Annotated in this window: 107 protein-coding genes and 1 other RNA gene (1 of these 108 running past the window's edge); 29 read left to right on the top strand and 79 right to left on the bottom strand. The window is 36.2% G+C overall.

What is annotated here, in order from left to right:
* The 4 genes from FNW07_RS11880 to FNW07_RS11865 all read right to left on the bottom strand — a co-directional run.
* Window positions 1-455 carry the 5' portion of a YceI family protein gene (locus FNW07_RS11880; RefSeq protein WP_126743971.1) on the bottom strand. The gene continues 103 nt to the left of window position 1, outside the view, so only the first 455 of its 558 coding nucleotides appear in the window; it begins with the start codon at window positions 453-455; the stop codon falls past the left edge of the window.
* Window positions 456-652: 197 nt separating this feature from the next.
* Window positions 653-1,219, bottom strand: coding sequence for a YceI family protein (locus FNW07_RS11875; RefSeq protein ID WP_126743970.1), 567 nt, complete (start codon window positions 1,217-1,219; stop codon window positions 653-655).
* A 26-nt stretch (window positions 1,220-1,245) separates the two neighbouring features.
* Window positions 1,246-1,878 carry an NAD(P)H-dependent oxidoreductase gene (locus FNW07_RS11870; protein WP_126743969.1) on the bottom strand — a complete coding sequence of 211 codons (633 nt, stop codon included), beginning with the start codon at window positions 1,876-1,878 and terminating at the stop codon, window positions 1,246-1,248.
* A gap of 20 nt (window positions 1,879-1,898) precedes the next feature.
* Window positions 1,899-2,354 (bottom strand): MarR family winged helix-turn-helix transcriptional regulator, encoded by a 456-nt coding sequence (locus FNW07_RS11865; RefSeq protein WP_126743968.1) that lies wholly within the window; start codon window positions 2,352-2,354, stop codon window positions 1,899-1,901.
* Window positions 2,355-2,535: 181 nt separating this feature from the next.
* Between FNW07_RS11865 and FNW07_RS11860 the strand changes: the two genes are divergently transcribed.
* Window positions 2,536-5,484 carry a M4 family metallopeptidase gene (locus tag FNW07_RS11860; protein WP_126743967.1) on the top strand — a complete coding sequence of 983 codons (2,949 nt, stop codon included), beginning with the start codon at window positions 2,536-2,538 and terminating at the stop codon, window positions 5,482-5,484.
* Between the two features lie 123 nt (window positions 5,485-5,607).
* Window positions 5,608-5,922, top strand: coding sequence for a rhodanese-like domain-containing protein (locus FNW07_RS11855; RefSeq protein WP_126743966.1), 315 nt, complete (start codon window positions 5,608-5,610; stop codon window positions 5,920-5,922).
* Between the two features lie 43 nt (window positions 5,923-5,965).
* On the opposite strand, the gene FNW07_RS11850 is transcribed toward FNW07_RS11855, so the two are convergent.
* The 4 genes from FNW07_RS11850 to dinB all read right to left on the bottom strand — a co-directional run bounded on the left by FNW07_RS11850 (window position 5,966) and on the right by dinB (window position 11,628).
* Window positions 5,966-6,625 (bottom strand): DUF6766 family protein, encoded by a 660-nt coding sequence (locus FNW07_RS11850; protein WP_255512764.1) that lies wholly within the window; start codon window positions 6,623-6,625, stop codon window positions 5,966-5,968.
* 75 nt (window positions 6,626-6,700) lie between these two features.
* The gene (locus FNW07_RS11845) at window positions 6,701-7,336 is read right to left on the bottom strand and encodes an alpha-ketoglutarate-dependent dioxygenase AlkB (RefSeq protein WP_126743965.1); all 636 of its coding nucleotides are present in this window, start codon (window positions 7,334-7,336) and stop codon (window positions 6,701-6,703) included.
* Window positions 7,337-7,366: 30 nt separating this feature from the next.
* Window positions 7,367-10,420, bottom strand: coding sequence for a DNA polymerase III subunit alpha (locus FNW07_RS11840; protein WP_126743964.1), 3,054 nt, complete (start codon window positions 10,418-10,420; stop codon window positions 7,367-7,369).
* A complete protein-coding gene (gene dinB, locus FNW07_RS11835) occupies window positions 10,420-11,628 on the bottom strand; it encodes a DNA polymerase IV (RefSeq protein WP_126743963.1) in 1,209 nt (402 codons plus the stop codon). Before dinB ends, FNW07_RS11840 begins: the two co-directional genes overlap by 1 nt.
* Before the next feature lie 101 nt (window positions 11,629-11,729).
* Here dinB and FNW07_RS11830 point away from each other — a divergent pair, with 101 nt between their 5' ends.
* Window positions 11,730-12,497, top strand: a complete 768-nt coding sequence (locus tag FNW07_RS11830; RefSeq protein WP_126743962.1) for a LexA family transcriptional regulator — start codon at window positions 11,730-11,732, stop codon at window positions 12,495-12,497.
* Here FNW07_RS11830 and FNW07_RS11825 read toward each other — a convergent pair whose 3' ends face one another.
* From FNW07_RS11825 to FNW07_RS11755, 15 genes are all read right to left on the bottom strand, one after another.
* Window positions 12,498-12,845 carry a nuclear transport factor 2 family protein gene (locus FNW07_RS11825; RefSeq protein ID WP_126743961.1) on the bottom strand — a complete coding sequence of 116 codons (348 nt, stop codon included), beginning with the start codon at window positions 12,843-12,845 and terminating at the stop codon, window positions 12,498-12,500. It abuts the gene before it with no gap.
* A 287-nt stretch (window positions 12,846-13,132) separates the two neighbouring features.
* Window positions 13,133-15,973 (bottom strand): T9SS type B sorting domain-containing protein, encoded by a 2,841-nt coding sequence (locus tag FNW07_RS11820; protein ID WP_126743960.1) that lies wholly within the window; start codon window positions 15,971-15,973, stop codon window positions 13,133-13,135.
* Window positions 15,974-16,081: 108 nt separating this feature from the next.
* On the bottom strand, window positions 16,082-16,576 hold the full coding sequence (locus FNW07_RS11815) for a hypothetical protein (RefSeq protein WP_126743959.1): 495 nt from the start codon (window positions 16,574-16,576) through the stop codon (window positions 16,082-16,084).
* 3 nt (window positions 16,577-16,579) lie between these two features.
* Window positions 16,580-17,551, bottom strand: coding sequence for a hypothetical protein (locus FNW07_RS11810; RefSeq protein WP_126743958.1), 972 nt, complete (start codon window positions 17,549-17,551; stop codon window positions 16,580-16,582).
* A gap of 50 nt (window positions 17,552-17,601) precedes the next feature.
* Entirely contained in the window at window positions 17,602-18,111 is a 510-nt protein-coding gene (locus FNW07_RS11805) for a hypothetical protein (RefSeq protein ID WP_126743957.1), read from the bottom strand.
* Window positions 18,112-18,136: 25 nt separating this feature from the next.
* Window positions 18,137-19,324 carry a hypothetical protein gene (locus tag FNW07_RS11800; protein WP_126743956.1) on the bottom strand — a complete coding sequence of 396 codons (1,188 nt, stop codon included), beginning with the start codon at window positions 19,322-19,324 and terminating at the stop codon, window positions 18,137-18,139.
* Window positions 19,324-21,231 carry a type II secretion system protein GspD gene (locus FNW07_RS11795; RefSeq protein WP_126743955.1) on the bottom strand — a complete coding sequence of 636 codons (1,908 nt, stop codon included), beginning with the start codon at window positions 21,229-21,231 and terminating at the stop codon, window positions 19,324-19,326. Before FNW07_RS11795 ends, FNW07_RS11800 begins: the two co-directional genes overlap by 1 nt.
* A gap of 3 nt (window positions 21,232-21,234) precedes the next feature.
* Window positions 21,235-22,638, bottom strand: a complete 1,404-nt coding sequence (locus tag FNW07_RS11790) for a GspE/PulE family protein (RefSeq protein WP_126743954.1) — start codon at window positions 22,636-22,638, stop codon at window positions 21,235-21,237.
* Between the two features lie 3 nt (window positions 22,639-22,641).
* Complete coding sequence (locus tag FNW07_RS11785; protein WP_126743953.1) at window positions 22,642-23,127, bottom strand: prepilin peptidase; 486 nt, start codon at window positions 23,125-23,127, stop codon at window positions 22,642-22,644.
* Window position 23,128: 1 nt separating this feature from the next.
* Complete coding sequence (locus tag FNW07_RS11780; RefSeq protein ID WP_126743952.1) at window positions 23,129-23,557, bottom strand: type IV pilin protein; 429 nt, start codon at window positions 23,555-23,557, stop codon at window positions 23,129-23,131.
* Between the two features lie 73 nt (window positions 23,558-23,630).
* Window positions 23,631-24,752, bottom strand: a complete 1,122-nt coding sequence (locus FNW07_RS11775) for a type II secretion system F family protein (RefSeq protein WP_126743951.1) — start codon at window positions 24,750-24,752, stop codon at window positions 23,631-23,633.
* Window positions 24,752-25,237: a type II secretion system protein J gene (locus FNW07_RS11770; protein ID WP_126743950.1), complete on the bottom strand. Its 486-nt coding sequence runs from the start codon at window positions 25,235-25,237 to the stop codon at window positions 24,752-24,754. The genes FNW07_RS11775 and FNW07_RS11770 overlap by 1 nt, the downstream gene beginning before the upstream one ends.
* Window positions 25,230-25,571, bottom strand: a complete 342-nt coding sequence (locus FNW07_RS11765) for a hypothetical protein (protein ID WP_126743949.1) — start codon at window positions 25,569-25,571, stop codon at window positions 25,230-25,232. The genes FNW07_RS11770 and FNW07_RS11765 overlap by 8 nt, the downstream gene beginning before the upstream one ends.
* Entirely contained in the window at window positions 25,546-26,757 is a 1,212-nt protein-coding gene (locus tag FNW07_RS11760; RefSeq protein WP_126743948.1) for a hypothetical protein, read from the bottom strand. Before FNW07_RS11760 ends, FNW07_RS11765 begins: the two co-directional genes overlap by 26 nt.
* The gene (locus FNW07_RS11755; RefSeq protein WP_144265635.1) at window positions 26,741-27,439 is read right to left on the bottom strand and encodes a toxin-antitoxin system YwqK family antitoxin; all 699 of its coding nucleotides are present in this window, start codon (window positions 27,437-27,439) and stop codon (window positions 26,741-26,743) included. Before FNW07_RS11755 ends, FNW07_RS11760 begins: the two co-directional genes overlap by 17 nt.
* Window positions 27,440-27,817: 378 nt before the next feature.
* On the opposite strand from FNW07_RS11755, the gene FNW07_RS11750 reads away from it, so the two are divergent.
* The 8 genes from FNW07_RS11750 to FNW07_RS11715 all read left to right on the top strand — a co-directional run bounded on the left by FNW07_RS11750 (window position 27,818) and on the right by FNW07_RS11715 (window position 50,241).
* Window positions 27,818-28,321, top strand: coding sequence for an OmpH family outer membrane protein (locus FNW07_RS11750; protein ID WP_158626849.1), 504 nt, complete (start codon window positions 27,818-27,820; stop codon window positions 28,319-28,321).
* Window positions 28,305-28,907 carry a hypothetical protein gene (locus FNW07_RS11745; RefSeq protein ID WP_126743945.1) on the top strand — a complete coding sequence of 201 codons (603 nt, stop codon included), beginning with the start codon at window positions 28,305-28,307 and terminating at the stop codon, window positions 28,905-28,907. Before FNW07_RS11750 ends, FNW07_RS11745 begins: the two co-directional genes overlap by 17 nt.
* Window positions 28,904-35,083 carry a hypothetical protein gene (locus FNW07_RS11740; protein WP_126743944.1) on the top strand — a complete coding sequence of 2,060 codons (6,180 nt, stop codon included), beginning with the start codon at window positions 28,904-28,906 and terminating at the stop codon, window positions 35,081-35,083. The genes FNW07_RS11745 and FNW07_RS11740 overlap by 4 nt, the downstream gene beginning before the upstream one ends.
* 30 nt (window positions 35,084-35,113) lie before the next feature.
* On the top strand, window positions 35,114-35,689 hold the full coding sequence (locus FNW07_RS11735) for a hypothetical protein (RefSeq protein ID WP_126743943.1): 576 nt from the start codon (window positions 35,114-35,116) through the stop codon (window positions 35,687-35,689).
* 6 nt (window positions 35,690-35,695) lie between these two features.
* Complete coding sequence (locus tag FNW07_RS11730) at window positions 35,696-36,400, top strand: hypothetical protein (RefSeq protein ID WP_126743942.1); 705 nt, start codon at window positions 35,696-35,698, stop codon at window positions 36,398-36,400.
* An 11-nt stretch (window positions 36,401-36,411) separates the two neighbouring features.
* Complete coding sequence (locus tag FNW07_RS11725; protein ID WP_144265634.1) at window positions 36,412-48,576, top strand: hypothetical protein; 12,165 nt, start codon at window positions 36,412-36,414, stop codon at window positions 48,574-48,576.
* Between the two features lie 2 nt (window positions 48,577-48,578).
* Window positions 48,579-49,019, top strand: a complete 441-nt coding sequence (locus FNW07_RS11720; RefSeq protein ID WP_126745313.1) for a hypothetical protein — start codon at window positions 48,579-48,581, stop codon at window positions 49,017-49,019.
* Between the two features lie 175 nt (window positions 49,020-49,194).
* Complete coding sequence (locus FNW07_RS11715) at window positions 49,195-50,241, top strand: tyrosine-type recombinase/integrase (protein WP_126745314.1); 1,047 nt, start codon at window positions 49,195-49,197, stop codon at window positions 50,239-50,241.
* Window positions 50,242-50,296: 55 nt separating this feature from the next.
* Here the strand turns inward: FNW07_RS11715 and FNW07_RS11710 are convergent, their stop codons facing one another.
* The 3 genes from FNW07_RS11710 to FNW07_RS11700 all read right to left on the bottom strand — a co-directional run bounded on the left by FNW07_RS11710 (window position 50,297) and on the right by FNW07_RS11700 (window position 52,769).
* Window positions 50,297-50,896 (bottom strand): transposase, encoded by a 600-nt coding sequence (locus FNW07_RS11710; protein WP_126745315.1) that lies wholly within the window; start codon window positions 50,894-50,896, stop codon window positions 50,297-50,299.
* Window positions 50,897-51,255: 359 nt separating this feature from the next.
* Entirely contained in the window at window positions 51,256-51,693 is a 438-nt protein-coding gene (locus FNW07_RS11705) for a hypothetical protein (protein WP_126745316.1), read from the bottom strand.
* Window positions 51,693-52,769, bottom strand: coding sequence for an RHS repeat-associated core domain-containing protein (locus FNW07_RS11700; RefSeq protein ID WP_255512767.1), 1,077 nt, complete (start codon window positions 52,767-52,769; stop codon window positions 51,693-51,695). The genes FNW07_RS11705 and FNW07_RS11700 overlap by 1 nt, the downstream gene beginning before the upstream one ends.
* A gap of 536 nt (window positions 52,770-53,305) precedes the next feature.
* Here FNW07_RS11700 and hisG point away from each other — a divergent pair.
* The 8 genes from hisG to hisIE are packed head-to-tail and all read left to right on the top strand — an operon-like array spanning window position 53,306 to window position 60,376.
* Entirely contained in the window at window positions 53,306-54,163 is an 858-nt protein-coding gene (gene hisG, locus FNW07_RS11695; RefSeq protein WP_126744724.1) for an ATP phosphoribosyltransferase, read from the top strand.
* An 18-nt stretch (window positions 54,164-54,181) separates the two neighbouring features.
* Window positions 54,182-55,471 carry a histidinol dehydrogenase gene (gene hisD / locus FNW07_RS11690; RefSeq protein WP_126744725.1) on the top strand — a complete coding sequence of 430 codons (1,290 nt, stop codon included), beginning with the start codon at window positions 54,182-54,184 and terminating at the stop codon, window positions 55,469-55,471.
* The gene (hisC, locus tag FNW07_RS11685; protein WP_126744726.1) at window positions 55,464-56,507 is read left to right on the top strand and encodes a histidinol-phosphate transaminase; all 1,044 of its coding nucleotides are present in this window, start codon (window positions 55,464-55,466) and stop codon (window positions 56,505-56,507) included. Before hisD ends, hisC begins: the two co-directional genes overlap by 8 nt.
* Window positions 56,507-57,646, top strand: coding sequence for a bifunctional histidinol-phosphatase/imidazoleglycerol-phosphate dehydratase HisB (gene hisB, locus FNW07_RS11680; RefSeq protein ID WP_126744727.1), 1,140 nt, complete (start codon window positions 56,507-56,509; stop codon window positions 57,644-57,646). Before hisC ends, hisB begins: the two co-directional genes overlap by 1 nt.
* Window positions 57,646-58,230, top strand: coding sequence for an imidazole glycerol phosphate synthase subunit HisH (hisH, locus tag FNW07_RS11675; protein ID WP_126744728.1), 585 nt, complete (start codon window positions 57,646-57,648; stop codon window positions 58,228-58,230). Before hisB ends, hisH begins: the two co-directional genes overlap by 1 nt.
* A gap of 42 nt (window positions 58,231-58,272) precedes the next feature.
* Window positions 58,273-58,998, top strand: coding sequence for a 1-(5-phosphoribosyl)-5-[(5-phosphoribosylamino)methylideneamino]imidazole-4-carboxamide isomerase (gene hisA / locus FNW07_RS11670; RefSeq protein ID WP_126744729.1), 726 nt, complete (start codon window positions 58,273-58,275; stop codon window positions 58,996-58,998).
* A 5-nt stretch (window positions 58,999-59,003) separates the two neighbouring features.
* On the top strand, window positions 59,004-59,759 hold the full coding sequence (hisF, locus tag FNW07_RS11665) for an imidazole glycerol phosphate synthase subunit HisF (RefSeq protein ID WP_126744730.1): 756 nt from the start codon (window positions 59,004-59,006) through the stop codon (window positions 59,757-59,759).
* Window positions 59,760-59,773: 14 nt separating this feature from the next.
* On the top strand, window positions 59,774-60,376 hold the full coding sequence (hisIE, locus tag FNW07_RS11660; protein ID WP_126744731.1) for a bifunctional phosphoribosyl-AMP cyclohydrolase/phosphoribosyl-ATP diphosphatase HisIE: 603 nt from the start codon (window positions 59,774-59,776) through the stop codon (window positions 60,374-60,376).
* 225 nt (window positions 60,377-60,601) lie between these two features.
* Here hisIE and FNW07_RS11655 read toward each other — a convergent pair whose 3' ends face one another.
* The 3 genes from FNW07_RS11655 to FNW07_RS11645 all read right to left on the bottom strand — a co-directional run bounded on the left by FNW07_RS11655 (window position 60,602) and on the right by FNW07_RS11645 (window position 63,059).
* Window positions 60,602-61,144, bottom strand: coding sequence for a DUF4468 domain-containing protein (locus tag FNW07_RS11655; RefSeq protein WP_126744732.1), 543 nt, complete (start codon window positions 61,142-61,144; stop codon window positions 60,602-60,604).
* Between the two features lie 232 nt (window positions 61,145-61,376).
* Window positions 61,377-61,773, bottom strand: a transfer-messenger RNA (tmRNA) gene (gene ssrA, locus FNW07_RS11650).
* An 83-nt stretch (window positions 61,774-61,856) separates the two neighbouring features.
* Window positions 61,857-63,059 carry a serine hydrolase gene (locus tag FNW07_RS11645; protein ID WP_126744733.1) on the bottom strand — a complete coding sequence of 401 codons (1,203 nt, stop codon included), beginning with the start codon at window positions 63,057-63,059 and terminating at the stop codon, window positions 61,857-61,859.
* Window positions 63,060-63,262: 203 nt separating this feature from the next.
* On the opposite strand from FNW07_RS11645, the gene FNW07_RS11640 reads away from it, so the two are divergent.
* The 3 genes from FNW07_RS11640 (at window position 63,263) to FNW07_RS11630 (ending at window position 67,627) form a co-directional block, all read left to right on the top strand.
* Window positions 63,263-64,465: an NAD(P)-dependent oxidoreductase gene (locus FNW07_RS11640; protein WP_126744734.1), complete on the top strand. Its 1,203-nt coding sequence runs from the start codon at window positions 63,263-63,265 to the stop codon at window positions 64,463-64,465.
* Between the two features lie 101 nt (window positions 64,466-64,566).
* Window positions 64,567-66,243 (top strand): MFS transporter, encoded by a 1,677-nt coding sequence (locus tag FNW07_RS11635; RefSeq protein ID WP_126744735.1) that lies wholly within the window; start codon window positions 64,567-64,569, stop codon window positions 66,241-66,243.
* 13 nt (window positions 66,244-66,256) lie between these two features.
* Window positions 66,257-67,627: a M20/M25/M40 family metallo-hydrolase gene (locus FNW07_RS11630; RefSeq protein ID WP_126744736.1), complete on the top strand. Its 1,371-nt coding sequence runs from the start codon at window positions 66,257-66,259 to the stop codon at window positions 67,625-67,627.
* 72 nt (window positions 67,628-67,699) lie between these two features.
* Here the strand turns inward: FNW07_RS11630 and creD are convergent, their stop codons facing one another.
* The 7 genes from creD to FNW07_RS11595 form a co-directional block, all read right to left on the bottom strand.
* Complete coding sequence (creD, locus tag FNW07_RS11625; protein ID WP_126744737.1) at window positions 67,700-69,061, bottom strand: cell envelope integrity protein CreD; 1,362 nt, start codon at window positions 69,059-69,061, stop codon at window positions 67,700-67,702.
* A 38-nt stretch (window positions 69,062-69,099) separates the two neighbouring features.
* A complete protein-coding gene (locus FNW07_RS11620) occupies window positions 69,100-69,408 on the bottom strand; it encodes a hypothetical protein (protein ID WP_126744738.1) in 309 nt (102 codons plus the stop codon).
* 84 nt (window positions 69,409-69,492) lie between these two features.
* Window positions 69,493-69,795, bottom strand: a complete 303-nt coding sequence (locus tag FNW07_RS11615) for a transcriptional regulator (RefSeq protein WP_126744739.1) — start codon at window positions 69,793-69,795, stop codon at window positions 69,493-69,495.
* Window positions 69,796-69,797: 2 nt separating this feature from the next.
* On the bottom strand, window positions 69,798-70,403 hold the full coding sequence (locus tag FNW07_RS11610; RefSeq protein ID WP_126744740.1) for a hypothetical protein: 606 nt from the start codon (window positions 70,401-70,403) through the stop codon (window positions 69,798-69,800).
* An 80-nt stretch (window positions 70,404-70,483) separates the two neighbouring features.
* A complete protein-coding gene (gene kdsA, locus FNW07_RS11605; protein ID WP_126744741.1) occupies window positions 70,484-71,302 on the bottom strand; it encodes a 3-deoxy-8-phosphooctulonate synthase in 819 nt (272 codons plus the stop codon).
* A gap of 195 nt (window positions 71,303-71,497) precedes the next feature.
* Entirely contained in the window at window positions 71,498-71,956 is a 459-nt protein-coding gene (locus FNW07_RS11600) for a 2-dehydro-3-deoxyphosphooctonate aldolase (protein WP_126744742.1), read from the bottom strand.
* A 13-nt stretch (window positions 71,957-71,969) separates the two neighbouring features.
* Window positions 71,970-72,365 (bottom strand): VOC family protein, encoded by a 396-nt coding sequence (locus tag FNW07_RS11595; protein WP_126744743.1) that lies wholly within the window; start codon window positions 72,363-72,365, stop codon window positions 71,970-71,972.
* 56 nt (window positions 72,366-72,421) lie between these two features.
* Here FNW07_RS11595 and FNW07_RS11590 point away from each other — a divergent pair, with 56 nt between their 5' ends.
* Both FNW07_RS11590 and FNW07_RS11585 read left to right on the top strand, forming a co-directional pair.
* Window positions 72,422-72,979 carry a YeeE/YedE family protein gene (locus tag FNW07_RS11590; protein WP_126744744.1) on the top strand — a complete coding sequence of 186 codons (558 nt, stop codon included), beginning with the start codon at window positions 72,422-72,424 and terminating at the stop codon, window positions 72,977-72,979.
* A gap of 2 nt (window positions 72,980-72,981) precedes the next feature.
* On the top strand, window positions 72,982-73,398 hold the full coding sequence (locus tag FNW07_RS11585; protein ID WP_126744745.1) for a DUF6691 family protein: 417 nt from the start codon (window positions 72,982-72,984) through the stop codon (window positions 73,396-73,398).
* A gap of 83 nt (window positions 73,399-73,481) precedes the next feature.
* On the opposite strand, the gene FNW07_RS11580 is transcribed toward FNW07_RS11585, so the two are convergent.
* The 5 genes from FNW07_RS11580 to prmA are packed head-to-tail and all read right to left on the bottom strand — an operon-like array spanning window position 73,482 to window position 77,292.
* The gene (locus FNW07_RS11580; RefSeq protein WP_126744746.1) at window positions 73,482-74,171 is read right to left on the bottom strand and encodes a lysoplasmalogenase; all 690 of its coding nucleotides are present in this window, start codon (window positions 74,169-74,171) and stop codon (window positions 73,482-73,484) included.
* 9 nt (window positions 74,172-74,180) lie between these two features.
* Window positions 74,181-75,452 carry a sterol desaturase family protein gene (locus FNW07_RS11575; RefSeq protein ID WP_126744747.1) on the bottom strand — a complete coding sequence of 424 codons (1,272 nt, stop codon included), beginning with the start codon at window positions 75,450-75,452 and terminating at the stop codon, window positions 74,181-74,183.
* Window positions 75,453-75,501: 49 nt separating this feature from the next.
* Window positions 75,502-75,777 carry an ATP-dependent Clp protease adaptor ClpS gene (locus FNW07_RS11570; RefSeq protein WP_126744748.1) on the bottom strand — a complete coding sequence of 92 codons (276 nt, stop codon included), beginning with the start codon at window positions 75,775-75,777 and terminating at the stop codon, window positions 75,502-75,504.
* A gap of 40 nt (window positions 75,778-75,817) precedes the next feature.
* Window positions 75,818-76,444 carry a class I SAM-dependent methyltransferase gene (locus FNW07_RS11565; protein ID WP_126744749.1) on the bottom strand — a complete coding sequence of 209 codons (627 nt, stop codon included), beginning with the start codon at window positions 76,442-76,444 and terminating at the stop codon, window positions 75,818-75,820.
* 14 nt (window positions 76,445-76,458) lie between these two features.
* Entirely contained in the window at window positions 76,459-77,292 is an 834-nt protein-coding gene (gene prmA, locus FNW07_RS11560) for a 50S ribosomal protein L11 methyltransferase (protein ID WP_126744750.1), read from the bottom strand.
* A gap of 233 nt (window positions 77,293-77,525) precedes the next feature.
* Here prmA and FNW07_RS11555 point away from each other — a divergent pair, with 233 nt between their 5' ends.
* Window positions 77,526-78,896, top strand: coding sequence for a kelch repeat-containing protein (locus FNW07_RS11555; RefSeq protein WP_126744751.1), 1,371 nt, complete (start codon window positions 77,526-77,528; stop codon window positions 78,894-78,896).
* Window positions 78,897-79,072: 176 nt separating this feature from the next.
* On the opposite strand, the gene tpiA is transcribed toward FNW07_RS11555, so the two are convergent.
* The 4 genes from tpiA to FNW07_RS11535 all read right to left on the bottom strand — a co-directional run bounded on the left by tpiA (window position 79,073) and on the right by FNW07_RS11535 (window position 82,062).
* Window positions 79,073-79,825 carry a triose-phosphate isomerase gene (tpiA, locus tag FNW07_RS11550; protein ID WP_126744752.1) on the bottom strand — a complete coding sequence of 251 codons (753 nt, stop codon included), beginning with the start codon at window positions 79,823-79,825 and terminating at the stop codon, window positions 79,073-79,075.
* Complete coding sequence (locus FNW07_RS11545) at window positions 79,825-80,334, bottom strand: TlpA family protein disulfide reductase (protein ID WP_126744753.1); 510 nt, start codon at window positions 80,332-80,334, stop codon at window positions 79,825-79,827. The genes tpiA and FNW07_RS11545 overlap by 1 nt, the downstream gene beginning before the upstream one ends.
* 82 nt (window positions 80,335-80,416) lie before the next feature.
* Window positions 80,417-81,517, bottom strand: a complete 1,101-nt coding sequence (locus FNW07_RS11540; RefSeq protein ID WP_126744754.1) for a BT_3928 family protein — start codon at window positions 81,515-81,517, stop codon at window positions 80,417-80,419.
* Window positions 81,518-81,519: 2 nt separating this feature from the next.
* Complete coding sequence (locus FNW07_RS11535) at window positions 81,520-82,062, bottom strand: DUF1599 domain-containing protein (RefSeq protein WP_126744755.1); 543 nt, start codon at window positions 82,060-82,062, stop codon at window positions 81,520-81,522.
* 89 nt (window positions 82,063-82,151) lie between these two features.
* Between FNW07_RS11535 and folP the strand changes: the two genes are divergently transcribed.
* Window positions 82,152-82,973, top strand: coding sequence for a dihydropteroate synthase (gene folP, locus FNW07_RS11530; RefSeq protein ID WP_126744756.1), 822 nt, complete (start codon window positions 82,152-82,154; stop codon window positions 82,971-82,973).
* 87 nt (window positions 82,974-83,060) lie between these two features.
* Here folP and rlmH read toward each other — a convergent pair whose 3' ends face one another.
* The 3 genes from rlmH to FNW07_RS11515 form a co-directional block, all read right to left on the bottom strand.
* A complete protein-coding gene (gene rlmH / locus FNW07_RS11525; RefSeq protein ID WP_126744757.1) occupies window positions 83,061-83,534 on the bottom strand; it encodes a 23S rRNA (pseudouridine(1915)-N(3))-methyltransferase RlmH in 474 nt (157 codons plus the stop codon).
* A 75-nt stretch (window positions 83,535-83,609) separates the two neighbouring features.
* The gene (locus FNW07_RS11520) at window positions 83,610-84,065 is read right to left on the bottom strand and encodes a GNAT family N-acetyltransferase (protein ID WP_126744758.1); all 456 of its coding nucleotides are present in this window, start codon (window positions 84,063-84,065) and stop codon (window positions 83,610-83,612) included.
* Window positions 84,066-84,275: 210 nt separating this feature from the next.
* Entirely contained in the window at window positions 84,276-84,686 is a 411-nt protein-coding gene (locus FNW07_RS11515; RefSeq protein ID WP_126744759.1) for a hypothetical protein, read from the bottom strand.
* Between the two features lie 414 nt (window positions 84,687-85,100).
* Here FNW07_RS11515 and FNW07_RS11510 point away from each other — a divergent pair, with 414 nt between their 5' ends.
* Window positions 85,101-85,472, top strand: a complete 372-nt coding sequence (locus FNW07_RS11510; protein WP_126744760.1) for a hypothetical protein — start codon at window positions 85,101-85,103, stop codon at window positions 85,470-85,472.
* A 133-nt stretch (window positions 85,473-85,605) separates the two neighbouring features.
* Here the strand turns inward: FNW07_RS11510 and FNW07_RS14030 are convergent, their stop codons facing one another.
* From FNW07_RS14030 to FNW07_RS11470, 9 genes are all read right to left on the bottom strand, one after another.
* The gene (locus FNW07_RS14030) at window positions 85,606-85,899 is read right to left on the bottom strand and encodes an SRPBCC family protein (RefSeq protein ID WP_126744761.1); all 294 of its coding nucleotides are present in this window, start codon (window positions 85,897-85,899) and stop codon (window positions 85,606-85,608) included.
* Window positions 85,900-85,914: 15 nt separating this feature from the next.
* Window positions 85,915-86,079, bottom strand: coding sequence for a hypothetical protein (locus tag FNW07_RS14025; RefSeq protein WP_370511510.1), 165 nt, complete (start codon window positions 86,077-86,079; stop codon window positions 85,915-85,917).
* A 27-nt stretch (window positions 86,080-86,106) separates the two neighbouring features.
* The gene (locus FNW07_RS11500) at window positions 86,107-86,754 is read right to left on the bottom strand and encodes a DUF5661 family protein (RefSeq protein WP_126744762.1); all 648 of its coding nucleotides are present in this window, start codon (window positions 86,752-86,754) and stop codon (window positions 86,107-86,109) included.
* A gap of 11 nt (window positions 86,755-86,765) precedes the next feature.
* Entirely contained in the window at window positions 86,766-87,272 is a 507-nt protein-coding gene (locus tag FNW07_RS11495; protein WP_126744763.1) for a MepB family protein, read from the bottom strand.
* Window positions 87,272-89,035, bottom strand: a complete 1,764-nt coding sequence (locus FNW07_RS11490) for a DUF4153 domain-containing protein (RefSeq protein ID WP_126744764.1) — start codon at window positions 89,033-89,035, stop codon at window positions 87,272-87,274. Before FNW07_RS11490 ends, FNW07_RS11495 begins: the two co-directional genes overlap by 1 nt.
* 4 nt (window positions 89,036-89,039) lie before the next feature.
* Complete coding sequence (locus FNW07_RS11485) at window positions 89,040-89,687, bottom strand: GNAT family N-acetyltransferase (RefSeq protein WP_126744765.1); 648 nt, start codon at window positions 89,685-89,687, stop codon at window positions 89,040-89,042.
* 5 nt (window positions 89,688-89,692) lie between these two features.
* Window positions 89,693-90,457 (bottom strand): oxygenase MpaB family protein, encoded by a 765-nt coding sequence (locus FNW07_RS11480; protein WP_126744766.1) that lies wholly within the window; start codon window positions 90,455-90,457, stop codon window positions 89,693-89,695.
* 13 nt (window positions 90,458-90,470) lie between these two features.
* Window positions 90,471-90,881, bottom strand: coding sequence for a hypothetical protein (locus FNW07_RS11475; RefSeq protein WP_126744767.1), 411 nt, complete (start codon window positions 90,879-90,881; stop codon window positions 90,471-90,473).
* Window positions 90,882-90,982: 101 nt separating this feature from the next.
* Complete coding sequence (locus tag FNW07_RS11470) at window positions 90,983-91,282, bottom strand: hypothetical protein (RefSeq protein WP_255512763.1); 300 nt, start codon at window positions 91,280-91,282, stop codon at window positions 90,983-90,985.
* Window positions 91,283-91,567: 285 nt separating this feature from the next.
* Here FNW07_RS11470 and FNW07_RS11465 point away from each other — a divergent pair, with 285 nt between their 5' ends.
* Entirely contained in the window at window positions 91,568-92,062 is a 495-nt protein-coding gene (locus FNW07_RS11465; protein WP_126744768.1) for a hypothetical protein, read from the top strand.
* A 646-nt stretch (window positions 92,063-92,708) separates the two neighbouring features.
* Here the strand turns inward: FNW07_RS11465 and FNW07_RS11460 are convergent.
* The 22 genes from FNW07_RS11460 to FNW07_RS11355 all read right to left on the bottom strand — a co-directional run bounded on the left by FNW07_RS11460 (window position 92,709) and on the right by FNW07_RS11355 (window position 114,145).
* Window positions 92,709-93,137, bottom strand: coding sequence for a hypothetical protein (locus FNW07_RS11460; RefSeq protein WP_126744769.1), 429 nt, complete (start codon window positions 93,135-93,137; stop codon window positions 92,709-92,711).
* Between the two features lie 226 nt (window positions 93,138-93,363).
* Window positions 93,364-94,305, bottom strand: coding sequence for a hypothetical protein (locus tag FNW07_RS11455; protein WP_126744770.1), 942 nt, complete (start codon window positions 94,303-94,305; stop codon window positions 93,364-93,366).
* Window positions 94,306-94,870: 565 nt separating this feature from the next.
* Window positions 94,871-95,401 carry a GNAT family N-acetyltransferase gene (locus tag FNW07_RS11450; RefSeq protein ID WP_126744771.1) on the bottom strand — a complete coding sequence of 177 codons (531 nt, stop codon included), beginning with the start codon at window positions 95,399-95,401 and terminating at the stop codon, window positions 94,871-94,873.
* Between the two features lie 13 nt (window positions 95,402-95,414).
* Window positions 95,415-95,993, bottom strand: coding sequence for a hypothetical protein (locus FNW07_RS11445; protein ID WP_126744772.1), 579 nt, complete (start codon window positions 95,991-95,993; stop codon window positions 95,415-95,417).
* Between the two features lie 26 nt (window positions 95,994-96,019).
* On the bottom strand, window positions 96,020-97,345 hold the full coding sequence (locus FNW07_RS11440) for a hypothetical protein (RefSeq protein ID WP_126744773.1): 1,326 nt from the start codon (window positions 97,343-97,345) through the stop codon (window positions 96,020-96,022).
* A complete protein-coding gene (locus FNW07_RS11435; RefSeq protein ID WP_158626869.1) occupies window positions 97,332-99,029 on the bottom strand; it encodes an IPT/TIG domain-containing protein in 1,698 nt (565 codons plus the stop codon). Before FNW07_RS11435 ends, FNW07_RS11440 begins: the two co-directional genes overlap by 14 nt.
* Before the next feature lie 199 nt (window positions 99,030-99,228).
* On the bottom strand, window positions 99,229-99,801 hold the full coding sequence (locus tag FNW07_RS11430) for a hypothetical protein (protein ID WP_126744775.1): 573 nt from the start codon (window positions 99,799-99,801) through the stop codon (window positions 99,229-99,231).
* 36 nt (window positions 99,802-99,837) lie between these two features.
* Window positions 99,838-100,629 (bottom strand): C1 family peptidase, encoded by a 792-nt coding sequence (locus FNW07_RS11425; RefSeq protein ID WP_126744776.1) that lies wholly within the window; start codon window positions 100,627-100,629, stop codon window positions 99,838-99,840.
* Between the two features lie 36 nt (window positions 100,630-100,665).
* On the bottom strand, window positions 100,666-101,745 hold the full coding sequence (locus FNW07_RS11420; protein WP_126744777.1) for a DUF418 domain-containing protein: 1,080 nt from the start codon (window positions 101,743-101,745) through the stop codon (window positions 100,666-100,668).
* A 103-nt stretch (window positions 101,746-101,848) separates the two neighbouring features.
* On the bottom strand, window positions 101,849-102,412 hold the full coding sequence (locus FNW07_RS11415) for a DUF4256 domain-containing protein (RefSeq protein ID WP_126744778.1): 564 nt from the start codon (window positions 102,410-102,412) through the stop codon (window positions 101,849-101,851).
* Window positions 102,413-102,546: 134 nt separating this feature from the next.
* Window positions 102,547-102,978, bottom strand: coding sequence for a hypothetical protein (locus FNW07_RS11410; RefSeq protein ID WP_126744779.1), 432 nt, complete (start codon window positions 102,976-102,978; stop codon window positions 102,547-102,549).
* A gap of 215 nt (window positions 102,979-103,193) precedes the next feature.
* Entirely contained in the window at window positions 103,194-103,802 is a 609-nt protein-coding gene (locus FNW07_RS11405; protein WP_126744780.1) for a GNAT family N-acetyltransferase, read from the bottom strand.
* Between the two features lie 44 nt (window positions 103,803-103,846).
* Window positions 103,847-104,539: a hypothetical protein gene (locus tag FNW07_RS11400; protein WP_255512762.1), complete on the bottom strand. Its 693-nt coding sequence runs from the start codon at window positions 104,537-104,539 to the stop codon at window positions 103,847-103,849.
* 220 nt (window positions 104,540-104,759) lie between these two features.
* Window positions 104,760-106,943, bottom strand: a complete 2,184-nt coding sequence (locus FNW07_RS11395) for a TonB-dependent receptor (protein ID WP_126744782.1) — start codon at window positions 106,941-106,943, stop codon at window positions 104,760-104,762.
* Window positions 106,944-107,023: 80 nt separating this feature from the next.
* Window positions 107,024-107,404 carry a hypothetical protein gene (locus FNW07_RS11390; protein WP_126744783.1) on the bottom strand — a complete coding sequence of 127 codons (381 nt, stop codon included), beginning with the start codon at window positions 107,402-107,404 and terminating at the stop codon, window positions 107,024-107,026.
* A 322-nt stretch (window positions 107,405-107,726) separates the two neighbouring features.
* Window positions 107,727-107,984: a hypothetical protein gene (locus FNW07_RS11385; protein WP_126744784.1), complete on the bottom strand. Its 258-nt coding sequence runs from the start codon at window positions 107,982-107,984 to the stop codon at window positions 107,727-107,729.
* Window positions 107,985-108,185: 201 nt separating this feature from the next.
* Entirely contained in the window at window positions 108,186-109,511 is a 1,326-nt protein-coding gene (locus tag FNW07_RS11380) for a serine hydrolase (protein ID WP_126744785.1), read from the bottom strand.
* Window position 109,512: 1 nt separating this feature from the next.
* Complete coding sequence (locus FNW07_RS11375) at window positions 109,513-109,950, bottom strand: MarR family winged helix-turn-helix transcriptional regulator (RefSeq protein WP_126744786.1); 438 nt, start codon at window positions 109,948-109,950, stop codon at window positions 109,513-109,515.
* A 474-nt stretch (window positions 109,951-110,424) separates the two neighbouring features.
* Window positions 110,425-112,128, bottom strand: a complete 1,704-nt coding sequence (locus tag FNW07_RS11370) for a hypothetical protein (protein ID WP_126745341.1) — start codon at window positions 112,126-112,128, stop codon at window positions 110,425-110,427.
* Window positions 112,129-112,376: 248 nt separating this feature from the next.
* Window positions 112,377-112,958, bottom strand: coding sequence for a hypothetical protein (locus FNW07_RS11365; protein ID WP_255512761.1), 582 nt, complete (start codon window positions 112,956-112,958; stop codon window positions 112,377-112,379).
* A gap of 200 nt (window positions 112,959-113,158) precedes the next feature.
* The gene (locus FNW07_RS11360) at window positions 113,159-113,611 is read right to left on the bottom strand and encodes a hypothetical protein (RefSeq protein WP_126745351.1); all 453 of its coding nucleotides are present in this window, start codon (window positions 113,609-113,611) and stop codon (window positions 113,159-113,161) included.
* Between the two features lie 183 nt (window positions 113,612-113,794).
* A complete protein-coding gene (locus FNW07_RS11355) occupies window positions 113,795-114,145 on the bottom strand; it encodes a hypothetical protein (RefSeq protein WP_126745352.1) in 351 nt (116 codons plus the stop codon).
* Between the two features lie 267 nt (window positions 114,146-114,412).
* Here FNW07_RS11355 and FNW07_RS11350 point away from each other — a divergent pair, with 267 nt between their 5' ends.
* Entirely contained in the window at window positions 114,413-115,189 is a 777-nt protein-coding gene (locus tag FNW07_RS11350) for a hypothetical protein (protein WP_126745353.1), read from the top strand.
* The last annotated feature ends 154 nt before the right edge of the window (window positions 115,190-115,343 follow it).

Genomic DNA, 115,343 nt, shown 5'->3' with positions numbered 1-115,343 from the left:
CTGTCGATAATTACTTTTGCTTTAGCGCCCCGACCCTTTATAAACATGTCAAACGTAACCGGTTTGGTTTTGCCTTTGATGGTCAAATCCGCGTTAACAGTATAGGAATTGAGTTTTTTACTGGTAATGGATTTGAAGACCAGTTTTGAAGTGCCGAAATTTTCGACATCAAAGAAATCGCCGGATCGCAAATGTCCTTCCAATTTTTCTTTATCTTTTCCGCTTTGATCTGTATTGGTAAGCGAAGTCATATCCGCTGTGAAATGTCCTCCAATGAGCTTCTTGTTTTTGAATATCAGAGCCCCCTCCTTAAACTTAATGATACCTTCGTGCTGACCGGTGACTTTTTTACCGACCCAGGTAATTTTGCTTTTTGAAATATTGATTGGCTTTGTTTGTGCGGAAATGGTAATACTAATAAATAATACCAATAAAACGGATAGAATCTTATTCATTGTACTTGATTTAAATTAATACTGATTTTAAATTTCCAATAAAGGAATTGGAGTTATCCTGAATTGACTTTTAACAAAGTTACATAAAAAACATATTGAATTTTAATTAAATCCATGAAAATTATTTCTATTATAAAAGAAAACCCTGACAATTTCTCATCAGGGTTTTTATTTATAGTGGTATGCTTTTCTATTAATTAGTACTGTAAATTAACGTTTAATTCAAAGTTATCAGATATTGTTTTGTCTCCCAATCCTTCGAAGAAACTTCCTGAACCATACTTAATATCGTATTTGGTTCTGTCCACAATTAATTTTGTTGTTGCAACGCCTTTGTTTACAACAACATCAAAAGTGATTGGATTTGTTATTTCTTTGATAGTCAAATCAGCAGTTACAGTATATGTGTTGTTTCCTTTGTCAGCTATAGTTTTAAAAACCAATTTTGATGTTGGGTATTTGTCAGTTCCGAAGAAATCTTCAGCTTTCAAGTGACCGTCTAAACTTGCTTTCCCTTTTCCGGATAAGTCTGTAGCACTGATGGTTGTCATGTTAACTGTAAAATTTCCTCCTGTTAATTTTTTCCCTTTGAATACTAAGGCACCGTCCTGTAAATTAATAGTCCCTTCGTGTTGTCCGGTTACTTTTTTACCAACCCAGTTAATCTGGCTTTTTGATACGTCAACTTTTTTTGTTTGAGCTGTTACCGTTGCAGTTCCGAAAGCTACTAATAATGCTAATGCAATTGTTTTTAAATTCTTCATGTGTGTAAATTGAGTTTAGTTATTGATTATAAATTGATAAATAATTCTTCTTGTGATTTTCTTACTTTCTTGTGATGCTGTGTCTCATCATCGTTATGTCGGTAACCGATAGTAGCAATTACTGACGCATTCAGTCCTTTTTCGGTTAAACCTAATATTTCATTGAAGGCACCAGCATCAAACCCCTCCATAGGTGTTACGTCGATTTTTAATTCAGCTGCAGCATTCAACAAATTCCCCAGAGCTAAATACGTTTGCTTCGATGTCCAGATGCTTTTCAAATCCTGTGCCATAGAAGTGATTTTCGATTTCATGAAGTCCCCATAACCTGAAAGATTTTCAGTTGGAATCCCTCTGGTCTCACTAATATTGCGGACATAAGCGTCAATTTCTTCATTGCCTATGTTGATCAGATTAGCGAAAACAATCACTTGTGAAGCATCCGTAATCTGGTTTTGACCCCAGGCAGCTGCCTTAAGTTTCTCGCGAAGATCCTTGTTTTCAACGATTAGTACTTTGTACGGCTGTAATCCGTAAGAAGAAGAGCTCAAACGGATAGCTTCCTTCAAAATGTTTAAATCTTCCGGGGCTATTTTTTTTGCTGCATCAAATTTTTTAGTTGCATACCTCCAATTTTGATGGTGAATGAAATTACTCATATTTTGCTGTAATTGTTTATTTATTGATTTCTGAATTTTTCTAATAAGGTGTTTAATATTTCCAACTCTTCGGGATTTAAATTTCTCGAAAAAGATAATTCGTGTTCAACTACTTTGGGGTCGAGTTCCTCTAAGAGTTTGAGTCCTTTTTCGGTAATCTGTACTTCCATTTTCCTTCTGTTTTCCGGACATACTTCGCGGGTAACATATTCTTTCAAAAGTAATTTATCGACCAACCGGGTAGTATTGCTGGTTCTGGCCAACATTCTCTCCTGAATCAGACACATATTGGCTGGTTGCCCGTGCTGTCCTCTCAAGATTCTCAAAACATTAAATTGTTCTCCTGAAAGATCATAAGGTTTGAGCAAGTCGTTAAATTTATCGGCTATCATATTTTGAGTGTAAAAAATATTCAATACCGTTTTTTTAGGAATTGGCAGGGGTGCATTGGATTTAATTATATCTTCAATTGTCATAATTGTTATTACAATATTTGTAGATACAAATGTACTGAGCTTTTTTAATTTGTGCATACAAATGTGTTGTTATTTTTATGTTAATTTTTTTTTGTCTAAAATTCTAACAATTCAAAATTTTAGAATTTGATAAATTATTAATATATTCGTTGCCTTATTCTATTAATACAACCCCATTACCATGAAAAAAAATTATTTTTCCGCATTTATAGCATTATTGCTTATTACTGCTTCAACGGTTTCGGCACAGGTAAATAGTAAGATGCAGGATGATGCGCCTTACCAAAAAACCGTTTCTTTTGAAGATGGAATTCCTTTGGATGCTGCAATTGCTGCTTTTACAAAGGCTAATAACCTTGGAAAAGACAACACTTTTGAGACTAAAAAAGCTACAACTGATAAAATCGAAATGACGCATCAGCGCTACCAACAATTCTATAAAGGAATAAAAGTTGAATTCGGAATGTTGATTACCCACAGTTTAAATGGTATGGTTACTTCGGTAAATGGGGAAATCTACAATGCAGATCAGTTGAATCTAACTCCAACTTTGAGTGAAGCTGACGCGTTCGAACGTGCTTTAATTGATACTCATGCCCAGAAATACCTTTGGGAAGATGCCGTTCAGGCCAAAATAATGGATTACAGTAAACCTCAAGGGGAATTGGTTGTTTTTCCAAAAGTAAGAACCGGGGAAGTACGCTTAGCCTATAAATTTGATGTGTATGCGATGGAGCCGATTTCACGTGAAGAAATATTTGTTGATGCTCACACCGGCGAAATATTATATAAAAATCCACTTATCAAACATGCCAACAGATTAATTTCTGATAAGGAATCAAAAGAATATGCCGCTAAAATTGAAGCGCTGGCAACAGGAAATGCAGCAACCAGATATAGTGGTGCTAAAAATATTGAAACTTCGCTGAATGCAATAACTTCCAAATACAATTTGCAGGAAATAACCAGAGGAGCCGGAAATGGTATTGTTACATACAATTGTGAAAAATTGACTACGTATCAGGATAAGCATTTCGAAGATCTGGATAATAGCTGGACAGCCGCAGAATTTAGCAACACCAATAAAGACGATGCGGCTTTGGATGCCCACTGGGGTGCCGAAATGACTTACGATTTCTGGAAAAACGTTTTTAGCAGAAACAGTTATGACGATGCAGGTGCACAAATAAAAAGTTATGTTCACTTTAGAAAAGTTGCGGGAACTGATTTGGACAACGCTTTTTGGAACGGTTCTGTGATGACTTATGGTGACGGTATTTCGCTAAATGCTTTGACATCAATTGATGTATGTGCCCACGAAATTGGTCATGCTATTTGTACATACACCGCTAACCTGGCTTACCAAAATCAGTCGGGTGGAATGAATGAGGGATATTCGGATATTTGGGGAGCCTGTATTGAGCATTACGGAAGAACGGGTTCGATGACGGGAGTTCCAGTAGCAAACGTTTGGAAAATAGGTGAGGACCTGGCTGCAGGTGGCGGACTGCGTTCTATGGCTGATCCTAACGTGAAAAGCGATCCGGATTGTGTAAAAGGAACGTACTGGACCACTACTGCCGATGATGGGACTTGTACTCCGACATCCGGAAATGATTATTGTGGTGTTCATAAAAACAGCGGTGTAATGAACCACTGGTTTTATATCCTTGCTGTAGGAGAGGCCGCAACAAATAACGCTCCGGTTGCTCAAAGAGATACATATAATGTTACCGGAATTGGTTTGGCGAAGGCAGCCGAAATTGCTTATTTAGCTGAAAGAGATTATCTAACCTCCAATTCAACTTATGCTGATGCGAGAAACGCTTGTCTTGCTGTGGCAGGAAATTTGTATTGTGCTTCAAGCGCGGAATATAAAGCGGTAATGGATTCCTGGTTCGCCGTAAACGTAGGAACAAGCTATACAGCTTACCCAAATGATGTCAACCTTAAAAGTGTTACTAAAAATATAGCCGTTGCCTGTAACACCAGTTTCAGTCCAAGTATAATTTTTGAAAATGCAGGAACTAATCCTATTACATCGGTAACAATTTCTTATAATATTGATGGAGGTACAGCAACTAATACATCCTGGACAGGATCTTTAACGGCTTGTTCTACCCAAAATTTCCCATTTACTATCGGGGCGTTGTCGAGAGGGACACATATCCTTAGCGTGACTACAACAGTGACAAGCGATGGGAATGCTGCAAACAATACAAAAACATCTCTTATTGTGGTGAATGATGCCGGAACGGTTGGAACGATCAATTCATTTAATACTGCTGCAGATGCCTTGGTTTCAATTGATCAAGCGGGTACAAACAGTGTGTGGCAGAGAGGAACTTCAACAAAAACCCAATTAAGTAATACAGTTGCTGGAAATTCTCCCGTATATGCGACTAAATTAGCTGGATTATACCCGGATAAAACAAAGGCTTTTCTGGTTTCCCAATGTTATAATCTTACAAATGTTACCAGCCCGGTTGTGAAATTTAATATGGCTTATGACTTTGAGACCGATTGGGATCTTATGTACATGGAATATTCTACAGATGGGACTACATGGAGTCCTTTAGGAACAGGAACCAGTTCAACCTGGTATACCAGTTCAAGATTGCCAAACGGAACAGATTGTTTCAATTGTATTGGTGGACAATGGACAGGCGAAGGTGCGCTTGCGAATCCTAGAGGGGATGGAATTAACGCTAAAATGAGAGAATACAGTTATAGTTTAGCACAGTTTGGTAATGGCGGTGCCACACCACAATCGAATATGTTGTTCCGATTTGTATTCCATTCCGATGATTCAGCTACAGAAGAGGGCGCTATCATTGATAATTTTGTTATTGAAGGAACACTTTTGGGAGCAACTCAAAATAACTTTAATACTTTTGCACTTTATCCAAATCCTTCAAAAGGAACTGTTATGCTTTCATTGAGCGCTACATCGGATGTGAATGTGAGCCTGTTTGATATAAGTGGTAGAAATATCTATTCCAAATCGTTTTCTAATTCCGATATAACATTTACACAGGAGCTAAAATTCAATGGACTTTCCAAGGGAGTATATATCCTGAATGTGGAAAGCGATGGTAAAAAAGCTTCTAAAAAATTAATTATAGAATAAAACCTTTTTGAGTTTATCAAGTCCCGATTGCATTAGTGTAATCGGGATTTTTTTGTCTAAACATTTTTTTGTTACTATATTTTTGACGAATTTTGGTGTCTACTAATGCATTAAAGCTGTAAAATGAATTTGAGACAAGAAGATTGGATTGCCCAACTCGAACAGGATGTCAATGCTGTGATTCTGGATGTACGGACAGAAGACGAGTTTAATGATGGGATGATTCCCCATGCGATCAACATCGATATATACAAAGGGCAGGGATTTATTTATCAGGTAGAAGAATTGGACAAATCGAACAATTATTACGTCTATTGCAGATCAGGGGCGCGTAGCGAGCAAGCTTGTAACCTGATGAATCAGATGGGTTTTGAAAACGCATTCAACCTCTTAGGAGGCATTTTGCAATGGAAGGGTGAGGTTGTCCTTCCGGAATAATTTCAACAAACCGTAAATCTTAAGCTTTACGGTTTTTTTATATCTACGCGCCAGTTTTACTGTTGGGAGCATCAACAGGTTTGGACTGTGGCGACCCTTTTTGTCTGAGCCAAATCGATAATAATACGATTGCAAAAACGGATAGAAATTCACTTTGCCAGTTTTGGAACGATTCAAACCAAAATCTGGAATCAGCCAGATAATCCCATACTGTTTCGAGTGGTTGGTGCTTTAGGGCCAATTGTTCATTTTCATCCTGGAGACTTCCATAAAAATGGATCACAAACGATATGGCAAATAACAAAAATAACGCAATGGTTAAGGAATGTTTATAAAGAGATAATATCCATCCACCCGTTTTAACAGGCCAAGGCACATTTTTTCGCTTTGGCGATGGTTCGCGATCCACCTCTTGCACTTTACTGAAGTCTTTCGATTCTGAGGAACCTTTTTGCTGCAGAAATATGGTACATACCACAAAGAGCGCCATTTGCAAAAATTCACTTTCCCAATTCTCAAAAGTGGATTCTAAAAAATGACCTGAATTAAAATACTGATTCAATGCTACAGGAGCAAGCTTTTCCTCAACACGGACTTTATTGTATTCTTCTAAACCGAATACAATCTGACCGACTATAGTAACTAGAAACATTAAAAAAAACACAATGGTGAGACTGTTATTCTGTATAAATTTTTTCATCATAATTGGTTATTAGGAGAAATATTCAGGACAGCTAAGCAGTTATATCCTATAAAGTTAGTGAAAATTGCGGAAACTTTAAAGTTCAATTAATCCTCGATTTATCTGTCGGAAGGTTAGATTTATTCGTGGCAAAATGTCTTTCGCTGTTTTCGGAACCTGATGCTGCCAAAAGCTTTGTGTAGTTCCTGCCATCAATAGTAGCGATCCGTGATGCAGCGGAATTTCTACCATCGGAATGTCTTTTCTGAATTTATGACGCATGCGGAACATCCGGGTTTCGCCAAAACTAACCGATGCGATAATGGCATCCTTCCCAAAATTTTCCTCGCGGTCACTATGCCATGATACCCCATCATTCCCATTACGGTATAGATTCAGAAGCACACTGTTGAACAGCATTTCGGTTTCGGTTTCGACGCTCTTTTTGATATTCAGTAGTTCCGGTGTCCAGTCCGGCCGTGTTGAATCGGCTCCTAAATTGTCTTTGTCTTCATACCAGGAAATCAATCGTGGAATGTTGTGGACTTTATCATACATGGTCATTTCAGATTTTCTCCATGGAGTTTCCCTAAGCAGTGTGGTATAAAAATAATCGGATTCATCTTTATTGAAAAAATTATCGCACAGCATCAAGTCGGTGTCCGGCAGGTCAAATTTTTTTTTGCCGCCAAGGCCGTTAGTAAAGAGTTCTATATCGTCAAAAAGTAGCATAATGTATATTTTATTAAGTTTTATCTTGATTTAAGATGGAATCATTTTATTTCTTGGCAGATTTATCTCATGTTCCTGAGGGTATGGTGCCCGATGCGTCATACTGACATCTTCCCGTATTTGCTGATGGGCTTTGTACTGCCGATCAGGGGAGTTGGAATATCTCGGATCCGGTATGAAGGGCATTTTAGCCATTTTGATTATAGTGATGGTTGGAAAATGATAATCCACTTCTACTTTCCCCAATAATAAATAACAGCCTCCACCCTGAAAAGGATATTGTTTCAGCGAGTCAGTAAAATGTGCTGTATCAAAGAACTGCCCTTCAGCATCAATCCAAGTGCCAAAGTACATCGCGCCAATTTTGGTGGGAACATGTTTTCTGGAAATAAGATACGCCATCATTTTGACCGTTTTCCTATGATACTTCAATAAGTCTTTCGCCAATACATCACCCCGATAATTGGTTTGAAGCAGATCAAAAGGGGAGCAGGAAACAGGGAAACTCAGCAGCTCAATTTCGTCGAAAGCATCTTCAAAAAGGGAACGCTCCAATACCGGAAGCTTATATTCCTTAACGGGTTCCTGAAGTAACATTAAATTCCTGTTCTCAGGTTTATAATTGACCAATATCAGTCTTGCAACGACGAGTAATTGATTTTTTGTCTGACCCGTAAAACGGAAGGCTCCAATGAAAATCAATGTTTGTATTCCTTCAATACCTATCGGGATGCGATTGATGAAATCTTCCAGGGATTGGTATTCCCCATGAGCCTGGCGTTCGGAGACAATGCGGAGAGTTGTTTTTGTTTCCAATCCTTCGAGTTGCATCAAGCCAAGATAAACGTCAATTCCGTAAAGAGTGGTTTCGTATTCGCTTTTGTTGACACACGGATTGTTAATCACGGCCCCGGACATCCGGGCTTCATGTACATATACTTCCGTTCTGTAAAAACCACCATGATTGTTGATTACGGCAACCATAAATTCAACAGGGTAATATACTTTCAGATACAGGCTCTGGTAGCTTTCGACCGCGTATGAAGCGGAATGTGCCTTGCAAAAGGAGTAACCGGCAAAGGATTCTATTTGGCGGTAGATTTCCTGGCTGAGCTGTAAAGGATGACCCTTTTCTGCACAACAGGCAAAAAAATTATCTTTTACTTTTTGCAACGCTGATTTCGAACGACCTTTGCCACTCATTGCCCTCCTAAGTATGTCCCCATCTGATGCAGGAACTCCTGCAAAATGCAGCGCTATTTTGATCACATCTTCCTGATAGACCATAATGCCATAAGTTTCACCCAATTGTTCCTTAAAAACCTCATGGAAATAGTCGAATTTGTCCGGATGATTGTGTCGGAAGATATATTCCTTCATCATGCCGCTTTGGGCAACACCCGGCCGGATGATAGAGGAAGCCGCCACGAGTGTTTTATAATTGTTGCAATTAAGTCGGCGTAATAACCCCCGCATCGCAGGACTTTCGATATAAAAGCAACCAATGGTTTTACCATGGCTTAGAAACTCATTGCATTGACCCTCATCTTTTGATATCGAAGTGTTACGGATATCAACATCGATACCTTGATTTTTTTTAACCAGCTTCACGGTATCGTCGATATGCCCAATACCGCGCTGGCTTAGGATATCAAATTTATCAAAGCCAATTTCCTCTGCAACGTGCATATCAAACTGTACTATTGGAAAACCTTTTGGCGGCATTTCCAGCGCTGTGAAATTGGTTATTGGTTCCTCTGAAATGATAATGCCGCAAGAGTGCATGCTGCGCTGGTTTGGGTATTTTTCGAGCATCTTTCCATAAGCCTGAACCATTTTGACGACGGCATTCCCATGATGTTTTATCATTGGATTTTTTGCCAATTGATCCAGTTCCTCTTTAGGCAAACCAAAAACTTTTCCCACTTCCCGAAAAATAGAACGGTACTTGAACTCTACATTGGTCCCGCAAAAAGCCACGTGATCCCTGCCATATTTAGTGAAAATATATTCCAAAATGGTATCGCGTTCGCGCCAGGACCAGTCAATATCAAAATCTGGCGGCGTTTTCCGGTTAAGATTCAAAAATCGCTCAAAGTACAAATCGAGTTCCAGCGGACAGATATCCGTAATATCAAGACAATACGCAATGATACTATTGGCACCGCTACCACGGCCTATATGCAAAAAGCCCTGACTGATACTGTATTGTACAATATCCCAGGTAATCAGGAAATAGCCACTGAATTCCAGTTCGTGGATTACTTTCAGTTCCTTTTCAACCCTTGCTATAGCCTCCGAATTGTTGGGGCCATACCGATGGAGCATTCCCTCGTACGACAGTTTTGTGAGTAATTGAATATCATTCTCTTTGTTTGTCGTGTAGTGTTTTTTATTTTTTGGTGTTTTGAAATCGTATTCGAAATTACATTCTGACAGTATTTTTTGGGTGTTTTGAATAATCTGCGGGTAATCGCTGAATTTTGAAATCAGATTTTCCAGGGGAATCATTACTTCGGAAATCTTACAATGATCATCCTCAGTCAATTTAGAGCCTATAATGTTGAGGTCAATCGCCCTAAGTATTTTGTGAAGGTTAAATTCTTTTTTTGTCCGATACGTGACTGGTTGGAAAATGACCATTTTAGGGATTTTTTTTCTCCAGGCGACATTGTACAGTTTAGGCAATTGCTCCGCACTGATGCCTATAAATTCATTTTCCTTCAGCTTATCCGGAACTTTATCGAACGGATAAATGATAAAGACGTTCTCAAAATGAGGTGCCGGTAAAGGTGTGTTTTCAAAGTTATGCTTGGTCAACAGACAGTTCATTTCGGCAATACCTTTTCTGTTTTGGGCAATCCCGATGTAAAGCTGCCTGCCATTATTACGGAAGTCAACTCCAACAAGAGGTTTCATTTTGACTGCTTCACAAGCTTTTATAAAATCATAAATGCCCGTTACCGTATTGATGTCTGTCAATGCCATGGCTTTCACATTATACAATACGGCTTGCTCCACTAAGTCATTTAATGGAATAGTGCCGTAGCGTAGGGAATGGAAAGAATGGCAGTTGAGGTACATTATTCAGGATTTTTTGGGTTTAGAAATTGTGCTTTTGGATTTGAAATTATATTTCCTGCCTTTGACTTCTGGTTTCTTCCGCCACAGCGCGTCACCGCATCATAACCGAAGCGTTTTTTAATTTTATCCATGGCCTGATAGAGCGCTATCATTTCTTCCGTGTCCTCAAACATATTCATCTGGTATGTTCCCCTGACTAAACCTGTAAAGGTTATACCAACCAGTCTTATACGCATACGCCGATTGTACAGTTTGTGGAATAGTTCTAGGGCCATTTTCCCTAAAACATGATCACAGGAAGTGTATGATATTTTTCTTTGTAAATTTTCAGTATCAAAATTGGCATATCGTATTTTTACAGCTATGGTAGAGACTAACCATTGCTCACATCGTGCCTGGTAGGCCAGTTTTTCAACCATGCCCAAAATCAATGATTGTATTTGTTTTATGTCAATCGTATCCTGAAGATAGGTGTGCTCCGTAGAAAGAGATTTCCTTTCTGTATAAGGTTCTACAGGTGTATTATCAATGCCATTGGCTTTTTTCCATAATTCAAGACCATTTTTGCCGATCATACTTTGCAGTACTTCGGCAGGTACTCCCGATAATTTTTCAATGTTCCGAATCCCTAATCTGGAAAGCAGGTTAAAAGTAACTTCGCCCACCATTGGGATTTTACGGATGGACAACGGATTCAGAAAGGGCTGTACCATATTTTGAGGAATCTCCAGATTACCTTTTGGTTTTCCTTCACCGGTAGCAATTTTAGAGACCGTCTTGTTTACAGATAAAGCAAAACTTATGGGAAGTCCGGTTTCTTTTGTAATGGTTTGCGAAAGCTCGTTTGTCCATTTATAGCAACCGTAAAATTTATCCATGCCTGTAATATCCAGATAGAATTCGTCAATACTTGCCTTTTCGACCAATGGGGAATTTTCTTCGATAATCTGGGTTACCTCATGGGATTTTTTCGAGAACAACTCCATATCACCCTTAATTATTTTTGCCTGCGGGCATAACTGTAATGCCATCCGTATAGGCATGGCTGAACGCACTCCAAAATATCTGGCTTCATAGGAACACGATGCCACAACCCCTCTTTCGCCGCCGCCTACAATAAGAGGAATCCCATTTAATTGTGGGTTTTCAAGTCTTGCACAGGAAACAAAAAAGGTATCTAAGTCCATATGTACGATGGCGCGTGTCATATTATTTTTGGAGATTTTGGAGTTGAAATTAATTATACAAAATTAGGACGTTAAATCCTTAAAAAGCATATATTTGTAGTGATTTAAAATCCCTTTAACGTATGTTGTATATTTCTGACAATTTGAAATGGTTGAGGAACAAACAGAATTTGTCGCAGCAGGAAGTGGCTGACGGCATGAAATTACCTGTTGACCGTTATAAGAAATATGAGTATGGAAAAAACGTACCCCCAGCGGAAACGTTGCTTCTGATTTCTCGTTATTTCCATATCAGTATTGATTTACTTCTGACTGTTGATTTAAGCAGGATTTCAATTGATAATTTACTGCAGTTAGAAGACAACCGAATCCTTTTACCAATAAAGGTTGATGGCAATGGTGATAATTTAATTGAAATCGTACCACACAAAGCGAAAGCCGGATACGCAAACGGATATGCCGATCCGGAATTCATTGAAAGCCTGCAGCATATTTCATTGCCGTTTTTACGAAATGGGAAATTCCGTGCCTTTCCGGTCGATGGCGATTCGATGCCGCCTCATAAAGAAGGTTCGTTTGTTGTAGGTCAATATGTAGAAAAACTGGGAGATGTAATGGACGGGAAGACGTATATCGTGGTAACCAAAAGCCAGGGGATTGTATATAAAAGGCTGAACAAGAATGGGAAGAATGCCCTGATGCTGATTTCCGACAATACGGTTTATTCACCGTATGAAGTGAAGGCTTCGGAGATTCTGGAGATTTGGGAATATGCCTGCAGCATTGCCACGAAAGAATTTACCCCGGATGATATGAACGCTGAGAATGTAAAGGATATGCTTCGGGAGTTAAGAAAAGAGATTCGGGAAGTTGGGAATAAACTCAGTTAGTTATAGAGTCATCAAATAAGAAGTTAGTTGCTTGATTTTTCCGTTTTTCATTAGAAAGACATCACAAAACACTAAATTTAGCATAGGCCCGTTTTTCATTTGGCATTGTACGGCACCTTCGGCAATCACGACATCATTTTCTTCCACCAACCTGAAAACTTGTATGGATGGCTTTCCTTCGAAGTTGTCATTTTCAATTTCGCCGTCAAAAGCTTCTTTGCCAATATGTTTATAAGTCCCGGGCATTTCCCAAATCACATCGTCCGTCAGACAGGAAAGGATTTTTTGATGATCACCTTCCCGAAATCCCTGCATGTATTGCTCTACAGTTTCTTTATTTGTGGACATAGCTGAGATTTTTAGTTTAACAATTGTCTGATTTTGGAAGTATAAATATACAGATTATTAGAGATTAAATATTATCAAAATTAACCCATGGCCTTGAATAGATTTTTCCACTCTACCAATTTATGATCAAAGATTTTCCACTGTATAAATCACTGGTTGACGGTGAAATCGCATAGAAGGGGAGCGCCCACATGATATTTTACGTTACTCATAATCGACACTAAAATGGTTTTTCCATTACACAAAATAAGTTTCAAATAAAAATATCAGGATCTGCTTTTACAGTTTTATCTTTTTAACGTAAAATGTCCTTTGTATTCTTTTCCATTTGCTCTCCTAACGACAAACCAGTAATCGGTTGATGGAAGTTCATTTCCATTATATTTCCCGTCCCAAGAAGTTGTATGGCTTAATTCTTTTATAAACATACCATAACGGTCGAAAATGGTTACTTTCAACCCAGGTTCCAAAAAAGAAAATTTAATTCCCCAATTTTCATTATATCCATCACCGTTTGGGGTAAAGAACTTAGGATACATTAATAAAAAGACCTCTTCCTTTTTAATTCCGCAACCGTTTTTATCCCGAACATAAACGTTGTATTCACCGCTAATTAATCCAAAAAACACGTTACTGTCCTGATAATGAATTCCATCAATTGAAAACTCATAATCTCCAAAACCAGTTGTGTTTACCGTAATTATATTTTCTGTATCAGTCCAATCCTGTAGTTCAATGTTGGTAATTGTTGCTGCATTTGATAAAAGAACATTGAAGTTTTTTATAGTTGAACAAACTATATTACCATAGTTTTTTGTTACAGTCACGGAATAATTTCCAGCTTGTGAGATTGTAATAGCTTGTAAAGTTGAACCCGTAGACCATGTATAACTATCAAAACCCCAACCAGCATCAACTATTATGGCACTTTTTTCGCAAAAGCGGACGATATCAGGGATGTTGACTATAGGCTTACTTACTAATGTCAAATTTACTTTGACAATTTGATGACAACCGTTATTCGAAATTATGCGGACATAAATTGGGTTGAATCCCAAAGTTATATTGTAATTAGTTATTGCAGTAATCAAATCAGGATTTGTTTGATTGGTTGCTCCGGAAAGTGAATTGTAATATTCAAAAGTAAAGTTTGATGGATTCGAAATTAAATAGGCATTATAACTTGTTAGGTCAACAATTTCAGAACTATCATTCTGGTCATCACAAATTGTTTCAGAATAATCTATTGCATTTAAGGTGTTGATTAGGGTAACAGCAATTTCTAATCGGTTGACACTTTCGCAACCATTTATCGTTTGTGATGCGTAATAAGTTGCACCATTAACTAATGGTGATATATTCGGAATTACATTTGTGTTGGAACTTGAATTATACCAATTTAAATTAGTACCACTTACGACAATGTCACTTAAAGTCGCATTTTGAGTTGAGCAAAAATTTTGGGCTGCTGTTCCTGTTGGTGCAGGAGTATTTTGTATGTTTATTAAAACAGTGGTCCTCAAACTTTCACAATTATTAATTGTTTGTGAAGCATAATATGTTGTTCCATTGACCAACTGGGTATTATTTGGGAGTGAATTTCCGCCAGTTACAGCATTATACCATTTAATATTCTGACCACTTACTGCAATTGAGTCCAAAGTTGAATTTTGTTGAATACAGAAAGTTTGTGGAGAATTCACAATTGGTAGATTAACAGTATTTACGATTAGACTAAATGTTGTTTGCGCCCAACAATTTGTTAAAGGGTTCGTGACTTTAGCGGTTATTACTTCTTGATTAAGAATAGTGTTTGTGTACAGATTTGGTAATGGATTTGGTAAAGTTTGACCGTTTCCATCATAAAAAGTCACCACCATTCCTGTTTGATTTTCCAGAAGATTCGACGCAACGTTTGACAAATTAAATATGGCTATTCCATCAATATTATCATCACAAGAATAAATAGGACTGATAGGATGCGCTATAGGCTTTGGATTTACTATTAAACTGATATTAGTTTCCCCATAACAATTTGGATTATTTGAATATGCTACCCTTGCTGTAATTGTTGTAGTTGAGCTTGAGAGAGGATTGGGTAACGGACTCTGTAGCGGGTTCCCATTGCTGTCCATATAGGATACAGTCATGTTTGTTTGATTTCCTAACAATGTGGATTGTATGTTTGATGTATTGAAGACAGCTATATTATTAGTGCTCTCGCAAATGCTAATAGGTTGAACAGGATGGGCAATAGGAGGAGATAGCACTTTTACTAAGTGATTGATATTATATGTTTGTCCAGACAAATTAGTCACTGCAGCAGTAACATTATATTGACCTATAGAAGAGAAAACATGAGTAGGATTAATCGAGTCGGAGGTATTATTGGTACCAGAGTTTGTATCACCAAAGTTCCAGGAAATAGTACTGATGTCTGAGCTGTTTGTCAGACTGAATTCTTTTGAAAATACATTACAGTCACTTTCCACGGATATGTTAAAAGGGCCAATATTTGTAGTCTGACCATTAATCGTTATGTAAAATTTAGCATCTGGACGACCTAATGATTCTGTTGTTACATAGGTATTTGGGTAACAACCACTGCTTTTAGTACGAAACCACGAAAAATCATTATCAAATTCTGTACTGGCAACAAATGCATGTGCGTCGCTGCTTGAACTATGTAATTGAAAAACTTCAACTAATATTGCTGCAGTACCTGCTGGTACAATTACTGGATTAGTGAAATTCACGTTTATAATTTGGTTTATATTAATATTCACAGGAATATTAACAACCTGACTACTTCCGATCAGATTTGATTCAGAAAAAGAAGCAGGAAAATTGGAATCAACCGCATATATATTAAACTGTAGATTAGTACCCCAATTTATTCCATAAAATAACCCTACTTCACCCGAGTTTATTGTGAAGCTTTGATTAGAATTGATGCCGAAATCAGAAAGTACGAATTTTCTAGCCCAACAAACACCTCCCCAGCTACAAGAATACATCGTGTTGGGAATAACATTGTTGCCTACATTATGGGTTAGTGTAGTTTGAGAAAAAAGATTCCAATTAGAAAGAAAAAAGATTATTAATGAGGTGTATATAAATTTATTCATGAAAATTAATAAATGAAATAATAATTATCCTAACTGACGATCTCTGTCAACTTCGTAGCTGCAGTTTTTACAAGAGAGAACATATGTATAAATAGGAACAACTAAATTCTAATTTAATTTGATTACTTTTTTCTCTTTATTGAAATCAAGTTCTATAGAATCGGTGTATACTTTTTGGAGCGTTACTCCTTCCACCTGATCTTTTTTTCTCAATTTATACAGCTTGGAATTAATTTTGACCAAAACCAATTCTGCATTTTTATCTTTAGATTTGATATATCCATGGTAGGTAATCGATGGCCAGTTTATAATTACTTTCGGTTTTATAACTGGTTTCGTTGGTTTGACGATTGAAACCTTCGGATAGTATTTTTTAGGTACAAAACCGGTATGACTTTGCTTATTTAAAAACGGATCCCTGGCAACGTTTTCCAGTAGAAAAGTATCTTTATGGACTAGATTGGAAAGTAAATTACTATTTGACGGCACTGCGCCAGTAAGCACTTCTTTTGAAAAGAAATATTGGTTAATTGTTTTATACCCTACGGTACCCCATAGTCCTAAAACAACTAGTATTAAAGCAATATTTATTTTCTTTTTCATTATCTAATTAATAACAAATTTACGAATTGCACTTGAAGTACTGATATTCATTGCTTCATCTCTTGCTTTCACTCTCCAATAGTAATCTCCTGAAGTATCAAAAGATTGCGAAATACTTGTGGTGCTAGCGTTTAATGTCAGAAAAGGAGCAGTTGCAAAATTATCATGCGAAAACTCAATTATAAAAGCATTAATTGGTGACATCACGACCCCTGAATCCGTTGCCACTGTCCAGGTGAATGTAATCGACGTATTTATTAGTGGGGTAGCACCATTAGTTGGAGCGGTAAGTCCAGGTTGATTTGGAACTACACGGTCAATAGAAAATTTTCTTATTGTAGCATCTTCTGTTTCGGTGGCAGTAGTTGCATTTTTTGCTTTCACGCTCCATTGATAAACTCCATCTGGTATATCAGCCGGATTCGGATTATTTAATAATATTGATGTTCCTACAATATCTGGATTCGAAAAAACTACTGTAGTAGTAGCGTCATTTTTGACAACAATGCTATAGCTGGTCGCATTTGCCATCGATTGCCATGAAAAATTAAGATTGGCAGAGTTTACATAAATATTATTATTAGGACTTGACTGAACAACGAACTGAGCGGTTAAATCATCGGATTCTATCATAGAAAAATTGGACCAAAAAGAATAGGCTGACTGGTAGGCAAAATTCTCTCCGCGAACCCTCCATTGATAGCTTCCTTCTGGCAAAGGATAGCTTAAATGCGTCTGACTCACTAATGAATCTAATACAATTGCCTGATTCGACCCATATACCCGCACTCTGTACTCATCTGCACCATCAATAGCAGTCCATTGGAAATTGACCACATTGCTTTCCACTTCTTCATTGTTCTGTGGAGAAATGGTCTGCAGCGTATCATTGGTAATATCTTCCTCAAATATATCTTCGCATGAAACCATCATGATAACCAACGCGAATAGTAAAATTTTATTTATTGTTTTCATAATTATTTAAATATTTGCTTTTGTAAAGAATATGGTATCGCCACTCTTCATCATTGATTATTATTTTGAAACATGGCGATTTCATAGTTTTGGAAAATCATTTTTAAATGTAAAACTTCAGATTTATTATTTTTTTTGGTGGTATAAAAATTCATGCTGACAATCCGGGAATAGTTGAATCCTTTTTCAAAATCATAGCCCAGCTGCATCAATTGATTGCTGTTTCCGGTCACATCCAGCTGATTGGTGACTATTTTATGATTTTCGTCAGCAAAGACATGAATAGGTTGTAAATCGTTAATGGAAACCTGCGGATGTTTCTCAGACGCATAACTTACAATGCCCTGCTGCACCATTTCTTTGGTTATTCCTTCTTTGCCAATTATCTGGTCCAAATAGGCAATATCCCTGCGTAATCCTTCGGTGTTATTGGCTTTCTTGTTGATGTCTGCCACTTTTGCTGATAAGGCGTTGTACTCCTCCATTACCTGAAATAAGGTATGGAACGATCTTTTATAAGCCGTTATGGACAACATCAAAAAGATGCCGATTAATGCCATGCATTTTTGTTTATAAGAATACTTCTCAAACATCTTTTATAGTGATTTTTACTTCGAACTGAGATTTGTTTTTCTTATCCTTTTTCAAGCTTATAATTTCAAATTGCTTAAGCCAATTCATTTTTTTTAAGCCTTCCATCCAAGTGTTAAATGAAGATTCTCTGAATGTTTCCCCTTTGACGATAATGGTTTTGGCTTCAAAACTCATCTTCTTGCCGGCTTTTGTCTCTTTTCCGACCGGAGTTATATTTAATTCTGTCAAAGAAATATCCCGTGGAATGGCTTTAATAATCTCATATCCATAAAAGGAAAGAAATTTGGAAGATGAAAACCCGGACTCGTTCAGAATCCGCTGCTTATTTTCTTTCTGTTTTTCTAAATCCAATATCAGCTGATAGGACTGATTGGAATAGACATTCTGAACAGTAAGTTCCGCGTGTTTTGAACCGTAATATTGTATCAGTAGGTAACTTGATAATAATGCCAGTAAAAATCCAATCAGCATGGTTATCCCAAAGGCAGCAAATGCTTTCTTATAGACAATTTCCTCACTATTCAAGTTTTCGTTTTTTGTTTTCGAAACTTCTTTTTGCTGTATAAAAAAGTGAATTAGTGTGCCGTAAAGCGGTAAGAAATAATTTGAAATATTCTCTTTTCCAATGGTATACTGCTCTTTTTTTAGTGCATCTATTTGCTTGGTAAACCGGGCCAATTTTTCGTTCTCAAATTCCAGAATCAGGTCGTTTGAAAGTATGGTGTCTTTTTTTATCGCAGAGTATATTAATGCCGATAAAAAGGAACCCATATAAATGTCGACTACCTGAAAGCCATTTTTTTGAAATTTGACTATCGTGTCATCGACGATGTTTTTTCTGCAAAAACTTATAAAATTACTGTCGGCGCCTTTTAAGCTTGTATGGTAAATAGAGGTGAAGTCGATATTTTTTTGCCAATTGACATCGGATTCATTGTTGAAATTAATTTCCTTATTCAACACGCCTTTTCCATCTATCACTAAAAGGACAGGCAGTTTAGCATCTGTATTTTTATGGAGCTCTTCGAAGGTATCGAATGATGCCATGGCAACAATGTCTATTTTGTCGCCTTTTTTCTGGATCGTAAGCACATTATAGCTTTCATCATTATCTTTTTTAATGACGCCAACAACATGTATATTGTTCAGTTTTATTATTTTAGATAGGTACGTAATCATTAATATACCACTGTTGGTTTAATGAAAATATGTAATTTCGAATTACCTTTTCCTTTTTTTCTACTACTGAAAAACCACTTAATAACCGGAATTCTGGATATTAGCGGTGTACCCGAACCTGAATTTTCTTTTTTCAATTCGTCCAATCCTCCTAATAAAATCATTTCCCCATTTTTGACCCTCACCAATGATTCGAACCGTTGAGTCGCTTTTCCGGGAGGAGCCGTTTCTCCAGCTCTGCCAAGGAACGAACTTTTTTCTACAGAAATTGTTAACGTCACATTTTCATCTGTCGATACAAAAGGTTTGATGGATACGGTTAAGTTGGCATCCGTTGATTTCCATGTCCCGGAATTCAATATGTCGTTCCCAATACTGCTGTTTATCAATCGGTTACTCTGTTCAAAATAATAATTAGTTTCCCCGATGGACAATTTAGCTTCGTGTCCGCTAATCGTAGCTATTTTTGGGGTTGATTCCACTTTGATTACAGAATTATTTTCAAGCAACTTCAGATTCAGATAAAATGACGATGCTACTTTTCCTAACTTGAAAAGGCCAAAACCATTAAAGGCATCTATAAGACTATTAACTGATGCCGAATTTACCGTCATATCTGTAGAGGGAAATAATGTACCTCCGGTCTGAACCTTATTTATTTTATCCAGTCCTGCTTTCATTCCCGTCTGAATATCGTATGACTTATTATATTGTACGATAATCACTTCTATCTGAACCATCGGGACAACCTTATCGATTTGTTTGATATAGACTTTTAATTCTTCCAGTACTGATTTTGCACCGGAAACAATTAACCCGTTTAGTTCAATAAATTCTTTGATTTCCAGTTTTTCTGAAAAGACTTTAGGCAGCGAAGAAACCACAGATTCAATGGAACGATTTTCTAACTGGACTAACTCGACAGCTCTTAAGCCTTCAGTAACCTGTTCTCCAATTAAGTAGAAATTGTCCTGTTTCCTGTACGTGTATTTTTTTCCTTTGAAAACCTGCTCTAAAAGTTCATCAAAAGTGATGTTTTCTGCTAATAAGGTAGTTTTTTCATTTTCAGGCTTATTGTATAAAAAGTAATTGATATGCAGCTTTTCGGCAGCCTCCATTAATAAATCGGCCGCATCTGCAACATTCGCTTTGACGGATAAAAACCCTGATTTTGTTAATCCAACATCATAATAACCCGGCGAATCCACATTGGCTTTAGGCTGTTTGACTTTTTGATTGTTAGTGCCTGATACGTTATTATTTCCGTCTTTATTTTTTTCGATATAATAAAATCCATTTTCATCTTTGGTGGCAATCAAATCATTGGACTTCGACATCATTTCAATTACCTGATCAAACGGTCGATTTAAAATATAAGACGAAATTTTTAGGTTTTTTATATCCGGAGCCAGGACTAAATTCTTTCCCGATTTATCAGTAATGGCTCTGGCAACCGCCGGTAATGAGTCGTTTTCTAATTTAATGGATAAAAAATCATTTTGAGAATTGTAATCCACATCAATAACCTTAACCGGTTTTTTTTCAATGATTTTTATTTCAGTCCTTTTTTTGAAGGTGATGATATTATTCATAAAAGTGACTTCCAGATCATATTTCTGAACAAGGTGAATAAATACATCTTTCACGGTAACATCAAAAAAATTATTGACAACGGGCTGGTTTAAATTCATATCCACATCAATATTCAATTGGTGCTCCTCAGCTATTGAAGAAATGAAATCGTGCAATGTCAATCCGGAAACATCAATTTTAATGGTTTCCGTCAACCCTTTCTTTTGGATGGCCAACTCGTCAAATTTTCTGCTTAATTCGTTTATGTCCTGCTGTGCAGTAACAAGATTTGTAAAAAATAAACCGATTAGTATGTAAACAACTTGTTTAAACATTTTTTATATGTTGATTAAAATAGAATATATTTCCTCCAATGACGTTTCACCTTCGGCTAGAATATCAAATGCCTTGTCGGACAATGATTTGTAATTTTCGTCATTACTGAATAATTTCGAAATGGTATTGTTTTTTATGGCTTCACAAATGGCGGTATCGATCGTTAAAACTTCATATATTGCCCTTCTGCCTTTATATCCCGTATGGAAACATTTGTTGCAGCCGACCGGTTTATTGTAATTTGAAATGTCATACGGAAATTGATAGTTCACCGGGAAATCTTCCGTCTGGCAATCGACTTCTTTTTTACAATGATTACAAAGTTTACGCACCAATCGTTGTGCCACCGAAAGATTTAAAGTCTCGGCAATCAGATAGGAGGGAACCCCCATATCGATTAATCTTGAAATGGTTCCGATGGCAGAATTGGTATGGATTGTTGACAATACCAAATGCCCGGTTAAGGAAGCCCGAATAGCCATTAAAGCGGTTTCGGAATCCCGAATTTCCCCTAACATAATGACATCAGGGTCCTGTCTTAAAAATGATTTTAAGGCTGATGAAAACGTTAGTCCAATGTCTTCTTTTAATTGGACCTGGTTGATTCCTTTTAAAGTATATTCGATTGGGTCTTCAACAGTTACTATATTTCTCCTGCTATCGTTCAGCAGTTTTAATGTCGCATACAATGTCGTGGTTTTTCCCGAACCTGTCGGCCCACTTATCAGGATAATCCCGTTTGGCTTTTTTACGGCTTCGAGGTAATGATCCAGTTCTTCTTTTTGGAAACCAAGTGTGCTTAAATCAATATTTGAGGCATCCTGTCCTAAGAGACGCATTACTATTTTTTCCCCAAATAATGTAGGTAAAATCGAAACCCGGATATCAAAAGCGTCATTCGTAATCCTTCCGTCCTGAGGTAAACGTTTTTCGGTAATATTAAGTTTGGCCTTAATCTTAATCTTGTTGACCAATTCGAGATAATTTTCCTTATCCACTTTATAGCGTTCAATCAATTGACCGTCAATCCTGAAACGTATCCGGGACGAATCCTCATAAACTTCAAAATGAATATCACTACATTTCAATGATTTTGCTTCTGTCAACAGATTTTCAAGAAAATCCCCTTTATCTACATTCAGCGATTTATGAGTGCTTGTCTGTCTTTCTTTTCGGTAATAAATGGACAATCCTTTTTCGATCTCTGAAGAATCTATAGGCTGAAAAACGATGTTTTTGCCTAAAAAAAGTTCCAGTTCGTCTTTAATGTCGCGATTGTCAAAGGAATCGTCAATGTATAATTCTAACGTGCTTTCGGACACCGATTTGGGCAATATCCTATATTGGTTCGCCAGATCATTTGAAATACTGTGTTGATTTTCAGAAAGAATTACGATGTCCCGCATAACCTATAACAATGTGATTTTTTGAAAACCGAACATCATATCTTTTATGATGATAATGAATAAAAACAAAGAAGCAAAGCCAGCTAACGGAACGGTATTTTCTTTAATAATTTTCTTTAACCCGATTTGCAGCACTATAGCAAAAACCATGGAAAGAATAAAGAAAAGAATGTAGTTCTGGAGTAAAAATAACGGCGCAACTGCTGCGTAAAACAACAGATCTCCTAATCCAAAATAATTTTGAAAAGGGTTTAAAAACCGTTTGTTCTTTATACTCATATATAGTGTCAAAATGCTTAAAGTGATTCCGAAAAAGGCTAAGTTATAAGCAATTAGCCCGACCATCATATTGCTTTGCTGTTGGATTATGTAAAAAGAAAAAAGAAAAATAGCCAAAGGCAGCCCCACGTGAATCCTTCTGTATTTCCAATCCTGAAAAAATACAGCCAGCAAACAAAGTGACAAACCAATAATGAGAGCTATGTTCAATTTATTCCTTTGTTACTTCGGTTAGCATTTTTTTACTGTCAATTTCCCATGTATTGAAACTTCCGTCGCCATCTAAATCAGAGGCAGCAGTTGCTCTTGCGGTAAAAGACTCATTGGAGGCATCCAATATTTCAATTTTATAAACGGCCTGACCGCCTTCCTCAACGGTTAATTCCTGCTCGAATCCCAGCTCTTCCAGGTTATTTGAATATTTTGAATGACGGTAGAAATGACTTTTTTCCAATCCATACACCTGATTAAGCATGGCTTGTGCCTCTATGGCTTTGGCCTGGCTGATTACGGAAGTCTGGTTTGGCAAAACCATCAACAACAATATACCGATGATGCACAATACAATTAAAATCTCCGTCAGAGAGTATGCTTTGACGGTTGCTTTTTTAATTTTAAGGAAATACTTTTTATTTAACATATTACTCTGTTTTGTCATTTAAAAATGTACTGATTTTGACGGTGCAAAAGTACAAATACTAATGATACGATTGTTAGTTATTAATTATTTTACTTAAATCGAACATTGGCGCATACATGGAGACCATGATAACCCCCACGATGATACCGATAACAATGATAATCATGGGTTCTAGGATGACTCCAATCATTTTAGTCTGGTGGCTGATTTCCTCATTATATTGCTCGGTTAAGCGTTCAAACATGGTTTCCAGTTGGTTAACCTGCTCTGCAACTTCGACCATGGAGACCATTTTATTTTCAAATACAGGATGCTTTTTTAAACTTTCGTTTAGCGAAGCACCACGAGTTATATCTTCTTTTATTTCTTCGATAGCAATTTCAATAGGATAAAAACCAATCATTTTTGCGGTTAATGACAAGGAGTTGATTAATGTGGTTTTAGACGTAATCAATAGATTCATCGCCTGGCAAAAACGGGAGATATAAATTTTACGTATTAAGTTTCCGAAATACGGAATCTTAAGCACCATCATTGTTGTAAACGACCTATAACTTTGCTTCTCTTTTAATACATTGTGCGTTATTATTAACCCAATTATTATCCCGAATATCAGTGTGAAAATTGTCCCGGAATGATTCGATATTTTTATGATGATCTGGGTGCTCTTCGGTAATTCACTGCCAAATTGCCTGAATACCGAACTGAACATCGGTACTACTTTATTCAGCATAAAATAAAGCACTAAGAATGTCACTAACATCACAATGGCAGGATACGTCAAAACCGAGACTATTTGTCTTTTCATTTGAATTTTCCTGTTGAAATATTTCTGGAGTTCGCTTAAAACTTCCTCCAATTTGCGGGTTTCTTCCCCAATCTGGATACTGTAATATTCATACGGTGAAAATTGCTTTGTTTCCCGCATTGATTCATAAATACTTCTTCCCTCGACCACTTTGTCTTTAATCTGAAGGATGAGATCTTTCTCAAAATTATTGCTGGATTGATTACCCAATATTTCGAGCGCTTTCTTAAAATCGACACCTGATTTCAAAAGCATGCCCAATTCCCGATAGAATATTTCTTTCTTTTTATCGGACAATTTTTTAGAAAACCGGACCTGGCCCGTTTCTATCTTAAAATCCTTTTTCTCAGCTTTAGCTGTTTTATATGTACTTAAATCCAGACTCATTATTCTTTTATTGCTTGTAACAATTCGTTTGCATATACCCGTTTGTAAAAATTCAGATCCATTTCCCTTTCATTGACTTCTAAATTCAATTTCAATTTTTGGAAAACCAATTTCTGCGATTTGTTTTTTACCGAATCAATACTGATTTGATTTAATTTAATATTGAATGTATCAATGAATATTTCGGTACTTCTCACTATGTACGCTTCCTCAAAACTGTATTTTACGGTTTCTCCTGAGTAACCATTAAAAATCACTTCGTTTTCGATAACCTTCATTTTTTCGTTTTCAAAAATATCTTTATTGATACTATAGGTTAATCGGTTCAAATCATTGACCAACTGATTCTGGTTTTTATAATCAATCATTCTTTCGGTCACAATGGAAAAGACCACGAATATGATTCCCATAATAATAGCCGTAATTGCCATACCGACAATGGCTTCTATTATTGAAAATGCGGGAATTGAATGTTTGCTACTCATTGGATTGGATATAAAAACTTTTTTCAAAGGTAAATTGGGTACTGTCTTTATATTGGATAACCACCTTTTTGAGTCCGTCATTAATTCCTTCTTCTTCGATGAGAAGATTTTCGTCTTCCCCATATTGTAACAAATCATTTTTTATCTGTGCCAAAAAGAATAGTTCATTGACCTTATTCTGGGTATCATAAAATTTAGCTGATGTCCGGGGTGTAAAAACCGCTGCAAAAATCATGATGGCGATGTACAGACACACCGAAATAATTGTCAATGCAATCATGGATTCTAAAATAGAATTTGCTTTGAGGCTATAATACTTTTTTAAGAATACCATATTCGGTTTTTTTAGTGTCAAACAATGGAATAGCTATAAAATAAGCCGGTCGTTTCAGTGCATTAATCTCTATATTGGAAATGGTGTTGTCATAACTGGACGATGTGGTTTTATGGAAAAAGCGGTTGGTATAGACCGAACCATATACGTTACTTTTCAGAAGCAGTTTCCCCGTGCAGTAAACCGTTCCAAAAACCAAGCCTGATTCTTCAATTTCAATGCTGTTTTTGTCGATTGTTTCCAAGGGATTTCCAAACAAAACAACTGCACCCGTTATTTTGCTTTCCTTTTTGATTTTTATTTTACTGATATCCCTGGTTTCATTATAAACACAGATTACCGAGGGATAGTTTAATGTTACTTTTTCCCCTAATTCAATTCCCTGTGTGGCAAAGGCCTGGACAGTTCCCTTAAAACCATCTTCGAAAGTGATTTTTGGGGCAATCAGGATGACATCTTCTAAAACGGCATTTTTCCGGATATGAAGAGAATCCTTCGAACGCAAAACGAAATTTCCTTTAAAGATCACGTTACTTAAAATAGGATTTACATTAATCTCTTTGGTTTCGTTAAGAAAGGAATTGTAATACAATGAATCCTTTGGTTTGTCCACGTCGGATAATGCCGTCTTTTCTGTCTGTATTCCTTCAAATATTTTCCTGAAGTTGGGATTGATTTCTGGCAAAAGAATTTCCGATACCATAATGGTTCCTTGTGCCGTCAACAGATTAGCAGCGTTAGTTATATATGATGTTTCAATAAACGGTGTCGGTAAATGGTTAATACCTATTAATTTAACGGTACCAGAATAGGAAAGTCCTTTTGAAAAATTGGACAAATGAATTGCTGTTTTATCCGTCGAATAATGTCCGACAAAATGCGCTGATGCAACCGTGTCATTTCTCACTGAAGATTTAGCTAATAGTAAAGTAAGCAATCCGTATTGTTTTGTCTCGTAACTTCCTTCGATGCCTGAATTTTCGTCCAGTGGGATTTCTGCCGGCTGCGTTTTGTTTCCTAAGGCAAAATTTACAACCGACTGGTTCTGAATATACAATTCTTCGTGAAGATTATAATGAACATTCAGCTGACCATACAAATTGGCAAAATAGAGGAGTGCCCCACAAATTATGGAAACAATCAGGCATATATAAATCGCATATAATAAACTATGCGCCCTGACCATTTGTGTTTTGCTTGGATGGTTTTTTAGAAAACAGTCTTTTGAAGAAATTTTCTTTTTTGGGTTTATCAGAAGCTTCTTTAGAACCTTTTGCGGGTTTCGAAGTTTTCTTATTTGCTTTCGCAACTGCCTTCTGATTTTTTTCAGTTTCCTTCAATACTTTTTTTGCTTCGCTGGCTTTTTTCTTTTCTATTTTTAAAGCTGCTTTTTGTGCTTTGGATAACTTTGGTTTTTTTACAAAAACGGTCCCTCTTTTATAAACCACGGTGTCCTTTTTAGCATAATCAACCCATTGCCCGTGTTTTTTATCACTTCGGTAATTTCCTTTCTCTACTTCCGCTCCGTTTTCATCATAACGGTAATATAATCCTGTTCTGAAGCCATTGTCCCAATATTGAGTAGTTTGTATGGTACCGTTTGGATGCCACGATTTCCAAAGCCCGACTTTAAGTCCGTTTTTAAATTCGCCCTGCTCCGCTAACTGATTACTATGGTACATTTTAAGGAACTTATCATTCAATAACATTCCGGTAGCACCAGCTTGTGCATTATGAATGGCACCGCCCTTAAACCAATAATAGATTTTGTTTGATTTGGGTTTTATTTTTTTGTCGGTGGTGTAAAATTCATATCGAAAATTGGCATCTGAAATTCTCTTTATCGTGTATGGGTCTGAAAAAGACATTAATACCACTGCTAGAATAAGATATAAAAAAGGAGGCAACACTTTTGTTTTCAATGGAGTAAAATTTATTTTAAAAAGGGCGCAAGGTAGTGTTTTTTGCTAAAAAATAATAACCTAGCAGTTCTTAGATGTAAGATTAAAATAATAAGAATAAATTCTAACTATTGGTTGGGTTATTTCTATTTCTCACAAAATCGAATAAAAGATCAGCAGCACTCTTTTTTTTTGATAAAAAACAATTAGACTAATTGTTTGTAAATCAAACTTATAGTTGATTTGTATTTAAGAACAACGGCATCTATTTTAAACATTGTGGTATTTTAATGTTTGAAATATAACAAAAAGACTACTTTTGCACCAAATTTAACAAAAATTTTAGTGCTAAAAAATAAATTATATCTGGTTGTGGTAGTTAATAGTATTTTGATATGCCTATTAATTGCCATTTTTGTTTTTAATATTCTGGGGTCAAACAAAATTGTCTATGTCGATAATATCAAACTTTTTGACGGATTCAATATGACCAAGGAGATGAAGAGAGTAGGAGAGAAAGAGTTTAATGCAAGGAAATCGGTCTTAGATACTCTGTATTTTAAATTGCAATCTCCAGCAATTTCTGAAACTGATAAGAAGGTGATGATGCAACAGTTTATTCAGGGAAAAGAAGAGCTGGAACAATTCAACCAAAATTTTGGGGGAGAAGAGACTTCAAAAATCTGGGCCAGAATTCATAGCTACTCCGAAGAATTTTCCAAAACCAATAATTATGACCTTGTGATAGGTTCAGAAAATAAAAGAAGCGTGTTGTTCGCAGATGGGGATGTGGATGTAACCAACGAATTACTTACCTACATAAACAAGAAGTATGAAGGACTTAAATAAGGTTTTTTGTCTGCTGCTTGTTTTTATTTTGTTTTCCTGCAAAAAAGAAGAAAAAGAAGTAAGAAATGACTCTGAAATCCGTTCCCGGTATTATAATCTAGAAAAGATAGGCTGGAAATCCCGTTCCTATGTTCAAAAAGTAGATGAGATTAGTTTTACTGCAACCGAAGTTCCCATTCAGTATTATCTTTTGAAAAATAAAGGAAGTGAAGATCTGATAATGGTTGACTCCTTATACGAAGAAAATAAAAAAGAGCGGGTAGTTGAATTTATTTTCCAGGAAGAAAATGAAAACGAATTACTCAAGGAAGAGTTTACAGGAATCTCCTATGAAGACGGCATAAAATATATGTCTTTCTCTCTTGATAAAGATTTTTATGTAGTGACTTCAAAAAATGACACTATTCCATGCTCGGGAGTTACTTATGAGCGAAGTTATAAAATTGCCCCTTATCAAAAAGTATTATTATTTTTTTCGGGAATACAGCCTGAAGAAAAAATACAGTTGATTTATAATGACCGCCTTTTTAAAAAAGGAACATTAAAATTTAAGTTTAAAGATACCTATACAGAAATAGCCTTATGATCAAGCAAGTTAAAAAAAGTAAATTTAAAAAAATCATTGCGATTTATTTAGCAATGATGATTCTATTGGAAACATTGCAGCCCCTGCAAATGTATGCCTTAACGAGTGGGCCTACGCAGCCGGAATTTAATTCATTTACTCCAATTGGAACTTCTGATATGGTGGATCTGACCAGTGGTGATTTTAATTATAACATTCCTGTTATGGATGTGGGTGGATATCCTCTTAACCTGGCATATAATTCGGGGGTCACTATGGATCAGGAAGCGTCATGGGTAGGACTGGGATGGAATCTGAATGTAGGTCAGATTGAGCGACAAGTTCGTGGATTACCGGATGATTTCAAGGGTGATCAGATAAAATACGAGAACAATACCCGAGATAACGTTACTGTAGGTATGAATCTGGGTGTGAATGCTGCAGCTTTTGGATGGGATGGTGTGAATTTAGGTGCGGGTCTGGCTGTTGAGTCCAATAATTACGAAGGTATTTCGTTCAAGCCTTCCATGGGTGTGGGATTCGAACTAAGTGACAACGTTTCTGTGGGAATGAATTTATCCAGTTCTGTTGCAGATGGAGCATCCGTTACTCCTTCCGTTAGTATTTCCAGAAAAGGAAAAGAACAAAGCGATGGTTCGGTAACATCATTATCAAGTTCTTTGTCATTGGGTTTAAGTAGTAGAAAAGGAGTTGAAAATTTAAATTTATCTGCATCTGTATCTCAAAAATATGCAAAAAAAGCAGATAATATTAACGCTAATACACCCGCAAAACATAGAGGGAGTGGTACAGGTATAGGGGGTAGTATATCTTTCAATAATCAAAGTTATACCCCTAGTAAAAGAATTGGGTATGACAATTCCAGTTTTAATTTTAATGCTGCTGTAGGTGGAGAGGTATTTGGAATAGAAGGACAGGTTCAGGTTACAGGTTATGGCTCTTATCAGAGTATTAGTCCTGAATATAAGGTAAGACCGGAGAAAGCTTTCGGTTACGAAAATACACAATATAAAAATGATCAATCCGGGGTTCTGGATTTTAATAGGATTAATGAAAGGGTAATTACGGAGAGAACAACTAGTTTGCCGTCAACAAATTACACGTATGATACCTACAATATTGATGGGCAGGGGGTAGCAGGAATGTTCAGGCCTTACCGCTCCAAAGTAAGTACCGTTTATAACGACATGGTTGTTGATAATGGATCAGGGGGAAGCTATGGTGCTGAATTAGGTTTGGGTAATTTATTTCATGGTAGCGCCGATTTTAAGTCGAACTCAACGACCAGCTCAACTGGACCATGGATTACTAATAATAATGCTTTACCATACTTTAAAGAGGGGAGCAATGATCCAAAAACGATAGATTATGAGCCTTGCACCTTCAAAATGGTTGGGGCAACCGCAGTAGATCCTGAACAAAATATATATGAAACTATACATAGAACCAATGCAATGCAGGTTGCTATAACCGGTGGTAACAAAAATGGGACTGCAACTCCCAATTTTTTCGTGAAAGGAGATGTACTCCCGAAGCCAATTTCTGAAATTAGACGTCAGAAACGTTTTTTGAGAAATCAGGTAATCCAAAAAGTTACTAATAAGGAAGCAGAACGGGACCTTTTTGTTAAATATAGAACAGAATATTTTGCGAAACCGCACCATACTTCCGGAATGAAAGTTCTTAAAACAGATGGTAGTACTTATGTTTATGGACAAACTGCCTATAACACCAAAAAGATAGAAGCAACTTTTGATGTGTCATCACGAAATGGTGACAATAAAACGGGCGAAGTGCCTTATTATGCTTTAGCAGATAATAGCGTCAATGGTACCCTTAACAGTAATAACGGGCTTGGAAGTGATCAGTATTTAAATAAAATCACCACGCCTGGATATGCACACAGTTATATGCTGACTACCGTTTTATCTTCAGATTATGAAGATGTTGACAATAATGGACCTTCCATAAAGGATTTAGGTAGTTATACACAATTTGATTATACGACAACGGATTCTATTTATAAATGGAGAATTCCTTTTGAATCAAAAAAAGCTACTTATAATAATGGTCTTTATTCTAAAAAGCAGGATCAGAAGGGAAATTACATATACGGTAAAAAAGAATTATTATACGTTAATAAGATTGTTACCAAAACCCATGTTGCTTTCTTTGATCTTGCAGCCAGGAAAGATGCCCGCGGTGTGATGAATGAAGCTGGAGGAATGGGTCCGGGAAAAATGCAGAAGTTAAAATCCATACGATTGTATTCATTGCCAGAAGTGACCAATGCTGCGGGCCAGATTGTTGATCCGGGAATAAATGGAAGCATAAAGCCAATAAAAACTGCTCATTTCATATACAGTTACAGTTTGTGTAAAGGAATGCCTAATAATATAGTTGCTAATCCTATAGATCCGAATGACCTGGTCCTAGACGCAAATGAACTTCATAATTATGGAGGGAAATTAACATTGAAAAAAGTGTATTTTACTTATAGAGGTTCCAACATGGGGAAATATACTCCGTATGAGTTTGACTATAATGAGAATGATGCTGGTTATAAAATGGATGTTATTCTCGGGGGAAATCTTAATCATGTCAATGCGGACTGTCCAAAATATGACAGTAAAGGATTTGATATATGGGGAAATTATAAGCCAAATTTAGGTACCGGAGTAGTAAATTCTGCAATACCAACCAATACAGAGTTTCCATTCGTCGATCAAATAAATATTGATATAGCAACTGTTAAAGATGCTACTGCCGATGCTAAAATTTATACAGCGGTATGGAATCTGAAGACAATCAGTCTGCCGTCAGGAGGTAAAATAACACTTGAAACCGAAAGTGACGACTACCAGTATGTGCAAAACAAAAAAGCGATGCAGATGTTTAATGTAATTGGTGCAGGAGCGGTTCCCAATCCTACTGAAACTGATATTATTAAAAACAAATTGTATACCGGAAGTACCCATAATGATTATTTATATGTACAATTAAGCAAAAGTGCAACCTCTCATCCTTTATTGAATGAGCAACAATTTAAAAATGACTACTTGGGCGAAAATTATGACAAAGCCATTCAGTTTAGATTCTTATTGAATATGCGGAGTGATAATAATTGGCAATATGAATATGTGCAAGGTTATTTTAAAATTAAAAAAAGTAAAAGTATAGGAATTGTAAGAAATGGCCTTGGTACATTCGCTGCTATTCCTTTAGAACCCCTGCAACGTGGTGGTGGTACTAATGGTGGTATGCTTGTAAATCCTATCGCAAAAGCAGGATGGGGATTTGGAAGAAGTTTCTTAAATACGGTAGTGTACGGGCAAGATCCTGATCCTACCGAAAAGGATTTTGAGAGTATAGTAAATGCTCTTAGAGGTAGTATAAAAGCAATCAGCGAAATTTTTAAGGGTCCTAATAAGGCCTTGCAGGATAAAGGATGTGCCAGGGTATTTAATCCTGCAAAATCATGGGTGCGTTTAGAAACTGGAACAGGAAAAAAATTAGGCGGTGGATTAAGGGTAAAATCAATTAAGCTGAGCGATCAGTGGACTACTATGCTAACGCCAGCCGGAGGAACGAATATGGAATATGGTCAGACCTATTCCTACACAGAAAGTGACGTAGTCAATGCAAAATCCAGTGGTGTCGCTACATTTGAGCCAAACGCTTGTTCAGAAAATCCATTAGTGGAGCCTTTTTATAACAATAGTGGCTCTTACGCTGATAATATTGCTGCTCCAATGGAAAGTAATTATGTCGAAAAACCTTTTGGTGAGAATTTCTTCCCTGCTGCAAAAGTTACCTATTCACGGGTAGTTGTAAAAAACCTTCCGCGCATTGAAAGCGGAGGAAGTGTAAAAAAACATGCGACGGGTATGGTTGTTACCGAACATTATACCACATATGATTTTCCTACCAAAGTCGAATACACTAATATGAATGCGATTCCCGACATCACGCCAAACGATCTGATCGGTTCGATGTTAAGGAATGGAAATGTCAATGTTAAAAATCATTTGACGATGTCGCAGGGATATGCGATTGAAACAAATGACATGAATGGAAAAATAAAAAGCCAAAAAGTATATAAAGAAGGGGCGACGGGTAACGACGTCTTGTCAAGTGTGGAGTATATCTACAACTTTGATGCGAATAATAATATTGACAGTAATCTGACTACAATTGACTCTCAAGGGAAAGTTTCTAAAAAATTGATTGGTTTAGATTATGATCTGATTAATGATTTTAGCGAAAATTTTTCATCGACTTTAAGCAGTGGTGTTGACGCCAATTTAATGTCATTCCTGACACCGTCGGTGCCACCGATTGCTGTTTTTGTACCAACCATGTTCCCTAAAAACTTTTCCAGCGAAAGTGTATTAAGAACCGCGGTAACTACTAAACATGTTCATAAAACAGGTATTTTGGTCGAAAAAATAGCGTATGATTTAGGGGCAAGGGTATCCACTAAAAATATAGCATGGGATGCCGGTTCAGGTGAAGTTATTCTGACTGAAACAGTAAATGAATATAATGATCATTACTTCTCTTTTACTTATCCTGCATATTGGATGTATGATGGTATGGGACTTGCTTCTCAAAATATTGGTATTGAAGGAGATTTAGTGCCGTTCGCAGCCGCTACACCACCGAGTAGTTCTCCAGTCTATACAAATTTTCCACACTTTAGCCTAAAAGATTATACGGCAGATTTATCCAATGTATTTCATGTTGGTGACGAATTATCGGTGCTGTCCGGAATCGTTCAGTCATCCAGCGTGAATAATATAAATATGCCTGCGCAATATAAAGTATGGGTTATAGGTTTCAAAAAGGATACTAATGGAAAAAATATCGGAGTGCTTCTAATGGATGCTGCCGGACACTACATTAACACCTGTCTGGATCTTGGTACCTTTCATTTTAAGATTGTTCGTTCTGGATACAGAAATCTGCAGTCGGCATCAATGGCTAGTGTGACCTCCATGACAAATCCGATTAAGATTACCAATAATCCAGTTTTAGGTGACGGTACTCTACATCAGAATTCATTCCTATATGATGGAAGCGGCGCTAACCCCAGGATTATAAATGCCAGCGCAGTGGAATATAAAGATTTGTGGAATACACAATCGGAAGCAATGATACCGTATTATCCGGAATATGATCCATACAGTAGTAATCCAGTCAATAATCCGGTAACCAATGTTGGCTTGCCAAATTATCCTTATAATGTGTTAGTAAATCCTTATGTATGGAACATTAAGGGAGAATGGAGAGCAGAAAAATCGTATGCTTATCTGACCGGAAGAAAACCATCGAATGGAGCAATCAATAATCCAAGAAACGAAGGGTTCTTTACTACTTTTTCACCTTACTATCACTATGATCTAATTAATGGCTGGTTTAAAGTGCCATCCATTTGGCAATCTGCAAGCACTATCACTAAATATAACCCTTATGGAGCGGAAGTAGAAAATGAAGATGCGCTAGGGCGTCATAGTTCTGCTCAGTACGGATATCAGTATAAATTGCCAATGGCGGTCGCTTCCAATTCAAGATATGAACAAATTGGATATGAAGGATTCGAAGAAAAAAAATCAGGCTTAAGTGGTAAACATTTTGGCTTTGATATCGACAACCCAGCAAATATTTCTGCTAATCACTCTCATACGGGTAAAAATAGTATAAAGGTGGATAGAAATCAATCTGTTTTATTGGGTCGGACTCTTAAGCCAGTTATACGGACGACTAATCTAGCGCAATGTCCTACTACTACACCACCCCCAGGTCCTTGTTATTTAACAAAAACGGTATTGAGTGGTTCAGGCAATGCCGCTTGGTATGGATATACATTTAAATTTGCGGCCATGGATGATGTTATTTTGCAATCTGTTAATCACGCTCCAGGAAGCTCTTCTCATCCATATAATATTTATGTACTCGGATCGGATTTGATTATGGCTGTTGGTAGTAATGGGTACTATACCGGTGCGTATTGTCTGGAAGACATCGAGGTAGTTGTAAAGGTAAACGGTGTTTTTAAAACTGTTCATTGGAGTCTTGGTAGATGTGCAGTAAATATGGGAACACCCGAAAATCCGGATTGGGATTTTCATGGGACTGAGGGTACGTACTGTTTCACCAATCCCGGTCAAGAGTAATAACAAATAAATTGCATAAATATGTATAATATGAAACTATTTTTTTTACTGTTAACACTCTTTAGTTTAAAAGCATTTTCTCAGCCAGAACAAGTCCTTGACGGAATATCGGAAGGATCTTTTATGCCTGTATCGGGTAAATATATTGTTAGTGGCTGGGTAAAAGAAGATGTGAGTAACCAGCCCGTATCCTATAGTTATAGTACCATTACTGTTAATATTGCTGATGGTACCGATCCGGCATTTTATTCTTTAGCTTTGAATCCAAGTGGAGCAATCATAGACGGGTGGCAGCGTATTGCCGGAATCATTGAAATTCCGGATGTTACCCAAATGGGTTATCCACACCTAAAAATAGCATTGGTCTGCTCCAACACGTTAGCAGATTGTTATTTCGATGATATTCGTTTTTATCCGTACAATGGTAATTTAAAAAGCTTTGCGTATGATGAAGACACGCAACGGTTGATGGCGGAACTGGATGAGAATAATTACGCGACTTTTTACGAATATGATCTTGAAGGAGGTTTGGTCCGTGTAAAAAAGGAAACCGAAAGAGGGGTATATACTATTCAGGAAACTAGAAGTAATAACCCTAAGAAATAGTCCTTAATGGTACGATATCTATTATTATATTTTTCATTTTTATGTATTGGTGCTCCTGCTTTTTCTCAGCAAAAATGGACGGTGGCGCAATTATTTCATAAAGTGGAACAACATTATGAAAATTTGAAGGTGTACCATTATGTTAGTGCGTATTCATTTTATGAAAACACAAATTCTAAAATTCCAATTGAGAAAAAAAGCGGCCTTATCATAAGAAAAAATAATGTCATTTATCAAAAGTTAACTGGTATTGAAAGCATAAATTTTGGAGATTATAATGTGGTGGTTGATAATGGGGAGAAAAAAATACAGATTGTTAAAAATAAAAGCAGTACATCACCACTAATTTTAAACAGCTATCTGAACTTTTTTCCAACAAAAAAAATTATACAAAATCCGGATTATTGGATTTGCGAATTATCGGCTGATAAAGCGTTACTGACATCGCAATATAGCCGAATACGGTTTTTTATCGCTAAAAAAGATTTCAGTTTACTCAAGCAGGTCTTTTATATGAACGGAACGCAAGAGTTCAAAAAAAATAATAAAACGGTTAAAATAAATGATCCGCGATTAGAAATAACGCTGCTCGACCGTTCAGATGCTAAAAGCGTTACTCCGTCCTTAATTAGGAGTGATTATTTTACCATCAAAGACAAAAAAATTAAGCCTTCAAAGCGGTTTGCTACCTATAAGCTAATTACACAATAAAACCAATCGAAATGACCTATAATATGTTTAAAAATATCCTTACTTTATTTTTACTGTTTATTTCTTTAGTAGCTAACGCACAAGTACCAGCGAAAGAATATAATACTTATACTGTATTTCCCACTACGACAGCTGTAGTGCCGACTACTTTATATGATTTGCAAACTAATACGCCTAATGGTATTCGTGTGTATGATTCTGAACCTGGATTGCCAAATCAGGTAAATCAGAATCCGTATAGTTATTTAGCATTAAACATCAATACAGACAAAGGTCCGTTTGAATGGTATGAGGCAAGAGCCACTTTTGAGATCACGCCTTTGTTTCCTAATGGTTCCGCCGATACTGCCGGCACATTCATAAAGGAATTAATGGTGTCATATAATCCTAACGGTATTAGCTCAGGTGCGGGAACCGAGTACAGCGATCTGAACTATCTTCAGGTTAAAAACCGATATGGACTTATTGTGAAAGTAGTTCCTGGAAGTATCCAGGTTACAAAAGTTAGTGATGGTACTGCGATCACTTTGCCTACAGATAATATTTTTGTAAGCATGGGCTTTAAGGTTAACAGGTATTATTCTGTATCCAATCAATTACCATCTCCTACCGCAGTAGCGAATCCTGCCGGTACTTCCCTTACAATAAATTGGGCTGCTATTACAGGTGCCTTAGAGTATGAAGTAGAATGGACTTGGGTAGATAATTATAGTGGTGTGAACCTTTCGAGCATATTACAAAAAAATGAAATCAACTTTACAGAAAGAAACTTTGAACTAAATAATACGAGAGTTACCACTAACAAAAAAACATATGAAATTCCACTTATTTATTCTAAGGGTTATTTAATATATCGGGTAAGAGCAGTAGGTAGAAATGACAATGCCAGTTATGCCAAAACTTATGGTATATGGAGTTCCGGTTATGGGGTCAAATCCACAGTAAATGATTGGCCACATATATATCAGATTACTGCTGAACACGAAGCCGGCAAAAACTGGCAATTTCAGGCAAGTTATGCTGAGGAAGGTAAGAAAAAAGAAGTAGTTAGTTATTTTGATGGTTCTTTAAGAAACAGACAAACTGTTACAAAAGTCAATTCTGATAATAATACGGTTGTTGGGGAAGTGATTTACGATGCGCAAGGCCGACCTGCCATCGAAGTTTTGCCTACACCAACGTTAGATCCAACCATTCATTTTTTCAATAATTATAATTTAAATCCATCAAATACACCATATAGATATCCAAATTTTGACTATGACAGCACAACTATTGCTTGTCAACCCGAGGTGTCAGGAATGTCAAACACTTCAGGATCAAGTAAGTATTATTCTCAAAACAGTGATTTCTTACTTGCAAATAATCAATTTGCTCCATTTACTCCTAATGCTGAAAAATTTCCTTTCTCGCAGATAGAGTATACCCCTGATAATACAGGTCGTATCGCCCGTAAGGGAGGGGTTGGTCCTGAACATAAGTTGGGTAAACATGAAATGACTTATTTTTATGGAACGCCAACCGACAAAGAATTAAATCGACTTTTTGGATATAGCGTAGGTAATGTTTCCCATTACAAAAAAAATACTGTAGTCGATCCTAATGGTCAGGCATCTGTAAGTTATCTGGATCCCCAGGGACGAACTATTGCGACCGCACTATCAGGCCCAAAACCAGCAAGCAATAGTCTTGATGGACTTCCTGATGAAGCTATAGGACTTCATGGTCCTGAGACTGCCGAATTACTTACTGGAAACAATCTGTTTAAATATTCAACAAATTTTCCTGTAAACAACGACCAATTGGTTGTTTCCAAAACATTTAATGTTGTGGGAACGCAAGTTACGCATAAGGTTAATTACACTCTAAATCAAAATGGTTCAACCTATGCTTCGGGATGCGGGAATTATCCATTTGTTTTTGATTTAAACTTAAATCTTAAAAATCAGTGTGGAATCTCTAAAATGTCCCATACAGCAAAAATTGGTCCGGCATCTGTTTCTGGTGCTGTTCCCTCAGTAGCTTTTGATTCAGGTAATTTCCCCCTGGATATGGACTCCTATTCCTTAACTAAGGAATTAATGGTAAATAAGGACGCCCTTAATGCTTACGCAGATGATTATGTTGTCAAATTGAAGACTTCAGGTAGTGGCTGTTATGTTGACCCGTTAGGTTATTCGCCTAAAATTGACATTAATTTATGTGGGTTGACGTGTGCTTCATGCGTAACTAAAATAGGTCTAATTCAGACTTATGTAGAATTAGCTCTTAGAGGCCATTACAATAATTCCTCATTTATTGCAACGCCATCGGGTGACACAGTAACTGTAACTTATAATAATAGTGCCACTGATGTAAATGGCGCAGAGAATATTGATGTTGCAGATCTTAATGCATTAATTGTGCGTTATGCCAGAGAATGGCATTTATTGGAGGCGGAGTGTAAGACACTCTGCGAACCTACTTTTGAAAACAGCTGTAAGACCAACGAAAGTATTCTATTGTCTGATGTAACTCCATTGGGCCAATACGGTGCTACTGCTGCACAAATTCTGGATACGGCCACCAATCTTATGGTTGATAATCCTGATTTTAAGTTAAGCGTATTTAATTCAGCTGGTGTATTATTCAATTCTGCCAATAGTACCGTTACGGGTAATAGTTGGAGAGCTCCAGTAACTCCGTACAGAGATGCTGACGGCGTTCTGTCATATGTAACAGTGGAGAAATTAGACGATGGAACTTATAATCCACCGATAATTGGAACTCCTATTACTGTGCCGGCATTGCCTGGAGGTTTAACAACCTATAAAGTATTACCAGAAAAGTTAGAGAAGTTGAATGATTTCGTGTTAAAGTGGAACAGTAATCCTAATTGGGCGTATTCCCTGTTACCATATCACCCGGAATATCAATATTACATCTATAATAACGAATTATGTAAGCTGAAAAAAACGTTTACTATTCCTGTACTTGGTAAGCCACCTGTAAATGTTGATTTGTCTTCTGATGGTTATGATGATCTGTTAATGAAAACAGCCACTTTTGCTGAAGCTAATGCGATAGGGTTGATCGGTTCGGATTTTTCGGCACCCTCAATTTATAAAATATACTCAAGTGACCCTTATTTTCAAGCCTTACCAGCACCATTTGAAACAACCGTCGCTCCTAATCCAAGGGTGGGAATCAATAGTATAATGTATCAGGCCATCGTTAATGATTATCTTAAAGCCAATGAAGGTAACTTATTTCAAACTGCAGTTAAAGCGGTTCTGGGTAATCCGTTAACATCCAATGTAGGATTTAATTATACCACTGTACCGTCAGATTTAGCTGTTAAAAATAGAATATGGTCTACTTACAAATCCATGTATGTGAGTTTTAAAAGTAAAATCAAACAAATGTTCATGAACATTTATGCGATGGAGAAAAAATCATACAATGGATGCATTGGTGGTGACGTTTCAATTTCAGTAACTAATGTTCTGACTGATAATTTCGCCCAGAAAGCAACCCTATACAATTATATACACAACAGCATTGTTCAGACAACCTCGTTGTGTGCCAGTACGAGTGGTCCTTTGTATAAAGTCAAACAAAAACGTTATCTGCCTGCAGATTTCGGTTATAATTCAGCAATCAATCCTTCCGATGCTCAGGCTGAACTGGTAGCAGCTGCTGGATACGATTATTATATGCAAACAGGAAACTGTCCGCTAATGGTCGATTTGGATATGTTATTGAATGGTTTTTTTACAAATGCCAACGTACAAGCCGGAAATGCGACCGCACCTGGTACAATTCCTTTTGCAGGACAATATTTGAGTAAAGCATTTTTAAGTTCATTACTGCCTAACGGAACTATTACTGAAGGTACCGCTCCTTCATATACTGACGGTACCTTTCCATTATATTCAATAAATATTAATACTTCTGTACTTACAAGTACTCTAACGCTGAAGTTCACCGGAAAATTGAAAAATGGGGCAGTTGATTATACAACTGCTGCAACAAAAATCACAGTACCATCCACTTATTCATGGAGTAACTATAAGACTGCGTGGAAAATTACAAACATCAAACAACTATACTATGATGCACCAATAGTGACACCTGGTATATTCAAATTCAAAGCGATTGCCACAATAGAAGCTGGTGGTGTTGCAACAGAAGTCCTGATTACCGGGGAAACCACCGCAAAAATTGGGGAATGTAGTGCGTCAAATAATGGGATAGGTGATTTGCTGGATCCTAACGCAGGATCAAATGAAGATGGATGTGACAAAAAATACAAGTTCAGAAAAGCATTGATACCCTTTTTAAATCAGTTGAAGGCGCTTAATCAGATTAATAGTACTGCCGCAATTAATTTAAATAGCATTTCAACATACACAAATTCATATTTGGCAGAATTTTTTGGTGCAAATACAATTTGGGTGAAAGATGCTACTGCTGTCAGTCCTGATATGTATTATATTAAAAATGGTACCACTACATTGGCAACATTCAAAATTACTTTGCCAACTACTTTCGCCAGGTTTGAAGGAGTTGTTGTAACTCAAGCAAGGGACAAATACACTTTAAAATTAACTACTGCAGCGGCTAATGGGACGATTGTTCACACAGAAGGTGCGATGATTTTGCCGCCGAATTATAATTTTGACTGTTGTGTTGCATTTCAGCCCTGTATGCCAAATGACTTTGACTGTGACGGGGTAATCGATGCAGACGATTGTGTAAAAAAACATATCGCATTTGTTTTTGATTTGCCACATGTAGACAATTATTTTGGAAGTCCACACAGAGTAAAAGTAGCGCAAAATATATTGGATTTTATGAAAGCGCATAGATCTATTGGTAGTAATCTAGATGTTTCAAATCAAATTAGTTTAACTACTGTAGATGATATTAGCGGACAGAATGGTGGAACTCCTAGATTTCGACTGATTAACTATCCCAATAACGACAGTAATGATGCAAATTATGTTGCAAATACTAATCCTATTAATACAACTCTTCCTTCAGAAATTTATACACCAACTAATATTTTGCAGATTCAGGAGGACGATTATAATAGTACCATTATGAACATAAATACTAGTTTGAGTAATGGAACAGTGCCACTTGTTAAGAAGATAGATGTTGTTTTTTACCTTGTTGGAAGTAATATTGATAGTGATCTTGCAGCTACAAGAACTTCATTTAATTCATTATTTAGCGGTGCTGTTGCCAACGCAGGGAAACCATTCTTTGTATTTGTGACGCATGCTAATGGGAATGTTGTGGATTACGCTTACAACAATCCTCCAACTGTCACACCTGAACAATACTTAGCCAATTTAAATATTACTCCATCGAAATATATCGGTAACAATGCGGCTACCGCTAATTATGCGGTTTTTACCAAAGTGCAAACTGAAACCCTCGACACTACCCATGATTTACAAGAATTGATAGAAGATATTTACAGTAATACGCCAATATTTGCAGATTGTTATGTGTCAAATTCCACTGGCCGAAATATGGTGGCAGCTAAAAATAATCCGGGATGCGAAACCTGCGTTCCGCAACCGGTAGTTCCTATTCCTTGTGGTACTGCACAAGCAGATTTTTTAACTTTCTTGAGTTTAAGTGCTCCTATTACGGTAAATGCGAGCGGGGTTAATTACACCTACTATAATTCTAATAAAATAGCGGGGTATACTGTTGATGCTGGCGAATTTGATGATTTCTGTATAAAGAAATATCAATACATTCTGGCAAGCTATATGGAGTATATTACCACAATGGGGATAACTTCAACGGATAATGTACATTTTTTAACAATTTCTGAGTTTGGAGATACGTATCTAAACTATGGCTTTACAGGAATGACCGGACCAGGTGGCGTTATTCAACAGTTTAAAACCTATTATAACGATTACTTTTTGAATCCCCTTAACAATCCTGATGATTTAAAAAAATGGAATGCCTGGGTAAATAAAGTTTTTAGAGCTACAAACATGTTTTGTCCTCCTGCTCCTATAGATTATATGTCACCTATTTTGCCGGCAGATCAAAATGAAACATGCGCAACTTTGATTAAAAACATCAATGAAACCTATTCTGCGGAGAACTATAATAATCTTCTGCAAACCAAACGAAAGGAATTCATTGCCGCGTATATTGAACAAGCGCTCCAATCCGTATCAGAAACACTCAATATGACGTATTTTGATCAGGAATACCAATATACACTGTATTATTATGACCAAGCCGGTAACCTTACGCAAACAGTAGCTCCAAAAGGAGTGAAACGTTTTACCAATCTTGAGATGAATACGAAGAACGCGCTTATAAATAATTTTAGAACCAATTTTAGCTTAACATCTGAAGATACTTCTTTACAACCAGATCACAAATATAATACCCAGTACAGGTACAACTCATTAAACCAGCTGGTCTATCAAAATACACCGGATGGCGGTATAACTCGTTTTGCCTATGATTATTTGGGTAGGATTATAGCCTCTCAAAATGCCAACCAAGTAATAGTATCGCCAGAAGGCTACGTTCACTTTAGCTATACTACGTATGATGCTTTAGGAAGAATTACTGAAGCAGGCCAGGTAGGTGTGCCCGCAGCTTCAAACTTTACCATAAGTCCTGAAGGACGTTTGAAAACCAATGGTGGCGATGCGGAAGATTTTGGTTCGGATGCGTACAAAACAGAAGTAACAAAAACGATATATGATGAGGATCCGGCTGTAGATAGTATACATGCGTCCGATTTATTCACAACAAATAATGGAGGAGGAGATTTTTTCCTAAATAACAGAAACAGGGTAACCGGTATTTTTTATTATGAAGATCCTCAGAACTTCGATTTTGATAATGCTATTTTCTATAATTATGATGTCCATGGAAATGTAAAAGAGGTTGTAAATTATTATACCTATCTTAAAAATCTGCAATGTACTCCGGGTACCGTTATAGATCCAGAGACAGGACAGACTAACGATTGTGAACAACATCTTAAGCGGATCGTATATAATTATGATCTGATAAGCGGAAATGTAAATCAAGTCGTTTATCAACCCAATAAAATTGACCAGTTTATTCATAAATACAATTATGATGCTGACAACCGTATTCTCAATGTGGAGACCTCAGTTGATGGTATCATCTGGGAAAAAGATGCGGACTATAAATACTATGCACACGGACCATTGGCGCGCGTGGAACTCGGAAATAAAAAGGTGCAGGGAATTGACTATGCCTATACTTTACAGGGGTGGTTAAAGACTGTAAATGGAGAAAATATTACTGACCCTGCCAACGATTTGGGTCAGGACGGTTTGGCGGCAGGAACGACAAAAACAAAGGATGCTTTTGGGTACTCATTAAGCTATTTCGCGGGTGATTATCATCCTGTTGTTGGAGATGCATCGTTTAAACCACTGATGTTTAGTAGGAATGATGCGATACTGTCGAACACCAGAGATCTATATAACGGGAATATTAAACAAATGACGACTGCAATCCGTACAGATCGTGACGCGGTATTGCCGGTTCAGAAGAATAACTATACCTATGATCAGCTTAATCGTATAACTGGGATGACATCGAAAGCTATTATTCCGACGGCGACAGGTTTTAGCACTTTTGATACAAGTTATAGTTCTACTTTTAGCTATGATAGAAACGGAAATTTAGAGACATTGAGCAACACCGCTCCAATAGTTGTTAATGGAATTGCCAATCCGGTAATGGATAACTTCACTTATAGATATGCCGATAATCAAAATAGATTAAACAAGGTGTTTGATGCCGCAGGCGATATCTTTGCCGAAACAGGTATTGATATTAAATTCAATTCAAGCCCCGGCGAAGTCAGTTCCTATAATATCTCTAATACAGCCACCCATAATTATGAATACGATAAAATTGGACAGTTGGTTAAAGACAAAGCTGAAAATTTAACGATTAAGTGGCGGGTAGATGGAAAAGTAAAATCTGTGACCAAAGGAGGAGATGTAACTACTTTCATATACGACGGATTAGGAAACAGGATAGCCAAACGCAAAAGTTACCTTTATGGCTCAAACTCAACTACAGATTATTATGCCAGAGATGCGCAAGGTAATGTAATGGGCATGTACAAATTAAGTGAATCTTCAAGTCGGAGTAATCTTCAAAAGACTTTGTATCTGAATGAGCACCATATTTTTGGCAGCAGCCGACTAGGTTTGGAAGCCAAATACAAACTGGTTTACAAATATGTTAAGCCGTCAATTTTGATGAAAGGGACTGCTGATACTAAGATAACTGCTGATGTTGTGGCCAAAGCGGTCACGAACATAAGTGCCAGTTTTTTACCACCTGTATATGTTGCAGATTTAATGATTTTATCTCTTAAGGTAGGTAGTTCTACTACTGCTACCTGGAACGAGCCTAATTTGAGCAATGTTGATCCTAATATCAAAAATGTATCACTCACGAGTAAATTTAAAATAGATCAGGCAATAACACCGCCAGCGTCAACAGTCATTGCGCAGGCTGAAGTTCTGGGACAAGGTTCCTTTATTGATAGTAATCAGACGATTTCAAACCCTACTTTGACCGGTTTTGTAAATGTAACTGTCGATAGTGCAGGGAAAATTTCTAAAACAGGAGCTTCTGCAGCAGATGCGGGCGGTGAGACCGGAAATATACTGATAGGCAATGGATATGTAGAACGTAAAGTTTTAGGGACTCTTCCTTCTCATGACGGTATTATGTTAGGGCTTTCATATCAGAGTAATGCAAGTCTTGCGCCCTCCGCAACCATTAATTATGGTTTGAATACAAATGCTAGTGCCATTACAATATATGAGACAAATGTCCAAAAGGCTATTCCTGCAACTACAATCGGATTTAATGATCTCTTAAAAGTAGAACGTATTAATGGACAAATAAAATATTATAAGAACAGTACATTGCTTCTAACTACTGCTGAACCTGCATTGCTCGCAGGCCAACCAATGCTTGTAGACTTTTCTATGAGTGTAAGTGGAACCAGTATTTATAATTTGAAAATCGTAAAATATGATGCTCCGTATGTAAACACAGATCAGGTAATTTCAAATCCTGCATTAAAAGCTATGGCAAATGTAACAGTTACTGCCGGAGTAATATCGAACCCAACAATAGCTGTTGCAGGAGGGGAAACTGCTAAAATTTTATCTGGTGATGGGTATGTTGAACGCACAATAAGTGGAACTCTACCATCTAATAGCGGCATAACATTAGGGCTTTCTTACCAAACGAATTCGAACCTTACTGCTTCCAATACTATTACCTATGGTCTGAATACCAATGGAACTATTGTAATATATGAAAATGGAGTTACAGCTACTGGTTTACCAACGGCTGCAGGTTCATATCAAGTAGGTGATGTGGTTAAAGTGGAAAGAATTAATGGAAAAATAAAATACTATAAAAATGGTATAGTATTGCGGACAGTTACTGAGACCGCGGCTAATTTTGGATTACCGATGCTTGTTGATTTTTCTATGAGCCAAGTTAATACTAGTATTTATAACTTAAAAGTGGTAAATTATAGCGATTCCTATATTAACACAAATTATACGAATCCTAAACCTGCTGTAACTGCTTCAGCAAATATCGCAATCGATGCTGCAGGAACAATTACTAAAATATCAACAACGAGCTCATTTGATGCAGGAGGAGAGTCTGATAAAATTTTAACTGGAGACGGTTTTGTTGAACGTGTTGTTGGTGGTGCAACCCTCGCTTCCAATAATAACGTAATGTTGGGGCTTTCTTATGCAAGTACTCCAACCAATGTAGGTTATGCTAGAATAAATTATGCACTGTATACCTATCCAACCAATACTCTTATCGCCTTTGAATCAGGTACTCAAGTTAATCTGCCTGTTACAGGTGGTGCAAATCTTTACGCTCTTACTAATATTTTGAAAATTGAGCGAATAAACGGGAAAATTAAGTATTATAAAAACAATATTTTGTTGCGGACAGTTAATGAATCCCCGGCTAACCTGGGACTGCCGATGCTTGTTAATTTCTCGATGTCTCAGTACAATACAGGTATTTATGGTTTAAAAGTGACGAATTATAAAAAACCGCTCCAACGAATAGACGGTGATGTTAAAACCACAATGAAGCTTTCTGCTGAGTATCTCTCAGCGGCAGGAGGAACGTTTAAACCTAAAGTAATCGTTACAAAAGAGATATTTACAAACGGTGCAAATACTAAGAAAGAATATTCGCTTGCGTCCACTTTAAGTATTACTTCTGCGGAGATGGCATCTAAAGGAATGGAAGTTAAATTTGATGGAAACTTTAATCAGCTTGGATTGGATAAACTTTCAGGAACCATTGTCGTAAATGGTGTATTGACCCAAACCTTCAACGCTGTCGCTCCAGCCACAACAACACCAGTTGTTGCAGTGCCTGTGTCTAAATTGGGTTCTGGTATATTTGATGTATGTAGTATTAACTACAGCTTCGGAAGTCAGGGAAGTACAGTTAGCCGAGAATTTGATTTTAACCATAATATTGGAGCAGCCCCTGTTTCAACACTGGGAAATATTGCAATGGCAGTAACACCACCGGCGGTAAGAGGATTAGGTCCTTGTCTTTCTGATAGCGATACGGATGGTATATTTGATGTATTTGAGGATGCCGATGGCAATGGTAATATTGCAGATGACGACACAGATAGTGATGGTGTTATAAATTACATGGATACGGATGATGATGGTGATGGTATCCTGACCAAATGGGAAGAGACTGACACCGATGGTAATCCGGCTACAGGAACAATAGTAAACCACGATGGTACGGCAGTAGCGGCAAACCCAAGTATGGTTACTGATGGCATTCCGGATTATTTGGATGAAGACGATGACGGTGATGGATATCCGACTTGGCAGACGCAAGAAGGTGGGCCTGGAGTCAAAAACTCTGTTCCGGGACTAGCCTATACATTGGATAGTGACGGAGACACATTCAAAAATTATTTGGATTGTACCAATGGATTATTCCCGGTAACTGAGGATATGGAATTGCATAATTTCGTAAATTTAATCGGTGATAAACGGTACGAACTGGCCAACCATTTAGGAAACGTACTGGTAGTGATTAACGATAAGAAAATACCGGAATTAGAGTTGCCTAGCAGCATATTGAAACACTTTAATGCCGACGTTCTTAGCTACTCGGATTACTATCCTTTTGGAATGCTCGTGCCGGGAAGGCACGCAACGAATATTCCTAACGGTCACCGCTACGGTTTCCAAGGACAGGAACAGGATAATGAACTCAAAGGCGAAGGGAATTCGTTAAACTATACCTTTAGGATGCACGACCCGAGGGTGGGTAGGTTTTTTGCAGTTGATCCATTATTTAAAAAATATCCACATAATTCTACATATGCATTTTCTGAAAATAGGGTTATTGATGGCATTGAACTTGAGGGCTTAGAAATGATAAGAGCGGATATGGATAGCTACGATCCGAATGTTAAGTTAATGGCAGAGTTAGACCATGTTACTAATTACAGAGATAGCAAGAATTATCAAATATTCAGTGAGGCAAGACACAAATTCAGCGGAAGTGGTGGAGTAGTTGAAGGTATGGCTGGTGAATTACTTTTTGCGAAAATTTTATCTCCTATTTTTTCTCCACTGTTCGCCCGTTTTGGGAAATATATATTTTCTACTCCAGCTGTAAAAGTTGTTTATTCTAGCCTTTCTGAAGCTGTAGTCCCTATTGCGCAAGTAATTGAAAGAACAGCAATCAGAATTGAAAGAATTACTATTAAAGGTGTTGGAAGTAATAACAAATTTATTATTATAGGAAGAAATATGGAAGAGAGGATTCACCCCTTGGCAAAAGAATTGGCCGAAAATGGTGTAGAAGCTGAATCTTGGAATGGATTTGATCCATTGCTAACCGAAGCCAAAAATTTGGCTAATAATAATACTTGGGTAAAAAGTAAAATTGATGATGGTTATTCTGTTATCGATGCAGGGTTAGATCCTAAATTTACTTCGATAGGTAATACAGATATGGGAGTATTTTATGAAATGGAAACAACCACGGTAAATGCAGTTGAAAGTGCTCAAGGTAGTTCAAGTGCTACAATTATTAAAATGACGAAAACTGAATAATTATGATTTCAAATGACAATTTCCTCCATGTTGTTAAGACATCTTTTACTTTTTTGGAAAACGATTTTGGTTTTAAATACCATGGATTTGAAGAAAAAGCAAGATTAATAAAAATAAATTATTTAAAAAAAGAATTGCTTGTATCAATAATATACAATAGACCTAATAATTATATTGAAGTTAATGTTTATAACTACATTTCTAAAGTAGAACCTGGAAAATATGATTGGAAATATAGTGTCGGACTAGAACATATTATTAAAAAAGAAACAGGTGTCTATTACGATTTTGATTCTATTAAGAGTGAAGATTTAAATACTAAAATTGAAGTAAATTCCATGCTCTTAAAAAAATATGGACTTAATATCTTGTCGGGTGCAGAATGGTATTCTTGGGGTAAAATTACCGGATACGAACAATATGTTCCACCGGAATTACCGTAAAAAAAAGATATCAAAACCCCGATTGCGCGGATATATCAACGCAACGATTGCGCGGATTTACAATCCGTGCCCGACAAAGAGAAGATACAAAAAAAAGCTACAACCCTAAAGTTGTAGCTTTTTAATTAACCCGTTCTAGTTATATAAAATTGTACTTTTGCCACAAATCCATTTTATGAAAAAGACGACGCCGATCATTCCTTTATTCAAGCAGTTTATAAAAGAAACGGAGACAGGAAAGCGGCTAAAGAAAAATGGGGAAAAAATAAAACCAGGTTCAATACAAAACTACTACTATGTCTTAAACAACCTGATTCAGTTTTCGAGTGACACCAAGTTTGAGCTGCGTATTTGCGATGCCTCGAAATTGAATACGCGTGAACTGCAATCGGAGAAAACCTATTGGAAAAAATTTTATCAAAAGTTCACCGAGTTCTTGTATAAAAAAGGCTGTCATGATAATTATGTAGGGGCCAATATCAAAGTCATCCGCGTGTTTTTTAATTACTTAAAAAATGACAAAGATCTATTTACCGGGGATTTCCAGCGTCTTTTTTATGTGCGTAAAGAAGAAATTGAGATTTTTGTACTTTCGCCGGAACAACTTAAATTTTTAATTCACGACAAAGAATTCGAACAGACGTTATTGCCAAGTCACCAACGTGTTAAGGATATTTTTGTTTTTGGATGTACTACCGGACTGCGTTATTCGGATATCTTTTTGTTGACCAACAAGAACTTTGAACAAATGGATGGCGAATGGTATTTGAAACTCAAATCGCTAAAAACAAAAACCTTCAGTTATATTAAATTGTCTCCGTATGCGGTAACGATTTACCAGAAATTCCAACCCCAAAACAGCAAAGCAACCGTTTTTGGACAGATTAGCTTATTTAATTTTAATAAAAGTTTAAAACACATTGGGGAACAGGCCGGTTTTACAGCATCTGTGGAAGTTTCCCGGGAGAAGCAAGGCAAAACACACCAACTTACAAAAAAGACAGACAGCACTAAAAACCGTTTTTGTGATAAAATGAGTTCCCACATGATGCGACGAACGGCCATTACGACCTTATTGATTTTAGGCATGCCCGAACATTTAGTGCGTAAAATAAGCGGGCATAGTCATGCGAGCAGTTCTTTTAACCGGTATGTGCATTACGCTCAATCCTATATGGATAAGGAGATTGAGAAAGTACATAGCAAATTGGAAAGTTATTAACACAGGTAATTCAAAGTTATGTGCTCTGCAAAGTCTCCCGACTTTGCAGATATCATTAATATTGGTTGTATCGTGTAAATGAAGCCTGATTCAAAGCATCTACAATCGGGTTGTCCGCCTTTTCAATTTTCAACAAACCTTTATCGGAAACATAATTACTTGCACTGGAATAGATGTATTCCGATGCATTTTCTACTATACCCGCACGAACAGGATTTAAGTGGATATAATCTAATTTTGACCACATAAATTTATTCGTGTAAATCTCTTCTGCATGATTGCCATATTGCCAAAACTGATAATTTTTGTTTCTTGAATGACTTTCTGCAGCTAACTTAAATCGTTCTAACATCCATTCTCTTCGGCTTTCTGGCTCGGTTTGAATTTTTTCTAAAATTGTTTTGGCCATAAATTTTTTAAAATCCCTTATTAAATCCGAAAGTTTCCCATCATTTGACTGAACTATCAAATGAATATGATTACTCATGATCACATATCCATATAAAACCATTCCTTTGTTTTCTATGCAATAATCCAAACAATCAATAACGCTGTCTCTATATGATTTTCTTGTAAAAACATCTATCCAGTCCACGACAGTTGCCGTTATAAAATGTGGTAATGTTTGGTCCCGAATAACATATCCTTCTTTCATAGTTGTTTTTATATTAAATCTTATTTGATTCTAAAAGGCATATGCTTGGATACTTTCTTGTGCTATAAAGACTTCTGACTTGTAAGCATACAAAAATATTTAAAACCAAATATAAATATAAAAAAACTACAACAAATTTTACTTCGTTGTAGTTTATTATTATGCAATTTGATGAGTATTGTGGCGCAAAGTCAGAGACATTTGCGCAGCTGTATGCAGCTTATTCACTCTTCGCGGAGCGGGATAAAGAACGAGTTAGAGTTCAATTAAGAAAAGCTACAACTTTATGGTTGAAGCTTTTCTTTGTAATACTTTTTAGGCACGGATTACAAATCCGCATTATATACAAATTCGCGCAATTATTCTCTGAAATCCGTTTCGATTTCTTCATCTAAAAGAAGAACTAGGTCGCCTAAACAATCAGTTACGTCCTGAATTAGGATGTAATTTTTTTCTCCCCATTTTTCTATTCCTTCTAATTTGAAAAGATTGTTTACTTCTTCATACCTAATCCAATCATCTGCTCTTTTATTTAGATTGGAAATACACTCCTTTAATAGATTAATAAAAAATATATTTTTATGTTGAGAATCAAAATATTCATCAAGTTCTAAATCACACCAACCAATTGGCTGAACATCTATTATTACATCAATAACATCTACAAAATATTGACTAACCCAAACTGGCAAATCAATACCTTTAATAAATTCTTTGATTTGGCATAAAGACATTATCAATATGCAATCGTTTGGATTGAAATATTTACTTTTATATTTTATTATGCTGTTCGACATTACTCTGTTATTATGGTTCTAGCCTGATTAGCTTTACTTGATTCCCCAATGTGTTTTTTAACAACTTGCTTCGCGTCATTTCCCAACTTTCTAATATCGATATTTATAAAATCAACGCCGTCTTTTAAAAAATGACTATCTATTGATTTTATAAATGCATCCAATTTAAATCCTTTTTTATCTACTGCACTTACCAAATCAACAGACTTTCCTGCAAGCTTTCCTTGAGTAATTATAAAATCACCTGCTTTTTGTTCACCGTTTCTTATAGCCCTAACTGTAGTATTAAAAGTTTCTTCAAAAATTGCCATCCCTTCGGCTTCAATTTGCCTAAAAACACCTTGACCTCCAACATCTCTAAAAGTTTCTAAAATTTCTTTACTTCTTGAACTTACCTTAAGTGACTTTAAAATTGAGCTAACTGCACTATTCGTGGTCACTCCTGTTTTTATAGCCATGTAAACACCCCCCTTAGCTGGAAAAAGTGAAGCCACGTCTAAGCTTGAAATTGCCAAATCTTTTAAATCGGCTAAAACCCCTTCTTCAGGAAGAACTACCCATGATCGATTTTCTTTTCGTATTTTAAAATTTTTCCCTAAATCTGTAAAAGAGACTTCATCAGGAACAACAACATCTCTATAAATATTTGAAGTCATCAACATTTTATAAATAACTCTACCTTCGACTTCATCTGTAACTTCATATTCGCCTATCGTCGACAAAATAGTACCGAAACCATCTGCAGCTTTATTCCAAATTTGCTCAGGTGACAAATCAAGATCTTCCGCTGTCATACTGTTATAACCGCCTTCACAACCTTCAATCTCAACGAGAGCTATAGGGGAGTTACTGGCAAACTGATAAGAACTTAAATAAGCATACTCTCTTGCCAAAGGGTCAACAGCAAAAAACCGTCCAATTCTCGGGTCATGCATCCTGAAGGTATAATCCAACGAATTCCCTTCGCCTTTCAGTTCATTATCCTGTTCCTGCCCTTGGAAGCCATAGCGATAGCCGTTGCTAATATTCGTTGCGTGCCTTCCTGGCACTAGCATTCCAAAAGGATAGTAATCTATTACTAGCTTAGGTCAATAAATATAAGAACTCAGACACTTTTTAATACTGTCAATAACTGCACAATAATGCAATTTATGGCATTTCAAACATAAAAAACCACGGGTTTTAGACACTCAAAATGCGTATAAAAAACACAAAGACAAGGTACAAAAATTATTGTTTTTATTAAAAATAAAAACGAGACAATTCAATACTATTGAACTGCCCCGTTAAGTGGACAAAAATATACAATTATCAAACAGATTTTTGAATGGCTTAAAGCTTATTGCTGGTATTTCAGATGGGTCTTCATTTTAGGTACATATGAAAATTTTAAAAAATAACTTGGTTCTAAAATATATTTGCATATGTTTGCAAAATAAAATCAATATAAAATGTTCAAAAATCAATTACATCATCATCATTTTCATAATTGCTCTCAGGCGATGTGTTAATGGTATGCGTGTAAATCACAATATTAAAACCCGTTTGAGTACTTCAAACGGGTTTTTTATTTCCTCCAAGTGGTACTCATTCATAAAATTAAAACTAAAAAATGAGTACTCTAAAAATTGCAATTCAAAAATCAGGACGTCTTAACGAAGACAGCATTCAAATTCTTAAAGATTGCGGAATTTCCATTAACAATGGGAATGACCAGCTAAAAGCAGAAGCTTCTAATTTTCCCCTTGAAATTTTATTCCTGAGAAATTCAGATATTCCACAATACCTGATCGATGGAGTAGTGGATGCTGCTATCGTTGGGGATAATCTTTTGGTAGAAAAAGGAAAGACGATTCAGGTTGCCGAGAAATTAGGCTTTTCTAAATGCAAGGTTTCGGTGGCAGTTCCCAGATCTTTCGAATACAAATCCATTAAAGATTTAGACGGATTACGTATTGCGACATCTTATCCTAATACCGTTAATGATTTCTTTGCTTCCAAAAATATATCTGTCGATTTGCACCAAATTTCTGGTTCGGTTGAAATTGCTCCAAATATTGGTCTGGCCGATGCAATTGTAGATATTGTTTCCAGCGGAAGCACTTTATTCAAAAACAACCTTAAAGAAGTGGAAGTGATTTTTAAAAGTGAAGCCGTTTTAGCGGTTTCGCCAACTATTTCAAATGAAAATCAAGCCATATTGAATAAACTGCAATTCCGAATCCAGTCTGTCTTAAGAGCAAGAAAATCAAAATATATTTTGATGAATGTACCAAATGATAATATTGCAAAAGTAACTCAAATTCTCCCTGTACTCAAAAGCCCCACGGTTGTTCCATTGAATGAGAAAGGATGGAGCAGTGTGCAGACTGTGATTGATGAGGATAAATTTTGGGATGTAATCGACCAATTGAAAGAGGCAGGTGCCGAAGGAATTTTGGTTTGTCCAATCGAGAAAATGGTTTTGTAAATTTTAAAGAAAGCAAAAATGAATAAAATATATAATCCATCAAAAGAAACCTGGTCAACTATTCTAAAAAGACCGACACAAACTTTCGAAAACATAGAAGAAACGGTTAAAGGAATTTTCAAAGAAGTTCAATCAAAAGGAGATGTGGCTATTGCAAAATACACTTCTTTATTTGATGCAATTTCGATAAAAAGTATTGAAGTTTCTGATGCAGAAATTCAAGAAGCAGTAACTTCAATTTCAGATGAATTAAAAGAAGCCATTCAGCTAGCAAAATTGAATATTGAAAAGTTTCACGTTGCTCAGAAAACAGTAAAAGTTGAAGTTGAAACAACAGAAGGAGTGAATTGCTGGCAGGAAAAACGACCAATTCAAAAGGTGGGTTTGTATATACCCGGAGGAACAGCTCCTTTGTTTTCAACGGTTTTAATGTTGGCAGTTCCGGCGCAGATTGCAGGCTGTAAAGAAATTGTATTGTGTTCTCCACCAGACAAAGAGGGCAAAATAAATCCAGCTATTTTATATACTGCTAATTTGTGCGGCATAACTAAAATTCTGAAGGTAGGCGGAATTCAAGCTATTGCAGGGATGACTTTTGGCACGGTTTCAATTCCGAGAGTATATAAAATTTTTGGGCCCGGAAATCAATTTGTAACGGTTGCCAAACAAGTGGCGACGCAGTTTGGCGTCGCCATTGACATGCCTGCCGGCCCAAGTGAATTGCTTATTGTTGCTGATGATAGCGCCATTCCAAGTTTTGTGGCGTCCGATTTGTTAAGTCAGGCAGAACACGGAGCGGACAGCCAGGTAATTTTGGTTTCGACTTCAAAAAAGCTAATTGACGCAGTTGAAAATGAAATTATTCAACAGATTACCGTTTTGTCTAGAAAGGAAATTGCACAAAAAGCCATTGCAAATTCAAAATTAATTTTTGTCAAAAATGATATAATGGCGCTGGATTTAATCAATGAATACGGACCAGAGCACTTTATTATTTGTACAGAAAATGAAGATTTTTATATCAATAATATTGAGAATGCAGGGTCCGTTTTTATTGGAAATTATACTCCCGAAAGCGCAGGTGATTACGCCTCAGGAACCAATCACACTTTGCCGACAAATGGCTATGCCAAGAATTATTCGGGTGTGAATTTAGATAGTTTCCAAAAAGCGATGACTTTCCAAAAAATATCAAAAGCTGGTATTCAAAATATTGGAAAAGCTATAGAAATAATGGCTGAAGCGGAAGGATTACAGGCACACAAAAATGCAGTTACATTAAGATTAAAAGCTTTAGAAAATGAATAATTTCAATATAAATGGCATCATCAGAGAAAATATCAAAAAAATGCAGCCTTATTCATCGGCAAGAGATGAGTTCAAAGACTTTGATCAAAAGATGATTTTTTTGGATGCCAATGAAAATCCATTTGAAAACGGAGTAAACCGTTATCCGGATCCGCAGCAAAAAACTGTAAAAACTGCCTTGACAACATTAAGAGGAATAGCACAAAATCAAATTTTATTGGGTAATGGAAGTGACGAAGTGCTGGATTTGCTCTTTCGTGCGTTTTGCGAGCCAAATAAAGATAACGTAATTACATTGCCGCCAACATACGGAATGTATGGTGTCCTGGCAAATCTGAATGCAATAGAGAATCGGGAAATAATTTTAAATATTGATTTTCAGCCCGATGTAGTTTCTATTTTGGAAAAGATAAATGAAAATACAAAAATGATATTTCTTTGCTCGCCGAATAATCCAACCGGCAATTCGTTTTCAATTGGAAGTATTTTAATTTTATTGCAACAATTCAAAGGATTAATTGTTTTGGATGAAGCCTATATCGATTTTTCAGAGCAGGAAAGTTGGTTGGAAAAATTGGATGATTATCCTAATTTAGTGATTACGCAAACACTTTCCAAAGCCTATGGAATGGCAGGAATTCGTATAGGAATATTGTATGCTTCAACTGAAATTATCGCAGTTTTAAACAAAATAAAGCCGCCTTATAATATCAATGAATTGTCTCAGCGAAGCGCCATATCACGAATTGAAGATAAAGAAAGTGTTTTTTCTGAAATCAATTTGATAAAAGAAGAAAAACAGCAATTACTTAAGGAATTAGTTGAAATTAAATTTATTGAAAAAATATTTCCGACCGATGCTAATTTCATATTGATAAAAGTTGATGATGCAACCAAAAGATACAATCAATTATTGGAAAAATGCGTTGTAATCAGAAACAGAACCACACAACCTTTGTGTGCAAATTGTCTACGAATTACAATTGGTACAAAACAAGAAAATGAACAGCTCATCAAAATATTAAAATTATTGTAATGGCACAAAAAGTATTATTTATAGATAGAGACGGAACTATGGTTCTGGAACCTGAAGACTATCAATTGGACAGTTTGGAAAAATTGGAATTCTATCCAAAAGCTTTTCAATATTTGGGTAAAATCGCCATGGAATTGGATTTTAAATTGGTAATGGTTACCAATCAGGACGGTTTGGGAACTTCCAGTTTTCCGGAAGACACTTTTTGGCCTACGCAAAATTTCATCATTAAGGCATTCGAGAATGAAAATGTATCATTTGATGAAATTTGTATCGACAGGAGTTTTCCCGAAGAAAATGCGCCAACCCGTAAGCCAAGGACAGGAATGTTGACCAAATATATCAATAACTCCGCCTACGATTTAGAAAATTCATACATTATTGGAGATCGAATCACTGATGTTGAATTAGCTAAAAATTTGGGTTCAAAAGCCATTTTTATTAATAATGGTGAGACTGTCGGAAGTACTGAGATTAGTTCTGAAAAAGAAGAGTTGAACAATACGATAGCTTTGCAAACCAAAGACTGGAAGGAGATATATGAGTTTTTGAAATTAGAAAACAGAACGGCTTCTATTGTCAGAAAAACCAATGAAACGGATATTAGCATTACTGTCAATCTTGACGGCACCGGAAAAAGTAAAATCGACACCGGAATTGCTTTTTTTGATCATATGCTGGACCAGATCGCACGTCACGGACAAATGGATTTGGAAATCACCGTAAAAGGAGATTTGGAAGTAGATGAACACCACACGATTGAAGATACCGCCATTGCTTTAGGGGAAGTTTTCGCCAAAGCTTTGGGAAACAAATTAGGTATTGAACGCTATGGGTTTTGTTTGCCAATGGACGATTGCTTAGCTCAAACTGCAATAGATTTTGGGGGAAGAAACTGGTTGGTTTGGGATGCCGAATTCAAAAGAGAAATGATTGGACAAATGCCAACAGAAATGTTTTTTCACTTTTTTAAATCCTTTACTGACGGAGCGAAAGCCAATCTGAATATCAAGGCCGAGGGAACAAATGAACACCATAAAATTGAGGCAATTTTTAAAGCTTTTGCAAAAGCAATCAAAATGGCGGTAAAAAGAGATGCTGAAAAAATGATTTTGCCATCAACTAAAGGGGTTTTGTAATGAAAATAGCTATTATAGATTACGGTGCAGGAAATATTCAAAGTATTCAGTTTGCATTGGAAAGATTGGGTTTTAATGGTGTTTTAACCAGAAGTCCGGAAGAAATTAAACAAGCTGATAAAGTGATTTTTCCGGGAGTAGGCGAGGCAAGCAGCGCAATGAAAAAGTTGATGGAAAGTGGTTTGGATAAAATTGTTCCAACCTTAAAACAGCCTGTTTTGGGGATTTGCCTTGGAATGCAATTGATGTGTAAATCTTCCGAAGAAGGTAATACAACAGGATTAGGAATTTTTGATGTTGATATTATTAAGTTTTCAAATAAAGTGAAAGTACCACAAATGGGATGGAACACTATTTATAATTTGAAAACCGAATTATTTAATGGAATTTCAGAAAATGAATATATGTATTTGGTGCATAGTTTTTATGCTCCAAAATGTGATCAAACCATTGCAATAACTGATTATGAACTGGGCTATTCATCAGCTTTACAGAAAAATAATTTCTATGGAGTGCAGTTTCACCCGGAAAAAAGCGGAAAAATGGGAGAACAGATCCTTTCTAACTTTTTGAATATAAAATAGGGACTTTATGACTTTTGACATTCAAACTTTAAGACTAAGAATATGAGAATAATACCAGCCATAGACATCATAGACGGAAAATGTGTCCGCCTTTCAAAAGGGGACTACAATACTAAAAAAATATACAACGAGAATCCGTTGGAAGTTGCCAAATCATTTGAAAACCATGGAATTGAGTATTTGCACTTAGTTGATTTAGATGGAGCAAAATCAAGTAGAATTGTGAATCACAAAATATTGGAACAAATTGCTTCACAAACCAGTTTGAAAATTGATTTCGGAGGAGGACTGAAAACTGATAACGATTTAAGGATTGCGTTTGAAAGTGGCGCGAACCAGATTACCGGAGGAAGTATTGCAGTTAAAAATCCAGTTTTATTCCAGGAATGGATTTCTAAATTTGGTGCTGATAAAATAATTCTTGGAGCGGATGTCCATAACGAGAAAATTGCGGTTTCAGGATGGTTGGAAGAAAGTAACGAAGATTTAATCCCATTTATTCAGAAGTACCAAAGCAATGGTATTCAATATGTTATATGTACCGATATTGCTAAAGACGGAATGTTGCAAGGTCCAAGCTTCGATTTGTATAAAAAAATTCTAGCTCAAGTGCCAAATATAAAACTCATTGCTTCCGGAGGAATTTCGGTCTTTGATGAATTGCCGGAATTGGCAGCAATGGGTTGTGAAGGAACTATTATTGGAAAAGCCATTTATGAAGGAAGACTTTCTTTGAAACAACTTGAAAATTTTATTATTTCAAATTAATAATTATGTTAACAAAAAGAATAATTCCCTGTCTTGACATTAAAAACGGGAGAACCGTAAAAGGAGTCAATTTTATTGATTTGAAAGATGCCGGTGATCCTGTGGAATTAGCAAAAAAATATGCTGAAACCGGAGCAGACGAATTGGTTTTTCTGGATATTTCTGCTACTGAAGAAAGAAGAAAAACATTAATTGATTTGGTTCGAAAAGTAGCCGCTACGATAAATATTCCATTTACTGTAGGTGGCGGAATTTCATCGGTGGAAGATGTAGATTTGCTATTACAAAATGGTGCAGATAAAGTTTCAATAAATTCTTCTGCTGTAAAAAATCCGCAGCTCATTAATGATTTAGCTGATAAATTCGGAAGGCAATGTGTTGTGGTTGCCATTGATGCAAAACGTATTGACGGTATTTGGAAAGTGCATTTAGTTGGTGGTAAAGTTCCAACAGATCTGAATCTGTTTGATTGGGCAAAGGAAGTTGAAAATCGTGGAGCGGGTGAAATTCTTTTTACTTCAATGGAAAATGATGGTACCAAAAATGGGTTTGCCAATGAGGCCTTGTCAAAATTAGCACAAATGGTAAATATTCCAATTATAGCCTCTGGTGGAGCTGGGAATATGCAGCATTTTGTGGATGCTTTTCAAATTGGAAAAGCTGATGCAGCTTTGGCAGCGAGTGTTTTCCATTTTCAGGAAATTGAAATTCCAGAATTAAAAAAAGAGTTAAAAAGAAATAATATAGAAATCAGATTATAAATCATAAATAGATAATGAAAATAAATTTTAATAAAAATGAAGATGGATTGGTTCCAGCGGTAATTCAAGACAGCGAGACAAAATCAGTTTTGATGTTGGGATATATGAATGAAGAGGCGTACGCCAAAACTGTGGAAACCAAAAAAGTAACTTTTTTTAGCCGCTCAAAAAATCGGTTGTGGACAAAAGGAGAGGAGAGTGGTAACTTTTTAAATCTTATTGACATAAAGATTGATTGTGATAACGATACTTTTTTGGTAAAAGTAAAACCTCAAGGACCAACATGCCATATGGGTTCAGACACTTGTTGGCAGGAAAGCAATAATTTCGAATATGGTTTTATAACTAAACTGGAAGAAACGATAAAATCAAGACGTGAAAACGCAACGGCGGAAAAAAGCTATGTTGCCAGCTTATTCGAAGAAGGTATCAATAAAATAGCCCAAAAAGTAGGAGAGGAAGCTATCGAAGTGGTTATCGAAGCCAAGGACAATAACGACGATCTATTTCTAAGCGAAAGTGCTGATTTGTTTTTTCACTATCTCATTTTATTGCAAGCCAAAGGATTTCAGCTAAAAGACGTATTGTCAATTTTAGAGGATAGAAGCAATAAATAATAAATAGTAACTAAAACAGCAGATAAATAATAAAGCGTTGTAATATAGGTAATTACAACGCTTTTTGTGGACAAAAATATATAATTATCGAATAGATTTTTGAATGACTTAGAACTTATTCTTGTTTTTAAGTGGATTTTGATCTTATGGAACCGGTATAAAAAGTTCTGAAAACAAAAAAGCCTCAAATTAACGAAGCTTTTTATAGTGTATATTGTAATCCGACTACCAGTCACTTTTTGCCGCGCCGGATTTAGCCATTTCCTGCTTGATGTTGCTTTTAATGGTTTCAACCTCAGCATTGATTGCGGCATAATATGCCTTAAGGGTTTCCATTAATTTTGGCTTTGTCGCCACTTTCTCGGAAGCCAATTTATCAAACATTTTCTCTAAAGGTATTTCAGAATCCATCTTGATAAGGATGTTTTTTATTTCGTATTTGTATTTACCGTCTTTGGACAGAATCGCGATATTATAAAATAATTTCACTTTTACCTCGCTTCCGTTTGCCTTAATCGTCATGAAGGAATACTGGGTGTCACTAACCGACGAAGCTTCCTTATTCTGCTTAAGCTTATCCTGTGTCACCTTATAAATGTTTACAAAGAACATTTTGGAGTTGTTATACAGGTCATCTTTGGTTTTTCCTTCCGCAGACACAACTTCCGTGAAGATAATCTGTCCGTTTTCATTCAATGGAAAATCGAATTTTTGCTGGGCATTTATGGTGAACGTGGTCAATGCTAATAATAAAAGAATCTTTTTCATATGTATGGAGCTTGGGTTAATAATAGGTTAGCCGAATACAATGATAGTATATTTTTTTAAAAATAAAAAAGTCTTTAAAATAAATTTTCTGCTCCGTTAATGACTACTGAAATAATACAGTACCGGAACCACTAGTGGACCTGCGGGATTTAACGGATATATTGGCGCAGCAGCGAGGTTTACTTTGTGAATATAGCTAAAAAAACCTTGTAATCATTTGACTACAAGGTTTTTGTGGAGTCGGGGAGAATCGAACTCCCGTCCAAACAAGCAACTAAAAGATTTTCTACACGCTTATTTCCTGATTGAATTTTCGATTTTGTGCTTGGCCAGAAACAGCCACACAAAACTTATCTTCTTAATTTCGAAAACCACCCGAAGCTTATGGTAATCTAGGTTTATTTTTACGGTTCCCCTGGATTGACCGCCACAAACCAAGGCTTTCAAGGAGAATCCTGCTTCCCTATCTGATAGGGACGAGGCTAATCTTACTATAATTCAGATTATGCAGCTAGAGCGTAGTTATTTTCGCCGTGTAAAATTGTTAGAACCTTTTATTTACGAGAATTGTCCCAGTTCTCGACGTGCTTACCTTCCAATTCGACTTGCTGTCAAAACCAGTCGACCCCAATATTTTGATACACTTCGCAAAAAGTATTCCAAATTTTAAGTGTGCAAATGTAGTCTTTTTTACTTAATTTTTTATGTCTGTCTATTCGTCCCGGTCGGTTTTGTCAATCTTGAACGGATAATCACCAAATAGAGGTGCCAGGTTACGGACTTTATAAACTTGTTTAGAACATTTATTAGACAGCGCAATGATCATTACATTTTCCTTTTTTAAGGTCACATACGAAGACATATTACCATGCCACCAACCATTGTGGAAATAAAAATTCTGGCCTGTTGCCCAATTAATCATCCGAATACCCAAACCATAATTTTTGGTCCCTTTCCGTTCATTGCTATAGCCTTTGTAAATTTGCTTCCTTAGTTCAGGCGTTAGGAAATCAGGGGCGTTGGTTGCCATATTAAATTTTAAAAGATCTCTTGGTGTTGAATAAATATTTTTATCCCCGTAAACACCATCCAGGTAATCCCAGCCAATCTGAAGGCCATTGCATTTATAAGAAAGGGTCACGCTGTCCTGATCCTTTTTATAGTCATAAACGAATGTGTTTTTCATTCCCAATGGATCGAAAATAATCGTTTTCATGGCTTCTTTATAGGTTTGTCCCGTCACTTTTTCAATAATCAGGGCCAAAATCGCATAATTCGTATTGCAATAGCCAAAACGGGAATCAGTCCTATACTCAAGATCAATATTTTTGTCATTGATAACATCAACAATGTCTTGATTGGTCAGTGTTTTATGCTGGTCCCAAATTTCCTTTTTATTAGTGAAATAGGCATAATTGCGCATCCCGGTCCTGTGACTCAATAAGTTTCTTATGGTGATTTCAGGATAAGGGAAATTTGAAAGGATTGTATTTACTTTCTGATCCAGTTTTATTTTACCGACCTGAACCAATTTTAAAACGGTAGTGGCGGTCAATACTTTGCTTACTGAAGCAATATGAATTGGCGTTTCGGCAGTGATGGGTGTTTTCTTCCTAAGGTTGGACAAACCATCATATTTTTCGTATAAAATCTGTCCGTCCTTTGCTACAAGAAAGCTCACGTTGTTAGTTTGGGCCGGCCAGTTTTTATGGTAAAAACGATCAATTGCGTATTTCTTATCTGCAATATATTCTGCCGAAAGTTTTTCAAATTTAACATTCGAAGGCCGCATTACAACACTGGCAACCGTATCCGTATCCACGGTTTCAGCGACTAATTTCTCTTTTTTGGAACACGATGAAAGAAATAAGACTGATGAAAAAAGTATAGTATAGTAGGTGGTTTTTATGGTCATTTTTTGGAAACTTAAAAAACAAATATAATTAAAGAAATAAATTATCGGCTCTAAGTTTTGTTAAAGATTTTTTAAAGTTTAATTTTTTTTCTTCTGCCGAAAGGCTAAAGATGCATGTAAAATATTCGTTTTAATTGAAAAAAAATTTTGACAGCGATGCAGTAAATCTTACTTTTGAGACCGAATAAAAAATCGCCTGCACAATGAAATTCGGAATTATTAAAGAAAGAAAAAATCCACCTGACAGAAGAGTAGTTTTTACGCCGGAGGAATTGGCGAAATTGCAACAGGAACATCCTGAAGCTTCTATTAAAGTGGAAAGTTCTGATATCCGGATTTTTACAGATGAGCAATATGCCAAATCAGGCATTGAAATTGCTGTTGATATGTCGGATTGTGATGTGCTTTTCGGTGTAAAAGAAGTGCCGATTGATGCTTTAATTCCAAATAAAAAATACTTTTTCTTTTCCCATACCATAAAAAAACAGCCCTATAACCGACCGTTACTTCAGGCGATAATCGATAAAAATATTGAATTGTATGACCATGAAACCATTGTGGATGCTAATTTTAAGCGTTTGATTGGTTTTGGAAGATATGCAGGAATTGTTGGGGCTTACAACGGATTTCGTGCTTTCGGAATTAAATTCGAATTGTTCAATATTCCGAAAGCGGAAACCCTTTCCGGGAAAGATGCCTTGGTTGAGAAATTGAAAAAACAGATTCTTCCACCGATTAAGATCGTTCTAACCGGTCACGGAAAAGTTGGAAATGGTGCTAAAGAAATTTTGGATGCCATCAAAATCAAGGAAGTTTCAATTGAGAACTATCTGACCAAAACCTATTCGGAACCGGTTTATACCCAGATTGATGTTTTGGATTATAACAAGAGAATAGACGGGCAGCCATCAGATAAAACAGATTTCTACGCGAATCCAACTGATTATGCTTCTGATTTTGAACGTTTTTCAAAAATGTCGGATATATTTATGGCAGGACATTTCTATGCCAATGGCGCTCCGGTTATCCTTACTAGGGAAATGCTGCAGTCCAATGACAATAAAATAAAAGTAATCGCCGATATTTCCTGTGATGTCGATGGTCCGATAGCCGCTACTATCAAAGCTTCTACCATTGCTGAACCGTTATTTGGTTATTTGCCGAGCGAACATAAAGAAGTGGATGTTTTTCATCCTGCCGCCATTGTGGTGATGTCTGTAGATAATTTGCCTTGCGAGTTGCCTAAAGATGCCAGTGAAGGTTTTGGTGAAATGTTTATGGAGCATGTGATTCCGGCATTTTTTAATGGGGATAAAGACGGAATACTCCAAAGAGCCAAAATGACCGAAAACGGAAAACTCACCGAAAGATTCAAATACCTACAGGGTTATGTAGTCGAAAAATAAAAGAAATCCCGATACTCTCGGGATTTTTTAATTCCATTATTTGTAGCATAATTCATTAAGTTTTTTAAATTTGGGGAACCTAACCAATTTTAAAAACTCAAATGAGTACAAATCAAATCAAAACCAATTACCCCGCGCTTTATACTTTAATCAGCGTATTCTTTTTTTGGGGATTCATAGCGGCCGGAAATGGTGTTTTTATTCCGTTTTGCAAAAGTTATTTCAATCTGGACCAATTTCAATCGCAGTTAATTGATTTTGCGTTTTACGGTGCCTATTATTTGGGTGCGTTGGGATTGTATTTTTTCAGTTCCATTTCAGGAAAAGATGTAGTGGGACTTTGGGGATATAAAAAGAGTATTTCTTTTGGACTGCTGTTCTCTTTTATTGGTGCACTACTGATGATTTTAGCGGTTAATTTTGGTGGATTTTCAGCCATATTATTTGCGCTTTTCATTGTCGCTTTAGGTTTTTCTTTACAGCAAACGGCAGCAAATCCTTTTGCGGTTCTGTTGGGAGATCCAAAAACAGGCAGCACCAGAATAAATTTGGGCGGAGGTATCAATAGCTTCGGAACGATGATTGCGCCTATTGTTGTTACGTTTGCGTTATTTGGTGTTGCCACGGTAAATGATGATGATATCAAACATTTAGGTTTGGACACTGTAAGTTACCTGTATGCAACTGTTGGCGGTTTATTCCTGATTTGCGCTTTAATCATTGGTTTATCGAAAAATGTGCCGGCAGGAATCAATACCGAAAAAGTAGAAAAAAGTAACAAGGCCTTAATCACTTTAGGTGTTATCACACTATTGTTGATGGTTTGTTTTGCACCAATATTCGACAGTTATTCCAATTTAAGCCCAACTATTTCAGCAGAAGAACTTAGAAGCCTCGAACATTATAGAATGTATTGGCTTATAGGCGCTTTATTGGTGATTGTGGCAGGATTATTATTTGCCAATCAGGCTGCTACCAAAAAAAGTGAAGGCTGGGGAGCCATGAAATACCCGCAATTGGTATTGGGGATGTTAGCGATTTTTACTTATGTTGGAGTAGAGGTGGCTATCGGAAGTAATCTGGGCGGTTTGTTGAAAACACCTGAATTTGGTAGTCTTCAGGCTTCTGACATCGGACCATATGTGTCGATGTATTGGGGAAGTCTGATGATTGGCCGTTGGGCTGGTGCCATTAGTGCGTTCAATTTTAAAAGCGTAACAAAGAAAATGCTTTTGATAGTGATGCCAATTTTGGCTTTCATCATTATTTTAGCAGTTAATTTTATTACTGGGAAAGACATTACTCCTTTGTATTACTATATCTTCTGTGTGTTCATTCAAATAGGTGCATTCTTTTTATGTAAAGATAAACCAGCGAGAACCTTGATGATATTTTCTGTTTTAGGGGTGATTTCGATGTTGATCGGATTGTTTTCTACCGGAACCATTGCAATTTATGCGTTTTTGGCTGGTGGATTATGGTGTTCTATCATGTGGCCGGCCATTTTCAGCTTAGCGATACTTGGATTGGGGAAACACACTACACAGGGATCTGCATTTTTGATTATGATGATTCTTGGAGGTGGAATTATTCCTCCGATTCAGGGTAAATTATCGGATATCATTGGGATACATGAATCTTATATCGTTACTGTAGTTTGTTTTGTATATCTCGCCGTTTTTGCTTTTGTGGTAAAAGGGATTTTGAAAAAACAAAACATTGACGTCGATGCCATCGAAATGGAAATGGATGCAAGTCATGAGCCTCTTGCCGTATAATTAAATCAATACCATGAAAAATATAACTTTTATAATATTACTAAATAGTTTTTTTGCTTTTGCCCAGACAAATAATGAGCAAATGATGAAAGACATCTATAAATCTTCACTAACCAACAGTCAGTGTTATTCGTGGCTCGACTATCTGTCCAATAAAATTGGGGCCCGACTTTCCGGTTCATCCAATGCAGAAAAAGCTGTGCTGTACACCAAAGCCGAACTCGAAAAACTAGGATTGGACCGCGTTTATCTTCAGGAGATGAAAGTGCCGCATTGGGTTCGGGGAGAAAAGGAAACCGCCTATATCCTAGATAATAAAAAGAAAACCAATGTGCCCATTTGCGCTTTGGGAGGTTCTATAGCAACTCCTAAAAACGGACTGACCGCGGAAGTGATTGAAGTCCATGGTTTCGACGAGTTGGCCACTTTAGGTTCTGATAAAATAAAAGGCAAAATCGTATTTTTCAACAGACCGATGGATCCTGCCAATATTGAAGCTTTTATTTCCTATGGAGGTTGTGTTGATCAGCGTTATGCCGGAGCAAAAGAAGCCTTAAAATATGGTGCTGCGGGAGCGATAGTACGTTCGGTAAATTTTAGGTTGGATGATTTTCCACACACGGGTTCACAAGGTTATGGCGACGTTCCAAAATCACAATATATTCCAACTGCAGCTATCAGTACGAATGCCGCTGAACTTTTAAGCAAATCATTAAAAACGAATTCGCACCTGAAGTTTTATTTCAAACAATCCTGTCAGCAACTGGAGGAAGTGGTGTCGTATAATGTTGTGGGCGAAATAAAAGGAAGCGAGCATCCGGAAAAAATAATGGTTGTGGGCGGGCATTTGGATTCCTGGGATTTGGCAGACGGTTCCCACGATGATGGCGCCGGAGTAGTACAAAGCATGGAGGTAATGCATATTTTTAAAAGACTCGGCTACAAGCCAAAAAACACCATTCGTGTAGTGCTGTTCATGAATGAAGAAAATGGCGGACGAGGTGGCAAGAAATATGAAGAATTGTCCAAATCGAATAATGAAAACCACATTTTTGCTCTAGAAAGTGATTCAGGAGGATTCAGTCCCAGAGGATTTTCTTTTGAAAGTGATGATGCCAACTTCAACAGGATCAACGAATGGAAAAATTTATTTGAGCCGTACTTAATTCATAGTTTTACCAAAGGCCATAGTGGTTCGGACATCGAACCGTTAACTTCCGGAAAAATCGTAAAAGCAGGACTGAAACCGGATTCCCAGCGTTATTTTGATTATCATCATGCAGCCAATGATAAATTTGATGCGGTCAATAAGCGAGAATTGGAATTGGGAGCCGCAACAATGGCCTCGCTATTATATCTTGTCGACCAATACGGAATCCAATAAAACATACTTAAAATGAAAAGAGCCCATTGATTTATGGGCTCTTTTTTTTACCATTGTTTTTAACAATAAGGTTTATGAATTACCGGTACTCCAATCTATTTTTCTGGAGAAATACATTACTGCGGCTAATATTAAAAATAAACCAATACTGCCAACCAATAAGGCATAATTTTCCAATTGGATAATCACGTAAATAAAAGTATACAAAGCGCTTAATGATAATCCGATAAACAACGGGAATTTCCTGTCTTTTAAAATAGAAATGGAATAGAGGGTAATCAAAACCACTACACTTATTCCCGCTATAGCGTAAGCTTTCATAAAACTGCTGTGTTCCGTTATCGAAATTAGCAAGGTGTAAAACATGATAAGCGCCAATCCAATCATCGAATACTGGAAGATATGGATGTTGATTTTACTGATGGATTGAATCAGGAAGAAAATCAAAAATGTCAATCCAATCACTAAAAAGCCATATTTGGACGCCCGTTCATTTTGCTGGTATTGGTCGACCGGAATGACAAAATCCACTCCAAAAGCATATTGTTTTAAATCGGGCAATGTTTCAAATACCTGTTGGGCAAACGCACGGTTGATGTGCAAAATTTTCCAGTTCGCTTCAAAGCCAGTTTTGGTAATGTGTTTTGTTTTGTCATCCGGTAAAAAGTTTCCGGTGAAACTCGGCGATGCCCAATTGGATTTCATATTCAATCCGGTCGTTTTTCCTATAGGAACCATCTTTATCTGCTTGCTGCCGTTGTAGGTAATATCAATATTGAAAGCTGTTTTCTGGTTGCCCAGAGTTTTTGTCAAATCAATATAGCCTGTTTCGAGAGCTTCAGTGGAATCGCCCGGGGTTATATTGTAAACTGGTTCAAAGGTATAATTAATGTTCCCGAAGTTAATTTTCACTTCGTCCTTGATGCTTTTCAGATTTGTGGTTTTAATTAAAATTGTGGCTTTATCCCACTGGATGTTTTCGTTGGGAATATTCCTGTTGCTAAAATTTGGCTGAATATAATGTCCTGTCAATTTCATTTTGGAACTAAATACAACCGATTCATAATTATTACGGTTCAGTGCTTTAGTGGTTACATCGGATTTAGCTTTAAGCATTTCCGGAAAAAAATAAGCAAAGGCCGTGTGCGCCGTTTTCTGTTTTACGGTTACTTTGGTTGTAGCATTTTCGGTAAGCGTTTCATCAAAATAAGTGTACGGAACTTTTAATATCGGTCCGTAGAAAAAGATATTTCCTCCCCATTTATCATTGGTCTCCGCAATTACTTCTTTTTGACGTTGCGCCCTTTCACTAATCAGGTTTTTTACATATTCCAGCGGAATTAGTAAAATGAGCGTCAGTAAACCCACCATGATAATTTTGGCAGTGTTAGACTGAAAGAAACTAATTGGATTCTGGTTTTCGTTGTTTTCCATTTTTTTGTTTTTTAGTTTGTTTAATAATGAATTAGTGATTAGCTGAAAATGATGTGGTAATACATGGCTGCAATAGGGATGTTGCTGAGGAGAATCATCATTTTTATGGCGATGTATTCACTTTGATTCGGGCAAAGTAGAAAATGATACACTAAATGAATCAGCATGATGGCATTGAGTAGAATCGCGGTGGCTACATACATAAAACCCATCATAAACACACTATCCGCATTTGGATATACTTGGTGTAAAATAAAAAAGACCGTCCCTATGATGAACGAACCGATAGCTAATTCCGTTGAGAAACGCCCATTCACGTGCTGACTTTCTAAATTTAAATGTTGCATAATTTTTGTTTTTAATTGATTAAAAGTACTTTGAATTTCAAAGTTAATAGATAAAAAAATAGGTTACTACTTTTGACCCGAGCGTTAGCGAATTGGCGGAGCAATTAATTTTTCCAGAGCATCTATATGCTCCTTGAATGCTTTTCTGCCCTCAATCGTAGCCCTATAGCTGGTATTGGGTTTCCTTCCGATGAATTGTTTTTCAATTGCTATATAATTTTCAAGCTCCAAAGCTTTGGTATGGCTCGCAAGATTACCGTCAGTGACGCCCAGAAGTTCTTTCAGCGTAGTAAAATCCGCAGATTCATTCACCATCAGAACTGACATAATCCCCAAACGAATTCGGTGATCAAAGGCCTTATTGATATTTTGTATGATGTTTTGCACAATTATTTTCTATCGTATTTATAATACATGATTGTACCGTAAAGAATATGGCAAACACCAAAACCCATCGCCCAGAATTGTATGCCGTACCCAATAAATTCAGTTGCAATTAAACCCAAAATAATCACTGTAAGCCCAAGATAACGTACATCACGCAATGTATATTTACTTGCATTGACACAGGCCATTCCATAAAATAGTAACGTTACCGGTGCAATTAATTCATAATGTTCGTGGCGAAGCAGCAGCAGCGCAAAAATACCGCCGGTCACCAACGGAATTAAAAAATTGACCATCAATCTTCTGGAAGTCGCATTCCATACTTTTTCTCCGTGTTTCTTAGCTTTGCTATACGTCAGCATTCCCGTGGTTATAACTGATAATAAAAACACCAAAAAGGCGGTCAGTGCAATCAGCCGGAACGTGGTACTCTCCCAAGTTATATAGGTCCCTTCATGGTTTTCTATCAATTGATGGGCCACAAAAGCACCAATCAATGCATAGATACCGGCTATGATTCCTGAGAAACCGCTTAATGAAATAAACTGGGATGATTTGCTCATCATATTTTTTATTTCACTAATGTCTTTTAAATATTGCTCTTCCATTTTAAAGTACTTTGAATAGCAAAGTAAGTGATAAAAAAAATAGCTACCAAAAAAAATGATAACTATTTTCTATATAATTATTAAAATGAATTTACCGTTTTTCTGATAGCGACCAATTTGGTCATTAATCCTTCAAAATAATCCAAATGCAGCATGTTGGCACCGTCACTTTTGGCATGAGCCGGATCAAAATGAGTTTCAATAAAGATACCGTCTACACCAACAGCGATTCCCGCTTTGGCAACGGTTTCAATCATATCAGGTCTTCCCCCGGTAACTCCGGCAGTCTGGTTGGGCTGTTGTAACGAATGCGTCACATCCAGAACCGTCGTTGCATATTGCTGCATCGTCGGGATACCCCTGTAATCCACAATCATGTCCTGGTACCCAAACATCGTTCCGCGATCCGTTAACATCACATTCTGATTGTTGCAGTCCAATACTTTCTGAACGGCATGTTTCATACTTTCCGGACTCATGAATTGTCCTTTTTTCAGGTTAACCACTTTTCCGGTATTGGCAGCAGCCACCACCAAATCCGTCTGGCGAACCAAAAAAGCAGGAATCTGAAGCACATCTACATATTCAGCAGCCATCATCGCATCTTCATTCGTATGTATATCCGTTACGGTTGGCACCTGAAAAGTTTCGGATACTTTACGCAGGATTTTCAATGCTTTTTCATCCCCAATTCCGGAAAAACTGTCAATTCGGGAGCGGTTGGCTTTTTTGAAAGACCCTTTAAAAACGAAAGGAATCTGTAAAGAATCGGTAATGCCAATTAATTTCTCAGCAATACGCATCGCCATTTCTTCGCCTTCAATGGCGCAGGGCCCGGCAAGCAAAAAGAAATTACCACTTTCAGTATGTTTGATTTGAGGAATATTGTGAATGTTCATTTTTTAGTTTTTTTGAAAGTACAAAGATAATTAGGAAATGAGAATATGGAATTACTTTATGTTTTTATTTGGAGCTATTTCCAGCTATCCGCTATATCCACGCAAAAAGGCGTGGGATGCCGCTGCAAATGAAATTCACTGAACTCCAATTAAAATAAATGTTTAGTGAAGTAATCTGGGCTAGGACATTCCCTTTTAATTGATTTTTTTCAGTCCAAAGCCAACCGGAACCATCAAAACACTTTTCTCGTAAATATTGATATACAATTTGACGGGTTTACTCTGTCCTTTCCAGGTCACTTCATATACATCCAGAAATCCGGCTCCCATTTCACTGCGTTTTGTTGGAAACGGACAGCAGCTTTCCAGTTTTTTATACATGATGGCCTCGCCGTTCGGGCCTGTCAATGCATCCAAAAATCGTTGCTGGTTAACGTTTTCATCTTTGGTATTCCGGAAAAAGATATTGATGGGATAATCGGCATTGTAACCGTATTTCGGATCCTTGCTGTATTGGGTGATGACAAAAGTATTGTCAGGATTTAATTTGGGAATGGGCGCGTTGTCATCCACATTTTTCAAAGTAGATTTGGTGCTTACGCAGGAAGTAATCGTAATAAGGAACAACAGAAGCAGGGAAATTTTGATTTTCATTTGGTTTCGAATTTTATTTTAAGGAATGTAATGCCACACGATTGCCTTCTGTATCATAAAATACAGCCATAAAACCATGCGTTGGGCTTATTTGTATTTTCTCTACAAATACTTTGCCACCGGCATCATTGATTTTGGATAATTCGTTCTGTAAATCGCCGGAAGGACTGATAAAATACACCAACGTCCCATTATCAGAAGGTTTGTAGAAATCTTTATGATACACCAACGAACCCGCACAACCAGCCGCATCCGGGTCATCCTGCCAGGGGAACCACGCCATATCCAACGGCCCCATTTGGTGTCTGGACAGTTGATAATCAAACACGGTTTCATAAAATTTGATGGCTCTTTCCATGTTTGCTACAGGGATTTCAAACCAGCCGACAACGTTTTTAGTGGATGACATTTATTTTTTCAGTTTAATCATATAAAGATACTATTTTTGTAAAAAAAATAAGCAATATGGATTTTATTTCTCAAACCTGGTCCTGGTATATATCAGGTTTTTTAATTGGAATGGTTATGTTATGCCTGATTTATTTCGGAAAAGTATTTGGCATGTCTTCTAATCTTCGTTCGCTTTGCGCCATGGCAGGAGCAGGTAAATATGTTCCTTTTTTTAATTATGACTGGAAATCACAGCGTTGGAATCTGTTTGTTATCGCCGGAGCCATGTTAGGCGGATTTGTAGCGGTTCATTTTATGAGTGATCCTTCGAACGTGGATATCAACCCGCAAACAATCGAGCAATTGGCCCAAATGGGAATCGATGCCCCCAACGGTAAATTAGTACCGGAAGCGTTGTTCGGAAATGCTATTTTTCAGTCCCCAAAAATGATTTTAATATTGATTATAGGCGGAATCTTAATTGGTTTTGGTTCGCGTTATGCAGGTGGCTGCACTTCGGGACATGCTATTTCAGGATTGAGTAATTTGCAGATTCCTTCCTTGAAAGCTGTTATCGGATTTTTTCTTGGTGGACTTATTATGGCTTATTTCATTTTACCTTTAATTTTTTAATTATGAATAACATCTTAAAATATATATTGGTCGGATTTGTTTTCGGAATTGTGCTGACCAAATCAGAAGCCGTTTCGTGGTACAGAATATACGAAATGTTCCAATTTCAATCGTTCCATATGTATGGAATTATTATGGTGGCAATAGGGACAGGATTGATTGGAATACAGATGATAAAAAGAAAAGAGATTAAAGACATCAAAGGGTTACCCATTGAAATATTAGATAAAGAAAGAGGTTCGCTCCGCTATTGGATTGGAGGAATACTCTTTGGATTGGGTTGGGCATTGGTAGGATCCTGTCCCGGACCAATATTTATATTGTTGGGAGCGGGTTATTTTCCGATAATTCTGGTATTATTGGGCGCATTGATTGGAACGTTTTTATATGGATGGGTAAAGGATAAATTGCCACATTAAAAACTCTGTTGTAGAAAAAAATAAATATTTACAAGAGGATAATATTTCTATATATAAATAAAAGCCCCATTAGGGGCTTTTATTTATTTTTGTAATTTGCTGATTCCTTTCCGATTTAAATTTTCGATTCCAACCACAATGGCAAACTGCGCTATAAGATAGGTCATCATAATCATAAAATTGGCATACGGTAACGGTTCATAAAATTTATTGATTGCCAAAATACTGTCGGACATCACAAAAAATATAGCGCCAAAAAGAATGGTAATGTTTTCAGGCTTTTTCCAGCTGAAATATCCTTTTAATGCCATCAGTAGCATCGTTGAAATGGTAAGTGCATATATCGTAACGGGAATTTTTAAATCGCCCAATTTTGGATAAAGAAATCCAAGCATATTTTTGAGATACAGGAGAATCAAAATAAATGCAATCCAAAAAATGATATTCTTTCGATGCCTTGTCGTATTTCCCTGTTTTACGAATAGAATAATATACAGCAGATGACTTATAAGAAAGGAAATTAATCCGAGAATGAAGTAAAGTTCACCTTTAAATGCAAACATCAGGATAATATCCCCAATCCATGAAAAAACCAAAGCGCTGAACAGCCAGCTTTTTGTCGGGAATTTTTCAAAATTATAAACAGAAATCAATAAGAAAGGAAGGGGTAGAGGCTTGAGAAACCAAGCTATGTCAACTTTTCCAATTAAAATGAGGCACAAATAAAAAACGCTGAAAACAATATAACTCCGAAGCAGTACATTATTTTTCATAGATTAAATTTAAGTATTGAGGAGTATTGTTTTTTCTCTCCTGAACTCGAAAGCTACAAAATAAATCGTTATTAAAAGAGAAAATACCAAGTAAGTTCCTACAATATAATTTCCACTAGGTACTATAGAATTAAATCCAAACCAATCACCAAAATACAATACCAATCCAATCCCAAAAATCAAACGGATGCTTTCCCAAAATAGTGAAAATTTCTTTCCATCCATTAATTCGGTGTAACTGTATATGCTTACGAAAATGAACAATCCATAGATAAAAATGTTTGGGAGACCAATGGTAGCAATGTTGTTAAAAAGATAACTCACAAAAAGCAAGGTGATTAAAGCCTGCGCGACCGACCAATAAATTAATCTAGGGGAATTTTGAGTTCCGTATTTATCAAAACCGTACACATCTGTAATTTTGTGCACAGGATATTTTTCTTCAAAATTTTCGGGCCGCCAGCCTGTTGGCTTGAACCAAATGATAAATTTGTCTTGCCAGTTTTCCGTGCGCCAAGCGTCTGTGATCAGAAGCCATAAATGCTGGAAATTAATCCGGATTGGGTTCCAGGTGAGCGCTGGTCTTGTGATACCAAAAACAGGGGGAACATCATTCAGTTCAGCCTGAAAGGTTCCAAATAATTTATCCCAGATAATGAATATCTGTGAATGGTTTTTGTCCAAATATTCCGGATTGATGGCATGATGTACCCGATGATGCGATGGGGTAACTAGGATATGTTCTAAAAAGCCCATTTTTTTGATGTGTTTGGTATGATACCAAAACTGTAAAAATAACTGAATGGGAAGTGTAATTGCGATAACTGTTGGAGGAACGCCCAGAAGCGCTGCAGGAATAAGTAAGAAAGTAAATAAGTTTACAAAACTAGATACCGTCTGGCGCAGGGCACAGGCGAGATTAAATTCTTCACTGCTGTGGTGAATCGCATGTTTATTCCAGAAAAAATTGACTTGGTGTGCCAGCCGATGTGTCCAGTATCCATAAAAATCAATAACAACAAAGGCAATGAAATACGTCAATGCATTGGCTTCCATCTCAAATAAAGCAACCTTGGAAACCATCCAGCTATAAGAAATAAATGTGAGGCTAAGTCCCAAAACGTCCTTAACTGCATTGGTAATTCCGGAACTGACACTGGAGACGCCATCCATTAACGGCACGGTATCTTCTCCTTTGTAAAGCCCGTAGATTTTTTCTATTATAATCAATAATAAAAAAAGAGGCATTGCAACGATTAAGATTTTCCCGTATTCTTCCATGTGTGTAATTTAAAATCTATTTTCTGATTGCCAGTCCAACAATCGGAACTTATACTATTTCGGCACTTAAGCCGGCTTCTAAAAGGAGGGAACATTGAGGGGTTAATTCATCAATGGGCCCTGTCTTTACGGTGCATTTTCCTTTGTAATGTACTATTAATGAGCATTGTTCTGCCTGTTCTGAACTATGTTTGCATACCTTCATTAACGTATCGATTACGTGATCAAAAGTATTCACATCATCATTATACATTACAATTTCGTTATCAAACGAAACGGCTTCTTTTAAGATGACTTTTTCCTGTATTTTTTCTTTTGTACTCATAGCTTTATAATTTATGAATTATGAATTATGAATTCCCAAACTAGTTCGAATTTTCTCTTTTGTAACTGCAGAATAAAAAATTCTGTGTGGTATCAAAAGGAGTGACGTGGTCTTCCGTTGTACATTTCAATTTTTTGAATGAATCGGAAAATTGATGTTCCAGCGTTGTTTCTGTATATTGTTTAATATCTAAGCCGCTGCATTTTTGTGGGCCATTTTCAGAAAAAGTACCAATAATCAAATATCCTGTAACCGCTTTCGCAACGGTTGCTGTATAGGCTTTGATTTGCTCTTCTGTTGTCAGAAAATGAAACGCAGCCCGGTCATGCCAGATGTCAAAGGTAGTTTCGGGTATGAATTCCGTAACGTCCGAAACGATCCAATTTACTTTATCCGCTTTGTTTCCCAATCTTTTTTTGGCTCTTTCCAATGCTTCTGCCGAAATATCCAAAACCGTAATATCCTGATACCCTTCGTCTAATAAAAAGTCAACCAATCTGCTGTCGCCGCCTCCTATATCGATAATCTTGGCGAATTTGTCAAGATTTGTCTGAGTAATAAAATCGAGGGAAGTGATTGGTTTTTCCTGCGTCCAGCTGACTTCATGGGGTTGTTTGGTTGAATAAACAGTATCCCAATGCTCTTTTCTATTGTCGTTAATTTCCATCAGATTTCGTATAACTAATTTACGTATTTTAATGATACCCAGTTATTTTTTTGAAACTTTTTAACATACGTTAACCCTTTCTCCGTGCAGGATGCATCAATGTAAGGAATGTCCTCTTCATAAAATCCGCTAAGCAGTAAAATGCCATTTAGGTTAAGGCAGTCCACATAGGTTTGCATATCGTTCAATAAAATATTCCGGTTGATATTAGCAATGATAACATCGTAATTTTTTCCGGCTAATAATGATGCGTCACCTTCATAAACGGTTATATGATGACAATTATTACGTTCAGCGTTTTCAATCGAATTTTGATAACACCAATTGTCAATATCAATGGCATCGATTGGTTCAGCTCCTTTCATTTCAGCCAAAATCGCCAAAATCGCCGTTCCGCAACCCATATCCAAGGTTTTCTTTCCTTTGACATCAGTTTCCAATATATGCTGGATCATCATATGGGTGGTTTCGTGGTGACCCGTTCCAAAACTCATTTTAGGTTCAATCACAATATCATATTCGGCATCCGTTTTTGGGTGAAACGGCGCACGCACATGGCATTTTCCATCAACATCAATCGCTTCAAAGTTCTTTTCCCATTCTTCATTCCAGTTAACCTGTTCAATTTCTTCTATCTTATAAGAAACAACGAATTCAGGTGAACTCAGTATATGGATGTCTTCCAGGATATCTTCTGTCCAAAACTGCTTCTGAATATAGGCAATCACACCCACCTCGCTTTCGATAAAGCTTTCAAATGGCAATTCCCCTAATTCCGCCACCAGGATTTCCGATCCCGGTTCTTTTGGTTCTACCGAAAAATGGTAGCCTAAATATATATTTGACATATGTGATATTTTTTTTGCAAAGGTAATGTTATCTCCTCTATTGAATTATTAAAAGTAAAAAAAAGAGCCAGGAAAAATAGTAATTTTTAAAATATAAAGTTATCGACTTAAAAGGCTAAATGATTGGAAATGGATTTGATGTTTTTTACAAGCACATTCATTCGTATATAGTTGTTAATTAGTAACTTAGCGGTATTCATTTGGGCGTCAAATAATAAGTAAAATTAGATATTATGGATAAAATAGTAACTATTTGCAAATGTATGGCAATGCTCTTATTGGGAACCATTACGACAAGTGCACAATCATGGAGTGCCACCGCTTCGATGGTGAACGAGCGGGAATTTCATACTGCCACACTTTTGTCCAACGGCAAAGTGTTGGTAGCTGGCGGTCAAACCCAAACGGCCACCGGTCCATTATCCAATTGTGAGCTATATGATCCGGCAACCAGTACGTGGAGTGCAGCCGCTTCGATGCTGACAGGCCGTGTGAATCATACCGCCACCCTTTTGACTAATGGTAAGGTATTGGTAACAGGTGGAGCAGTAAGCGGGAGTGGTGCTTCAACCAGTTGTGAGCTTTACGATCCGGTAACCAATACATGGAGTGCGGCTCCTTCAATGGTCGATGCCAGGCCCTCTCATACTGCCACCCTACTAACAGATGGCAAAGTGCTGGTTACCGGCGGATATTTTTCCATGGTCAAATTATTGAGTTGTGAGCTATACGATTCGGCAACAAATATCTGGAGTACAGGTGCTTCAATGGCGAATGGTCGTTACCATCATACTGCGGCCCTTTTACCTAATGGTCAAGTCCTGGTAGCGGGGGGAAGAGGAAACGGTGTCACTTATTTATTAAGTTGTGAGCTATATGATCCGGTAAGCAATACATGGAGTACAGCCACTTCGATGGCTACAAGTCGTATCGACTTTACTTCGACACTTTTATTAGATGGCAAAGTACTGGTTACCGGTGGGGATTCCGATGTCAAATTATCCAGTAGCGAGTTATACAATCCGTTAACAAATACTTGGAGTGCAGGAGGTTCAATGGCAAATAGTCGTTCCTTTCATACTGCCACCATTTTGTCAAGTGGCGGAGTACTGGTAACCGGCGGCGATAGTTCTGCTGGCAGTATCTCCAATTGTGAGTTATATGATGTGGCAACTAATTCCTGGAGTGCGACCGCTTCAATGATAGGTGTTCGCCAGTGGCATACTGCAACCCTTTTGTCCAACGGAAAAGTGTTAGTAACTGGCGGAGATGCCACAGATGCTTCATTGACACGGGTAACTCTGGCTAGTAGTGAATTGTTTAGTCCACCTCCTTTGTCTATTGTAAATTATTCTGAAAATAGTCTGAATGTGATTGCTTCTCCTAACCCAAGTGGTAATAAATTTACTTTAGTTGTCAAAGGTGGTGGTGATGAAAAAGTCGAAGTATCAATATATGATACATCAGGAAGATTGATAAATCATATCAAAAATAATGATGAACAGCTAATTAAGTTTGGGGAAGAACTGGAGACTGGTCTTTATATTGCCAAGGTAAAACAAGGGGTTGACCAACAAACGGTCAGATTGATTAAACGGAAATAATGTTTTTATATTTGTAAATAAAAAAATCCTGTCCGATTAATGGACAGGATTTTTTTGTTTGTATTTCAAAAGATGATTCTATTTTGTTTTGGTTCTCGTATATTGACTATTGAAAAGTAAAAAAAGAGGAAGGAATACTTCCAACCTTTAAGTTTTAGAATATTCATGATCAGTATTTACACCGCGCTTACAATAGCGGCAAAATCGGCTGCATTCAAGGCTGCACCTCCAATTAATCCTCCATCGACATCCGGTTTTGAGAATATTTCTTTAGCATTGTCAGGCTTTACGCTGCCACCATATAAAATAGTAACTCCTTCAGCAACATCACTTCCGTATTTGGAACGAATCGTTTCGCGTATGAAAGCATGCATTTCCTGCGCCTGCTCCGGAGTGGCAGTTTCTCCTGTTCCTATCGCCCAAACTGGTTCGTAAGCCAAAACGATATTGCCCCAGTCTTTTGCATCCAAATGAAATAGTCCGTCATGAAGCTGGTTTTCAACAATACTAAAATGCTGTTTTGCCTGCCGGTCTTTCAATTCTTCTCCAAAGCAAAAAATAACACGCAATTCATGTTCCAATGCGCTATTTACTTTTGATGCCAATAGTGCATCATTTTCGTGAAAATAGGCACGACGTTCGGAATGTCCAAGAATAACAGTGTTGACTCCGATGCTTTTCAGCATCTCTGCAGAAATTTCGCCGGTAAAAGCACCGCTTTCCGCCTGATGCATATTTTGAGCAGCTACATCAATATTGGTAAATTCCAGATGATCTACGGCTGACGCTAAATTGACAAATGTAGGAGCAACAATAATTTCCACTTGAACATCAGGGGGAAGCTTATCAATCAAATCGTTCAATAAGTCCTCAGTTTGTTCAGCATTTTTATGCATTTTCCAGTTTCCTGCAATAATTTTATGTCTCATTATTTTATTTTTTTTAGCGTGGCAGTTATTTTTTCATCATCTGCTTCAATTGCCTTATACAGAGCGATTTTTCCGGTTTTATCAACGATCATGTATCTTGGGATCCAGTTTAAATCAATGGACTGTCCAAAAACGCCCTGCATTCCGTCGGTAACCAGATAATGTTCCCCTTGAACATCATACTTTTCGATACCAAGTTTCCATTTATCATAGGATTTATCCATCGAAAGAAACAGATATACTACGTCCGGATTTGCATTCTGTAATTCTTTTACCTTAGGCATTCCACCGACGCAATCTCTGCACCAGGAAGCCCAAACATCAATTACAATGGTTTTGCCTTTGTATTTTTTCAGAATGTCTTTGAATGCAATTTCTGAATTGTCAAAAGCCAGCATTTTATTTTCAAGACTTTGTTTTGTGAATTCGGTTTTTGGGTTTTCCCAAAAAGAAAAGATAACCAACCCAATTATCATAAAGAGGCTAAGGAGCAGGTATGTTTTTTTCATTGCAATCATTTTATTGGTGTACAAAGATAAGCAGGGCCTTCTAACAAGTTTCACAAAGGAATACTAATGTTTTTGTCGATTACTACAACAATAAATCGTCCATATCGTAGTGATGCAGTTTCTGTTTGATGGTTCCTTTTTCTAAAACAATAATACTTGGATTAGCTCTTTCGATTGTTTTCAACGGAATGGCATCACAGAAATAAAAATCAAATGTATAATGATTGGCGGTTATAATTTTGGCAATTTCTTCTTTGGTCGAAGCTGTCATTCCAACTACCTTATACCCTTTGGCTTTAGCCTGCTGATTCAATTTTTCCAGCTTGGCCATCGCAGCAGGGTTTGCTTTCGATAAATCGTATGCGACGAACATCAGTAATTTAGGCTCATTCAGGAGTTCGTCCTTATAATCAGAACCGTCTTTTTCCATAATAAAATCATGAATAGGAGGGACGTAACCTTCTGTAATTACTTTGTCTTTTCTGTCTACAAACGTGGCCCCTGGAGGAAGTGACATCAAATCTTTTTCGGTGAATTCTTTATCCACACCATTGACTTTGTATATGAAAATCATTTCCACCACTGACTGTGGTGCTCCTACCGGAATTTCCATTCCTTTTTGGATGTTATTACCGATTTTGTATGGACGGAAATCTTTCAGTGGCAAATGGTTCAATACCCAAGACCCCATAAAAGCACAAAGAACAAAACTCACTAATGTTACCATGTTCTGAATAGATTTTCGGAATAATGGTTTTATCAGCCTTATATTGAAAAATAGAATCAGGATGAAAGACAATAGAATTACATCTTTGGTAAACGATTGCCATGGTGTCAGATGAAGTGCATCACCAAAACAACCACAGTCTTTCACCACATTGAAATAGGCCGAGTAGAAGGTCAGGAAAGTAAACATCACAATCAGCAGTAAAAGACTCCAAATTGTAAATTTAGGTCGAAACCCAATTAGCAGCATGACGCCGAGAACGACCTCCAATATCACTAAAAACAAAGCTAAAGCCAATGCAAAAGGAACCAGAAAAGGCATATTGAATACCGGTTCACTAAAATATTCGGTTAGTTTATAAGAGAATCCCAGGGGGTCGTTCAGCTTAATCAATCCCGAGATGATAAACAGTATACCAACAACTATTCTGGAGAATTGAACGATTGTATTTTTCATAATTACTTTTTAAAATCCATTAAAATCAACGCGAAAACGGCATAATTAATCATGTCCTGATAATTGGCATCAATACCCTCAGAGACCAATGTTTTACCTTTGTTATCTTCAATCTGTTTGACCCTTAATAATTTTTGAAGTATCAAATCGGTCAGTGAACTAACCCGCATATCACGCCAGGCTTCACCGTAATCGTGGTTTTTGGCTTCCATTAAATCCTTTGTGAGCTGGACTTTTGCGTCGTATAATTTCGTGGCTTTTTCGACATCCAAATCAGGTTGGTCTGCAATGCCTAATTCCAATTGGACTAATGCCATGATGGAATAGTTGATGATTCCGATAAATTCACCCGTTTCATCTTCATCAATTTTTCGAATTTCGTTTTCCTGTAAACTTCTGATTCTTTGGGCTTTTATAAAGATTTGGTCGGTTAATGACGGTAATCTTAAAATGCGCCAGGCACTTCCGTAATCTTTCATTTTGTTGATAAACAGTGTGCGGCAAATTGCAATCACGTTATCATATTCCACGAGAGTATTCTTCATTATTGGTGTATATTTGTATCAAATTTTTTCAAAAATAAGAATAATTTTTTTGAATGCAGGAATTTTAAAGTCTTTAAAACCACAAACGGATGACTATTAATTGCAAGGGACAGCTGATCGACTTATCTACTTCGAAAGTAATGGGGATTTTGAATATTACGCCCAATTCTTTTTTTGACGGAGGAAAGTATAAAAGCGAAAAAGAACTGCTTTCTCAAACTGAAAAAATGTTGTTTGAAGGTGCCACTTTCATTGATTTGGGTTCTTATTCCAGCAAACCCAATGCAGAATTTGTTTCGGAGGAAGAGGAAATATCCCGCATCGCTCCTGTGGTGGATCTGATTTTAAAACACTTCCCGGATGCCATACTTTCAATTGATACGTTCAGAAGTCAGGTCGCTAAAATTTGTATTGAAAAAGGAGCGGCGATTATCAATGATATTTCTGCCGGAAGCCTGGATGAAAAAATGCTGGAAACGGTCGCGGAATTGCAGGTTCCTTACATCATGATGCATATGCGCGGTACGCCTCAAACGATGCAAGCGCTGACGGAATATGAGAATATCATCAAAGAAATGCTATTTTATTTTTCTGAAAAAACAGCCAAAGCCAGAAGTTTTGGTATTAATGACCTGATTATTGATCCCGGTTTCGGATTTGCAAAAAAAATGGAACAGAATTACGAAATTTTGCAGCAATTTGAATTATTTCAAATGTTGGAATTACCATTGTTGGTCGGATTCTCCAGAAAGTCCATGATTTACAAACCATTGAATTCCAGTTCCGAAGAAGCTTTAAACGGGACTACAGTTTTAAATACCCTTGCTCTGACAAAAGGGGCCAATATTTTGAGGGTTCATGATGTTAAAGAAGCGATGGAAGCGGTCATTTTATATAGTAAATCTATTTAGAGGCTGTTGGGCTGCTAACTCCCACAACACATTGGCTGTCATTCCTGCGAAGATTGTGATGACGTAAATATTTTTCAGGAATTTATACTATCTGTGGTGGTAGGGCTCATTCTTCAAAATGGTAAACCCACGATACAATTGTTCGATGAAAAACAAACGGACCATCTGATGCGAAAAAGTCATTAACGATAGTGAAATTTTACCATGGGCTTTGGCATATACAGTTTCCGAAAATCCATAGGGACCACCAATTACAAAAACCAGCGTTTTTACACCCGAATTCATTTTCTTCTGGAGTTCTTCTGAAAGTCCGACACTAGAAAAGGTTTTACCATTTTCGTCCAATAAAATAAGTTGGTCAGTTGGGGCAAGTTTTGCTAAAATCAATTCGCCTTCTTTTTCTTTTTGCTGGCTTTCTGAGAGGTTTTTTACATTTTTGATATCCGGTATAATTTCCAGGTCGAATTTGATATAAAAAGACAATCGCTTTTGATAATCATCGATAAGTGTTTGTAAGGCTTTATTATCGGTTTTGCCGATGGCTACGAGCTTTATGTTCATTGTTGCTGGATTTCAGGTGTCCAAAGATACAAAATCAAAAGAGTCAAGATCCCAGAGAGGATTTAAAATGAAAATCTACTCATGAAAGGAATCTGCTTTCTGATCCATATAATATAAATCAAATCCAGGTGCCCAATAATCTTTTTCTACCGATTTAAGTTTAAATCCAAGTTTTTCATAAAATGGATAAACCAATTGGGTGGTTCTGACAACAATAGCTTTGATGTTTTTTAATTCCTTAATTTTCTGGATTCTGAATTTTGTCAAGGCGGTTCCAACTCCTTTTCCCTGACTTTCGGGATTTATAATGTCCCAGGAAATCCGTACGATTTCTGGATCGTCTGACCGATTGAAACCTCCGCAGCCCACAATAAAACCATTTTCTTCTACAACATAATAATTTTCCAGATGATTGTTCAGGTAATCCATCAGGTCTTGCTCTTCTGCAGGCGCAAAGTACTCGGGAGTATTTAGCTTCAAAAGTTCCATTATTCTACTTTTGTCGGAAGGTTTATATTCTCTAATGATCATTTTACTTTAATATTTTATTAAAAACCGCTTTAAGGTAGCTTTACTTAACCTATATTTGACAGCTTTTTTCCATTTGTCCGAAATACGGCAATCGGTGGCAGCAATTTAATCTTTATCCGAACAGGCTTATTCTGACCATTAGCATTATGGAAGCCAAACAACAAAAGTATAAACAGAAATTTCAAGGCATGGCGCGGTAAGCTTCATATGCTATTTTTTCAATGCTAATATTCCGCCCAGGTAAGCCATTGGAATATAAGCACCAACTAAATCCAAAATGGTATACCAAGTAGGAGAAGGGAGCATTAAAATATTGGCTATTCCACCAATCAGAAAAAGGACGCCAATAATCATCGCAAACCTCATTTTATGGGTAACAGCAAATTTAGCCGCTAAAAAAGCACCGGTAAAAGTTCCTAAGGCATGAGCTAAAAAAGGAAAAATAAAATGCTTGGGTTCAAACAAGTGAATTGACGCTTTCAATCCTTCCATCGTTGTGACATCTGCACCATTCGGTGGCGGAATAATATTACCGCTGATCATGATTATCCCCATATTTACCAAACTTCCGATAATGAAGCCTGCAAGGACTGCCAGAATATCTTTAACGATTGGACGCATACTTATTTATTTTAAGGGTTAAAGTTGGTTTTTATGAATGCAATATACAAAACTTTCCATTTTAACGCATTCGTTTAATTAGTTGTTAAACAAATAGCCAGATGTAATTGATGATGCAGAATTTTGGATTAAAACCAAAGTCTGTTGATATTCTTGAATATGATTACTTCTTCTTTCATTATTATATTACTGACTTAATTTTGCATAGTGTTGTAAAATTGCGTTAAATATAGCGAATGTTTATTAAGTAGGAAAATACGGTATAAAACAGAAGGGTTAGTGGGCATTTATTAGAGCTATCAGGCCAATTTTTAAAGGGCTTTACGTACTGTTTTATTATATGTTAAATAGGAAAATTAATCCATTATTTTTTCTTAATTTTAATGTAGAAAAACAAATTAAAAGTTAGAAATTATGTTAGATTCTGGAAAAATAAACAACATCTTTTCAGTAGTAATCGGTGCTTTTTTGCTTCTGGCAGGGATTTGGGGTATTTACAGTGATGTTATTTTTAATGTATTGACCACAAGTTTTACATTCGCTATTATACAAATAATGTTTGGTGTCATGGGTATTGTTCTGGGGTTAAAAAAACATGCAAAAGGTTATTGTATTTTACTTGGTTTATTGCTTATCGGGGTAGGAATACTTCGTTTTGTTCCCGCCGTCCATTATGTAATAGATGCATTTAATATCAATGAGCCCGCAGCATATTTGAATATGGCTCTTGGAATTATGGCGTTAATAGTAGCCTATACCGGAAAAGAAAGGGTTCATGCTAGTTAAAGCTGGTTGTATCGTAAATTTGAATGCTTGATAGCATTTTGGCATAGCCATCAAAGTAAGCCTGCTGTTCATTAATTTAAACTAAATTGTGAATGATTTTATTAAAGGCAAATGGCTATGTTTTTTTTTGTAATTATTCAATCACCGTTTTCCACTTTTCAGACTCCGCAAAATCTTTGATCGTGGCGTTTCTCTTCTCTAATAAATTTCTCATATATTTTTTTAAAAATAGTGCATCCGCAAGTTTTCCAAAAAATCCAAACGGAGATTGATAATCAAAGTAATCCGTCATTAAGGTTCCATTATTGAAATCTGCGAAATGATGTTCATGCCGAAAACTCTTAAATGCCCCTGAAACCATTTCATCTGCAAAATAATCCGGACTTTCAAAAGCGGTAATTTTTGAAGTTAATAATTGTGACATCATAAAATGTTTCGCCTTTCAGGTAACCGTTTCATTAAGTCCAATTAATCCAGATGTTGTTCCGGCTATGACTTCTTCATTGGTATGGTGGACAGAAATTTTATGAAGATCAATACTTCGGGAAAGGTCGAAGATAATTTTCTTGTCGGCCTTAATTTCTGTTTTGAGGATAATTCTGGGCATATGAATTTAATCGCGTTACTATTTTTTTCAATCACCAATTTCTTCCAGAGCCGGAATGTCATCCATCTTATCCAATCGCTCGGCGAGTTCTTTTTTAAATTCAATCAGTTTCGTTTCCGTTTTAATCAATGCCTTATGCCATTTTTCCTTTTGAGAACCGGATTTATCCATCTTGCGTAAAATTTCATAGATTTCACCTTCTGCCTCCATTATCTGAAGTCTTTTATAGTAGGATAGCGTTTCGGTCATGTGAGCCAAGACAATCATCGCAGTAAGAAACGGATGGTTATTGGTAACGTTCGCGGCCTTTAATTTTCCGTGTTCCAATTCCACTTTTAGCGCAAAAGCAAATTCGTTCATATTGAATTCTTCATGCTTGCTTTTAGGATTAAAATAAGCTTTGAGCGCTTCAACATTATTAATTGTGGAAAGATTTACCTCCGTTTCTTTTTTATCATTTAAGTCTTTAAAGATGACATTTCTGATGACTCTCGCTTCTTCAATGGTCGGATCGTTTTTTGGGTTTTCAAAATCTCTCTCAGACCAATCCCAATTTACTTTATGAACAGGTTTTATATATTTTTCACAAAATTCGGTTACGTCATTTCTCAAACTGATGAATTTACCGTCCCGCTTTATATAAACATCCTGATAGGTTCCGTCATTTTTTGCCATCGTATTTTTTCTTAAAGATATAATTTTTCAGCCAATTCCTTGTCGATGGTTTTTTCAGCCGGTATTTCTAAAAAATACTCGAGTTGCCATTTTTGGGTTTGTTGGGCCTGTTTGTTTTCGGTGTTACTCCAGGGCGGATAAACCCGGATTGCACGTTTTCCTTCCTTCACATCCGAAATTATTCCCTGTTGTATCAGAACTGATTTTGGAAATACAAATTGTCCGAAGCTATTTTCAGCTTTTGTCGTAATGATAACCAAATCAATTTCATCCGAAGCATCGAAGGGCCGAATTGGACCGCCTGCAATTCTTTTCCAAAGGGTCACAAATTGCCCCGCTTTTGTTGGTGTGGTTTTCGCATTGCGAAACACTATTTTCAAATGGTTCAGGTCAAATTGGTATGCTGCGTATTCTGCACTCTCTTTTTCTTTGATAATATTTTTCAGTTCAAAATCCAAATTATCAAAAACCTGTTCTTTAATCGGAATTAGAATATCCGGGATTGTAATTTGTGTCATTACTTTTCCCGTATTAAAAACAAGGCGTCATCTATTATATAACGATGCTTACCTTCAGGGGAAGTTGTTTTGACTATATCCTTAAAAAATAGCTTAATATGATATTTACCCAAATCGATTTCCAAAGAAATGTTATTGGCTTCAATCTCACCATTTAAAATTGTGTGTTTTTCAAAAAGTTTATCAATAAGAGGCAGGAGGTCAACTTTTTCATTAGAATTTAAAGACAATTCCAGAATTGGATTTTCTCCAAACGTTTCTCTAAGCCAAAAATAATCATTGTGGATTTTTGTCTGCCGATACATTAAATTTTTACTCACAGCATATTGATAATCATTGATAGTGTAATAAGATTGCTTTGAGTACAGACGTAACGTTTTTTCCACAAACTCATTTTGCCCTGATTCCACATTTTTAAAGAGGTCTGCTAAGTGCCCTATGTTATACTTGTCATTATTTTTTAGGCTTTTAGCTGCTTCAGCATTCAAAAAACCTTGTAAATAATCCTCTTCTACGCGTTTGTTTAGAAACTCAAATTTATTTGAAATGTCATAGGCAACAGCATAAGTAATTTTTTTATCAAAGTCGATTTTCCCGTTTTTCAATAAACTATTTTCGGTTAAAACCTTTTCAAATTCAAATTTCTGGCTGCGTTTGGCAACGGAAAAAGCATTGAAATATGGAAATACCAATGCAAACAATCCAAACAAAAACAGCGAAACCGGGATAAATTTGATGGTTGATTTTTTTATGAAAATGAAATAAAGGACCACAACCAAAAGCCATACCGCCAACAGTAAAACAAAATACCTTGCTTCGGTAAAGCCGTATTGCAGCAGCCTGGTAAAAATCGCAGTAAACAGCAATACTATCAGCGGGATTAAGGTGAAATAAAAAATCCGGCTGAACATTTTTACCCAGGATTTAGAGGATTGCTCTTTTAAAGGATGCACTAACAGCAAAGCCAGAATCCCTATAATGGAGTAGGCCAATATCAGGTACGAGACCCAGCCTTTTGGGAGTTCCCAATTCACTAAGATTTTTGCCGAATAAAGGTAAAGGATAATGGAATAAATAATCAGAAGTGGAATCAGGATAAACTGGGTAAAAAACTTTAAAACCTGTGGATAGTCGCCGTCCTTCTCCAGAAATTCAACCCCACTTTCGTCAAATAATAAAAAAATGAAGGTGCTTCCTATGATTGCCAACATACAAAAGGTTTCCCCATAATACCTTTCTTCGATATCCATTGCAAATAGCTGGTCGACTGATAGGATCGCCAACAGAACACCACCGGTAAGAACGCCCGTGAAAATCGCTGTCAGAACAAAATTGACAAACAGATTTTTATTGTATTGCCAAAAGTTTTTTTCCGGAGTATGGTTCAGAAAGGGAATAAAAGCCACCATTAAATGGGAAAGTACAAATGTAGGAATGATAACAAAGGCATATACTTCTGTAAATAGTTCTTTTTCATCGGGCAAAATAAAATAAAACCCGATAAGAAAAAGTATGCCCAAAGCCTGCCATAAAAGTTCTTTGCCAATTCGCTGGGAAAGCATTTTTACGGCAAACATCAGTGAAATCCCCAGAGCAGAAGTGATGATGATTTTAACTAAAGTGAAATTTCCCGCTGATTTATTTTCGGTTTCGACATTATAAACTATAGTCACAGCCATGATGGCAGCCATCACCAAAACCATCGGATACCGCAAAAGTACATCCTGGACTTTATGTAGAATATGTGACAATTTTTTATTCATGATTTTAATTTGATAATTTTTTTCTGTCTGATTTTGTAAACGAATACAGATTTAAATCAATGAATTTATCGAAAAGTAATTCTCCCTGTCGGATAACGCCTTCGTGGGTAAAGTTTAATTTCTCCGGAATCGTTTTACTTTTATGATTTTCGGTGCCACATTTTATCTCCATCCGGTTGAGTTCCAATTCTGAAAAACAAAAGTCTATTAATGCCTTACATGTTTTGGTTACGATACCTTTTCCCTGAAGGTTTTCCACCAGCCAATATCCAATTTCACCAATTTTGTTCTGGTTGTCAATCTTGTAAACACCTATACGTCCGACGACGGTTTCATGGTCAATGATTACAAAAGCATACTCCACTCCGTCTTTATTTCGTTGCATCGATCCTTTAACAAAGTTTTCTGCAAACAATACCGATTCCATTCTGTCAACAAAAGGCAACCATTCGCGTAAATGAGTTCTATTCTGGTCCACCATATTGAAAATGGCTTGGGAATGACTTTCGTTAATCAATTCAATTCTTAAATTTTCGTCAATTTTAATTTCCATCGCTATAGTTGGTTTTGTCAGTTTACGCTGTTTTTTCTGACGAACGAAGATATGAAAATTAAGTACATAATTTGGCTTACCAATCCTTATATATGGCATTTCATTTAATCGGCATGTACGTCCAGTTCGTTGATCTGATCCTTATAATCGGAGGGGAGGAGGATACTTTTGAGCAGCCAGTCCATCTTCATCAGCCTGCTGACTTTATACAGCGGAACCACCGGTGTAAGCAGGGAAAAATCATTGAAGTCCAATAACTCTTTTACTATGTTGGGAACCACTAATTTCTGGCCTTCGAGTAGCACCGTAAACCGCATGGCCCCGAGATGCTTTTTGTATTGCTTAAAAAGATCGGCAGTGTAGTCACTCTTTTGCAGGTTTTCCATTAAATGGGATTCTCTTACCGGAAGCCAGTCAATGTATGTAAGCGGCAATTCCTTTAATCCCATCCTTATGCCAACGCGGTAAAAGACATTGTACACTTCTTCCTTTTCTTCGTCGGTTAATTTTTTCTCGAGCAGTTCGTAGGCTGCAATCGAGTAGTAAATCAGCATAAACAACACATCCCGATACGCCCAGTCGGGTATTACCGCACCACGGTTTTGTTCGACGGCCGAATGGATTTGGCGCAGCGAATCAATGGCTTCATGCGCATCATCTTCAGACGCAAAAACAATCATTCGGGCATATCTTACGGTAGAAAACAACCGGCCCAAAGGATCGGAGGGCAGCTTACCCGTGAAGTACAGCCAATCCACCGCTTTGTTACAGGCAAATTCGGCCGAGGCACCCGCAAAAATAAAAAGTATGGTGTCGCTCTTGCCCCATATTTTTCGGACTATCGATTTTTTATCAGCAAAGAGTTGCATAAGGTTATTTGTTTTATTCGTGAATCATCACCTTATTTGCGGTGGTGTCGGCTGAAATTAAGATGACCAGGGTTTTGACATGCAAAGGGAACAGACCAATACGCTTTTCAGATATTTTATAGAAAAGGTACTGACTGTCGCTTCGTTCCGGCGACCCAAGCATCTCCAGGACTTCCTCTTTTTTCAACCGCTTCAGTTTTTTATTGATGATTAAATCGTTTAGCATATCGTTTCTGTGGGCATACCCCATATCATTCTTCGTATTCCATTTAGTTTTATCAAAAGCCATCTCGTGCTTCGGTTCATTATGTAGGCTTGCGGACAGTAATACAATCATGCCCACCCCCATAAATAGGGCTAATGGGATGATCCATTTCCAATTTTTTTTCCACCAAGTTCTCTCGGGAATTAACTCGTTATCCATTTTTTGTGATTTAATATTTATCTATCGATGTCCCCAAGATCACTATTTCCTATATGTGAACCAACTGATAAGGTCTGATGTGATGTCCTTTTGTCTGCTGATTATGATCCCGCGAATCGTGTCCCGAAGAGACCTACCGCCAATTCTATCCAAATTAGTGCGAGAGCTATTAAAATAACACCACAAAGGATCAGACGATTTTGCCGGGTTTTTACAGTCCTCATGACCGCTTCACACGCCAAACCAGTGCCGAGCAACAGGATACCTGCAGCTACAAAATCTTCTACGCCCCAGTTTACCTGATCTGAGAACAGCATTCCTAATAGTGGTATCATCAATAGAACGGCTACTGTAACCACAATGCCGAAGAGTCTTTTGTTATTTTCCATAATCGTATTCATGTTTTTTATTTTTTAGATGTTAGTAATAATTAATCTATTTTAAAGTACTTTGAATTACAAAGCTAAATAAAGTACTTTGAAATACAAAGCAATTTCCTGAAAATAATTTGAAGATTTCATTTTGGAGGAAGAGCATAAGACGGTAGAGGCAAATTTCCTATGGATTTCGCATTTTTTTATCAACGTTTGGTTGTTAATAATATGTAGGAAATTAAGTATAAAATATTTTCACTGTTAAAATTATTGTTATAAAATTGTAGGATATTAATTATAAAATTCGATGACATGCCATTTACCAATTTTGACAGCAGGTATTTCAATGCTGCAGAAAAAACGACCGTAAGCAATGCAGTGAGTGCATTAGAAGTAGCCCTAAACCCGAAACTCGCTAATCTTTCAGCCGAAGAGCGCCAGCAGTATGGGAGCGTTAATGAACAGAACAAGCTTATTATCAACAAAGTAAAAGACTTCAGGGACAGTCAGCCGACGTTGAGCAGTCCGGATGTAGACTGGAATGAGTTCATGAACGATTATGATACGCGATCTTTTCTTCAGGCCAATATCCAACGTTTACAGAGTTTATTGGATGGTTTGAACAATGCCAAAATACTTCATGACTGGGATAATTACCGCGCTGCCCTAAGTGATTATGATTATGCCAAGTACAAAGCGGGTACACAAGCGGTGGGTTTTGAAACCAAAGCGGGTGAAATTGCACAATTCTTTTCAGGTGGAACCAACACTACCAATCAAACCCTGAAAGCGGAATCAAACCTTTAAAAGCCAAGAGGTACGACAACTATTAAAGCCTGGAAGAAAGTTTCTTCCAGGCTTTTTTATTCCCTGCCGGGATGTAATCGGGACGGATGGCTGTCGAAGATACGATGGAACGGGACCATTCCCTTCTGTACTCAACGGATGTTTTTTAGAAGGTGGTGAACCACGTGGTATGATGTGGTTCACCACGTCCGGAACTCCGCTAACCACGTGTGTGGGGGTGGTTCTCCACGTCAGGAAAGAGGTTCGCCACGTGGTATGACGTGGTGAGCCACGTTGGATAACGCCATTTACCACGTTAGGAGACGTGGTTCACCACGTCCAGAACTCCGCTTACCACGTGGATGGGGGTGGTAAATGGGGTTCCGAACGCCATTCACTACGTGGTATGACGTGGTGAGCCACGTTGGATGACGTCATTTACCACGTTAGGGGACGTGGTTCACCACGTCGGGAACGTGGATAACCACGTGGATAGGGGTGGTAACCGGGCTTGGGAACGTGGTTGACCACGTTAGGTATCTCCGCTTACCACGTTGGGGACGTGGTTCACCACGTTAGGAACATCATTTACCATTATATTAGTGACAATGATTCAATTGAACTATAGTAGTCAAGGAAAAGCCCCACTGTTGTGGGGCTTTTACATTTAATCTGTTTCTTTTATTTTAACCGTACCGTTTTTTCTTTTTTTAATCTTTACGGTTTTTTGTGGTTCACCTTTGAATCCCTTGTTATATTTCACTTTCATTTTGTCGTAGTCACCATATGGTTCTGCTTCGTCATCCAGCACTACTTTGTACCCGCTGTACAGATCATAATCTTTATACGTGTCAGGCAACTCGGTTGTTTTTGCCCAAGTTCCGTCTTTCATGTAGACAAAATTTTTGTTTTTAACGTCGTAATAGGTTTCTATGTCCGGAATGTAATAATAACGGGCATCATTACTTCCCGCAACTCCCCATTCAGGAAGTGTTGTGGTCGTAGTCGTGGTTGTTTTTTTAGTTTCCACCTGAGCCTGAGCGCCAAAAGCTAGAGACAGTACAATAGCTGAAAGCAATACTTTTAGATTTTTCATAGTGTGATGTTTATATTGTTAGCTAATAAAAGTAACGATATAAATATTTAAAAACCAGAGTGTTAAGAATGTTTTTGGAGTTTTTGTGGGATAAATTGGGGTGTTTGGAAGGTGGGGATGATCAATTAGTGTATTACTCACCCAATTTATAAATGTAATTTTTGAAAGCCAAAGTTGTTAAATTTTTTGTCCCTTTTCAATTTCTTTATTTAATATATTCAATACTTCAACTACTAATTTGGTTCCTTTGTGAGCAATTCCATATACATCCTAAAAAAAGATTTAGTCTTTTTTTTAACAACCGTTTCGTATAATCTAATGCAAGCATTTCCATTTTTGAAATATCAACTTGTTTTTCAAAGCTGTAAAAAGCATCAAAAAATTCTAATGAAATTTCATCAATTTTAGAATTATCTAATTTTCCATAATAAAAGCGGTTTGGATATACTGCAATTTTAAATTTCACAAAATCTTCAGATAGATTATTTAAAGGTGCTATAAACCAATCCATAAATATCTTCTGTGCATCTTCATCGATTTCTGAAAAGTCATCTAAGAATATGTATAAATGGTCAATATTCAGTATATTCTTGATTTCTTTAAGTTTTGAAATTAGACTTTTTTTAATGTCTAAATAACTGACAAGTGTCTTTTCAAATTCAGTTTTTATCGAAGAATTTATCGAATCTTGACTTTTTACTGATAATTTAGGGTCTTTTGAAATATCCAATTTTAAACTGTCAGATGATGACTTATCATTTTGACTAGTTTGCTTAAATGTTTGAATTAAAGAGCCATCAATGTGTTTTATAACATCGTTAATTGTTGATTCGATTTCATCCAGTTGTTCATTGATTTGTTCGATCTGATCTAAATCAAATCCTAACAATTTTTTTAAAATGGATACTTTAACAAAATCATCAAGTCTGTTTTTGGTTTCTATAACTATTTCTTTAATTAAATTACTATAGATTAAATATTTATATAATTCAGAACTTAATGATTTAACTTCTTCCGGTATTTCAGGGGTAGAATTGTCGTATAATGATTTTACATCTATATAAATTGAAATACATTTTCTATTTGAAATTAAATCTTTTTGTGATTTTTGGAATATAGTTGATTTACCTGTACCTTTTCTACCAACTAAAATTGTTGTTCTCGGCAAATTTAGTTTAGTTATTACTCCATTACTTGGGAGTAAATCGGTATATATGTCGTCAATATTTTTATCCTCTATGAAATCTTCAATTCTGTTTTTCTTACAAGTTTTAAAGATTCTGCAAATTCTAAAAATTTAGTATTATCGCTCATTCGTTTTTTTATTTTTTAAATAATTGTTAACTAGCCATTCGAGATTAATTTATTTCTAATTCGTAAAAGTACCTTAAATAAGTAAGAAAACTATCCTTTATTTAAGGATATTGCTGTACCTATATTTGGGGATGTTTGAAGCGGAATACATAATTGTTTTTACTTTTTTTTAGTATAAACGTTGTGTCATCTAAGTCTTTCATCTGAAAAGTCAAGGAGAGGCGTTCATCTGTAAACTTAAAACTGATCTTAAAGGGTGATTCGCTTTCCATCACATCTTTACTAATTTATCCTGGCATTGAAACCCATCAATTTTGCCGAAAGTAAGTGACCGCATTCATGTGAAACGGTTCCAATAATGGTCATGCCAATAAAAGCAAGGCTTAAGTAAAGGAATAGTTTCTTATCAAAATGCAAGTTCATTTTTTGGGATGTATTGAATTGGTGATATAAGATTTTGTCTGTAATTCGTATTCGATTTCGTCATACGACAGGTCCGAAATCTTTATAAAGTGAAGGCGCTCCAAAAGTTTAATGGCGTTGGTGTTTTGCTTCGTTGTTACGGCCCGAATCTGTTTTAGTCCCATGTTGTTTAGTCCGAAGTCAATCGCTAATTGCATGGCAGCGGTCATATAACCCTTTCCCCTGAATTGCGGCAATAAAACGCAGCCCAGTTCTCCGGTTTCCTTGTCAAATCCCCGATAATACCCGCAGGTCCCAATAATGAAATTGGTGGTGTTCTCTGCAATGCCCCAATGGATTGCGTTGCCGTTATCATAATCCCGGTTGATTTTTGATTGCATTTCTGTTGCCTGCAGCACTGTTTTGGCCTGGACCGAATCATAAAAGGAAATCTCAATAATATCGGGAATGTCCGACGTCAGAATTGGTCGCAACGAGATGTTTTCACCGGAAATAATTGGGAAAATGGCGTAGGGTGGGAGATTCATCTGGTCTGTAGGGTTACCAATATTTATATTGCAATTCAGTTAACTCTCCCGAAAACCTGCCCTGTATGGAAGTACCTTCGTTTTGTAGAAACGTATAGTTCAGATTATACCGGGTTCCGGTTTTGGTAATTGTAAGGCTGCCGCTAATTATTTTATGTGCTGAAGCATTGTCGGAATAGGATTCGTAATTGTAATCTTCTAAAACATTATTAGTTACTGTAACTCCACTTAAAAAAAACACCATATTTAAATATCCGGCACCCTGACTGTTATCCAAAGTATAAGTGCCTTCTTCAATAGTAGTTAACGATTTAGAGTTTACAATTAGTTTGATTAAGTTAGAAGTATTATTGGAGTAATTGTTATGTTCAATGAAATTAATATCAAAAGAGTCGGAGTTTATAGTTCCGTCCGAAAGAATAATTATATGTTCATATCCTGCCCCGTAGGCTTGGGGTTGATGAGCAGAATAGCCATGATTGGTTGATTTTAAAGAACCGTCAAGGTAAAACCCATTTCCATCTGATGCATCATCTGAAGAGCAAGAAAATAGGAGCAGGGTGGTTAGCAAAAGTAAGCTGAAGTTTTTCATTTTTTATTTTAGTGTTTGAGACTGTTTTAAAATGTTTCTACAGCACATTTTACGTTGAAATAAAAATTCTCCCCAGTTGAACTACCCCAATACGAAACAGGTTCATAGCTTCCGATGACACTTATTCCAGTGCTCGTAACCATTGGAAACAAAGGATATAATTTGGTGTCAATAGTTTCAATGAGTTCATAGCTTGAGTTGAACTTATGAATTTTTTTCTCACCCTGTACTGTTGCATAGATATTGTTGTCAGCATCAAACGCAAATTGAAAATATTTCTTGCCGGTGATATTATTTAATTTTATTTCCTGCTGCAGGGTTGAAATGTTGTATACGCGGCCATCTATAGAGGAAATGAATTTTGATTTTGTAGGATTCCAGGAAAATAGGTTTGGCTCCATTACATTCTGAGCTGATATTTGTCCATAATTGTTGATTCCATAAACCGGATTACAGTCATTGGTATTGCAATTGGTGGGCGTATAATATCTGATACCAGCTGCTGAACCGTAGCACGACAGGATGTTATGCTCACCTAATGGTTCCATGTAGTTAGCCGAACTACCAATACCTGTGCTCGCCGACATCCCATTTGACATGGTATAAAACTTCAATATATCATAATCCTGATAATAGATTCTATCGCCATCCACAGCAAATGCATTTAAGCGATTACTGATTGCGGTGAAATAAGTAGCTGTAGATTGATAATTTGCTGTAGTTATTTTAGAAATTTTACCTTGGGTGTCCGCTACATAAATATCAGTACCGTTTACAATGTGAAACCTGTTATTCAATGCGAAGCTATTAGTAAATCCTCGTGTATTAGTAATCTGTTGTTGCGTACTGTTGTATCTTTTCAGAGCACCATTACCGCTTCGATCCATAATATGGAACACATTATCTTCAAAAGGATCTTTTTGTACCTGAAAAGGAACCATGTCAAACATTACAATATCCCGAATAAACTTTTGCGGTTCGCTTTCTAAACTTCCATTTACTATGGGTAGTATTCTCTGATCTGTATAATTGATTCTGATTTTATAAGATACGTCTATTTTATAAGGTATATTATTATCGATGAATTCTGTTGCATTAGAAGGCAGATTTGTCACAAGCTGTTCTACAGGATAATCCGTATCACTGTTTTTGGATATTCTGTAAACCAATAAATCTTCAATGATGATTCCATTGGGTCTTGTAAGTTCCCAATTGAATTTAACCTGATTGTAAGAAGCTTGAAAATTGGTAACTTTTATTTCTAATGCATTGCTACCATCATCATTGCTGCATCCAAGCAAAAGGAGTGCTAAAAAAATAATAAGCAGGTACTGTTTTTTACAGAAGTCCATTTATAATTTGTTTTCTTAATTTTTGAGTATAAAAAGTGTTTTGGTAGTACACCGTCCAACTGTTTTTGATGTAATAAATTTCATTGTTTAATGTAAAAAAACTATTACCGTAGTCAAACAGATTATCTTGAATCACCGGTATAGACGCCTGTGTAACTATATTAAAAAAATATTGGGTGTTGTTAAGCTGTTTGCCGATAATTGCATTGGCATGTTCAAAACTAAAAATATGCTGGTAATCAGTCACGGAAAGATTGGAGCTTATTTTATAGGTTCTGTTATTTAGTCCATAGGAAATATAAATGTTGTTGCCGGCGAACATATAACTGCATTTTCCTGAACCATATGCGCTAACCGGTGCCAGGTCCGAAAAGGCAGTATCTGATAATTGCGACCATGAATTAGATGATGATGAATACTTGTATTTCTGATCACGTACGGTAACTACTCCATTTGTATTATTCAGGCCACTTAACAAATAGAGGTTGTCCTGATAAGCGAATAGAATCGGGCCGTAAATCCTATCGCTGGAAGGCAAGGGTATTCCCACTTCGTTAAAAGTATTCATGTTCAGTTTTGTCAGGGTATACGAATTTGAACCGGATAGGTATTTGTACAGATAAACAGTATCGCTTCCATCATAAACGGCATCCGCTAAGAATCCTGTATAATTATAAGAGGTCAGTTTGGTCCATTTTTCTGTTATGGGAGAAAATTCCAGCAGCGAGTATATTTTAGGGGCAGTAGGATTAAGAATGTTTGATTCAGATACAAATTGATAGGCTTTTCCGTTGTGCTCGAAGATGGTATGGTCCAATCTGGAATTATCGATATGATCGACCATAATTGCATCATTCTGAATCGGAATATCACAATCATAACTGTAAGTCAGGCCACCGGTTTTATAGGTAACATTTGTAATTTTAAAATCCTGATAAGGTCCGGGAGGAATGGTAACGCTTAACTGATTGTTAGTTGATGAATAATAACAACGGGTACCATTTATATATACTTCTCCAAATTCAAAATTAGGATTGAAATTTTGGCCATCTACTGTCAATTCGCTTCTTATCCAGGCGACATTATTTTGAACGCCGGTAATAACTGGGTTTTTTAACTGCAACGCAACAGTTGAAGTTACTTCCTGAAGTTGAGCTGTTACCTTGACCTGCAACTGCGATGCGGTAATTTCACTTGGAATCTGTACTTCGATCTGATCATAAGCAACATTTACAATGGTTGCATTTTTATCGTTAACCGTCACTGAAACAAAATCTTCAAGAATGTCAAAATTTACACCGTATATAATAAACGTTTCATTAAAAGTTACATTGTCAGTGTTATAGCTGGTGATTACGGGTGTTTTTAAAGAAAAGGTTGTATTCAGTATTGTTTTATTTTCATTCAAATCAATAACCTTAAGTGTAGGGTTATTTCTTGTAATTGTTCTGGGAATTAGGACCATAATCTCGTCATTGGAAACATAAAGTACCTCGGCTTCTTCCGAATCAAAAAAGACTTGTAATCTGCCCGGCTGAACATTTTGTACTTCAATCATTAATTGCTGGCCCAATAATCCCGTGGTTGGAAAGTTTACCAGGGTAGGAACAGCGTATTGGTCATCAGTACAAGAGGTGAATAATGATAACAATACTAAAAATGTGACAGCAATGGTATTCCTCATAACCTTCATATCTTATAAATTCACAATTAAAAAAGCCAAATGTACAAAATGGTATTTAGGTAAGCCTTACCACTTGGTTACTGGTTTCCGAACTAAAGCCGGTTCGTTGTTTCTTCACCAATTTTTTGTTTGCCCGCTTTGATGCGCTGAAAATCCTCTTTAGATTTGAATAACAGGGACTTTTTCATAGTATGGATAATCAGCAACAGGTTAATTTTGGCCGCAGTTTATTCCAGATAAGAGCCGTTTTTGGCATTGAAACAAATACATGTATCAATGCCATTAAAATCGCTCCCGGCAAAAGATTCTTCACAATCAAATTCAGCATCGCATAACCAGGGTAGTGCCCCAAATTGGGAACGATTGTAATTCCGGTATCTGTCAGTTGTAATTTAAGGGTAAGGAATACGGCAATCGAAGCAAAATGAAAGCCATTTACAAACAGATGCAAGATATATTCCCAGCGCGGAAGTCCGCCCATAAATTGTCTGCTGTCTTTTTCCAAAAACGCATCGAAACCTAAAATAATAATATCTGTCATGACTATAAACATCCCTATATAGAAGCTGGCATTACTGTCTTGTTGTATAAACAAAAAATACAAAATGCACGGAAATAAAATGGCTCTCAGGGTATGCGTAAGATGTTCGTTTCTACTCGCCTGATTATTGTGGAGTTGGTATTTCAGAATGTGTAAATAAAAACCATCAAACAATGCCAACAGTGCAAAAAGCACGATTAGAAGCGACGAAATAAAAAATGCTACTTCCATAAAATTTAAGTTTTTTTGCCGGTGCGTTTTTAGTTACTAAAGCAAAATACCATATGCCTCGCAGAATGCTTTGGTTACATATTCGTTCGAACAATATACATACCCATTGTCGCAAAATTCGGTTCCCCAGCTGTTGCGTACGATAAAATGATCTTTTGTATACCCTACAATAGATACTGCGTGACCACCGTTTGTATTTTCTATATCATACACTTCAAATTTATGCTCTGCAGTTCGTGCCCACTGACTGTCTATGTCCACCATAGCCATTACAGGTCCCTGGCTTGAAATCCACATACGCAGGTAATCCACGTTACAGTCGTCATTGTTGATTACTCTGTAGTACCCTTTAATCTTCATCTGTGCAGCCAGATTGCTGAATTCGGGTGTTTTGAATTTGACATTGAATTCTTCCGGATTCAAAGGAAGCTCCTTTTCGTGTACGGCACCATATTTCCGCAATACGTCCAGAGCCGCTTTCAGGCACACTCCGGAGCTGATGTCTTGGGAAGTTGTAGTGGTATCCTCGTCTGTTTCTTTGGCAGCCATCCATGTCAGCCATGATGATAGTTGGTCTTCTTTACTGATGCGGTTTTCTTTAACAAGATGCCATCTTAGCATTCCATGTGTAGAAGCCCAACCCACGCAAGAGGAGGTATCGAGCTGGTCTCCGATTTCCCACCAGTCTTCACGCAAATCAAAAGTTTCAGGAAAGTCAGTTTTTACTAACCCCTCAAGGATTGCCTTATCGAGTGTCCAATCGTTTTCTTTATCAAATGAGGGAACACAATTTAGTATTCTACCTGTTACTCTTCCTCCTGCTGGCATAAATGTTGGTTTTAGTGATTGATTTTATTTGAAATTTTAATTGCTTATTTTCCTTATTACAGTTTCGAGCGGTCCATTTTTAAAACGTTCACTCCATGCCACGCTGAACAAAACAGTAAAAACATAGAATAAAATGGAATAGCCTAAAATGTAAATCGGTAAAGTCGGCTTTTCGTCCTCCAATAAACCTGTATAATTTTTGTTGGTTAACTTGGCTAAAAGTACCATTCCAATCGTCAGGTGAATTATATAGTGTGACAATGTCATTTGTCCTGTTTTTTGCAATGCTAAAATGAATCGGCTTTCCGAAAATAGTTCTCCGATATACATGCAAAATGAAATTACCATTAAGGCAAAACCCATTGTTAACATTATGAACGGCAAGTACGGAGGGAAATACTCAGCCATAATATAATCGCTCCAGAACGGGCTAAAATACTGTTGTCCTGCTAAAAATCGGATCAATTGAAAAAGAAAAAAAATAAAAAGTCCGACAAGAAAAATATTTTGTCGAATGAATTTGTCATTCCAATTTAGTTTCCCTAACCACATACCCACTAAAAAGTAGGATAGCCATGGAAACATGGAATTCCAACCGTTAAAAAAAGTGTTTCTTAAAAAACCGATTGGTGTCCAAAAGTCCCGGTATTTAAAAGTGGTAAAGTCCCAACTTGTTTCAATTGGAATAAGGAACAACAGTATATGAAAGATGATAATGGTAGCAACTGCTATCCATAAGTAGTAACGTTTGGGTACAAAAAGTAAAAACGCTGCCAAATGCATATAGCCGCCATAAAAATGTAAAATATCCCCAGACCACCAATTATAGAGTAACAAACCCAAAGTAAACAAGAACAGGGAACGTTTCAATATTTTGGATTTCAATAGTGCTTTATCTTCTTTGCTATATCCATTTTTGCTTGTCATTAGTGAGACGCCCATACCGGCACAAATGATAAAAATTGCGGTGGAGTTTCCTGTAAAAATATTTAAGAAATGACCAATAGGTTCATTTGGTGTCATTATAGAACCAAAGCTGAAATTAAAATTGACAATGAACATTCCGAAGATTGCATATGCCCGCGCTAAATCAAAACCTATTATACGTTGTTGCATTATTTCATAGTCTTGGTACTATCCCAAGCAGAGTGGGAGGCAGGCTTTTTTTTGCCGACACGAAGATAGGAAAAATAAGATGATTTTTGAAAGCTAATATAGTTTAAATCTGTAACGAACCACGGAATGCCCGCGCAGCATAATAAGATTCTGCCCCGTTGTGATATAGGAAGACGGTATTATACCGGAAATCGCAAAAGAGGGCTCCGCCGAGTTTTCTAATTTCAGAAGGGGTTTTCACCCAGCTGGATGTTTTCGTGTCGAAATTTTCAAGTTGCTGCAACTCCCTATATTGTTGTTCGGTTAAAAGTTCAATGCCCATAGCAGCAGCCATGTCGATAGCACTGTTTGCCGGTTTATGTTCTTTCCTGGATTCCAACGCCTCACGATCATAGCAAATACTTCTTCGCCCTTTGGGACTTTCGGATGCACAATCATAAAAAATGTATTGATCTGTCGTTTTATCATGACCTGTAACATCCGGCTCTCCACCAGTTCTTTCCATTTCATAGAGGGACCACAGTTTTTCTGCATTGATTTCCAGCTTCGCCAGTACTTTCTCCCAGTCAAGGCCTTTATGGCGATTCATGTTTTTTTCAAAACGGACTTTTAATACTTTAAGTAGTTCTTCGCGTTGTTCTGCGGATAATTCCTTTTTAATTTCCATGGTGATAGAGTTATTTTGATTGGCTATGCAGAAACTAAGATAGCAAATAAACAATAATTGTGTCAAGATCAATCAAAAACAGCTATCAGAATATTTCTAAGAAACAGAGAATTTAAATTATTGATGCAAAACGCTTAGGGGTTCGTTATTTCTTTGTTTGTTGCCAAATTCCATTTTTTAAGTCCACCAATTAGAAACAAAAGTCCAATTATTAATGCAAATAGAGAATATATGGTTTCGGTTATCGAATTTGTTCCTTGGATGTTGTCGACTATCAACTCACCAAGTCCTCGTAATAAATATATTGCTGCGATTAAAAATATTACAGGTTTTAAGAATGGTAAATTCCTGAATTTATTATCTGCCGAAAGTCCATATAGACCAAATATAAAAAAAATGATGGATACAAAAACTGTCAATAAATAGGGTAATGAAGAATGATTTTGTGCAAGTTCAGTCATTTCACTTCCTATTCCTGTTACTTCAAACATTTTGTCAGCCCACAATAATCCAACGATATGTCCGATTGCAATTAGAATATTTATGTATCCACCAAGTTTTAACATATCTATTTAGTTAGTTTTGAAAATAAAGAATATTTGCAATTTAATTGGCGCTCATTTATGTTGTTTAAATCTGTTTTGATAGGTCTATACAATGACCGCTAACTTGCATTCAGTAGCTTAAATGTCACCGAACAATTGCAATATTAAACCAAACTTTAAATTATCGGAGTAATTTCTACAGAATCCCGAAATTAAGCCATTAATCCAAACCGCTGTTAGCGGCAGGCTTTTATCTTAATTTGTTTTTTAATACTTTGTTTTGCATTTTCCCAATCACTATCCAGAATACTATAAAAAGCAGTATTCCTAGGTTCTCCATTCAGTTCTATTTTATCTTTTCTCAAAATTCCTTCAAATAACCCTCCTATTTTTTCAATTGCTTTTCTTGAGCGTAAATTATTCTCTTTAGCTCTAAATTGAACTCTGTTAGTTTTTAAAGTTTCGAAACAATAGTTGAGTAATAATAATTTACATTCTAGGTTTACAGTTGTTCCCCAATATTCTTTCATTATCCATGTTACGCCTATTTCTATTTTTTTATCATTAGGATATATTTCAAGAAATCTTGTGGTTCCAATAATTTTATTGGAATGTTTGTGAACTATAACGAAAGGATATACTGTTCCTTTTTCTCTGTCATTCATTGCATTGTTTAAATTCGGATAAAATATTTCTTCAACGGAATAGTCTACAGATGTTAGTTCCCATATTTCTTTATTAGAAGCAGCAAGAAATAAATCTTCTAAATGTTCTTTCTCTAAAGGGAGTAATTCAATTTCATCTCCTTTTATTATTATAGGATGATTAATCCAATTGTTATTCATAATTCTATCTTTTTTTTAAGCTTACCGCTGTTAGCAGCTGGCTTTTATTCAGTTACTATTTTCTGTTTTTCATTACCGTAAAGAAGTAAAATTAACCCCAGAGCAAAAAGCACACAGCTTAAAACCATAGATACTCCATTTTTCAATATAAAAAATGAAAAGCCTACCGCGGGAGCTCCTACTATAACCATTAACGAGCTTATAGGATGGGTTTTGATAAAATTTGATGCATGTACTGCTAATCCTATAAAGAGCAAAGATGGTCCAATAATGATAAAAGGGTATAAAATAGATGGAGTATTGCTGATATGTTTACTTAATTCCGTTCTGGCGATATCATCATTCCCAAAACTCCACATTATAAAGTCAATAGTGCAAAGACCTATATGGGCAATAACTCCTAAAGTTGTTAAAAAAGAAGCTACAGAATGAAGATTATTCTTTGGAAATACTTTATTAAATGAAATTAGCAATATTGCTCCAATTAAGTTAAACCAATGTGCAAAATCTATAGGTTTTTGAAAATATGCTAATTTAGAACCTTGGGAAAACATAATATAGCTCAGAACAAAAAATAACAATCCGATTAAGCAAATACTTTTTGGTTTCATAATTTTTTTATAGGAAATGATTGTTTTTATAATTTGTTGCGTTAGGTTATTGAATTCTCCTAATGCTTTTACATTTGCTGCTAACGTCCGGTGGCTTGCCTCAGTGGCGTGAACATCACCGAACAATCACAAATATAAACCAAACTTTGAATTATCAGCGTATTTTCTAAAGAAACCCGAAATAAGCCATTGATGCAAACCGATGTTAACTGCAGCAATTAAAGAAGCCGAAACTTTCGGTTAAGCACTGACTTCAAAGATATAAAACAAACTTTAAATTAAGCCCAAAAACCGCAATAGCGCAAAACCGCTGTTACCTGCTGGTTTTATGGGCTTTATTTCTTTTTTACAATTTAATTTTTATTCCAAAGTTAAATACAAATCCGTCTAATGGTGCCCAAACTTCTGTGAATTGTGGAGTGTTGTTTGGTCCAGAAATTAGACTTTCTTGTCTTGTTTGTCGATAATCAAATATGTTTTCTACATTTCCAAAAAACGTAAAGTTTTTCCAATAATGTTCTACAACTGCTCCGTAAGTCCAAAACGATTTGGTTTGGTTTCCGTTGCTTAAAGTTTGGCTACTTTTTAGTTCATAATCAACTCCAATTCTCCATTTTCCTGGTAAAACATATAATAAATCGCCTTTCAAACTATGTTTTGGTGTTAATGTAACATTCGATTTTGTTCCGCTGAAATGATTTGTTGCGTCAGTAAAGGTGTAACCAATGAATAGTACAAAATCACTAAAACCGAATTTAAAAAACGTTTCGGTCCCTACACTTTTTGTGTAACCGTTTGCATTTTTAAATTCAAAATTTGAACCACTGTTTTGTAAAACCAAAGGTTTGTCAAGATAAGTGTAAAAAAACATTTGGTTAAAGTTGATAAACATTTTGTTACCAAAGTTTAATTTATAACTAATATCAGCATTTCCTCCATACGATTGCTCTGCTTTTGTAGTATTTCTGTTTATGGCTAAAACATTTTTGTAACCCAACAATTCTGCTTCTTGATTAAAAATACTTGCATTTCGGTAACCTAAACCGCCACCAATTCTAGTTGTTAATTTGTTTGTCCATTTGAAAAGTGCTGATGCTCTTGGCAATAAATAAAGTTTTTCGTTAAAAACATAATCTGCTCTTAATCCAGTTTCTAAGGATACTTTTTCGCCAATATCAAACGTATAATTCGAAAAACCTCCAAGAGTTTGATAATTTTCATTTCTCAAATTGGCACTTTGTAATGGCGTTTCCTTAAAATCGTCTGTATAGAAATTTAAACCCGTAATTAATGAATTTTTATTTTTTTTGTACAAATACGACATTTCAGAAAATGATGATAACTGTTTTCCAGCAAACTTGTATTCTCCATCAATAAAATTGGGTGTAATAAACAAACTTCTATCAAACACATTAAATGAATTTCTGAATGCAATTGTTTTGTTTTCAGTTACTTTGTGTTCTAATTTGGTTTGTGTGGTAATTCGGCTAACTTCGTTTTTTTCTTTGTAAAAATTTGAACTTGTAGCAGTTTCGTCTTTTAATAATTTAGTATCGCCACCTTGTCTTTTCTCGGTTGTAAAAGTTCCGCCAACGCTTAAATTAGTTTTTTTGTTTAAGTAAAAAACTAATTTTGGATTGAAATTAAACTTTACCAATTCCGGCATATCAGTAAACCCATCTTTGTCAGCGTCAAATGCTTTGTGTGCATTTCGTTGTGCCAAAAGTGTAAAACCAATTTTTTTGTACTTTTTACTAGTAAACATATTTACATCAAATGCACCAATATGTGAGCCATTTAAATGTAAGATTGTTTCTTCACTTGTTGGTTCTTTTGAAATTAAATTGATTAAACCTGCAATTGCTCCGCCTCCATATAGTGTAGAAGCCGAACCCTTTATATACTCAATTTGTCGCAAATCTAAAGGTGGAATTTGCATAATACTCAAACTTCCAGAAAAACCACCATACAATGGAAAACCGTCTTTTAGCATTTGCGTATATCGTCCGTCAAGTCCTTGAATTCTTACGTTTGCTGTATTGCTCGTAGCCGATGTTTGCTGAACTTGAATTCCTGTACTGTGTGTCAACAGATGGGCAACTTTACTCGGATCCATCGTTGCGGCTTCATCTATTTCTTCAGTTAAAACTTCTACACGAGTTGGGATTTTAGACAAAGTTCGGTTGCTTCTTGTTCCTTGAACAACGACTTCTTCCAATTCTTGGCTGTCTCCTTCTTGCAATAAAATTGTTTCAATTAATACAGTTTGCGGAAAATCAATTTCAATTTCTAAAGTTCTGTAACCAATAAAAGAAAATAGAAAAATCTGTTTTCCATTTGGGACATTTGAGATTTCAATTTCTCCATTTTCGTTAGAACTTGCACCAATTTGAGTTCCTTTTATTATAACATTTGCACCATTAATTTTTTGGTTTGTAATGCTGTTTTTTAATATTGTTTTGAATGTATTTTGACTAAAAGCAGAATTTATTCCGCAAAAAATAGTCAGTAATAACAAATAATTTCTCATTTGAGTTAAAAATTAGATTAATAAAATAATGACTTGCGATGCGTTAGCATCGTAAGTCATTTTGTGCGAAGTACATTTTATTAACTAATTTTAGGTGGTTTCCAAATATTTATAGAAACATTCGATTGAAAACAATTTTGTTTAAAAGCAATTTTTTTTGGTTCTTTAAAAATTACATTTCTATAAAACTTTAGTTCAATAATTTCAAAATTGATTACTAAAGTTTGATTAAAAGAGTAATCGCAATGTTTATGAAAAGGAAGATTTTCGTGTTCATCGTGATTTTCATCGTGATGTTTTTCAGAATAATGTTCAGCCACAAAATGACTAAAATCTATTTTTTCGTGATGATTGTTGTGATGCAAAAAATGTGAAACCAAAACTGGAATACGAAAACAACCTTCAACTACAAACGGAATTGTAATTTGCAAACAAATTATTATAATTATTATGTTTTTCAATTTTTTCACTTTGCAAAAATAGATGTTTTTTTCGGATTATCTTTTTTTCGCAATTTTCGGAGAAACTAGCAGGTAACGTCCGGTGGCTTGCCTCAGTGGCGTGAAACTCACCGAACAATCGCAAATATAAACCAAACTTTGAGTAATCAGCGTATTTTCTAAAGAAACACAGAATAAGCCATTGAGGCAAACCGCTGTTAGCCGTTCGGTTTTTATGATAGCGAAATTTCTATTTTAAATTAGATTTTCAAAGTTTGCACTTTTCAACTTTTTGGCTTTCAAGTTTCGTTTCAAACTTTAGCGATCCTTTTTCTATAGGGAATTATTTTGTTTGAGTTAATTCTAACTTTCTATTATCTACAAATAATCTACAATCTACTTTAAAAAAACCTGAAATATTAGCCTTAATACTTAATTTTTCTCCATTTTTGTTTATTAGATTTCCTGTCAAATTACTTGATAAAAAACTTAAACGGTCATCTTGTAATTCATTATTAACAAACAATTTTTCACCATTAATCCAACTATTCTCAATTCTTATTTCGTTATTTTCAAAATTTGTAATCCAAATACTTCTCATTTATATTCTATTTTAAGTTCGTGTTAATTTCAATTCGGTTTTTGCCAACTGACGCACAACGTCCGGTGGCTTGGCGAGGTTTGGGATTAAAAAAGCCCTAACTTTTGGCGAAAGATAGAAATTTCCTGACACAAAACCAACTTCAAATTAAGCCTAAAACCCAAATCTTGCCAAACGCCTGTTAGCGGTTCGTGCTTATTATTACTTATTTTTCATTGCAACTTCTTTTACTCCTCCTTTTGTCAAAATTATTGAATTGTAAACACCCGATTTGTCTTGTATAAATTCAATTGTTCTGTCATTATTGTCTGCTTTAAAAAATTTTGTTTTGGACTCAGGTAGGAGTTCCATTTCTACACTATTATAGTAAAGTTTTCCGTCAATTTTTAATATTTCAATTTTACCATACTTGCCTACATATTTATCATATATTGTAGTATCTATTTTGGTTTCATAATGTTTATATGGAAGTTCTACTTCTTTTTGCAATGCAATTGCTGAAAGGCCATAACCTATAATATGTGAAAATGATTCGTTATTAGAAAGTACAGTCACAAAAAGTTTGTCATCTGTAAATCGGTTAAAAGAAGTCATTGTACCAAAAAAGCCTCCGTCGTGAGCAATTAGTTGATGTCCGTGATTATAAAATGGATTAATTATAAATCCATACCCCCAATTTTCGGAACTATAGGGAGTAAACATTAGTTTCTTCATTTCTTTTGACAAGATAGTCGTTCCGTATAGCGCATTGTCCCATAAAGCTAAATCTTCCACGGTAGAATAAACACCATCGTGACCTATGTTGACTTCCCAATTGATATAGGGATTGTGGATAAATCCTTTTTCGGTTCGACAATAAGTCTTTGCTTTTTTTGAGATTATCGAATCATTATTACTAACACCTGTATTCTTCATTCCTACTTTATCAAATATATTTTTTCTTAAAAAAACAGCGTACTTTTCGCCTGAAACTTTTTCTATAATCTTAGCCAATAAGTAATAGCCTATATTGCTATATGCGGTTTTAGTTCCTGGTGAAAATTCGTAAGGCATTTTCTTTATTTTAGAATAGGCAGAATCACTCGTAATAGTGCTTAAAGCCAACTCTTTAAAACCTAAAGCAAGTCCTGAAGTATGAGATAATAACATATGAATAGTCACACTATCTGCTTTTGGGTAATCTGGAAAAAATTTACTTAAATGATCATTTAGTGACAATTTCCCTTTTTCTACTAATTGAAGAATAGCCGTTGCAGTAAATTGTTTTGTTACTGAAGCCAACTGAAATTTAGTATCTACAGTGTTTTTAATATTCCACTCGTAATCTGCTAAACCATATGCTTTTTTTAATAAAACGGAACCGTTTTTTGTAACAAGGACTGTTCCACTAAAATTATTTACTTCAACCTGTGCTTGCATATATTTTGCAAGATTAGTTGCTACGTTTTTTTGTCCAAAAATTAATACTGGAAAAAGTATTAATATTAAAATTTGAGCCGATTTAGGTATTTGATAGATTTTTTTCATTTCATTTTTTACAATTTGAGATTATTTTAGCTAGTAATTTGTCAAGCAATTCAATTTCATTTTTTGATAATCCTTCAAGAGCATCTTGTCTGTTTTTGTAAATAATTGGTGTTAATAATTTAATTGTTTTTTTTCCTTTTTCTGTTATTTCAAGGTTGAATTTTCTTCTGTCTGATTCGTTTATTTTTCTTATTAGATAGTTTTTTTGTACCATTAATTCAATAATTCTTGTAATTGACGCGTTATCTTTAAAAATTAATTCTGCAATTTCTTTTTGGGAATAAGTAGCGTTCTTGTCAAGAATTATTAGCAATAAACATTGGTCAACTGTAATATCACTTACTATTTGAGTTATGTTTTTCTGTGAAATTTTTCTATATTCTTTAATTGTTTGTTCAATTGTGTAAAGAACAGTTCCTGTAGGATTGTTATTTTTCATTTTAAATTATTTGATGCAAATATAATTGATATATCAATTATATAATATATTTTTTATGTTTATTTATAATATATTTTTAATTTAAAAAAAATTGATTGTTTTTAAGTAGATTTTTTTCTGTGCAACCGCATAACCGCTAACGTCCGGTGGCTTGCCTCAGTGGATCTCACCAAGCAATCACAAATATAAACCAAACTTTGAGTTATCAGCGTATTTTCTAAAGAATCACAGAATTAAGCCATTGAGGCAAACCGCTGTTAGGCACAGGTAGTTTCTTTCGAGTAGCACACAGTAATTACACAATAGTCAAAGCACAAGGAAGTCAGCGAAACAATGTCAAGGTTTTACAAGTTTGTCTGCATAGGCACAGAAAGTTCTTTCTCTTGAATGTCGGTCGTAACACACTTTAACAATGTAGTCGAAGAAGGAAATACATAGCTGTCGAAGCACATAGAAGTTTTTGTAATTACGATTTTATTTCGATTCGACAATTGTTTGAGCATTTAGATTTAAACTAAATGGAATTCCTTTCCCCCAAATTTCTACGTTCATACCCTCTGCTAGCTTACTATTCGGAGTCAATAAATGAAAAATAGTATTTTTGCAGATAATTATAGTCTTTGTTTTTCCAGTTATTTTGTTTTGTAAAGCAAAACTATCTTTTTCAAGATTTATTATTATTCCGGCAGCGAGTGGGCGGATTCCAGTAACATAATTATTCTTATCAAGGCTATTGACTTTATATAAATCAAAAAAATCACCTTGAAATACTCTAATAGAATTAGCAGGTATTTTCAATTTTGCCCCTAACGGCTCCTGTGTATAGTTGATTCCCTCCTTTTGAGTTAGAAAGAATACGGCATCAAATTGTAAAAAGTCATTTTTGGTAAGTAAATAGCTTGCTACCCCTTTTGTTCTAAATTCCCAACTTCCAAGAATCCTCAAATCTTGCCTGGCAACGATTACGGTGTTTTCACCCAGTATTGCTTTATTCTTTAGCAGCTTAAACTCATTATATGCCGAATTAGAAATGCTTTGAAGCATAGGACTTGCATACCCCCTAATTACCACAATACTTATAAGAGAACAAAAAATAAAAACAGGTAATGCTATTAGCCACCTTTGCGTTATCTCACTAAAAAGAATTAAATAGACAATTACAATAGGAACATAGCTCATCATATACAATCTATTTGCCCACTCTATTCCAATTAAAGGAGAAGTTAGAATAAATATAGCTATTAAAAGACTTAACCCAAATATTTTAACTTCTTTCTTTATTGTTTTCCCAAGCCTGATAAAAAGAAATACAGCCAGAATGGCTAACAGATTTGGTATGAAAAAATTTATTGGATTGAAATAATCGGCAATGTTTTGACCATCCAGCATCATTAATATTACGGGTGATTCAAATAACCTGATTGGTAAATTAATAAAACGCTCAAAACGAGTACTATCGAAAAAAAGGAGGGCTGATAGAAATAAAATTACGGGAATAAATAGAATATATGTTCTTCTGCCATTCATGGCCCTAATAAACTGTCGATTAGTTAGGGCATAGGACAGAAGAATGATTATTGTAATAAAAAACAATATTGCAGCACTTCCAAAATGTGTTAGTGTACAACACAACAGAATGAAAGCAGCATAATAAACATCTTTTTTTTGAAAATACTTAAGAATACGAAAAACAAAATAGAGATAGAAAAATATGAAAACAACAGCAACGGCATTTTTTTGAAAATTGTTAGAGAACAACAAGACAGTAGTGAAATTAAGGATGGAATAACCTACCATCAAATAACAAGGATAGTTGGTCTGTTTTTTATTTAAATTAAATTCTCTACATAATAAGTAAACAGGAATCGCTGCACAAGGTGGGATAACTATATCCACAAATTTTACAGCGATTAAAATTGATTCATTAAGCGACCCACGAAATAACATTTTAAAAATGAAAGCTAGTGCTGCTTCCAACATAAAAAGCAATGGCATATCCGAGATTCCTAACCGGAATTTATCCATCAAAGACCTTACTTGTAAAGGGTAATAAGGGCCATCAACTCCTGCTAACAGATAATTTCCGTTAAGATGAAATTTTAAACGGATGGTCATAGCCATCAGCATTAGTCCGAATACCCAATACAATGATTTATTTTTAAATGAAAAGTTGCTCATGTATTCAATTACAAATTTAGATCCGTACACCATTTTTCGGAATGGAAATCGTCAATTAAAAAATTGGCTTCCGGAGATTTTTTACTACTTGTGCCTAACGTCCCGCCGCTTGGCGAGGTTTGGGACTAAATTAAGATTATTTTTCGGTTTATTATTAATTTCCAAATACAAGACAAAATTTAAATTAAGCCTTAAGCCCAATCTTGCCTAACGGCTGTTGGTGGCAGGTATTATGGTTAACTACAACTTTAAATATTTTTATTGTTTCTTCGAAAAGATATAAACATAAAAAGCCCAAACAAAATTTCAATAAGTGCACCAGTTGATAAAGTACCAAAAGATTGTACACTATTTTTAAATAATAAGTATGCTGCAATTCCTAAAATAGCTCCTAAAATCCAATAAAGCTTAATTCCATAAATAGAAGAAAATGTCAGATATCTTCCACCAATAATCAGAAGCATACCTTGAAAAAACCATTGTGTATGTTGTAATGAAAGCCCAAAAGCAATAGGTAAGCACATAATCATAAATATCGTTCCTTCCATCCCCAGGTTTCCTAATGGATTACCTTTTGTATGATTTCCACTTAGTCCAATTGTCTTGTAGAGAAGTACACTCACAGGATGGATAAGCACTCCTCCAATTAAAAGTGTCCAAACTGCCTGGCTAGCAGAGTATTGATATGTAACAATTGCAGAAATGAGCCATGCAAGTCCTGAAACAATTATACCTATGGAACCATTTGCATAACCTCTGCGCATATCTGTTTGAAATTGTACAAGAGTATCAGTCATATTTATTTGGGCATTTAATGATTTTTCAGCCATATTTTTTAGACATTTTTATTAGTTAATTGTCAACTGGAGGCGGATTTTTTTATACTTGCCACCACCGTCCCGCGGCTTGCCTCAGTGGCGTGACTCTCACCGAACAATGACAAATATAAACCAAACTTTGAGTTATCAGCGTATTTTCTAAAGAATCACTGAATTAAGCCATTGTGGCAAACCGCTGTTACCAGCAGTTTTTATTTTTCGGCTAATTGGTTGTCGTCAATCGTGTAAATTTTTTCGTTTATATATTTATTCCCATAATATTCGTTAGGTCTGATTTGTCTATTTTTCTGAAAATCAATAAATGGACTTGAACAATGTGGACAGCAAAAAGAATTATAATAGCGATAACTTCCTTCTCCTTTTGTCGGCTTTGGTAGTTCGGCTTCTATTTCAGAAACAACACTTTTGTCAATTTCTTTTTGAAGTTGTGTCGGCAAGTTTTGGATTTCTCCATAACGTACAAGTAATGTTTGTTTACTGTCATCTGAATAAAAATATTGGCTTTCTGAAAAACCAGCGTGAAAAGTGTCAATTTGTTCTGTTGCGGTAGAAAACAAGTAAATACCTAAAATTACAAAAAAGATCGAAGTAGCTATTCCAAATAAAAGTTTTGATTTGTTTGGTTTATTGTCTGCGTTATTCATGTTTATAGTTTTAAGTGTTGCATTCTTGGTTCAGCCAAACTGACGGCTAACGTCCCCGCTGCTTGCATTCAGTGGCTTGCCTATCACCGGACAATTGCAAATACAAACTTTGAATTATCAGCGTATTTTCTAAAGAAACACAGAATTAAGCCATTGAGGCAAACCGCTGTTATGCGTTGTTGTTTATATTTCACTAACATTTTTGTCAAACCAAACATCCTGGTAATTATCCTTTCCAATTAAGAATCTGAAACCAATATCTAAACCCAAATATTTGATTACTTCGGGTTTTATTCTCAATAAATGTTCTGCGCAAAGTGGCTTGAAAAAATCTTCTCTTTCTTCGTATTCTCCGGACCAAATAAACCAACCCGTTGTTCCATCTTCTGAATTATGGCGCAAACCATTTAAAGGATCTGAATTCAAATCTGTTGAAACGCCAACTTTAAAATCTTTGTTTATTGGTTTCCACAATGAATCATAGTCATTACAGATTTCTTTCTGCTTTTCTACATGAGAATCCCAATCGTTCATTTATTCTACAGTTTTCTTTACAATTACGCATAACGTTTCGGCGCTAGAAGCAGTCGCGGCTTGGCGACCGATTTTTCTCTACTTTGGAGAAAACGAAAATAGGAAAAAGAAACGAACAATGAACTGAAAACCAGCGATTGATTTTGATGCCTGTTATGCGGTCGATTTTTTGCGGGTCATTTAAATTAATTTTTATAGCAAGTTTCTTCAAGGAGTTATAGCGAAATGGATAAAATCTGATATATTTGCATTTCAAAAACTTTCAAAATGAGATTTTTTTTTAGTTTAATTTCACTACTGTTCCTTTTTTCATGTAGTACAGAAGAGGATTCATTTAAATTTGATGCGGCAGTAAACACGCCAAATGTCATTGTTGACAAGCCATTTTCAATTACTGTAACCAGTGACCAAAACATCATGGGGATCAGCTATTCGTTTGACAATTTCGAAACTAGTTTTGGCGAATTTCCGAGTGCAGGTTTTGGTACATCAAAGGAGCTACATTTTAAATTTCTTACTATTGGCGAAAAAACTATTTACATTAAACTAACTAAGGCTGGTGATATTGAAAGTGAAACAAAAGCCATTACGGTTGATGTAGGTAAGGGAGATAGAGTGAGAATTACGGGTCTTAAGATTACTTCTTTTGACGGTATTAATACAGTTTGGGATCCTGAATATAATGCATCAAATCCTAATAGTTTTGCAGATGTTCGTTTCTGCTTTAATAAAGTAGGGTTATTAAATGCTTTTGATGGAGGCGGATATAGTCAGCAATTTTATCTGACTTCGATAAAAGAAAATCAGGGAGATCTTACATGGTCATTTCTCACTGAGGACTTATATATAGATCCTGAAGGTTATATAATATTTTCCATTTATGATCAGGATGAATCTAATTTAATCCAGCTATTGAATAATTCTGTAAATGTGCCCCATATTTACATGCACCAGTATGCTTCGACAAAACCTAATTCAATTACAGTTTCATTTCCTGAAAGTAATAGCGTTGAATTTACACTTAATTTGGAATGGCCTAATTAAGGTTAACAGACTGTGGCGAGTTCGGCTCTGTCAATATTAGGCATATTTTAATTTGTCCATTTTTTGCGTAATCAAGGGGCGGTTTCAAGTTTCTAGCGCAATTTTTAGGTTTTTAAATCTACCGTTTTATTTCCCGCATTTTTGCACCAAATTT

The sequence above is a fragment of the Flavobacterium sp. GT3R68 genome, assembly GCF_007109225.1.
GTDB lineage: Bacteria > Bacteroidota > Bacteroidia > Flavobacteriales > Flavobacteriaceae > Flavobacterium.
This window is presented reverse-complemented; position numbering and strand designations above follow the sequence as displayed.

What these genes read in the sequence shown, in the direction of transcription:
- FNW07_RS11515 (WP_126744759.1), bottom strand. Translation starts at nt 84,686, where the DNA reads ATGCGTCCAATCGTTAAAGATATTCTGGCAGTCCTTGCAGGCTTCATT.
- FNW07_RS11850 (WP_255512764.1), bottom strand. Translation starts at nt 6,625, where the DNA reads ATGATGAAAAAATTTATACAGAATAACAGTCTCACCATTGTGTTTTTT.
- FNW07_RS11545 (WP_126744753.1), bottom strand. Translation starts at nt 80,334, where the DNA reads ATGAAAAAAACATACCTGCTCCTTAGCCTCTTTATGATAATTGGGTTG.
- FNW07_RS11765 (WP_126743949.1), bottom strand. Translation starts at nt 25,571, where the DNA reads ATGGTATTCTTAAAAAAGTATTATAGCCTCAAAGCAAATTCTATTTTA.
- FNW07_RS11860 (WP_126743967.1), top strand. Translation starts at nt 2,536, where the DNA reads ATGAAAAAAAATTATTTTTCCGCATTTATAGCATTATTGCTTATTACT.
- FNW07_RS11600 (WP_126744742.1), bottom strand. Translation starts at nt 71,956, where the DNA reads ATGAAAATCAAAATTTCCCTGCTTCTGTTGTTCCTTATTACGATTACT.
- FNW07_RS11350 (WP_126745353.1), top strand. Translation starts at nt 114,413, where the DNA reads ATGAGATTTTTTTTTAGTTTAATTTCACTACTGTTCCTTTTTTCATGT.
- FNW07_RS11565 (WP_126744749.1), bottom strand. Translation starts at nt 76,444, where the DNA reads ATGGAAATTAACGACAATAGAAAAGAGCATTGGGATACTGTTTATTCA.
- hisD (WP_126744725.1), top strand. Translation starts at nt 54,182, where the DNA reads ATGAATAAAATATATAATCCATCAAAAGAAACCTGGTCAACTATTCTA.
- FNW07_RS11450 (WP_126744771.1), bottom strand. Translation starts at nt 95,401, where the DNA reads ATGAATCTCCCACCCTACGCCATTTTCCCAATTATTTCCGGTGAAAAC.
- FNW07_RS11395 (WP_126744782.1), bottom strand. Translation starts at nt 106,943, where the DNA reads ATGAGAAATTATTTGTTATTACTGACTATTTTTTGCGGAATAAATTCT.
- FNW07_RS11355 (WP_126745352.1), bottom strand. Translation starts at nt 114,145, where the DNA reads ATGAACGATTGGGATTCTCATGTAGAAAAGCAGAAAGAAATCTGTAAT.
- creD (WP_126744737.1), bottom strand. Translation starts at nt 69,061, where the DNA reads ATGGAAAACAACGAAAACCAGAATCCAATTAGTTTCTTTCAGTCTAAC.
- FNW07_RS11435 (WP_158626869.1), bottom strand. Translation starts at nt 99,029, where the DNA reads ATGAGGAATACCATTGCTGTCACATTTTTAGTATTGTTATCATTATTC.
- FNW07_RS11405 (WP_126744780.1), bottom strand. Translation starts at nt 103,802, where the DNA reads ATGAATAACAATTGGATTAATCATCCTATAATAATAAAAGGAGATGAA.
- FNW07_RS11535 (WP_126744755.1), bottom strand. Translation starts at nt 82,062, where the DNA reads ATGAAGAATACTCTCGTGGAATATGATAACGTGATTGCAATTTGCCGC.
- FNW07_RS11510 (WP_126744760.1), top strand. Translation starts at nt 85,101, where the DNA reads ATGTTAGATTCTGGAAAAATAAACAACATCTTTTCAGTAGTAATCGGT.
- FNW07_RS11800 (WP_126743956.1), bottom strand. Translation starts at nt 19,324, where the DNA reads ATGATTACGTACCTATCTAAAATAATAAAACTGAACAATATACATGTT.
- FNW07_RS11805 (WP_126743957.1), bottom strand. Translation starts at nt 18,111, where the DNA reads ATGGCATTAATCGGCATCTTTTTGATGTTGTCCATAACGGCTTATAAA.
- FNW07_RS11855 (WP_126743966.1), top strand. Translation starts at nt 5,608, where the DNA reads ATGAATTTGAGACAAGAAGATTGGATTGCCCAACTCGAACAGGATGTC.
- FNW07_RS11875 (WP_126743970.1), bottom strand. Translation starts at nt 1,219, where the DNA reads ATGAAGAATTTAAAAACAATTGCATTAGCATTATTAGTAGCTTTCGGA.
- FNW07_RS11780 (WP_126743952.1), bottom strand. Translation starts at nt 23,557, where the DNA reads ATGTTAAATAAAAAGTATTTCCTTAAAATTAAAAAAGCAACCGTCAAA.
- hisG (WP_126744724.1), top strand. Translation starts at nt 53,306, where the DNA reads ATGAGTACTCTAAAAATTGCAATTCAAAAATCAGGACGTCTTAACGAA.
- FNW07_RS11585 (WP_126744745.1), top strand. Translation starts at nt 72,982, where the DNA reads ATGAATAACATCTTAAAATATATATTGGTCGGATTTGTTTTCGGAATT.
- FNW07_RS11735 (WP_126743943.1), top strand. Translation starts at nt 35,114, where the DNA reads ATGAAACTATTTTTTTTACTGTTAACACTCTTTAGTTTAAAAGCATTT.
- FNW07_RS11475 (WP_126744767.1), bottom strand. Translation starts at nt 90,881, where the DNA reads ATGGATAACGAGTTAATTCCCGAGAGAACTTGGTGGAAAAAAAATTGG.
- FNW07_RS11795 (WP_126743955.1), bottom strand. Translation starts at nt 21,231, where the DNA reads ATGTTTAAACAAGTTGTTTACATACTAATCGGTTTATTTTTTACAAAT.
- FNW07_RS11845 (WP_126743965.1), bottom strand. Translation starts at nt 7,336, where the DNA reads ATGCTACTTTTTGACGATATAGAACTCTTTACTAACGGCCTTGGCGGC.
- FNW07_RS11420 (WP_126744777.1), bottom strand. Translation starts at nt 101,745, where the DNA reads ATGCAACAACGTATAATAGGTTTTGATTTAGCGCGGGCATATGCAATC.
- FNW07_RS11640 (WP_126744734.1), top strand. Translation starts at nt 63,263, where the DNA reads ATGAAATTCGGAATTATTAAAGAAAGAAAAAATCCACCTGACAGAAGA.
- FNW07_RS11445 (WP_126744772.1), bottom strand. Translation starts at nt 95,993, where the DNA reads ATGAAAAACTTCAGCTTACTTTTGCTAACCACCCTGCTCCTATTTTCT.
- rlmH (WP_126744757.1), bottom strand. Translation starts at nt 83,534, where the DNA reads ATGAACATAAAGCTCGTAGCCATCGGCAAAACCGATAATAAAGCCTTA.
- FNW07_RS11500 (WP_126744762.1), bottom strand. Translation starts at nt 86,754, where the DNA reads ATGGCAAAAAATGACGGAACCTATCAGGATGTTTATATAAAGCGGGAC.
- FNW07_RS11720 (WP_126745313.1), top strand. Translation starts at nt 48,579, where the DNA reads ATGATTTCAAATGACAATTTCCTCCATGTTGTTAAGACATCTTTTACT.
- FNW07_RS11620 (WP_126744738.1), bottom strand. Translation starts at nt 69,408, where the DNA reads ATGCAACATTTAAATTTAGAAAGTCAGCACGTGAATGGGCGTTTCTCA.
- FNW07_RS11745 (WP_126743945.1), top strand. Translation starts at nt 28,305, where the DNA reads ATGAAGGACTTAAATAAGGTTTTTTGTCTGCTGCTTGTTTTTATTTTG.
- FNW07_RS11485 (WP_126744765.1), bottom strand. Translation starts at nt 89,687, where the DNA reads ATGCCATATATAAGGATTGGTAAGCCAAATTATGTACTTAATTTTCAT.
- FNW07_RS11490 (WP_126744764.1), bottom strand. Translation starts at nt 89,035, where the DNA reads ATGAATAAAAAATTGTCACATATTCTACATAAAGTCCAGGATGTACTT.
- hisA (WP_126744729.1), top strand. Translation starts at nt 58,273, where the DNA reads ATGAGAATAATACCAGCCATAGACATCATAGACGGAAAATGTGTCCGC.
- FNW07_RS11440 (WP_126744773.1), bottom strand. Translation starts at nt 97,345, where the DNA reads ATGGACTTCTGTAAAAAACAGTACCTGCTTATTATTTTTTTAGCACTC.
- FNW07_RS11590 (WP_126744744.1), top strand. Translation starts at nt 72,422, where the DNA reads ATGGATTTTATTTCTCAAACCTGGTCCTGGTATATATCAGGTTTTTTA.
- FNW07_RS11360 (WP_126745351.1), bottom strand. Translation starts at nt 113,611, where the DNA reads ATGAATAACGCAGACAATAAACCAAACAAATCAAAACTTTTATTTGGA.
- FNW07_RS11480 (WP_126744766.1), bottom strand. Translation starts at nt 90,457, where the DNA reads ATGCAACTCTTTGCTGATAAAAAATCGATAGTCCGAAAAATATGGGGC.
- FNW07_RS11645 (WP_126744733.1), bottom strand. Translation starts at nt 63,059, where the DNA reads ATGACCATAAAAACCACCTACTATACTATACTTTTTTCATCAGTCTTA.
- FNW07_RS11630 (WP_126744736.1), top strand. Translation starts at nt 66,257, where the DNA reads ATGAAAAATATAACTTTTATAATATTACTAAATAGTTTTTTTGCTTTT.
- hisIE (WP_126744731.1), top strand. Translation starts at nt 59,774, where the DNA reads ATGAAAATAAATTTTAATAAAAATGAAGATGGATTGGTTCCAGCGGTA.
- tpiA (WP_126744752.1), bottom strand. Translation starts at nt 79,825, where the DNA reads ATGAGACATAAAATTATTGCAGGAAACTGGAAAATGCATAAAAATGCT.
- FNW07_RS11790 (WP_126743954.1), bottom strand. Translation starts at nt 22,638, where the DNA reads ATGCGGGACATCGTAATTCTTTCTGAAAATCAACACAGTATTTCAAAT.
- FNW07_RS11495 (WP_126744763.1), bottom strand. Translation starts at nt 87,272, where the DNA reads ATGACACAAATTACAATCCCGGATATTCTAATTCCGATTAAAGAACAG.
- FNW07_RS11810 (WP_126743958.1), bottom strand. Translation starts at nt 17,551, where the DNA reads ATGAAAACAATAAATAAAATTTTACTATTCGCGTTGGTTATCATGATG.
- FNW07_RS11370 (WP_126745341.1), bottom strand. Translation starts at nt 112,128, where the DNA reads ATGAGCAACTTTTCATTTAAAAATAAATCATTGTATTGGGTATTCGGA.
- FNW07_RS11580 (WP_126744746.1), bottom strand. Translation starts at nt 74,171, where the DNA reads ATGAAAAATAATGTACTGCTTCGGAGTTATATTGTTTTCAGCGTTTTT.
- FNW07_RS11775 (WP_126743951.1), bottom strand. Translation starts at nt 24,752, where the DNA reads ATGAGTCTGGATTTAAGTACATATAAAACAGCTAAAGCTGAGAAAAAG.
- FNW07_RS11415 (WP_126744778.1), bottom strand. Translation starts at nt 102,412, where the DNA reads ATGGAAATTAAAAAGGAATTATCCGCAGAACAACGCGAAGAACTACTT.
- FNW07_RS11635 (WP_126744735.1), top strand. Translation starts at nt 64,567, where the DNA reads ATGAGTACAAATCAAATCAAAACCAATTACCCCGCGCTTTATACTTTA.
- hisF (WP_126744730.1), top strand. Translation starts at nt 59,004, where the DNA reads ATGTTAACAAAAAGAATAATTCCCTGTCTTGACATTAAAAACGGGAGA.
- FNW07_RS11365 (WP_255512761.1), bottom strand. Translation starts at nt 112,958, where the DNA reads ATGGCTGAAAAATCATTAAATGCCCAAATAAATATGACTGATACTCTT.
- FNW07_RS14025 (WP_370511510.1), bottom strand. Translation starts at nt 86,079, where the DNA reads ATGCCCAGAATTATCCTCAAAACAGAAATTAAGGCCGACAAGAAAATT.
- FNW07_RS11815 (WP_126743959.1), bottom strand. Translation starts at nt 16,576, where the DNA reads ATGAAAAAGAAAATAAATATTGCTTTAATACTAGTTGTTTTAGGACTA.
- FNW07_RS11705 (WP_126745316.1), bottom strand. Translation starts at nt 51,693, where the DNA reads ATGTCGAACAGCATAATAAAATATAAAAGTAAATATTTCAATCCAAAC.
- kdsA (WP_126744741.1), bottom strand. Translation starts at nt 71,302, where the DNA reads ATGAACATTCACAATATTCCTCAAATCAAACATACTGAAAGTGGTAAT.
- FNW07_RS11830 (WP_126743962.1), top strand. Translation starts at nt 11,730, where the DNA reads ATGTTGTATATTTCTGACAATTTGAAATGGTTGAGGAACAAACAGAAT.
- FNW07_RS11715 (WP_126745314.1), top strand. Translation starts at nt 49,195, where the DNA reads ATGAAAAAGACGACGCCGATCATTCCTTTATTCAAGCAGTTTATAAAA.
- FNW07_RS11540 (WP_126744754.1), bottom strand. Translation starts at nt 81,517, where the DNA reads ATGAAAAATACAATCGTTCAATTCTCCAGAATAGTTGTTGGTATACTG.
- hisH (WP_126744728.1), top strand. Translation starts at nt 57,646, where the DNA reads ATGAAAATAGCTATTATAGATTACGGTGCAGGAAATATTCAAAGTATT.
- FNW07_RS11470 (WP_255512763.1), bottom strand. Translation starts at nt 91,282, where the DNA reads ATGAATACGATTATGGAAAATAACAAAAGACTCTTCGGCATTGTGGTT.
- FNW07_RS11770 (WP_126743950.1), bottom strand. Translation starts at nt 25,237, where the DNA reads ATGAGTAGCAAACATTCAATTCCCGCATTTTCAATAATAGAAGCCATT.
- FNW07_RS11610 (WP_126744740.1), bottom strand. Translation starts at nt 70,403, where the DNA reads ATGGAAGAGCAATATTTAAAAGACATTAGTGAAATAAAAAATATGATG.
- FNW07_RS11570 (WP_126744748.1), bottom strand. Translation starts at nt 75,777, where the DNA reads ATGAGTACAAAAGAAAAAATACAGGAAAAAGTCATCTTAAAAGAAGCC.
- FNW07_RS11375 (WP_126744786.1), bottom strand. Translation starts at nt 109,950, where the DNA reads ATGAAAAATAACAATCCTACAGGAACTGTTCTTTACACAATTGAACAA.
- prmA (WP_126744750.1), bottom strand. Translation starts at nt 77,292, where the DNA reads ATGTCAAATATATATTTAGGCTACCATTTTTCGGTAGAACCAAAAGAA.
- FNW07_RS11385 (WP_126744784.1), bottom strand. Translation starts at nt 107,984, where the DNA reads ATGAGAAGTATTTGGATTACAAATTTTGAAAATAACGAAATAAGAATT.
- FNW07_RS11755 (WP_144265635.1), bottom strand. Translation starts at nt 27,439, where the DNA reads ATGTCTTTTTCAGACCCATACACGATAAAGAGAATTTCAGATGCCAAT.
- hisB (WP_126744727.1), top strand. Translation starts at nt 56,507, where the DNA reads ATGGCACAAAAAGTATTATTTATAGATAGAGACGGAACTATGGTTCTG.
- FNW07_RS11710 (WP_126745315.1), bottom strand. Translation starts at nt 50,896, where the DNA reads ATGAAAGAAGGATATGTTATTCGGGACCAAACATTACCACATTTTATA.
- FNW07_RS11410 (WP_126744779.1), bottom strand. Translation starts at nt 102,978, where the DNA reads ATGTTAAAACTTGGTGGATACATAAATATTCTAATTGCAATCGGACAT.
- FNW07_RS11760 (WP_126743948.1), bottom strand. Translation starts at nt 26,757, where the DNA reads ATGGTCAGGGCGCATAGTTTATTATATGCGATTTATATATGCCTGATT.
- FNW07_RS11740 (WP_126743944.1), top strand. Translation starts at nt 28,904, where the DNA reads ATGATCAAGCAAGTTAAAAAAAGTAAATTTAAAAAAATCATTGCGATT.
- FNW07_RS11575 (WP_126744747.1), bottom strand. Translation starts at nt 75,452, where the DNA reads ATGGAAGAATACGGGAAAATCTTAATCGTTGCAATGCCTCTTTTTTTA.
- FNW07_RS11520 (WP_126744758.1), bottom strand. Translation starts at nt 84,065, where the DNA reads ATGATCATTAGAGAATATAAACCTTCCGACAAAAGTAGAATAATGGAA.
- hisC (WP_126744726.1), top strand. Translation starts at nt 55,464, where the DNA reads ATGAATAATTTCAATATAAATGGCATCATCAGAGAAAATATCAAAAAA.
- FNW07_RS11730 (WP_126743942.1), top strand. Translation starts at nt 35,696, where the DNA reads ATGGTACGATATCTATTATTATATTTTTCATTTTTATGTATTGGTGCT.
- FNW07_RS11870 (WP_126743969.1), bottom strand. Translation starts at nt 1,878, where the DNA reads ATGAGTAATTTCATTCACCATCAAAATTGGAGGTATGCAACTAAAAAA.
- FNW07_RS11430 (WP_126744775.1), bottom strand. Translation starts at nt 99,801, where the DNA reads ATGGAAGTAGCATTTTTTATTTCGTCGCTTCTAATCGTGCTTTTTGCA.
- folP (WP_126744756.1), top strand. Translation starts at nt 82,152, where the DNA reads ATGACTATTAATTGCAAGGGACAGCTGATCGACTTATCTACTTCGAAA.
- dinB (WP_126743963.1), bottom strand. Translation starts at nt 11,628, where the DNA reads ATGACACGCGCCATCGTACATATGGACTTAGATACCTTTTTTGTTTCC.
- FNW07_RS11595 (WP_126744743.1), bottom strand. Translation starts at nt 72,365, where the DNA reads ATGTCATCCACTAAAAACGTTGTCGGCTGGTTTGAAATCCCTGTAGCA.
- FNW07_RS11840 (WP_126743964.1), bottom strand. Translation starts at nt 10,420, where the DNA reads ATGTACCTCAACTGCCATTCTTTCCATTCCCTACGCTACGGCACTATT.
- FNW07_RS11555 (WP_126744751.1), top strand. Translation starts at nt 77,526, where the DNA reads ATGGATAAAATAGTAACTATTTGCAAATGTATGGCAATGCTCTTATTG.
- FNW07_RS11725 (WP_144265634.1), top strand. Translation starts at nt 36,412, where the DNA reads ATGACCTATAATATGTTTAAAAATATCCTTACTTTATTTTTACTGTTT.
- FNW07_RS11425 (WP_126744776.1), bottom strand. Translation starts at nt 100,629, where the DNA reads ATGCCAGCAGGAGGAAGAGTAACAGGTAGAATACTAAATTGTGTTCCC.
- FNW07_RS11865 (WP_126743968.1), bottom strand. Translation starts at nt 2,354, where the DNA reads ATGACAATTGAAGATATAATTAAATCCAATGCACCCCTGCCAATTCCT.
- FNW07_RS14030 (WP_126744761.1), bottom strand. Translation starts at nt 85,899, where the DNA reads ATGATGTCACAATTATTAACTTCAAAAATTACCGCTTTTGAAAGTCCG.
- FNW07_RS11655 (WP_126744732.1), bottom strand. Translation starts at nt 61,144, where the DNA reads ATGAAAAAGATTCTTTTATTATTAGCATTGACCACGTTCACCATAAAT.
- FNW07_RS11465 (WP_126744768.1), top strand. Translation starts at nt 91,568, where the DNA reads ATGCCATTTACCAATTTTGACAGCAGGTATTTCAATGCTGCAGAAAAA.
- FNW07_RS11460 (WP_126744769.1), bottom strand. Translation starts at nt 93,137, where the DNA reads ATGAAAAATCTAAAAGTATTGCTTTCAGCTATTGTACTGTCTCTAGCT.
- FNW07_RS11380 (WP_126744785.1), bottom strand. Translation starts at nt 109,511, where the DNA reads ATGAAAAAAATCTATCAAATACCTAAATCGGCTCAAATTTTAATATTA.
- FNW07_RS11825 (WP_126743961.1), bottom strand. Translation starts at nt 12,845, where the DNA reads ATGTCCACAAATAAAGAAACTGTAGAGCAATACATGCAGGGATTTCGG.
- FNW07_RS11820 (WP_126743960.1), bottom strand. Translation starts at nt 15,973, where the DNA reads ATGAATAAATTTATATACACCTCATTAATAATCTTTTTTCTTTCTAAT.